Here is an 84,811-nt window from a genome sequence, read left to right on the forward strand (position 1 = left end):
CTCCCATGACCCGTCATCGCCCGCACGCCGCGCTCAAGGCGTCTCTTCGCCCCGCCGCCGGCATCGTGCGCGCCGGACTTCTCGCCGCCCTCCTCGGCACGGCTCTCGTTCCCGCCCTGCCGGCGCTGGCGCAGGACGCCCCGGCGGCCAAGACGGCGCAGGGCGACGACCCGGTGCTGGCCACCGTCAACGGCGCGGAAATCCGCCGCAGCGACGTCGCCGCGGCCGCCGAGGAGCTGGGGCCGAACCTGCCGCCGCAGCTGCAGGGCCCGGCCCGCGAGGAATATGTGCTCGGCTTCCTGATCGACCTCACCGCGATGGCGCAGGCCGCCGAGGCCGACAAGCTCGACCAGACGCCCGCCTTCAAGCGCGAGCTGGACTTCATCCGCAAGCGCGTGCTGATGCAGGCGGCGCTGGAGAAGGCGACCAAGGCCGCGATGACCGACGCGGCGCTGATGCAGACCTATGAGGAGGCGGTGAAGCAGCAGAAGCCGGAGGAGGAGGTGCGCGCCCGCCACATCCTGTTCCGCGCCGACCCGGACAACAAGGAAGCCGCCGCCGCGGCCGAGAAGAAGGCCAAGGACGTCGAGGCGCGGCTGAAGAAGGGCGAGGACTTCGCCAAGCTCGCCAGCGAGCTGACCGAGGACCCCTCGGGCAAGCAGGACGGCGGCGATCTCGGCTTCTTCACCAAGGAGCAGATGGTGCCGGAATTCGCCACGGCCGCCTTCGCGATGAAGCCGGGCGAGGTGTCGCAGCCGGTGAAGACGCAGTTCGGCTGGCACGTCATCAAGCTGGAGGAGAAGCGCGAGAAGCCCGTGCCGACCTTCGACGAGGTGAAGCCGCAGATCGAGCAGTTCCTCGCCCAGAAGGCGCAGGCCGACACGGTGCAGAAGATCCGCGAGGCCGCCAAGGTCGAGAAGACCGACGCCGCGCCGAAGGTTCCCGCCGCCGACGCTCCCGCCGCCCCGGACGCTGCCAAGCCCGCGCAGTGATTGCGCGGGTTCCGTACCTATCAGATGGCAATGGCCGGGTTCGTCCCGGCCATTTTCATGTGAGGGCCCAGCCGGGGCGCACCACGCCCCGCGCGATCTGCCGGGCGGCGTGGGCGATGGCGGCGGGATCGTCGTCGATGCGGCCGGTGAGCAGCCGGCTCCAGGCATAGCCCGAGATGATGTCGATCACGGCATCGAGATCGATGTCGTCCGCCAGCTCCCCGCGCCGCGCCGCGCGCTCGAAGGCGCCGGCGATATGGTGCCGCCGCTCGGCCATGAAGCCGTTCAGCGCCGCCATGGCGGCGGGATCGGACTGCGCCTCGGCGATGATCGAGCGGAAGGCGCCGCCGGCCGCCGTCTCGCGCCAGAACCGCCACAGGCCTCCGATCAGCGCGGCGAGGTCGGTCTCCAGCGCGCCGGTGTCGTCTTGATCGAGTTGGAGCTTCTGCCGGGCATAGACGTCCAGAAGCAGCGCCGCCTTGCTCGGCCACCAGCGATAGATGGTCGGCTTGCCCGCGCCCGCGCGCCGGGCGACCTGCTCGATGGAAAATCCGCCATAGCCGGCCTCCGCCAGCAGCGCCTCGGCGGCATCGAGGATCGCCTCGGACGAGGCCTTGCTGCGATGGGGCCCCGCCGATGCGCGGCGGGGCGGGGAGGCGCCGTCTGCGGGCGAGACGTCGGGAGGCGGGGTTTCGGCGGACATCGGACGGTTCCTTGGCCCGGGGCGGGCGCGTGGTTGCGCAGACTAGCGCCACCGATCCTGCTTGACAAAACGAAACGGGTCGTTTTATTTAACGGAACGTTCCGTTTCATTTTGTGAGGCAATCCCGATGTCCGCCACCCCGACAGCATCCGCTCAGGACAAACCTGCCGGCCGCTTCTCGCGTCATCGCTTCTGCATGGCGGTGATGCTCGGCGTCTATCCGCTCGTCACCGCGCTGCTCTATCTGGTGTTTCCGCTCACCGCCGGCTGGCCGCTGTTCCTCAAGACCGCGCTCATCGTGCCGCCGGTGGCGGCGACCATGGTGTGGGGACTGATCCCGGCCATCCATTCCCGGCTGCACCATTGGCTGCACCCGGTGCCGCGCGGCGGCGACGCTGGCGTTCACGACACAGTGTGACAGTCCTCGCTCGTGTATCCGCCTTGCGCTGCGGCCTGCCTTCGGGCACATCCGTTCGGCCCTTTCCCGCCGCAGAGTCCCCGCCGATGGCACACGCTTCTCCCGTCTCCCCCCTCGCGCCCAAGACCGTGCCGGATGTCGGCCCCGTCGCCGGGGTGCGCTTCGCCACCGCCGAGGCGGGCATCCGCTACAAGGGCCGCACCGACGTGCTGCTGCTGGCGCTCGACAAGGGCACCACGGTGGCCGGCGTGTTCACCAAGTCCAAGTGCCCTTCCGCGCCGGTGGAGTGGTGCCGCGACATCCTTTCCAAGGGCTCGGCGCGCGGGCTGGTGGTGAACTCCGGCAACGCCAATGCCTTTACCGGCGCCAAGGGCCGCGCGGCGACCGCGCTGACCGCGAAGATCGCCGCCAGGGCGCTGGATTGCCGCGAGGACGAGATCTACCTCGCCTCCACCGGCGTGATCGGCGAGCCGCTGGACGCGACGAAATATGAGGGCGTGCTGGACGCCACCGCCAAGCGCCTCGGCTCCCTGCCCTGGATCGACCCGGCGCGGGCGATCATGACCACCGACACCTTTCCCAAGCTGGCCACCGCCAAGGTAAAGATCGATGGCGTGACGGTGACCATCGCCGGCATCGCCAAGGGCGCGGGCATGATCGCGCCGGACATGGCGACCATGCTCTCCTTCGTCTTCACCGACGCCGCCATCGAGGCGCCGGCGCTGCAGGCGCTGCTCTCCAGGGGCGTCACCGACAGCTTCAACGCCGTGACCATCGACGGCGATACCTCGACCTCCGACACGCTGCTGCTGTTCGCGACCGGCGCCTCGGGCGCGCCGCGCATCGCCGACGCGAAGGACCCGCGCCTCATGCGCTTCCGCCGCGCCTTGCAGGGCGTGCTGGCGGATCTTGCCGAGCAGGTGGCGCGGGACGGCGAGGGCGCGCGCAAGCTGGTGCGCATCCACGTCTCCGGCGCGGTCTCCAAGCGCTCGGCGCGCAAGATCGCCATGGCGATCGCCAATTCGCCGCTGGTGAAGACGGCGGTGGCGGGCGAGGACGCCAACTGGGGTCGCGTGGTGATGGCGGTCGGCAAGGCGGGCGAGCCGGCCGAGCGCGACAAGCTCTCCATCGCCTTCGGGGCGATCCGCGTGGCGCATGAAGGCGCGCGCGACCCCTCCTATGACGAGGCGGAGGTCTCTGCCTACATGAAGAACGACGTGATCGACCTTTCCGTCGATCTCGGCCTCGGGCGCGGTGCCGACCGGGTGATGACCTGCGACCTCACCAAGGAATATGTCGCCATCAACGGCGACTACCGGTCCTGAGAACCGGAGTACCGTCATCCCCGGGCGCGGCCCGGGGATCCACGCCCTCATCGGCCATGACGGGTAGCGGGCCGGTTCTGGAGAGATATCGATGAAGCTCGTTCTCGTCGCCGCCTGCGCGCTCGTCGATGCGGACGGGCGGGTGCTGCTGACCGAGCGGCCCGCCGGCAAGTCGCTGGCCGGCCTGTGGGAATTTCCCGGCGGCAAGGTGGAGCCCGGCGAGCGGCCGGAGGAATGCCTGATCCGCGAGCTTTCCGAGGAGCTGGGCATCACGGTGAAGGAGCCCTGCCTCGCCCCACTCACCTTCGCCAGCCACACCTACGAGACCTTCCAGCTGCTGATGCCGCTGTGGATCTGCCGGCGCTGGGAAGGCCACGCCCATGGCCGCGAGGGCCAGCGCCTCGCCTGGGTGAAGGCGGGCGCGCTGCGCGACTACCCGATGCCGCCCGCCGACGAGCCGCTGATCCCGGTGCTGCTCGACCTGCTCGGGCCGGGGCGGTAGCCGCCTCGGAAGGTTGCTTGGAGGGCGCGGCCGGCGGCGCGGGAACATGTGGGAATCTCCCGGCTTGACGTATCTACCTACTAGAAGGTAGGTTCACGTCATGAGCCATGCTTCGACCACCGCCGATGAAATCCTGCTGTGCGCGCGCTCGCTGATCGTCGAGGGCGGGTATAACGGCTTCAGCTATGCCGACATCTCCAAGGTGGTCGGCATCCGCAACGCCAGCATTCACCATCATTTCCCCGGCAAGGCGGATCTGGTGCGCACGCTGGTGGCGCGCTATCGGCAGGAGGCCGAGACGGGGCTGGCGGAGCTGGACCGGCAGATCGCCGATCCGGCGGAGCGGCTGCGCGCCTATATCGGCTATTGGGAAGCCTGCATCGCCGATGCGAGCGCGCCCTTCTGCATCTGCGCCCTGCTGGCGAGCCAGCTTCCCGTCCTGCCCGAGCCGGTCGCCGTGGAGGTGCGTGCGCATTTCCGCATGCTGTCGGCGTGGCTGAGGGCGGTTCTGGAAGACGGAGCCGGGCAGGGCCGCTTGCGCCTTTCCGGCGCCGCCGACGCCGAGGCCGAACTGTTCATGGCGACGGTCCATGGCGCCATGCTGTCGGCCCGCGCCTATGGCGAGCCCGGCATGTTCGGCGCCGTCACCCGCCCCCTGCTGGAACGCCTGCTCGCCTGACCCGCCCATGATCCGGGCGAGGGCCGTCCTGCGTCCATCATGCCTACCAACTAGTAGATAGCTTCCCATTTCCTCCCTCCACCCAAAGGACAGACCCATGTTCGGAATCTCCCCCCTAGGCTGGGTGCACACGCTCGGCAGCCTGCCGGCCATCCCCGTCGCCTTCTACATGTTCGCCCGCTACGGCCGGATCGTGCCCCGTTCCACCGCCGGGGCGATCTATCTGGTGTCGATGCTGATCGGCGCCCTCACGGTGTTTCTGGTCACGCACGTGCCGGTCGGCAACGTCATCGGCGCGGTGACGATCGTGCTGCTGGTCGCCGGCTACGCGGTGGGGTGGGTGCCCGGCCTCGGGCGGGCGGGTCGCTATATCGAGACCGTCTGCCCGAGCCTGACGGCGTTCCTGCTGATGCTGCCCACCGTCACCGAGATCCTGCGGCGCGTGCCGGACGGCCATCCGCTGGTGACGGAACTCGACGCGCCGCTGCTTCTGGGCGCGCAGGGGAGCCTGCTGGCCGCGCTCGTCATCGGCCTCGGCGCGCAGATCGTCCATCTGCGCCGGTCGGCGGCGCGCATCCCGCTCTGACGGGCGGGGCTCTACTGCGCCTCGCCGTCGCCGCCCGGCAGGCGTCCCTCGGGCACCTTCAGCGCCTCGGCCAGCCGCATCTTGGCAGAGCCGGGGCGCAGCGGCTTCTGCTGGCTCTCATGCGGCGCCCAGCCGGACACCCAGGCGATCTCGAAAGTGGCGCGCAGGCGGCCGTCCGGGTCCGAGAACCGCTCGGCATAGACTTCGAACAGGCGCGCCAGCGTCCGGCGTAGCAGCGGCGCGCGTCGCCGGTCGGTGAGTGGGTTGGCGGCGCCCATGCGGCGCAGGTCGTTCAGCAGCGCGAGCGGGTTGCCATAGCGCACCACGACGCGGTCGACATCGGTGACCGGCAGGGCAAAGCCGGCGCGTTGCAGCAGGCCGCCGAGATCGCGCAGATCGGCGAAGGGGGCGACGCGCGGCGAGATGCCGCCCAGCGTGTCGCTCTCCGCGATGGCGAAGGCCTCGCGCAGCTCCTGGAGGGTACCGGAGCCGAGGAAGCCGGCGAGCAGCAGCCCGTCCGGCCGCAGCGCGCGGCGGATTTGCGCCAGCGCGCCGGGCAGATCGTTGACGGTCTGGAGGGCGAGGGCGGAGACCACGAGATCGAGGGATTGCGGGGCGAAGGGCAGGATCTCCGGGTCGACGACCGCGTCGACGTCGGCCCGTTCCGCCGGGCCGAAGGCGAAATAGCGGTCCACCATGCCCGCGCCGTCCAGAGCCGCGCGCAGCGCGTCGGTCGGCGTGCCAAGATCAGCCACGGTACCGAAACGGCGCTTCACCGCGCCGAGGCGGTCGAGAAGATCCTCCACCGCCCGGTCGAGCAGGAAGGTCTCCGGTCCCAGCGCGAGGGCGCGGCGGCGGCGGGCGGCCAGCGCGCGCGGATCGAAGACGTCGACGGGACCGGACATCGGGGCATGCTCCTCGGGGCGGGAAGGCATAGGACGCCCGCCGCGCGGGGTCAAAGGCGCGAGGCGCGGGCCCGGCACACATGGTAGGCTCCGCCCGATGGACAAGCCTTCCGAGCCTCCCTTCGAGCTGCCGCATGATTCCGTCCGGGAGGCGCCGCGCCCGGCCTTGCTGGCGCGGGCGTATGGCGCCGGGCGCCGGCTGGCGCGCGGGCTGGTGGATGTCGCGCTGCCGCCGGCCTGCATGGCCTGCCGCACGGCGGTGAACGAGCCGGGCTGCCTGTGCGCGGGTTGCTGGAGCCGGATGGGCTTCATCGAGCGGCCCTTCTGCGACCGGCTCGGGACGCCGCTGCCGCATGACGCGGGCGAGGGCGCGCCGCTCTCGCCGGCGGCGCTGGCCGATCCCCCGGCCTATGGCCGGGCACGCGCGGTGGCGGTGTTCGGCGATGTGGCGCGCGACCTGATCCACGCGCTGAAATATGCCGACCGGCTCGACGTCGCCGAGCCGATGGCGCGGATGATGGCGCGCGCCGGGGCGGACATCCTCGCGGAGGCCGACGCGCTGGTGCCGGTGCCGCTGCACGGATTCCGGCTCTGGCGGCGGCGCTTCAACCAGTCGGCGGCGCTGGCCCGGTTCGTCGGGAAGCGGACGGGGGTGCCGCTGCGCACCGGCTGGCTGGAGCGGCGGCGGGCGACCACGCCGCAGGTCGGGCTCGACCGGACGGCGCGGCTGCGGAACGTCGCCGGCGCCTTCGCCGTGCCGGAGGCGGCGCGGGCGGAGCTGCGGGGACGGCGCGTGGTGCTGGTGGACGACGTGTTCACCACCGGGGCGACCATCGACGCCTGCGTGAAGGCGCTCACCCGCGCGGGGGCGAAACGGGTGGACGTGCTGGTGTTCGCGCGGGTTGTTGACGGGCAGGGGGCGCCCATATCATAGGAGACCCCGGCGCCGGGGCCCGTCGAGCCTTGTGGCGGCCGGTTCGGAGAGGTCGGAAACGATGTCGCAGATCGAGATCTACACCACCTATACCTGCCCCTACTGCCATGCCGCCAAGGACCTGCTGGAGCGCAAGGGCGTCGAATTCTCCGAGATCAACGTGACCGGCGACCCCGTTGCCCGCTCGACCATGTCGAGCCGCGCCAACGGGCGCACCAGCGTGCCGCAGATCTTCATCGACGGCCGGCATATCGGCGGCTGCGACGACCTCTACGCGCTGGAGGAGGCCGGCGAGCTCGACACGCTGCTGAAGAGCTGAACGGACATTGCCGATGACCACCGCCGACACCGCCTCGCCGCACACGCCCGCGCTTCCCTCGGCTTCCGGCGCGCCGTTCCGCGCCGCGCTGGTGCAGATGCGCACCGCCAAGAGCGTCGATGCCAATGTCGAGGCCGCGTCCGCCTTCATCCGCGAGGCGGCGGCGCAGGGGGCGACCTACATCCAGACGCCGGAAATGACCGGCACGATGGAGGAGAACCGGCAGGCGCTGTTCGCCGTGCTCCACGCGGAGGAGACCGACCCGGCGCTGGCGGCGTTCCGCGCGCTGGCGGCGGAGCTGAAGGTGCATCTGCACATCGGCTCGCTGGCGGTGAAGGCGAGCGAGCATCGCGCCGCCAACCGCTCCTTCCTGCTGGCGCCGGACGGCTCCATCGCCGCGCGCTACGACAAGATCCACATGTTCGACGTCGACCTGCCGAACGGCGACGTCTACCGCGAATCGGCCGCCTACCGGCCGGGCGAGCTTGCCGTGGCGGCGGACCTGCCGTCGATCCGGCTGGGCTTCGCCATCTGCTACGACCTGCGCTTCCCGGCGCTGTTCCGCGCGCTCGCCGAGGCGGGGGCGGGGATGATCGCCGTGCCGGCGGCCTTCACCCAGTCGACCGGCGAGGCGCACTGGCACGTGCTGCTGCGCGCCCGGGCGATCGAAACCGGCTGCTTCGTGCTGGCGGCGGCACAGGGCGGCACGCATGAGAACGGGCGCAAGACCTTCGGCCACAGCCTGATCATCGATCCGTGGGGCGGCATCCTCGCCGAGGGCGGCACCGAGCCCGGCGTGATCATCGCCGAGATCGATCCGGCGAAGGTGGCGGCGGTGCGTGCGCGCATTCCCTCGCTGACCAACGGGCGGCGCTTCGAGATGGTGACGCCGGGCGAGGAGGGGCGGCTGCACCTGGTCTCCCCGGGAGGCGCGCCATGATCCTCTATCGCCTGCACTGCCCGAAGGACCACGAATTCGAGAGCTGGTTCCGCGATTCCGCCGCCTATGACGCGCAGCGCGAGCGGGGGCTGGTGACCTGCCCGGTCTGTGGCTCGCCGGATGTCGACAAGGCGATCATGGCTCCGGCGCTGGGGCGCGGCGCCCGCAAGGACGCGGTGGAGGTGGCCGAAGCGCCGCCGCCCGCCGCCGCGCCACAGCCGGTGGCGCTGATGTCCGACAAGGAGCAGCAGGTCCGCGCCATGCTGCGCGCCGTGCGCGAGCATGTGGAGGCCAATTCCGACTATGTAGGCGACGAATTCGCCAGCCTCGCCCGCCGGATGCACGAGGGCGAGGAGGAAAAGCGCGCCATTCGCGGCGAGGCCAGCCCCGACGAGGTGCGGGCGCTGATCGAGGACGAGATCGAGGTGCTGCCGCTGCCGGTGCTGCCGGACGAGCGAAACTGAAGCGGAGGGGGACTGCGATGCGCGCCGGTCTCCCCTTCTCCGTTGCGGCCGCCCTCGGCCTGCTCGCGATGCCGGCCTTGTCGGAAGGCCGCTACATCTTCGACGTGGTGAAGCAGCCGCCGTTCGGCGCGGCGTGGAACCGGCTCGTCGAGCCGCTGAAGAAGTCCCAGCCCTGGATGATCGACGCGCGGGGCGTCGCCGGACCGTCCGTGACCATCCATGTCGACGGGCAGAGCTTCGAGGTGTTCTCGCTGTGCAAGCCGCACGACTGTGCGGACAACCAGATGCAGGTGCTGTTTTCCGACGGCGGCCAGAAGGCCCACGGAGCGTTGCGCACCCGGGACGGCGTCCAGATGCTGGGACATGTCAGCGCCACGCAGGGCAAGGCGCTGCTTCAGGCCTTCGACTGATCCTCAGCCACCGCCCGGCGCGGGTGCCGCGATGGCCTTTTCGATCTCCGGCAGCAGGCGTTCCTTCAGGCCCTGAGCGTCGATGGGGCCGATGAACTTGTAGGCGATGCGCCCGTCCTTGCCGACGACGAAGGTCTCCGGCACGCCGTAGACGCCCCAGTCGATGGCGGTGCGCCCGTTCGCGTCCACCCCCACCGCCGCATAGGGATTGCCGAAGCGCCCGAGGAAGCGGCGGGCATTGCCGGCGTCGTCCTTGTAGTTGAGGCCGACGAGCCGGAAGCCCGGCATTTTCGAAAGCTCCACGAGATAGGGGTGCTCGTCGCGGCAGGGCACGCACCAGGAGGCGAAGATGTTCAGCACGGTGACGCCGCCCTTGAGATCGGCCGAGGTGAGGCCGGCGACCGGCTGGCCCTCGCGCGCCAGCCCTTCCAGCGGCGGCAGGTCGAGCGCCGGGGCGGGGCGGCCGATCAGCGCCGAGGGCACGCGGGAGGGATCGCCGGTGAACAGCCGCCCGTAGAACAGCGCCGCCAGCGCCAGGAAGGCGATCAGCGGCAGCAGGACGAGCAGCCGGCGGCGGCCGGGGCTGGAAGGAGCCGTCTCGCTCATGCGCTCTCGCTCACCCGTTCTCTCGGCTGGCCGAGCGGCGGCGCACGCCGCGCGCTTCCAGTTCGTCGAGGCGCCGGCGCACGGCCCGCCCGTCCAGCACGATCCACAGCGCCAGCGCGCCGAGGACGAGGGCGCTCACGCCGTAGCAGGCGAGGATGAAGAAGCCGTGCTCGCCGAACATTCAGGGGGCCTCACGCATAGGCCGCTTCGGCGGCGGCGCGCGCTTCCAGCACGCGCAGGCGACGGCGGAAGATCTCGGTGCGCATCGCCGCCATGTGCAGGGCCAGCATGAGCAAAGTGAAGCCGATCGCGCAGACCAGCAGCGGCCAGAGCAGGCTGGAATGGATGGTCGGCCCGTCCATGCGGAACACCGAGGCGGGCTGGTGCAGCGTGTTCCACCAGTCGACCGAGAACTTCACGATCGGCACGTTGACGAAACCGACCAGCGAGAGCACCGCGGCGGCGCGGCCGGCCTGGTTCGGATCCTCGATCGCCGAGCGCAGCGCCAGCAGGCCGAGATAGAGCAGCAGCAGCACCAGCATGGAGGTGAGGCGCGCGTCCCAGACCCAGTAGGTGCCCCACATGGGCCGGCCCCACAGCGAGCCGGTGACGAGGCACAGAAAGGCAAACACGGCCCCGATGGGGGCCATGGCCTTGTGCGCGACATCGGCGAGGGGATGGCGCCAGACGAGGATGCCGAGCGCCGACAGCGCTATCATCGAATAGCCGAACATGGCGAGCCAGGCGAAGGGCACGTGGATGTACATGATCCGCACCGTCTCGCCCTGCTGGTAGTCGGCGGGCGCGCGGAAGGCGAGGAAGAAGCCGAAGGCCAGCGTCGCCAGCGCGAGGCCCGCCAGCCATGGCAGAACGCGCCCGGAGAGGGCGAGAAAACGGGTGGGGTTGGCAAGATCCATCAGCGCCATGGCGCGGTTCTAATCTGCCCCGGTCGCAGCGGCAACATGGGCGGCCTGCGGCACAACGCGGATGTGAAGCCACAGGAAGGACAAAACTCCGCTATTCAAGCGGGTGAAGTCGAAAGAGGGATTCGAGCGTCCATGCCCGCATTGCCGCGTACCATGCCCGCCGCGCGCCCCGCGCTTGCCGTCGTCCTGCTCGTCCAGATCGCTGGCGTCCTGCCGGCGGCGGCGCGCTCGCCGGACCAGCAGATGCTGCTGCTGGAGCCTTCCGAGCGGATCGAGCAGCGCTGCAACGCCCGCGCCATGGGCGAGGTGGGGCGCGGCAACAAGGGCATGAAGCCGGACGAACTGGTCGCCTATGCCTATCGCGATCCCGTCATCAAGGGCGCGAAGATCAAGGTGCCGGGCGGCGCCATCCGCAGCGGCAGCACCTGGTACCACATCGCCTATGAGTGCGAGACGGCCAATGACGGGCTGGAGGTGACGGCCTTCTCCTACAAGCTCGGCGCGGCGATCCCGACCTCGGAATGGTCGGCGCATTATCTCGTCGCGCCGTAGGCACTTCGGTGTCACGCCTTCGGGGCGGGGTCATGGCCGGGCTTGGCCCGGCCATCGACGTCTTCGGCACCCCCCGGTGCGCCCGGCCCACGTCGTGGATCCCCGGGGTCAAGCCCAGGGATGACGGTGTACCGAGTGGGGGCTTCGGCCGGAACGGCGGCGCGGGTGACGCTCCCTACCAGGAGCGGAGCGCGCGCAGGGTCGGCGTCTTCTTGTCGAGGTGATCGGACATGCGCCCGAGCAGCCGGTCGAGCAGCTCGACCGCCTCGCGCACCGCCGGGCCCTTGTTGAGCATGACGCATTCGGCGCGGGCGGCCATGGCGGCGTCGGTCATCTCGCCGCGCGAGGGGATGCCGTCGCGCACGAGGTCCTCCAGCACCTGCGTCGCCCAGATGGCCGGCACGGCGGCGGCCTCGCAGATCCACAGCAACTCCTCCTGCATCTCGGCGAGGCGCTCGAAGCCGATCTCGGCGGCGAGGTCGCCGCGCGCGATCATCACGCTGAACGGCCCGCGGCGGGCGGCGCGGGCGATGAGGTCCGGCAGGTTCTTCACCGCCTCGGGGCGCTCGATCTTGGCCATGAGGCCGAGCGGGCGCTCGCGCGCGGCGCCGTGGCGGGCGATGGCGTCGTCGAGAAGGTCGAGGTCCTCGGGCCGGCTGACGAAGGAATAGCCGATGAGATCAGCGCATTCGATGACGGTGGCGAGGTCCGCGTCGTCCTTGGCGGTGAGCGGGGAGAGGCCGAGCGCGGTGTCGGGCAGGTTGATGCCCTTCTCCGGCTTCAGCTTGGTGCCGTCCGGGCGGGTGTGGAGGATGCGCAGGATTGCCTCGCCCTCGCGCACGCTCTCGACCACCGCCTCGACCTTGCCGTCGTCGTAGCGGATGCGGTGGCCGACGGCGAGGCGGGTGACGATCTCGGGCAGCGAGACGGCGGCGCTGAAGGGCGCGGCCTCGTCGACATGCGGCTCGCCATCGGCGACGAGGCGCAGCGTGTCGCCCGGCAGCAGGCGGCCGGCGGGCTTGCCCTTGCGCATCGGCAGCACGGCGCCGGTGCGGATCTTCGGGCCGGCAATGTCCATCAGCACGGCGATGGGGCGGCCGACCGCCTCGCCCGCCGCGCGCACGTGCTGCGTCATGGCGCGCCAGGCGCCGGCGTCGTCATGGGCGCAGTTGATGCGGGCGATGTCCATGCCGCTCTTCGCCAGCGCCAGGATGAAGTCGGCGTCGCCGGCGGCCTCGCTGGGCAGCGTGACCATGATGCGGGTGTAGCGCCCCTCCGGCTCCGGGCCGAGGCTGGCGGCGGTGGCGGCGTCGAGCCGTTCCTCGCCGGCGAAGAAGGCGTCCTGCTCCGGCGCCGGGAAGGGCAGGGGGCGGCCGGAGAGGGCCGCCAGCGCGGCGATCACCGCGTCGAGCGTGGGCAGCACGCGGCTCTCCAGCCGGCCGAGCGAGGACAGGCCGCGCCACATGAGCTGGCGCTGCAGCGGCCGCAATTCGTGGCGGCGCAGGGCCAGATAGTGGGCGAGATTGTCGAGCGCGGCGTCCTCGCGGCCGGCCTCGCGGGTGAAGCGCGCCCGGATCGGGGCGGCCTCCTCGACGATGGCGCTGCGCAGGGAGAGAAGGGTCTCGAACAGCGCGTCGTCGTCGCTGCTGGCCGGCGGGTGAGGGATAGCCTTCGACGTGTTCATTGCCCGGTTTCCTCGTTACGCTGACGGAGGCTAGGGCGGCGCTGTTACGCCGCTGTGACCTTCGCCGGCGGGACGAAAGGCGCGTAAAACTTGACTTTGCGGTGGGCGGCGCTTACTAGCGGCGCATCCTCGCATATCTCGCGAGCCGACCCACCGCCCGGGCCATGAGCCCGGAGGTCAACGCCCGACAGCGCGATGCGCCCTCGGGCGCCAAACGGCTTTGCGGATACATCCGTGCGAGAAGGGAGCCGAGCGAACGCATGTTCGATTCATTGACCGACCGCCTTGGCGGCATACTCGACCGGCTTAAGCGACGCGGCGCCCTCACCGAGGCGGACGTGAACGAGGCCATGCGCGAGGTGCGCCGGGCGCTGATCGAGGCCGACGTCGCCCTCGACGTGGTGCGCTCCTTCACCGACCGGGTGCGCACGCGCGCCGTCGGCGCGGAGGTCATCAAGTCGGTGACGCCCGGGCAGATGGTGGTGAAGATCGTCAATGACGAACTCGTCGCCATGCTCGGCTCCGACGCCAAGCCGATCGACCTCGAGGCCGCCCCGCCGGTGCCGGTGCTGATGGTCGGCCTGCAGGGCTCGGGCAAGACCACTTCCACCGCCAAGATCGCCAAGCGCCTCACCGAGCGGTCGAACCGCAAGGTGCTGATGGCCTCGCTCGATACCCGCCGCCCGGCGGCGATGGAGCAGCTGGCTACGCTCGGCAAGCAAGTGGGGGTGGAGACGCTGCCCATCGTCGCCGGGCAGTCCGCGGTCCAAATCGCCCGCCGCGCCATGGAAGCCGCCCGTCTCGGCGGCTACGACGTGGTGATGCTCGACACCGCCGGCCGCGTCACGCTCGACGAGGCGCTGATGGCCGAGGTCGCCGAGGTGAAGGCGGCGACGCGCCCGCACGAGGTGCTGCTCGTCGCCGACAGCCTCACCGGCCAGGACGCGGTGAACACCGCCAAGGCCTTCGACGAGCGCGTCGGCCTGACCGGCATCGTGCTGACCCGCGCCGATGGCGACGGGCGCGGCGGCGCCGCGCTTTCCATGCGCGCCGTCACCGGCAAGCCGATCAAGCTGCTCGGCACCGGCGAGAAGATGGACGCGCTGGAGGATTTCGATCCCCGCCGCGTCGCCGGACGCATCCTCGGCATGGGCGACGTGGTGTCGCTGGTCGAGAAGGCGGTCGAGAACATCGACGCCGAGAAGGCGATGGCCGCCGCCGAGCGCATGCGCAAGGGGCAGTTCGATCTCGACGACCTGCGCATGCAGCTCGACCAGATGGAGAAGCTTGGCGGCCTCGGCGGGCTGATGGGCATGCTTCCCGGCGTCGGCAAGATGAAGAACCAGCTCGCCGCCTCCGGCATGAATGACGGCGTGCTCAAGCGCCAGAAGGCGATCATCGACTCGATGACGAAGAAGGAGCGGCGCAATCCCAAGCTGCTCGACGGCTCGCGCCGCAAGCGCATCGCGAGCGGCTCCGGCACCAAGGTCGAGGACGTCAACCGGCTGATGAAGATGCACCGCCAGATGGCCGACATGATGAAGGCCATGGGCGCTTCCGCCAGCGGCAAGCGCGGCCCGATGGCCGGTCTCGCCAGCATGTTCGGCCTCGGCGGTGGCGGGATGGGCGGCATGCCTTCGCCCGAGCAGCTCAAGCAGATGGCCGAGAAGATGCCGGGCGGGCTCGGCGGCGGCGGTCTGCCCCCGAACTTCCCCGGCAACATGCCCGGAGGTTTCCCCGGTAATTTGCCGGGCGGCCTGACGGGACTGGGAAACAAGCCGGGCGGGCTTCCGGGCCTGCCGGGTTTCCCGCCGAAGAAGAAATGACGGCCCGATGAAACCTCACGCCGTCACGGCCGGGCTTGGCCCGGCCATCCACGACTGCCTCGGCGCACTGCCGCCGCGCGCAAGACGTGGATCCCCGGGCCAAGCCCGGGGATGACGGAAGGAACTAGACGACCACACATAAGTACCTGAAAGGAAGACCTGAATGTCCCTCAAGATCCGTCTCGCCCGTGGTGGCGCCAAGAAGCGTCCCTACTACCGCATCGTCGTCGCCGACTCGCGCTCCCCGCGCGATGGCCGCTTCATCGAGAAGATCGGCACCTTCGATCCGCTGAAGGCCAAGGACGCCGCCGACCGCTTCGTCCTCGACGTCGAGAAGGCCAAGGCCTGGCTCGCCAAGGGCGCCCAGCCGACCGACCGCGTCGCCCGCTTCCTCGACAGCCTCGAGCTGGTGAAGCGCGCCCCGCGCAACAACCCGGAGAAGGCCGTGCCCGGCAAGAAGGCCCAGGAGCGCGCCGCCGCTGCCGCCAAGGCCGCCGAGGCCGAGGCTGCCCCGGCCGAGGCCGCTGCGCCGACCGAGTGAGGCTGAGGCCCTTCGCGGCCGAGGATCACAGATGAACCTGCGACCCCTCCCGTGTGAAGGGAGTGCTCTTCCGGTGAGGGGCGGGGGCCATTGAACACTCGATCTCTCCCTTACCAAGGGAGTGCTCTAGTTCTGGGCAGCAGGTCCTGTGTCGAACCTGCAAGCAGGCCATTATGAGCGGTCTGCTTGCATCTTCCGTATGAAGCGCCTGTGGCGGAGTCTTGCGCTGGGTTCCGGCGCTGCGCTCCGCCTGCGGCGTCGCTAGACGCGCGGACCATCATCGTTTCCCGGACAAGCTGTGCGCAGCACCGCGCTGATCCGGGATTAAGGGGCGACACGCGCCTTGAGGCGCACCGCCCCCTCTCTCTGTGAGAACTGAATGTCGAACGACCGCATCCTCCTCGCCCGCATCGGCGCGCCGCATGGCGTGAGGGGGGACGTGCGGCTGTTCGTCTTCGCCGACGATCCCGACTCGCTCAAACGCTACAAGCCGCTGACCGACGAGACGGGCAAGCGCGTGTTCAAGGTGAAGACGCTGCGGCCGGCGAAAGACCATTTCGTCGCCCGGATCGAGGGCGTCGACACGCGCGAGGCGGCCGAGGCGCTGACCAATACTGGCCTTTATGTCACCCGCGACCTCCTGCCCGAGCCGGAGGACGAGGACGATTTCTACCACGCCGACCTGATCGGCCTTGCCGCCGTGACCACCGAGGGCGCGGCCTTCGGCAAGGTCGTGGCGGTGCATGATTTCGGCGCCGGGGACATCATCGAGGTGGCGCCCGAGGACGGTGGCAAAGGGGGCGCAAAGACGCTGATGCTGCCCTTCACCAGAGCGGTGGTGCCGACCGTCGACATCAAGGGCGGGCGTATCGTGGTCGATCCGGCGGAATGGGCGCGCGAGGAAGCCCCGCCGCCGGAAGCCGACCGGGGCTAGGAGCGCGGCTCATGTGGCGCGCCTCCGTTCTCACCATCTTCCCGGACATGTTCCCCGGTCCGCTCGGCCTGTCGCTCGCCGGCCGGGCGCTGGGGCAGGCGTGGAACGTCGAGACCGTCGATCCCCGCGACCACGCGACCGACCGGCATCGCTCGGTCGACGACACGCCGGCCGGTGGCGGGCCGGGCATGGTGATGCGCGTCGACGTGCTGGCCCGCGCCATCGACGCGGCGGCGCCGGAAGGCGACACCCGCCCGCGCCTGCTGATGACGCCGCGCGGCGCGCCGCTGACGCAGAAGCGCGTGCGCGAGCTGGCGGCGGGCGAGGGGGCCGTCATCGTGTGCGGGCGCTTCGAGGGTGTGGACGACCGGCTGGTGGCGGCGCGCGGGCTGGAGGAGGTCTCGGTCGGCGACGTCGTGCTCTCCGGCGGCGAGATCGGCGCGCTGGTGCTGCTCGACGCCTGCGTGCGGCTGCTGCCGGGCGTGATGGGGCATCCCGAATCCGGCACCGAGGAGAGCTTTTCCGCCGGGCTGCTGGAATATCCGCAATATACTCGCCCGCAGGAATTCGAGGGACGGGAGATCCCGGCCGTCCTCACCGGCGGCGACCACGCCAAGGTGGCGCGCTGGCGCCGCGAGCAGGCGGAGGCGGCCACGAAGGCCCGCCGGCCGGACCTCTGGGCCGCCTATGTCGGCCTGCATGACGGTTCTGCGACGAAGGGGGAATGACAAGTGGCGCGACTTCGCGTATACGGCGCGCCGTCACTTGAACTGACAACAGCAAGATGCGGACGGCGCTGGCCGCTCCGCCTGAGGTGATAACATGGTCGATATCATTAAAGAGCTCGATGCCGAGCAGGCTGCCAAGCTCGCCGAAATCCGCGCGATCCCCGATTTCCAGCCGGGCGATACCGTCATCGTCAACGTGAAGGTGAAGGAAGGCGAGCGCTCCCGCGTTCAGGCCTATGAAGGCGTGGTGATCGCCCGCAACGGCGGCGGCATCAACGAGAGCTTCACCGTTCGCAAGATTTCCTACGGCGAAGGTGTCGAGCGCGTGTTCCCGCTCTACTCGCCGAACATCGACAGCCTGAAGGTTGTCCGTCGCGGCAAGGTGCGCCGCGCCAAGCTCTATTACCTGCGCGACCGTCGCGGCAAGTCGGCCCGTATCGCCGAGCGCCAGGACAAGAACGCCGGCAAGGGCAAGAAGGACGCCCCCGTCGCCGCTGAGTGATCGGCAGCGCAGGCTTCACGGATGCAAGGCCGGGGTTCTCCCCGGCCTTTCTGCTTTTGGGAATGCCTTTTCGCGGATGAGCCGCGCCCGGCGTCAGCAATCCTTGATGTGGTGCACGCGGGTGTTGGTCTGCTGCTCGACCAGCAGCGTGCCGTCGCCGAGCATGGCGGCCTGCATCACCGTGGCGAAGTCGGGCTTGCGCAGCGGACAGGTGATGAGCTGGGCGTGCTGGACCGGAGCGGCCGTCTCGTGCGGCGTCACCTCGACGCGATTGCCCGCCTCCACCACGGCCAGCCAGCCGAGGCCGGCGACGATCAGGGCAATGTCGGTCACGCGCATCGATCGCTCCATTTGCGCGTGTAGCCTAACGCAGCGTTTTCCATTACGCCATAGCAAGATGACGCAGCGGAAAACGTGAATTGTCGCAGTTGGTGGGTCAGGTATTACTTTGTAATACATTATTCCAGCGAGGGCGCGACGTGATGGCTCACGCGCTCGTGCGGCGGGTGCCGGGACGCGGTGGCCGCGGGCGATTGTTCGCCGGGCCGAGACTTGCTAGAAGGGTTCCATGATGAAGGCGGGAACCATGAGGACGGTTCGTCGTGGCGCGGCAGCACCTGTCGCGCCCGATGTCGCGCGTCCGGAGGCCCGCGTACGCCTGCCGACGACGATCGGCTTCGCCGCCGTGCCGGACCATGTCCGCCTGCCGGCGCGCTTCTTCGGCCGTTTCACCGCCTGCGCGGTCGCAGGGCTTAGCTGAGCGCCGCCCGGAGCCTCCCCGCTCCCGGCCGGGCATCGCGAACCCCTGTTTTCCTTTCCTGATCAGTGAGACGCCAGAATGAGCACGTCCGCTCCCCGTACCCTGTACGACAAGATTTTCGACGACCACATCATCGACCGGCAGGAGGACGGCACCTGCCTGCTCTACATCGACCGCCATCTGGTGCATGAGGTGACGAGCCCGCAGGCCTTCGAGGGCCTGCGCGTGGCCGGCCGCAAGGTGCATGCGCCGACGAAGACGCTCGCCGTGGTCGATCACAACGTGCCGACCTCCGACCGCCGCTTCGGCATCGACGACCCCGAGAGCCGCACGCAGGTGGAGACGCTGGCCGAGAACGCCCGCGACTTCGGCATCGAGTACTTCAACGAGCTCGACAAGCGGCAGGGCATCGTCCACGTCATCGGTCCGGAGCAGGGCTTCACCCTGCCGGGCACGACCATCGTATGCGGCGACAGCCACACCTCGACGCACGGCGCCTTCGGCGCGCTCGCCCACGGTATCGGCACCTCGGAGGTGGAGCACGTGCTCGCCACCCAGACGCTGATCCAGAAGAAGAGCAAGAACATGCGCGTCAGCGTCGACGGGAAGCTGCCCGAAGGCGTGACCGCCAAGGACGTGACGCTCGCCATCATCGGCGCCACCGGCACCGCCGGGGGCACCGGCTACGTCATCGAATATGCCGGCGAGGTGTTTCGCAACCTGACGATGGAAGGCCGCATGACGGTCTGCAACATGTCCATCGAGGGCGGCGCGCGCGCCGGCATGGTGGCGCCGGACGAGACCACCTTCGCCTATGTGAAGGACCGCCCGCGCGCCCCGAAGGGCGCGGCGTGGGACGCGGCGCTGCGCTACTGGGACACGCTGCGCACAGACGAGGGCGCGTTCTTCGACAAGGAGATCCGCCTCGACGGCGCCTCGCTGCCGCCGATCGTCTCCTGGGGCACGAGCCCGGAGGACGTGATCTCGGTCGAGGGGCTGGTGCCCGATCCCGAGCTGATCGAGGACGAGGCCAAGCGCGAGGCCAAGAAGCGGGCGCTCGCCTATATGGGCCTCGTCGCCGGCACGAGGATCACCGACATCGCCATCGACAAGGTGTTCATCGGCTCCTGCACCAATGCCCGCATCGAGGACCTGCGCGCGGCGGCGAAGATCGTCGCCGGCCACACGGTCCGCGAGGGCGTGTCCGGCATGATCGTGCCGGGTTCCGGGCTGGTGAAGCTGCAGGCCGAGGCCGAGGGGCTGGACGCGATCTTCAAGGCCGCCGGCTTCGACTGGCGCGAGCCGGGCTGCTCCATGTGCCTCGCCATGAACGCCGACAAGCTCGGCCCGGAGGAGCGCTGCGCTTCCACCTCGAACCGCAACTTCGAGGGGCGGCAGGGCTACAAGGGCCGCACGCATCTCGTCTCCCCCGCCATGGCGGCGGCGGCGGCCATCGCCGGCCGCTTCGTCGACGTGCGCAAGTGGCCGCACGCGGCATGAGGCGCTGACGACCGGCGCGCCGGCCCGTTCCGGCGGGCTGGCGTCCGGCGCAGCCACCGGAGGTGATCCCCGTGCCCTCGCCGCATTCTCCCTTCACCGACCCGCCGGAGGACGACCCGATGGAGGTCTGGGGCCGGCGCATCGGGCGCGGGCTTGCCGTTGCGGTGGCGCTGGTGCTCGTCTGGTACCTGTTCGCGACCTATCTCAGGTGAGGCGATGAGCGGCGAAACCGATGCGTCCTGGCTCCGGCGGAGCGCCCCTAGCCTCGCGCAGATGGAGGTGATGGCGGAGGAGGCCTATGCCCGGCTGCCGGAGGAATTCCGCGCCCTGTGCGGCAATCTCGTCATCCGGGTCGAGGATTTCCCGACCGACGAGGTGCAGGAGGAGATGGAGGCGGAGAGCCCGTTCGACCTGCTCGGCCTGTTCCAGGGCATCGGGCTGGCGCAGGGCTACGAGACCGTGACCGGCGTGCTGCCGAACATGATCTTCCTCTACCGCCGCCCGATCCTCGACTACTGGGCGGAGCACGAGGACACGCTGGGCGATATCGTGACCCATGTGCTGGTGCACGAGATCGGGCATCATTTCGGCCTGTCCGACGAGGACATGGAGCGGATCGAGGAAGAAGCGGGCTAGGCGGGTTCCCGCTGCGGGATATGAAGGTTTCGGGCGCTGGCGGCGTCCTGGAGATGGATGGAAGAGATGGACAAGTTCACCACGCTGACGGGCGTCGCCGCGCCGCTGCACCTGGTCAATGTCGACACCGACATGATCATTCCCAAGCAGTACCTGAAGACGATCAAGCGCACCGGCCTCGGCAAGGGCCTGTTCTCGGAGCTGCGCTACAAGGAGGACGGTTCGGACAATCCCGACTTCGTGCTCAACAAGCCGGCCTACAAGGGCGCCCCGATCCTCGTCGCGGGCGACAATTTCGGCTGCGGATCGAGCCGCGAGCACGCGCCCTGGGCGCTGCTCGACTTCGGCATTCGCTGCGTGATCTCCACGTCCTTCGCCGACATCTTCTACAATAACTGCTTCAAGAACGGCATCCTGCCGATCAAGGTGACGCCGGAACAGCTCGCCGCGCTGTTCGACGACGCCGAGCGCGGCGCCAATGCGAGGCTCACCGTCGATCTGGAGAGCCAGACCATCACCGGCCCGGACGGCGGCAGCATCAGCTTCGAGATCGACCCGTTCCGCAAGCACTGCCTGCTCAACGGGCTGGACGACATCGGCCTCACTCAGGAGAAGGCGGACGCGATCAAGTCCTTCGAATCGAAGCTCGCCGAAGAACGCCCCTGGGCATGAGCGGGCGCCGACGGATTTCCTCCGGCTCCGATTTCGAGGCGGAGGCCGGCTATTCGCGCGCGGTGGTCGACGGCAACGACATCTTCGTTTCCGGCACCACCGGCTACGACTACGAGGCCATGGTGCTGCCCGACGATCTGGTCGAGCAGACCCATGCCTGCTTCCGCAACATCTCCGCCGCGCTGGCGCAGGCCGATGCCAGCCTCGATGACGTGGTGCGGGTGCGCTACATCGTGGCCCGCGCCGAATATGCCGAGGTGGTGTTCCCGATCTTCGGCCGCTACTTCGCCGCCGCGCGGCCGGCCGCGACGCTGATCGTCGCCGGCCTGCTGCAGCCGGAGATGAAGATCGAGATCGAGGTTACGGCCCGCCGCCGGGGCTAGCGGCCGCCGCGCCGCGCATTTTGCGCTTTACAGCGTCCCGTTCCCGGGATGGAATCGTTCAAAACGAGAATATGCCGGGAGACGCTCCTCATGTGCCACATCTTCGCGGGCCAGGCGCCCGAGACCTATGAGAGCCAGACGCGCTCGGTGCGGATCGGCGGCCATTCGACCTCGATCCGCCTGGAAGCCGCCTTCTGGACCGTTCTCGAGGAGGTCGCCGCCCATCAGGGCATGAGCCTGGGCAAGTTCGTCACCAAGCTGCACGACGAGGTGCTCAACCTGCATGGCGAGGTGCGCAACTTCGCCTCGCTGCTGCGCTGCTCCTGCCTGATCTACCTCGCCGAGGTCCGCCCGGCCGGCACGGCGCCTGCGGTCGCCCGCGAGCGCTATCTGTGCGAGAGCTCCCGCCTGCATCTGGAAGCGGCGGAGTAGGCTGCGCACGCCTTGCCTTGGCTCCTCCGGGGTGCCGAATTGAGTGCGTCATGGCCGGGCTTGTCCCGGCCATCCACGTTTGGGGACGTGCGGTTCAAGACATGGATTCCCGGGGCCGGGCCCGGGGATGACGGTGGGGCAAGCAGAGACGGCCGGATAAAGATCGGCTCGACGAGAGGGGCGGTCGATGCGCGCCCGTTCCCACGCTCCCGCCGGGGCCTAAAGCACATCCGGGTGATGTGCTAGCTGCCTACCACCTACCGTTCGCCAAGCGGCCTAGCATCCTCGTTATCGGCGGGATTCCCGCCATGACGAGGTTCAAGGCCGGAGGAACAGGTGGCGAAGGCCATACATTCGATGATCCGCGTGCTCGACGAGGCGCGCTCGGTTGATTTCTACAAGCGCGCCTTCGGGCTGGACGTTGCGCAGCGGCTGCCGTTCGACGGCTTCACGCTGGTCTATCTGCGCAACCCCGAGGCCGATTTCGAGGTCGAACTCACCGTCAATCACGGCCGGACCGAGCCTTATGCGCTCGGCGACGGCTACGGGCACATCGCCTTCGTGGTGGACGATCTCGACGCGGAGCATGCGCGCTTCACCGATGCGGGCCTCAATCCGAATCCCGTCAAGGAATTCTTCCACGACGGCGCGCTGCTCGCGAAGTTCTTCTTCGTAACCGATCCTGACGGCTACAAGATCGAGGTCCTGCAAAAGCACGGGCGCTATCGATGACGTGACTAGTAGGCGCGTAGACTTAAAAACAACATAAAAATACCCCGGGAGGTAACGATGACAACACTGATCGACAGGCGCGGTCCGTCACGCCGCGCCCTGCTCGCCGGCATTGGAGCGGCCGGCGCACTCATGGTGAGCGGCGCCGCCGTGCTCAATCCGCGCGAGGCATGGGGGCTGGAAGTCTCGGCCCTCAAGCCCGAGACCATGCGCACGCTGATCGTCATGGCGCGCGACGTCTACCCCCACGACCGTGTCCCCGACCGCTTCTACGCCGTCGCCATGAAGCCCTACGAGGCCGACGCGGCGAAGGACCCGGCGCTGAAGGCGCTGGTGGAGGAGGGGGTCATCACCCTCGATACGCTCGCCAAGGCCCGCTACGGCGTGCCCTACGCCGATGTCGGCTGGGAGGACCAGCGCGTCGCGCTGCTGCGCGAGATCGAGGGCGGGGCCTTCTTCGAGAAGGTGCGCTCGGGCCTGGTGGTGGGCCTCTACAACCAGGAGGATGTCTGGCCGATCTTCGGCTACGAGGGCTCCTCGGCCGACAAGGGCGGTTACATCGACCGCGGCTTCGACGACATCGCCTGGCTGTGAGGGGAGGACGGAAACATGGCTGCACCCTTCGATCTCAATGACGATTCCGTCGTCGTCATCGTCGGCTCGGGCGCCGGCGGCGGCACGCTCGGCACGGACCTCGCGCTCAAGGGCGTGAAGGTGGTGATGCTGGAAGCCGGCGCGCGCCACAACATGGAAGACTTCGTCAACAACGAGTGGGAAAGCTTCGCCCAGCTCGCCTGGACCGACATGCGCACGACGTCGGGCTCCTGGCGCGTGCACAAGAACTTTCCCAACCTGCCGGCCTGGATCGTCAAGTCGGTCGGCGGCTCCTCCGTGCACTGGGCCGGCGCCTCGCTGCGCTTCCAGGAGCACGAGTTCAAGACCCGCACCACCTATGGCGACCTCGACGGCGCCAACCTGCTGGACTGGCCGATCACCCTGAAGGAGCTGGAGCCCTATTACGCCCGCGCCGAGGACCGCATGGGCGTGACCCGGACCAACGGCATTCCGGGGCTGCCGGGCAACAACAACTTCAAGGTGTTCGAGGCCGGGGCCAAGAAGATCGGCTACAAGGAGGTCTCGACCGGGCGCATGGCGATCAACAGCGAGGCGCGCAACGACCGTGGCTCCTGCCAGCAGATCGGCTTCTGCTTCCAGGGCTGCAAGTCCGGCGCCAAATGGTCGACGCTGATCGCCGAGATCCCGCGCGGCGAGGAGACCGGCAATCTCGAGGTGCGGCCGCAGTGCATGGTGGTCAAGATCGAGCATGACGCCTCCGGCAAGGCGAGCGGCGTCGTCTATGTCGACAAGGACGGCAAGATGCAGCGCCAGAAGGCGCGCATCGTCGCGGTCGCCGGCAACTCCATCGAGAGCCCGCGCCTCCTGCTGAACTCCGCCAGCAACATGTTCCCGGACGGCCTCGCCAACTCCTCCGGCCAGGTGGGCCGCAACTACATGCGCCACATGACCGGCTCGGTGTACGGCGTGTTCGAGAAGCCGGTGCACATGTATCGCGGCACCACCATGGCCGGCATCGTCCGCGACGAGGCGGGCTTCGACACCAAGCGCGGCTTTGTCGGCGGCTATGAGATGGAAACGCTGTCGCTCGGCGTGCCCTTCATGGCCGCCTTCCTCGATCCCGGCGGCTGGGGACGCTCCTTCACCTCGGCGATGGACGGCTACGTCAACATGGCCGGCATGTGGCTGGTGGGCGAGGACATGGCGCAGGAGACCAACCGCGTCACCCTCAACACCGAGGTCAAGGACAAGCACGGCATGCCGGTGGCCAACGTGCATTTCGATGATCACCCCAACGACGTCGCCATGCGCAACCACGCCTATGCGCAGGGTGCGGCGATCTACGAGGCGGTGGGCGCGACGCGGACCCTGCCGACGCCGCCCTATCCCTCCACGCACAATCTCGGCACCAACCGGATGAGCGAGAAGCCGCGCGACGGCGTGGTGAACAAGCATGGGCAGACGCACGACATTCCCAACCTGTTCGTCTCCGACGGCAGCCAGTTCACCAGCGGCGGCGCGGAGAATCCGACGCTGACCATCGTGGCGCTGGCCATCCGTCAGGCGGAGTTCATCGCCGCCGAGATGGGCAAGGGGACGATCTGACGGTCCTTCCGGCTTTCTCCCCGTGGGGAGAGAGAAGCGCCCTGCCGCTCCCTCCCGCCGCCGGCCTCGCGTGCCGGCGGCTTTTCTTTGCCGCCGGCTCTCCCGGGCCCGGCGCCGCCTGAAGGCTTGCCAGCCCGCGCGCCAGCCTTTAGGGACACGCTCGCCGGGCCGGAGGCTCGGCAAAGACGCTTTTCGAACAGGCGCACGCGAGGAATCCCATGGCCACCCACAAGCTTCTCCTCCTTCCCGGCGACGGCATCGGCACCGAAGTGATGGCCGAGGTGAAGCGAGTGGTCGATTGGCTCGACCGGCGCGGCCTCGCTTCCTTCGCCATCGAGGAGGACCTCGTCGGCGGCGCGGCCTATGATTCCTGCGGCCAGCCGATCTCCGAGGAGGCGATGGCCAAGGCGTTCGCCGCCGACGCCATCCTGCTCGGCGCGGTGGGCGGCCCGAAATGGGCCAACGTGCCCTATGAGGCGCGCCCGGAAGCCGGCCTGCTGCGTCTGCGCAAGGATCTGCAGCTCTTCGCCAATCTGCGCCCCGCCGTGTGCTATCCGGCGCTCGCCGACGCCTCCAGCCTGAAGCGCGAGCTGGTCGAGGGGCTCGACGTGCTGATCGTGCGCGAGCTGACCGGCGGCGTCTATTTCGGCGAGCCGAAGACCATCACCAATCTGCTCGACGGGCAGAAGCGCGCCGTCGACACGCAGGTCTATGAATCCTACGAGATCGAGCGCATCGCCCGTGTCGCCTTCGAACTCGCCCGCACCCGCCGCAACAAGGTGGTCTCCACCGAGAAGCACAACGTCATGAAGACCGGCGTGCTGTGGAAGGAGGTCGTGAGTACCGTCCACGGCGCCGACTACGCCGACGTGACGCTGGAGCACCAGCTCGCCGATTCCTGCGGCATGCAGCTGGTGCGCGCGCCCAAGCAGTTCGACGTCATCGTCACCGACAATCTGTTCGGCGACATCCTGTCGGACGTGGCCGCCATGCTCACCGGCTCGCTGGGCATGCTGCCCTCCGCCTCGCTCGGCGCGGTGGAGGAGATTTCCGGCAAGCGCCGCGCGCTCTACGAGCCGGTGCATGGCGCGGCGCCGGACATTGCCGGCAAGGGCCTCGCCAACCCGATCGCCATGGTCGGCTCGCTCGCCATGGCGCTGCGCTATTCCTTCGGCCAGATCGAGGCGGCCGATCGCGTCGAGGCGGCGATCGCGGCGGTGCTGGCGGCGGGCTTCCGCACCAACGACATCTACTCGGAAGGCATGACGCGCGTCGGCACCTCCGGCATGGGCGACGCCCTGCTCGCGGAGCTGGAGCGGGCGGCCTGAGGGGGCGGCCTGCCAATCCCCCTGCGATGGATGTTATCCTGAGGTGCCCGGCGTTGTGCCGGGCCTCGAAGGATGCCCGTCCTGGCGTGCCGTAGCGACCATCCTTCGTGGCTCGCTGCGCGAGCACCTCAGGATGACGGCGCTTTCTGAACAAGCTTGGAGCGGGAGCTTCCGGCCAAAAACAAAAGCCCGGCGCGAGCCGGGCTTTTTCATGCGGTGCGACGCTGAGCCGGCGAATCAGTAGCCCGGCAGCTCGAAGCGGCTCGGCAGCGGCCAGCGCGAGCCGGTGATGCCACCCTGACCGCCATACTGCGGATAGAAGGGCTGCGCGGCGTAAATGTAGTTCAGGTCGCGCGCGGTGCCGGGCTTCACCACCGGACCGGGATCCAGGAACGAACGCGGCGGCAGCTTGCGGATGATGATGCGGGTGCTCTCCTGCGCTTCGGCCGGAGCCGTGGCGATCATGGCAGTACCGGCGATCAGCGCGGCGAGGGCGAACAGGGCGACACGCATCTAAACCTCCCAGCGACGATCACGTCGCACGACGGTGCAGACGATTACGTCACGATAAGCATGCGCGCAACTTATCGTGCCGTCGAGATGAGGAAAGTCCTAATTCCGCCGTTCGGCGACGAAATGCGCTGCTTCCACAAGGAGTGTTGCAGCCTTGCCGAACCTCTCGAGCGCCGATTCGGCCTCGGCTACGAGACACGCGAGCTCTGCACGGGCGCCTTCCACCCCGAGCTTGCCGACCAATGTCGCCTTGCCGGCGGCGGCATCCTTGCCGACGGCCTTGCCGACGGTGCCGGCCTCGCCCTCGACGTCGAGCAGGTCGTCGGCGATCTGGAAGGCACGCCCGACGGCGCGGGCGTAGCGGTCGAGGCTCTCGCGCTCGTCCGGCGTCGCCCCGCCGAGCAGGGCGCCGGCCTCGCAGGCCTGGCGCAGCAGGGCGCCGGTCTTCATCGCCTGCAGGCGGATGATCTCATCAGCCGGCAGGTCCAGCGGAGCGCCGCCGCCGAAGCGGCCCTCGGCGGCGAGGTCCAGCATCTGGCCGCCGATCATGCCCGCCACGCCGGCGGCGCGCGCGAGGCTGGCGACGAGGGCGATGCGCACGCCGGCATCGGGGCCGGCCTCCTCGCGGGCGAGAATCTCGAAGGCGAGCGTGAGCAGCCCGTCGCCGGCAAGGATCGCGGTGGCCTCGTCATAGGCGCGGTGGACGGTCGGCTGGCCGCGCCGCAGGTCGTCGTCGTCCATGGCCGGCAGGTCGTCATGCACGAGCGAATAGCAGTGGATGCATTCGAGCGCCGCCGCCGCCGGCATCGCCCGGTTCGCCGGCACGCCGAAGAGGGCAGCGGTCTCGACGACGAGGAAGGGACGCAGCCGCTTGCCGCCGGCGAGGGTGGCGTGGCGCATGGCCGCGGCAAGGCGCTCGCCCGGCGCTCCGCTGGCCGCGATCGCTCCATCGATATAGGCGGCGACGGCCTCCGCGGTGCGGGCGAGGGCGTCGGGCAGCGGGAGGAGGGGGCGGGCGTCGGCGGCGGGCATGGCACGGACCTGGCGCGGAGCGTGGGAAGATGACGAGGCTTCCGTGCCCGAGGCGGCGGGCGGGGTCAAGCGAGGGGAAGCCCGCAGATGGGCGACCGCATGCCGCTCGGTCGACCCGCGCCGCACCGCCCGCTAATGTAGCCGGGTCGGGGGAGCGCGGGTTGTCGTCGGAATGGGCATAGTGTGGGGCTGGCTGTGGAAGGCGGCGCTGATCGTGGTGCTGGCGCCGTTCGCGCTCGGCCTTCTCTATAACGTCATTCCGGCGCCTTCGACGCTGATGCTGGCGCGCTGGGCGAGCAACCAGCCGGTGGTGCGCGACTGGGTGCCGCTGACCGCCATCTCGCCGAATCTCGTGCGCTCGGTGCTGGCCTCGGAGGATGCGCGCTTCTGCACCCATTCCGGCATCGACCTCGTCGAGCTGCAGGGGGTGATCGACGAATCGGACGGCCTGAGCGCACCGCGCGGCGCCTCGACCATCACCATGCAGATCGTGAAGAACCTGTTCCTGTGGAACGGGCGCAGCGTCATCCGCAAGGGGCTGGAGCTGCCGCTGGCGCTCTATCTCAACGCGGTGATGCCGAAGCACCGGCAGCTGGAGATCTATCTCAACATCGCCGAGTGGGGGCCGACCGGGGAGTTCGGCGTGGAGGCCGGCGCGCGCCGGTCCTTCGGGCGCGGGGCGGGCGACCTGTCGCCGAGGCAGGCGGCGCTGCTCGCGGTGATGCTGCCCAATCCGCACAAGCGCGATGCCGCCAAGCCGGGGCGCGGGCTGAACCGGCTCGCCAGCAACCTGCAGGCCCGGCTGCCGCGCGAGGGGGCCGAGCTGACTTCCTGCCTCTGAGGATAAGGTTTGGAGCAGGATCCGAGGGGAGGGCCGAGGATCGGGCGCCGGGGGCTCCGGCGCCTTACGCAACAGAATTGCGTCAGCCCCTTTCGCTCGCGCGCATGAGTCTGTATAAGCCGCCACTCGAAATACGCACGATCCGGCGCCGGCCCCTCCGACTGGGCGTGAGCCATGCCGGTACAGGAGAAGACTATGGCCGTTCCGAAGAAGAAAACCAGCCCGTCGCGTCGCGGCATGCGCCGTTCCGCCGATGCCCTCGCCAAGCCGACCTATGTCGAGGACAAGGATTCCGGCGAGCTGCGCCGCCCGCACCACCTCGACCTGAAGACCGGCATGTACAAGGGTCGTCAGGTTCTCAAGGTGAAGGCCGAGGCCTGATCGGGTCTCGACGCGCGGCGGAGCCTTCCGCCGCCTGCGGGAGCCGGCCCACGGGCCGGCTTTTTTGCGTCTGCGCGCCGCTTCTGCCGGCGGGCTGTCATGTGCCGGTAACCGTAACGACGGTATCGGGTGGAGCGAGGTGCCGGCAGCGTTCCGGCCGCTTATCAGTGCGCGGGAATGATGCTACATCTCTCGCGTGTGAGACTGGGGATCCGTGGTGTTGCGTAACGCGAACGGTCGAGTGCGCCGGGCCACGACATGGCTCTTTCTGGCGGTTTTGGCGGGTCCGGTGCTCGCCGGTTGCGCCTCGCGTCCGGGGCCGGATGCGCTGGCCGCCGTGCAGGACGAGGCGCCCGACACGACGAAGCACGTCATCCTCGTGGCCTCCTCGCGGGCCCGCGACGAGCGCCCCGGCGTCTTCTTCAGCGGCGAGCGGACCTCGGCGCTGAACTTCGCGCGGGTCGAGATGACGGTGCCGCCGACGCACAAGGCGGGCATGGTCGAGTGGCCGAAGGCGCAGCCCAACCCGGCGACGGACATGGTGGTGCGCGAGGCCGTCTATCGCGACACGAAGCAGGAATTCACCCGTGATCTGAAGGCCGAGCTCGCCCGGCGTCCGGCCGGCAAGCGGCAGGCCGTGATCTTCGTGCACGGCTACAACACGCTTTATTCCGAAGCGCTCTACCGCCTGACGCAGCTGGCGGAGGACTCGAAGTCGCCCGCCGTCCCGGTCCTGTTCACCTGGGCCTCGCGCGGTAATCTCAGCGACTACGTCTACGACAACAACAGCGCCACCGCGGCCCGCGACCGGCTGGAGGACACCATCCGCCTCGTCTTCGACAGCGGCGCGGACCAGGTGACCATTCTCGCCCACTCGATGGGGAACTGGGTGACGGTGGAGGCGCTGCGGCAGATCCAGATTTCCGGCAAGCGCCTGCCGTCCAGCAAGATCGGCAACATCATCCTCGCCGCGCCCGACATCGACGTCGACGTGTTCAAGACCCAGCTCAAGCGTTTCGGCAAGCCCGAGAAGCCGTTCCTGATCGTGGTGTCGCGGGACGACAAGGCGCTGGCCTTCTCCGACTTCATCGCCGGTGACAAGCCGCGGCTCGGCGCCTACACCAACGACAAGGAACTGGTGGAGCTCGGCGCGGTCGTCGTCGATATGAGCGACGTGAAGTCGCCCGACGAAATGAACCACAGCAAGTTCGCCCAGCTTGCCGAGTTGGCGCCGGAGCTGAACGGCATGATCGCCCATGCGCGGGGCAAGGGCACGGCCAACGCCGCCGTCGAGGTCGCCGGAGTTCATTTCTTCGGTCTCGACAGGCTGTTCCCCATCGGGCGCGGCAGCGCGCCGACCGCTGTCGCGTCTTCGCGGCGCGACGGGGCAGCGCCGGGGACCGCGGAGGCCGCCGCGTCCGGAGCGGCGGGCGAGGGCGCCGAACCGGCCGGGACTGCTGATGCGGCGACGCAACTCGTTCGAGCGGACGCCGCGGCGGCGCAATAAGCGCGCTTATGCCGATAGCGCTTTGGTTCGCTTGTGGATTTGCGTGGCCCTTAACGATTAAGTGGGTCCTTAGCCCATAAGCGTGACGATCATGCTGCGTTGCTGCGATATTCCGCCGAAGGCCTCTCATGCCCGGGCATGAGGGGAGCGATGATTTTGATCCCGAAACCGAGCTTCCGCCCGAAGCGGTCGCCGGCGTCGCTCGCACCTTTGGCGCCGCCGCTTATCGTTGGACACCGGATGACGACCTCGTGCGCTGGAGCGCCGCCTCGGAGGCCGTACTCGGCCGCGAGCGCCTGCCGCTCGCCCGCCGGGGCGCGGACTATGCGCGGCTGATCGAGCCCGGCTCGGGCCTGTCGCGTATCGAGGCCGCTCTCGCCGCCAAGGAGACGAGCGCGGATACCGATGCGTTTCCGGGGAACGAGGAAGGCGCGCGCTTCTTTCAGACCGTCTACTGCCTTGCCTCGCCGTCGGGCAGCGACCGGAGGTGCCTGTGGGTCGAGGACCGTGGTGTGGTCTATTTCGATCCCGCGGGCCGGGTACGGCGGGTGGAGGGATTCGTGCGCCGCTTGTCGGCCGGATGTCCGGGCCGGCTGGCCACGGGCAGCATCGAGCCGCGGACCGATCGCCAGAGGCTGGCCGGACTGATCGAGGAGAGGCTCGCGCAAGCCTATCGCGAGGGCGGCGAGTTCGGTTTCATGCTGGTCGGTGTCGACCATCTGGGCGATCTCAACGATGCCTATGGCTTCCTCGTCGCCGACGAGGTGATCGACGTCATCTGGCTGCGCCTGCGTGCCCAGCTCGCGGAGGGCGAGGAGATCGCCCGCTTCTCCGGCAGCAAGTTCGGCCTCGTGCTCCATGCCCGGCCGGGCGAGGACTTCCTCGCCTCCGCCCGCCGCTTCGTCGCGGCGGTGAACCTCGCTTCGCCGCGCACCAGCGCGGGGGCGGTCGCGGCGAGCGTTTCCGCCGGCGGGCTGATCGCCCCGCGTCAGGGGCGCAGCGTGCCGGAGATCTTCTCCCATGCGCAGGATACGCTGCAGCGGGCGCGCAGCGTGGCGCAGGGCTCCCTTGAGCTCTATTCGCCCTCGTTCGACCGTGCCGCCGAGCGCCTCGCCAATGTGCGTTTCGCCGACGAGATCGTCGGCGCGCTCAGCCATGACCGGGTGTCGCTGGCTTTCCAGCCGATCGCCCATGGCGTGACGCGCGAGATCGCCTTTCACGAATGCCTGGTGCGCATCACCGGGCGTGACGGGCGGGTCTTCGATGGCGGAACCGTCATCCCGACGGCGGACCGGTTCGGACTGACCCGGCTGGTCGACTGCCGCGCGCTGGCGCTCGCGCTGGCCGCGTTGCAGGCCGATCCAGAGCTGCGGCTCTCGGTGAACGTCTCGCCCGGCTCGATCCATGACGCGGCCTGGGTCCAGATTCTGGAGGAAGGGGCCCTCGCCGGGCTCGGTGCGCGGCTGATCGTCGAGATCACCGAGAGCGCGTCCATCCCCGATATCGAGGCCATGCGGGCGCGGGTCGCCTGGCTGCGCGCCCATGGCTGCAAGGTGGCGATGGACGATTTCGGCGTCGGCTATACCTCGTTCCGCAATCTCCGGAACCTGCATGTCGACATGCTCAAGATCGACGGCAGCTTCATCTGCACGATGATGCAGTCCGAGGACGACCGGAGCTTCGTGCGGGTGCTGCTGGACCTCGCCGGCCAGCTCGGCATCGAGACGGTGGCGGAATGGGTGCTGGACGAGGAGACCGGGCGCCAGCTCGTCGACTGGGGCTGCACCTATCTGCAGGGCCAGCTCATCGGCCTGCCGACCGACGACCCCGCCGTACCGGACGGCACGCCCGGCTCCTGACGCGCCCCCGGCTCCGGTCGGCTGCGACCGGGGCCACGCAGCCGATGGGACGGACCGTGGCGGTCAGTCCTTCTTGTCGCCTTCGCCGAGACGGTCGAGGCGCTTCTGCATCTCCGCTACCTGCCGGCGCAGCTCGTCGAAATCGTCCGCCTTGGTGGCCGGCGCCGGCTGGGCTTCGTCGTTGCGCGCGTTCGGCAGGAACACCTTGAAGGCGCGGTCGAACATTTCCATGTTCCGGCGCACCTGCTCTTCCATCATGCCGAAGCCGCCGACGCCGAAAGCCTTGGAGAACTGCTCGCGCAGGTTGTTCTGTTCCTTGCTGAAGTTCTCGATCGACATGTCGAGGTAGCGCGGAACCAGCATCTGCATGCTGTCACCGTAGAAGCGGATGATCTGGCGCAGGAAATTGATGGGCAGGAGGTTCTGACCCTTGCCCTCCTGCTCGAAGATGATCTGCGTCAACACGGAATGAGTGATGTCTTCGGAGGATTTCGCGTCGTAAACGACGAAATCTTCTCCGTTCTTGACCATCTGCGCGAGGTCTTCGAGCGTCACATAGGTGCTTGTGCCGGTATTGTAGAGACGGCGGTTTGCGTACTTCTTGATGGTGACGGGTTCGTTGGATTTTGCCATTGTGATCCGGTCGCCTTGATCGTTTCCTATTGAAAACTCTAGGACGTTTCCAGTCGGTCGGCTACTGGCATTATGTCGATTTAAGGATGGGACGGAATGCGACCCTCCGCCGAGCCTGCCTGCGAGCGTCGGGAAAACGGCATGCCATTGACATGGATCACATGACCCACCCACGATGGTAGCACACTAAGAACAAGGCGCGGACATCGGCTCGGGCCGCGCCGCATCTGGAAGGTACCGGAGGACGTCATTCATGAAGGACGAGATCGTCATCGTCGGCGCCGCGCGCACGGCCGTCGGCGCGTTCAACGGCGCGCTTTCCTCGCTGCCGGCGCATGAACTCGGAAAGGTTGCGATCACCGCGGCGCTGGAGCGCGCCGGCGTCGCGCCGGACGAGGTGAGCGAGACCATCCTGGGTCAGATACTCACCGCCGGCGCGGGGCAGAACCCGGCGCGGCAGGCCTCGGTGGCGGCCGGCATCCCGGTCGAAAGCCCCGCCTGGGGCGTGAACCAGCTCTGCGGCTCGGGCCTGCGGGCGGTCGCCCTCGGCTATCAGGCGATTCTCAACGGCGACAGCGAGATCGTCGTCGCCGGCGGCCAGGAGTCGATGAGCCAGGCGCCGCACTGCGCGCATCTGCGCAACGGCACCAAGATGGGCAGCCTCGAAATGGTCGACACCATGATCAAGGACGGCCTGTGGGATGCCTTCAACGGCTATCACATGGGCACGACCGCCGAGAATGTCGCCCGCCAGTGGCAGATCACCCGTGAGCAGCAGGACGAGTTCGCCGTCGGCTCGCAGAACAAGGCCGAGGCGGCGCAGAAGGCCGGCCGCTTCAAGGACGAGATCGTGCCCGTCACCATCTCCACCCGCAAGGGCGACATCGTGGTGGCGGACGACGAATATCCCCGCCACGGCGCGACCATCGATTCCATGACTAAGCTGCGCCCGGCCTTCTCCAAGGACGGCACGGTGACGGCGGGCAACGCCTCCGGCATCAATGACGGCGCCGCCGCCGTGGTGCTGATGACCGCCGCCAAAGCGGCGAGCGCGGGCAGGAAGCCGCTGGCACGCATCGTCTCCTGGGCGCAGGCGGGCGTCGATCCGGCGATCATGGGCTCCGGCCCGATCCCGGCCTCGCGCCGCGCGCTGGAGAAGGCGGGCTGGAGCGTCGGCGATCTCGACCTGATCGAGGCCAACGAAGCCTTCGCGGCGCAGGCCTGCGCGGTGAACAAGGATCTTGGCTGGGACACCTCGAAGGTCAATGTGAACGGCGGCGCCATCGCCATCGGCCACCCGATCGGGGCCTCCGGCGCGCGCATCCTCACCACGCTGCTCTACGAGATGGAAAAGCGGAACGCCAGGAAGGCGCTCGCCACCCTGTGCATCGGCGGCGGCATGGGCATCGCCATGTGTCTGGCGCGCGATTGATGCGTGTCAGTCACAGCCCCCGCGGCCTGTGACAACATTATGAAGCAAGGCGGATTTCCCGCCTTGCCGTTGCCAAAAAGAGCGACGTACAAGCCGTCGACACGCCCTTAGGGAAGGGACGCAGGGAGGGGGAGTTACATGGGACGCGTCGCATTGGTCACGGGCGGCACGCGCGGAATCGGCGCCGCCGTCAGCAAGGCACTGAAGGCCGCCGGCTATCAGGTCGCCGCCACTTACGCCGGCAATGACGAGGCGGCCGCCGCCTTCACCAAGGAAACCGGCATTTCCGCCTTCAAATGGGACGTTTCCGATTTCGAAGCCTGCCGCGCCGGCATCGCCGAGGTGACGGCCAAGCTCGGCCCGGTGGACGTGCTGGTGAACAATGCCGGCATCACCCGCGACGGCATGCTGCACAAGATGTCGCCCGAGCAGTGGTACGCGGTGATCAACACCAATCTGAACTCGGTGTTCAACATGTGCCGCAACGTGATCGAGGGCATGCGCGAGCGCAATTTCGGGCGCATCGTGACGATCTCGTCGATCAACGGCCAGAAGGGGCAGATGGGGCAGACGAACTATTCGGCCGCCAAGGCCGGCGAGATCGGCTTCACCAAGGCGCTGGCGCAGGAGAACGCCCGCAAGGGCATCACCGTGAACGCGATCTGCCCCGGCTATATCGGCACCGAGATGGTGCGGGCGATGCCGCAGGAGGTGCTGGACAAGCACGTGCTGCCGCAGATTCCGGCCGGTCGTCTGGGCGAGCCGGAGGAGATCGCGCGCTGCGTCGTCTTCCTCGCGGCGGATGATGCCGGCTTCATCACCGGCTCCACCCTGACCGCCAATGGCGGGCAGTACATGACCTGAGCCCTCGCGCGGGCCGGCTCGCCGCCGGTCCGCTCCCGTGGCTCCCGCGACGCCTAACCCGACGGCGCGGGCCTTCTCTTCCGGCGCTTCTCTCCCGGCGCTTCTCTTGCGGCCCGGCCTTCCGGCTCTTGGCTTGGGACGCCGCGCCGGTCATAAGGGGCACCCCACCCAGGTGCCCTTCATGTCCCGTGCTCTCTCCGGCCGCGCCGCCACGCTCATCGGCTTCACCGCCATCCTGCTCTGGTCGACGCTGGCGCTCGCCACCTCCTCGACCGGGGCCGTGCCGCCCTTCCTGCTGACGGCGCTCACCTTCACCGTCGGCGGCATTGTCGGCCTCCTCGCCGCGATGGTGCGCGGCGTCGGGCTCGGCGTGCTGCGCCAGCCCTGGCCGGTCTGGCTGCACGGTGTCGGCGGGCTGTTCGGCTACCATTTCTTCTATTTCTCGGCGCTGAAGCTGGCGCCGCCGGCCGAGGCGGGGCTGATCGCCTATCTCTGGCCGCTGCTGATCGTGCTGTTCTCGGCCTTCCTGCCGGGCGAGAGGCTGCGTGCCGCGCATGTGGCGGGTGCGCTGATGGGGCTCGCGGGCACGGTGGTGCTGCTCGGCGGGCGTGCCGGCGGCTTCGGCTTCACGCCGGAATATGTGCCCGGCTATCTCGCGGCGGCGGTCTGCGCGGTCATCTGGTCGGTCTATTCCGTCGCCTCGCGCCGCTTCGAGGCGGTGCCGACCGAGGTGGTGGCCGGTTTCTGCCTTGCCACCGCGGCGCTGTCGGCGGTGTGCCATGCGCTGTTCGAGCCGTCGATCTGGCCGGCCGGGGGGGAGTGGCTTGCCGTGCTGGCGCTGGGCATCGGGCCGGTGGGCATCGCCTTCTACACCTGGGACATCGGCATGAAGCGGGGCGATATCCGCCTTCTCGGCGTCGCCTCCTATGCGGCGCCGGTGCTCTCGACGCTGCTGTTGGTGATCGCCGGCTTCGCGGCGCCGAGCTGGACGCTGGCGGTGGCCTGCGCGCTCATCGTCGGCGGCGCGGCGGTGGCGACGCTGCTGGCGCGGCGCTAGGGCATGTTCCGCAAAAATTGCAGACTTTTGCGATAAGAATTTGCCCGGGAACTCAGCCCGGCGACCAGCCGGGCGGCGCCAGTTCGAAGCCGGCGAACTCGAAGCCCGGCGCCACGGTGCAGCCGACGAGCGTCCATTCGCCGAGGCTGCGCGCGGCCTGCCAGGCGCCTCGCGGCACCACGCGCTGCGGTTCTTCGCCGTTGAAAAGAGCGGGGCCGAGGAGGAGTGCCTCGACCGGGCCGGCATCGGCGCTGGAGACGCTCAGTTCCAGCGGCGCGCCGGCGTACCAGTGCCAGATCTCGACGGCGTCGACGCGGTGCCAGTGCGAGCGCTCGCCGGCGGCCAGCAGGAAATAGATGGCGGTGGAGACCGCGCGGCCCTCCGCCGTGCGGTGGGCGTCGCGGAAGACCTCGCGGAAGTGCCCGCCTTCCGGGTGCGGCTGCAGGCCGAGCCGGGCGATGATGTCCTGGGCGGAGAGCCGGCCGGTCATGGCCGCGCCTCAGCCGCGAAAACTGTTCTTGAGGCTGCGCAACTCGGTGAAGACCGCGCCGGGCTCCGCGCCGGCGAGGCCGATACGGGCGGCAAGCGCGGGATCGTCGGCCCGCATGAAGGGGTTGGTCGCCTTCTCCGCGCCGATGGTGGTGGGCAGGGTCGGCTTGCCGGCGGCGCGCTGCGCCTCCGCCTCCTTCAGCCGGGCGGCGAGCTCGGCATTGTCGGGATCGACGCTGACGGCGAAGCGCCCGTTCGAGACGGTGTATTCGTGCCCGCAATAGACCGAGATGTCGTCCGGCAGGGCGCGCAGCCGCAGCAGCGATTCCCAGAGCACCGGCGGATCGCATTCGAAGGGGCGGCCGCAGCCCAGCACGAACAGCGTGTCGCCGGAGAACAGCAGTCGCTCGTCCTCGAACAGGAAGACGATGTGGCCCTTGGTGTGGCCCGGCGTTTCCATGACCCGCCCGACGAGGCTGCCGACGGCGACCGGGTCGCCGTCCACCACCGCAAAGTCGAGGCCGGGGATGGTGTCGCGCTCGGCCTTGGGGCCGATCACCGTCGCGCCGAAGCGCTCCTTCAGCGCGAGTACGCCGGCGATGTGGTCGGTGTGGTGATGGGTGACGAGGATGTGGGTCAGCGCCCAGTCCTCGCGCTCCAGCGCGGCGAGGATCGGCGCCACCTCCGGCGCGTCGATGACGGCGGTGGCCTCGGTCACGGGGTCGCGCAGGAGCACCGCGTAATTGTCGGCGAGGCAGGGGATGAGCCGCAGTTCGGCCGGCATGGGGTTCCTCGGGTCTTTACCTCGGACGAAGGACGGGCGGAGAGGCCGAAGCCGCCGCCCGTCAGTCTATCGCATGGCCGGATGGCGCGTCAGTGGCGCCGCGGCGAAGCTGTCACCGGCATTCCTGCGTGGCGCGGTCGACGGCGGCCGAGATGCCGTTCAGCGAATAGGTGTCGGTGGTGACGTTGCCGCGCACCGAGGTGCTCTTCACCACCACGTCCCGGCCCTTGCGCATGGTGTCGATCAGCTTCTTTTCTTCCGCGACGTTGCGCACCCAGGCGCCGGTGCCGCGGGTGTAGAGGCCGAAATTGGCGGGGCCGATGGTGAGCGTGGCGTCCGTGCCTTCCTTCAGAGGAAAGCCCATGACGACGCTGACCTCGCCCCGCACATTCTCGGCGGTGCGGGTCGAGATGAAGAAATAGGCGGGGTCCCGGGTCAGGCCGGAAGGCTGCCGGCTCTTCGGCTGGGAGAGGGCGTAGCAGATCTTGCCGCTGCCGCTGGTGTCCACATAGACACCCCAATCGCCGAACTGCCCGACAAGCTTCGGCGCCCCCTGGGCGCCGGCGCTGGTTGCGCCGATGAAAGCCAGTGCCAAGCCGGCGAATGCCGCGCGCGCGGTGCGTCGTGCCATGGTCTCCGTCCTCCGTATCGTCCGCCGCGGTGCGGCTCGCAGTGATTCTCCGCTCATACCGCCACAGGGATATCCGCCCCGCCAGCGGCTGTGAACCCTTGGTATCCCAAAGCGACGCCTTTGCTGTTCAAATGCGTGAGGACGGCCTGGCAAGTGACGGTATGGTAAATGGTTCCCTACCGGCGATGCGCCAGCATGGTACCGGCCCGGCGCTACCGGGATCCGGCGGCCGGGCGGTTCGCGCGCAGGCGATCGAGCGCGGTGCGCGCCGCGGCCCTGTGGGTGGGGGCGATGTGCGAGGCGAGCAGGTTCAGCGCCGTCGCCAGCACCGCGGCATCGTCGGTGAAGCCGAGGCCGAGGAAAACGTCCGGCACCGCGTCGGTGGGCAGCAGGAAATAGGCGAGGGCGCCGAACAGCAGCGCGCGCACCCGCACCGGCGTGCGGCTGTCGAGCGCGCAGTAATAGGCGGCGGCGGCATCCTCGGCGAAGGGCACGCCCGCGGCGACGCCCGCGAGCTTGCGCCAGAAGCCGGCGCGCACGCGCGCCTCGTTGCCGTCATCGGCGCCGATCGCCTCGATGTCCTCAAGGTCGACGGTGGGGTCGGAACGGTGGGCCATCCAGCTCTCCTGTCCGGGCAAAGGCTGCCCGGGCGCCCATTCAGATGGTCCCGGCCGTGCCTTTTCGCAATGGCGGGCGGGGCCGTCACATCAGCGGATAGGCGGCCTCGACACGGTAGGGACCGCCGCCCACCGAATCGCGCGAGGAATAGAGCACGAAGCGCGAGACCTGGAAGGTGGGGGTGCGGAAATAGCCGCGCAGGGCGAGATAGTCCGCCACCTGCCGGGGCGCCGCGTCGCGCAGCCGCGCCAGCGTGACGTGCGGGCGGAAATTGCGCGTTTCCGGCGGCAGGCCGATGCGCTTCATCGCCCGCTCATGCTCGGCCTGAAGCTCGTTCAGCGCCTGGTTGGCCTTCACCCCGACGAAGATGGAGTGCGGCTTGTGATTGCCGAACTGGTCGACGCCGGAAAGGGTGAGGTCGAAGCCGAAGCGGTCGATCTCGTCGAGCGCGGCGGCGGCATCGCGCGCCACCACATGATCGACATCGCCGATGAAGCGGAGCGTGACGTGGTAGAATTCCGGGCTGATCCAGCGGGCGCCGGGAAGGCCACCCCGCAGCATGGAAAGCTGCTCGGCGACATCGGCCGGAATTTCGAGGGCGGTGAAGAGCCGCGGCATGACCCCCTCCTTGAGTTACCAGCGAGGAACCCGCTGTCGATTGAGCCGGATTCGTGCGCTGAGGAAAAGCCGAAAATACGACAGGCAAAACACAGGCCGCCGGGAGGCCGGTTTCCCGCTCGCCGGACGTTTCGGCGCGGCTGACGGGAAAGGCGCGAGCCTATATGCTGCGAGGGATGAGCGAATCGACCGACGATGCCGATCTTTTCCCCCCCGCCGAGGCATCCGCGGGGCCTGTCAGTTTCGCCAGTATCGGCTCCCTCTACCGCTATCCGGTGAAGGGGCTGACGCCGGAGCGGCTGGAGCTGGTCGAGCTGGAGGCCGGCAAGTATTTTCCGGGCGACCGGCTCTACGCCATCGAGAACGGCCCGTCGGGCTTCATTCCCGAGGCGCCGGCCTTCCAGCCCAAGATCAAGTTCCTCATGCTGATGCGCAACGAGCGCCTCGCCGCGCTCGACGCCCGCTACGACGACGCCACGCATGAGCTGGTGATCGACCACGATGGCGAGGAAGTGGTGCGCGGCAAGCTGGACACGCCGGAGGGGCGGGAGGCGATCGAACTCTTCTTCCAGCGCTACTCGCGCTACGAGTTGCGCGGCGCCCCCCGCGTCCTCGCCGCGCCGGAAGGCTTCCGCTTCGTCGACACCACGGAAGGCTTCATCTCGCTGATCAACCTCGCGAGCTGCCGGGCGCTCGGCGAGATCATCGGCCAGCCGGTCGATCCGCTGCGCTTCCGGGCGAATCTCTATCTGGAAGGCATGGAGCCCTGGGAGGAGTTCGACCTCGTCGGCCACACCATCGAGGTCGGCAACCAGGTGCGCCTCAAGGTCACCCAGCGCATCTTCCGGTGCGCGGCCACCAACGTCGATCCCATCACCGCCCGGCGCGACCTGGACGTGCCGGGCACGCTGATGCGCACCTTCGGCCACACCGATTGCGGGATCTTCGCCGAGGTGGAGCAGGGCGGGCTGATCGCGGAAGGCGATTCGGTTCGCATCACGCTGTGAGATTCCCGCCGTGATGATCGTTGTGGCCGGGCTCGCCCCTCCGGCCTGACGATGCATTGTTGGATGCGGGGAATGTCTTCGACAGGAACGCCCAAACAAAAAAGGCCCGGCTGAGCCGGGCCTTTTGCATTTCGGTTCAGCGACGGCTCACTCGCCGGCTTCCGCCGTCGCCGCCTCGGCGCCTTCACCCTCGCCTTCCGTTTCCGCGCGGCGGTAGCGCCGGCGGCGGGTGCGGGGAGCGCGGGCCTCGCCGTCTTCGGCGGTTTCCTCGGCCGGCGCGGCGACCACTGCCGCGGCAGCAGCCTTGGTGCTGCGCGAGCGGCTCGTGCCTTCCTTCGCCGGACGGGCCGGGGCCACGACCGGCGCGGCTTCGGCCGGAGCCGGCTCGGCCTTGGCGACCTCGACGGCGGAAGCTTCAGCCTTGGTGGCCTTCGGAGCGGTCTCGACGGCGGCGCTCACCGGAGCGGCGCTGCTCTGCGTGATGAAGGCGGGCAGGCCGCCGATCTCGGTCTCGACTTCCGGCCCGAGGCGCGGCTGCGGCTGCTGGGAAGGATCGCGATAGCCTTCGCCACCCTCACGGGGCTCGCGCGGTTCACGCGGCTCGCGATAGGGGCGGTTGTCGCGGGACCAGCGGCCCTCGCGCTGCTCGCCGCGCTCGCCGTCCTGGCGGTCGCGATTCTGGCGGTCGCGGTCGTGGCGGTCGGAACGATCCCGATGATCGCGATCCGGCCGGTCGCGGTCCTGCCGGTCGCGATCCTGTCCACGCTCGCGGTTGTCGCGGCGACCGTCGCGGTCGCGGAAGAAGTCGCGCTGACCTCCTTCGCGCTGGCCGTCCCGCTGTCCGCCCTCGCGCTGTCCCTGCTGCTCGCGGGCCTGGAAAGCCGGCTGGCCATCGGTCCCGGCTTCCTCGAGGTCGTCCTCGTACTCGTCCTCGTCCGAGCGCTGGAAGGGCTGGCCCTGCACGCCGAACTGGGCCTGGGCGGCCGCGATGATGCGGAAATAGTGCTCGGCGTGCTGGAGATAGTTCTCCGCCGCCACCGGGTCGCCCGACGCCTGCGCGTCGCGGGCGAGCTGCTGGTATTTCTCGACGATGTGCTGAGCGGTGCCGCGCACCTTCACATCGGGGCCGTTGGACTCATAGACACGCGTAAGCGGATTCTGGCTGCGACGATTGCCGTTGTTGCGGCCGCGCATACGCTTCTGCTGGTTATTATTTCGCATCGAGCTGGTCTCTGATGCCGGTACAAGGGCCGGCGGGGCGAACCCCGTTCGGCGCGGGTACTGGCGGGTCAATCGCCTCAATTTTCCGTCACCCCGTCCTCTGGCCACGGCCATCGGGAACGGTGCGTCGGGAAATCTCGCCTTGCGGCCGGGGAAAACCTGCCATAGCCGGGAACCGCGTGGTTCCGGCATATACCGCAGGTCGCCGCCGACCATCGGACTTCTTCCATGGGAGCGCATCTTCGAAGATGCTCCGCCGCCGGATATTCCGGCAGCGATCCATCCTGGCCATATTCTTCCGGCCCGGACCCGGCCCGCGCCACACAGCGCAACGGCCGACCCCATGCTTCATCGTGCAACCGAAGCCGCACCGATAAACTCGTGGAGCGTTCGCCCCTCTGAGACGCCTCGTTCCATTCAGACCTTCCGCACAGGCCAGAATGTCATACCGATGATGAGCACGGGCACTCGACGAGAGCGACCAGCATACAAACCACGGTGAGTCAGGTGATGTCTCAGGACGATTCCTAATATGGACACTAATAGCTTCGGTATGCCGTTCCAAGCCCTTTTTTGCCGCAGTGCAGGTATTCTCAGGCCGGCCGGGTCACGATGGCGCGCGCGATCCCGGCAAGATCGCGCCGCGCCGGGCCATCCGGGGCAAGGCCGGCAGCTGTGAGCAGCGCCGCGACGTCACCCTCCTGGCCGATACCCAGTTCCAGCACCGCCCGCCCGCCCGGACGGAGCAGCCCGGGCAGGGCGCGCGCGATGGCGCGGTAGGCATCGAGCCCCTTCGGGCCGCCGTCGAGGGCGAGGAGCGGATCGTGCTCGCGCACTTCGCGGTCGAGCACGGCGATATCCATCGTGGGAATATAAGGCGGATTGGAGACCACGAGGTCGAAGCGCCCGGCGAGGGCATCCGCCCACGCCCCGACGAGGATCGCGGCGCGCGCTCCCAGGCCGAGGCTTTCGAGATTGGCGCGGGCCTGCCGGGCGGCGCCGGGCGACAGGTCGACGCCGATGCCGAAGGCGGCGGGATATTCGCTGAGCAGCGCGGCGAGAAGCGCGCCGCTGCCGGTGCCGAGATCGAGGATGGCGAGCGGCGCGGCGCGGTCCGGGAAGACGGCGAGGGCGGCCTCGACCAGCGTCTCGGTCTCCGGCCGCGGCACCAGCGTCTCGGGGGCGAGGGCGAAGTCGAGGCTCCAGAACTCGCGCCGGCCGACAAGGCGTGCCAGCGGCTCGCCGGCGGCGCGGCGGGCGGCGAGGGCGCGGAGGCGGTGCGCCTCGGCTTCCGGCACCGCGGCGTCCGCGCGGGCGAGGAGGTCGACGTCGGAGAGGCCGAGCCCGGCCCTGAGCAGCGCGCGGGCCTCGCGTTCCGGCGTCTCCAGCCCGGCAGCGGCGAAGCTCGCCGCGATCTCGCGCGCCAGATCCGCCCGGCTCGTCACCGCTCGCCCCAGCCGGCGTTCTCGGCCTCGGCCAGCAGCGCCGCCTGATATTCGGTGGTCAGGGCATCGACCAGTTCGCCCAGCGCGTCGCCGGCGAGGATTTCCGGCAGCTTGTGCAGCGTGAGGCCGATGCGGTGGTCGGTGACGCGACCCTGCGGGAAATTATAGGTGCGGATGCGCTCGGAGCGGTCGCCGGAGCCGACCTGCACCTTGCGCTCGCTGGCGCGGGCGCTGTCGCGCTTCTCGCGCTCGGCGTCGTAGAGCTTGGCGCGCAGCAGCGCCATGGCGCGGGCCTTGTTCTTGTGCTGCGAGCGCTCATCCTGCACCGCCACCACGACGCCGGTCGGCAGATGGGTGATGCGCACCGCGCTCTCGGTCTTGTTGACGTGCTGGCCGCCAGCCCCGGAGGCGCGGAACACGTCGATGCGCAGATCCGCCTCGTTGATGTCGATATCGACGTCCTCGACCTCCGGCAGCACCGCAACCGTGGCGGCGGAGGTGTGGATGCGGCCGGAGCCTTCCGTCTCCGGCACGCGCTGCACGCGGTGGACGCCCGATTCGAACTTCAGCTTCGCATAGGCGCCGTTGCCGTGGAGGGCGGCGACGATCTCCTTGAAGCCGCCGGCGGTGCCCTCGGTCATGGACAGGACCTCGACCGACCAGCCGTTGAGCCCGGCGAAGCGCTCATACATGCGGAACAGGTCGCCGGCGAACAGGGCGGCCTCGTCGCCGCCGGTGCCGGCGCGCACTTCGAGGATGACGCCGCGCGCGTCCATCGCATCCTTGGGCAGCAAAGCGAGGCGCACGGCGTGCGTCAGCTCATCGAGCCGTGCGTCGAGCTCGCGTGCTTCCTCGCGGGCGAGCTCGGCCATCTCGGGATCGGTGGCGGGATCCTCGATCAGCGCCTGCGCCCCCGCGCGCTCGCGCTGGGCGGCGCGCAGCGCCTTCACGCTGGCGACGAGCGGGGAGAGGTCGGCGAATTCGCGCGAGAGGCGGACATAGGTGTCCGCGTCGGGGCTGCCGGAAAGGGCGTGCTCGATCTCCGCATGACGGGCGAGGAGCTGGTCGAGCCGGGCGTCGGGAAGGGCCGTCACGTGCGGGTACTCACAGCGGCAGGCCGGCCTTTTCGGCGAAGGCCTTGAGCGACTGGCGCAGCGAGCCCGCATCCGCGCCGTCGGCGAGCAGCGGCGCGACGAAGGCGGCGGCGGCGGCGAGGTCGAGTTCCAGCAACATCGCCTTCACCGGGCCGTAGGAGGCCGGGGAGACGGAGAGCTTGCGATAGCCGATGGCGGCGAGCGCGAGCGCTTCCAGCGGCCGCGAGGCGAGCTCGCCGCAGAGCGTGACCTGCTTGCCGTATTCGGCCGCCTTGTCCGCTACCAGCTTCAGCGCCCGCAGGGCGGGCGGGCCGAGCGGGTCGAAACGGTCGGCGACGCGCGGATTGCCGCGGTCGGCGGCGTAGAGGAACTGCACCAGATCGTTCGAGCCGACGGAGGCGAAGTCGACGCGCGGGAAGAGCTGGTCGAGCTGGAACAGCAGGGCCGGCACTTCCAGCATCACGCCGACCAGCACGCGCTCGGGCAGCCCGTGGCCGTGGCGGCGCAGATGGGTCAGCTCCCGCTCCACGATATGGCGGGCGCGGTCGAATTCCTCGACCGCCGACACCATCGGGAAGATCAGTCGCAGCTCCCGTCCGGTCGCGGCGCGCAGCAGGGCGCGGATCTGGCTGCGCAGCAGGCCGGGCCGGTCGAGGCCGAGGCGGATCGCCCGCCAGCCGAGCGCCGGATTCTCCTCCTCGATGGCCCGCATGTAGGGCAGCACCTTGTCGCCGCCGATGTCGAGCGTGCGGAAGACGACCGGCCGTTCGCCCGCCGCATCGAGCACCGAACGGTAGAGCTTGAGCTGCTCGTTGGTGCGCGGGAAGGCCGAGGCGATCATGAACTGCAGCTCGGTGCGGAACAGGCCGATGCCCGTCGCGCCAGTCTCGGCGATGTGCGGCAGGTCGACCAGCAGGCCGGCGTTGAGATGCAGCTCGATCTCGGTTCCGTCCTTGGTGACGGTCGGCACGTCGCGCAGCGCGGCGTACTGTTCCAGCCGCTTGGCGCGGAAGCGCACCTTCTCGACATAGGCCGCCTCGACGTCCGCCGGCGGGCGCACATGCACCTCGCCGCTGACGCCGTCGACGATGACGGCATCGCCCGCGTCGACCTGACCGACGATGTTCTCGAGATGGCCGACCGCCGCGATGCCGAGCGCACGGGCGACGATGGTGAGATGGCTGGTCGCCGCGCCTTCCTCGAGCACGAGGCCGCGTATGCGCGAGCGGTCATAGTCCAGCAGCGCCGCCGGGCTCATGTTGCGGGCGACGATGATGGCGTTGTCGGGCAGCCCGGCGCGCTCCTCGCCGGTGGCACGGCCCGTGAGCTGGCGCAGGAGCCGGTTCGCCAGATCGTCGAGATCGTGCATCCGCTCGCGCAGATACGGGTCGGTCATGCGCAGCATGCGGGCGCGCGTGTCCGACTGCACGCGCTCCACCGCGCCCTCGGCGGTGAGACCGGTCATGACCGCCTCGCGCATGCGGCCGATCCAGCCGCGGTCATGCGCGAACATGCGGTAGGCTTCGAGGATCTCGCGATGCTCGCCCACGCGGGCGACGCCCTCGTCCTCCAGCATAATGTCGATGGAGGTGCGCAGCGTTTCGACCGCCTCGTCGAGCCGCCTCAGCTCGCCGGGCAGATCGTCGGCGATGACCTTGGTGACCTCGATGCGCGGCTCATGCAGCACCACATGGCCGAGGCCGATGCCGTCCGACAGGGCGAGGCCCTTGAGATGCAGCGGCCGGCGCGCGGCGGGCTCGGCGCCCGGGAGCGCCATGGCGGTGAGCTCGCCCGAGGCGATGATCTCGGCGAGCACCATGGCGGTGGTCTGCAGCGCCTCGATCTCTTCCTCGGTATAGGTGCGGTGGGCGCGGTTCTGCACCACCAGCACGCCGAGCGTGTTGCCGGCGCGCAGGATCGGCACGCCGAGGAAGGAATGGTAGATCTCTTCGCCCGTCTCCGGCCGGTAGGAGAAGGCGGGGTGCGCCTGCGCGTTGGACAGGCTGATCGGCTCGGCCTCGCGGGCGACGGTGCCGACGAGGCCCTCGTCGATGCGCATCACCGTCAGATGGACGGCGGTGCGGTTCAGACCTTCGGTCGCATAGAGCTCAAGAGTGCCGTCGACGCGCAGCACATAGACCGAGCAGACCTCGGCCACCATGTTGGCCGCGATCAGCACCACGATCTTGTCGAGGCGGTCCTGCGCGCTGACCGGCTCCGCCATGACCTCGCGGAGCCGCCTCAATAGCACGCGCGGGCCGCCGAGCGCGCCACGCATCGGCCGTCCTCGGTTTCCGGGACCCGCATTCCCGGAGCGTCGATGTCACGGCGCGACTCGCGCCGCGCCGTTGCCTGGGATCAGGCGTCGAGCCCGTATACCGAATGCAAGGTTCGCACGGCAAGCTCGGTATAGGCCGCGTCGATGAGCACCGAGATCTTGATCTCCGAGGTGGAGATGGCGCGGATGTTGATCCCGCGTTCCGACAGCGCCTTGAAGGCCCGCGCCGCGACACCGGCATGCGAGCGCATGCCGATACCGATGATCGAGATCTTCACCACGTCGGTGGCGCCCTCGATGCTCTCGAAGCCGATCTCGCCGCGCACGCCGGCGAGCGCCGCCTTGGCGCGCTCGAAATCGGCGGTCGGCACGGTGAAGGTGATGTCGGTGAAGCCCTCGGCCGAGATGTTCTGCACGATCATGTCGACGTTGATGTTCGCGTCCGCGAGCGGCACGAACACATTCGCGGCGATACCGGGCTTGTCCGGCACGCGGCGGATGCTGACCTGGGCTTCGTCCCGGGCGAAGGCGATGCCGGTGACGACTTCACTCTCCACGATTTCCTCCTCGTCGCAAATCAGGGTGCCGGGCGGATCGCCGGCGGTCTTGAGTTCCGGGGCGTCCGGGTCGGTGAAGCTGGAGCGCACGAAGGTACGCACCTTGTGTACCATGGCGAGCTCCACCGAGCGCACCTGAAGCACCTTGGCCCCCAGCGAGGCCATTTCCAGCATTTCCTCGAAGGCGATCTTGTCCAGCCGCCGCGCCTTGGGAACGATGCGCGGGTCGGTGGTGTAGACGCCGTCGACGTCGGTGTAGATGTCGCAACGGTCGGCCTTGATGCCGGCGGCGACGGCCACGGCGCTGGTGTCCGAGCCGCCGCGCCCGAGCGTGGTGATGCGCCCGCTCGGCAGGTGCATGCCCTGGAAGCCGGCGATCACCGCCACCTCGCCCTGGGCGAAGCGGGCGACGATCTCGTCGCCGTTCACGTCGAGGATGCGGGCGGAGCCGTGCGCGTCGTCGGTCGAGATGGGCAGCTGCCAGCCCTGCCAGGAGCGGGCGGGAATGCCCATGTCCTGCAGCGCGACGGCCAGCAGGCCGGAGGTCACCTGCTCGCCCGAGGCGACGATGGCGTCATACTCGCGGGCGTCGTGCAGCACGGAGGTCTCGCGCACCCAGCCGACCAGCTCATTGGTCTTGCCGGACATCGCCGAGACCACGACGGCCACCTGATGCCCGGCTTCCACTTCCCGTTTCACATGCCTTGCGACGTTGCGAATGCGCTCAATGTTGGCGACAGAGGTGCCGCCGAACTTCATCACCAGACGTGCCATTGCGGGAAACCGTAACCGTGTTCTTTTGTCGGGGGCCGGGCGGGAAAGGTGGGCTCCCGGCCCAAAAGGCGCGTATACATATCGACCTCGCGCGTCGCCCGCAACGGCACCGCGCGAGCTTGGAATTCCTCTCGGCGCGAGCCGGGCCGCGTCAGATCAAGAGAGTGCCGATGAGCGAAGCCGCCACCACCGTCGATCCCCGCGAAGTGGAGCGTTTCGCCGCGCTCGCCGCCGAATGGTGGAATCCGCGCGGCAAGATGGGAGTGCTCCACAAGTTCAATCCGGTGCGCCTCGCCTATCTGCGCGAGAAGATCACCGCGCATTTCGGCCGCGACGATCGCGCCATCCGTCCGCTGGAAGGGCTGCGGCTGCTGGACATCGGCTGCGGCGGCGGGCTGCTCAGCGAGCCGTTGGCGCGGATGGGCGCCTCGGTCGTCGGCATCGATCCCGCGGAGAAGAATGTACGCATCGCCGCCCTCCACGCCGAGGAAAGCGGCGTGCCGGTCGACTACCGCGCGACCACCGCCGAGGCGCTGGCCGACGCCGGCGAGCGCTTCGACGTGGTGCTCGCCATGGAGGTGGTGGAGCATGTCGCTGATGTCGGGCTGTTCCTCGCCCGCGCCGCCGAAATGGTGAAGCCGGGCGGCCTGCTCTTCGCGGCGACGCTGAACCGCACCAAGCGCTCCTTCGCGCTCGCCATCGTCGGGGCGGAATATGTGCTCGGCTGGCTGCCGAGGGGCACGCACGACTGGAACAAGTTCCTCACGCCGGAGGAACTGCAGGCGGCGCTGGAGGCCGGCGGGCTTGCCGTCGTCGACCGCGAGGGTGTCGTCTTCAACCCGCTCGCCGATGCCTGGCGGCGCTCGGGCGATGTGTCGGTGAACTATGTGATGCTGGCCGAGAAGCCGGCCTGACGCGGAAAGCGCTCACGCTTCGATCTGGAAGCCGGGCGTGGAGCGGGAAAGCGCGCGTTCCTCCTCGTCCATTTCCGCCTCGATGCCCTCGAAGAGCGGCGTCGTCATGTAGCGCTCGCCGGTGTCGGGGAGCATGCACAGGATGACCGATCCCGACGGCGCGTTCTCCGCCACCTGCCGCGCCACCGCGAAGGTGGAGCCGCCGGAGATGCCGGTGAAGATGCCCTCCCGGCGCGCCAGCTCCTTCGCCCAGCGCATGCCCTCGGCGCCCGGAACGGGGATCACCTCGTCATAGAGGCTGTGGTCGATCGCCTCCTGCAGCACATAGGGGATGAAATCCGGCGTCCAGCCCTGGATCGGGTGCGGCTCGAAGGCGGGGTGGCTCGCCGCCGGCGAATGGTCGGCGTTGCGCGGCTGGGGTGTCCCGCTGCCGACGAGCTGGGCGTTGGCCGGCTCGCTGAGCACGATCCGCGTCTGCGGCCGTTCGCGCCGCAGCACCCGCCCGACGCCGACGACCGTGCCTCCGGTGCCGTAGCCGGTGACGAAACAGTCGAGTCTCTGGCCGGCGAAGTCGTTGATGATCTCCCGCCCCGTCGTCGCCTCGTGGATCGCGGCGTTGGCGGCGGTCTCGAACTGGTGGGCAAGGAACCAGCCATTGGCCTCGGCCAGCTCCACCGCCTTGAGATACATGCCCCAGCCCTTGGCGGCGCGCGGCGTCAGCACGACCTTGGCGCCGAGCATGCGCATCATCTTGCGCCGCTCGATGGAGAAGCTGTCGGCCATGGTGACGACGAGCGGATAGCCTTTCTGGGCGCAGACCATGGCGAGGCCGATGCCGGTATTGCCGCTGGTGGCCTCGACCACCGTCTGGCCCGGCCGCAGCGCGCCGCTGCGCTCGCCTTCCTCGATGATGCTGAGCGCCAGCCGGTCCTTCACCGAGGCGGCCGGATTGAAGAACTCGGCCTTCGCATAGATCGTCGCGTGGCTGGGAGCGAGGTTGTTGATGCGGATCACCGGCGTGTCGCCGACGGTCTCCACCACGCTCTCGAAGAGGCGGCCGCGACCCGAGGTCGTCCGGCCCGTCATCGGCTTGTCCATCGTGACCTCCCGGGCGCCCGCAGGGCTGCCGCGTGCGGGCGGCGTCGATGGCCGGCGGCGGTCGGGATGCTGTTCGGATCGGCGGCCCGCTTGCCGGCCTGTTTCGCTTCTCTACGTTATTCATACGCCCGGCGTCGGGCGGCCGGAAGCGCTGTTGTCCCGTCTACGCCTTTTGATCCCGGCCGGTGGCCCCTACGCCTTTCGGGGGAACGTCGAGTCAGGGGACGTCGAACGGGCCGATGAAATTTACCGCTTGATCCGCCGCAAGGCCCTTCCGTTGCCGATGGGCAACACTACATGAGGTCGAGCGGGTCGCCATGACGGGGCCCGCCGTGGCGGCCGGGATACGGGCGCCGCAATCCCGATAACCGCTCGCGCCTCCGTGGAGGGCGAGGGGAGGGGTCTGGAGGGACAGATGAATTTCGAGATCTACACCGAGCGCGCGCGTGGATTCGTGCAGTCGGCGCAGTCGCTTGCGCTACGCGAGGGCAACCAGCAGTTCACGCCCGAGCATCTGCTCAAGGTGCTGCTCGACGACCCGGAAGGGCTGTGCGCCGGGCTGATCCAGCGCTCCGGCGGCGATCCGCGCATTGTGCTCGCCGACACCGAGGCGGCGCTGAACAAGCTGCCGAAGGTGCAGGGTTCCGGCGCCGGGCAGGTCTATCTCGCACCGGCGACCGCGCGGGTGTTCGAGGCCGCCGAGCAGGCGGCGAAGAAGGCTGGCGACGGCTATGTCACCGTCGAGCGGCTGCTGCTCGCGCTCGCGCTGGAAAAGGACAGCGAGGCGGGCAAGATCCTCGCCAAGGCCGGGGCCACCCCGCAGAAGATCAACACCGCCATCGAGGCGCTGCGCAAGGGCCGCACGGCCGACAGCGCCACCGCCGAGAACGCCTATGACGCGCTCAAGAAGTACGCTCGCGACCTGACCGCCGCGGCGCGCGAGGGCAAGCTCGATCCGGTGATCGGTCGCGACGAGGAAATCCGCCGCACCATCCAGGTGCTGTCGCGCCGCACCAAGAACAACCCCGTCCTCATCGGCGAGCCCGGCGTCGGCAAGACCGCCATCGTCGAGGGCCTCGCGCTGCGCATCGTCGACGGCGACGTGCCCGAGAGCCTGAAGGACAAGCAGCTGCTCGCGCTCGACATGGGCTCGCTCATCGCCGGCGCGAAGTATCGCGGCGAGTTCGAGGAACGGCTGAAGAGCGTGCTGTCGGAAGTCGAGGCGGCCGAGGGCGGCATCGTGCTGTTCATCGACGAACTGCACACCCTCGTCGGCGCGGGCAAGACCGAAGGCGCGATGGACGCCTCCAACCTGCTCAAGCCGGCGCTGGCGCGCGGCGAGCTACACTGCGTCGGCGCGACCACGCTCGACGAGTACCGCAAGTACATCGAGAAGGACGCCGCGCTCGCCCGCCGGTTCCAGCCCGTCTTCGTCAACGAGCCGACGGTGGAGGACACCATCTCCATCCTGCGCGGCATCAAGGAGAAGTACGAGCTGCACCACGGGGTGCGCATCACCGACTCGGCGCTGGTCGCGGCGGCGACGCTGTCGAACCGCTACATCACCGACCGCTTCCTGCCCGACAAGGCGATCGACCTCGTGGACGAGGCGGCCTCGCGGCTGCGCATGCAGGTCGATTCCAAGCCCGAGGAGCTGGACAGCATCGACCGCGAGATCGTGCGCCTGCGCATCGAGCAGGAGGCGCTGAAGAAGGAAAGCGACGCGGGCTCCAAGGACCGGCTCAAGAAGCTGGAGAAGGAGCTTGCCAATCTCGAGGAGCAGTCGGCCTCGCTTACCTCCCGCTGGAAGGCGGAGAAGGAGAAGCTCGGCGACGCCCAGAAGATCAAGAGCGACCTTGAGAAGGCCCGCGCCGAACTCGCCAATGCCCAGCGCAGCGGCGAGTACCAGAAGGCGGGCGAGCTGGCCTACGGCACCATCCCGGCGCTGGAGAAGAAGCTCGCCGCCATCGAAGCCAAGGACACCGCCGCCGAGGTGAAGGCCGGCGCCATGGTGGAGGAGGCGGTGACGCCCGACCACGTGGCGCAGGTCGTCTCGCGCTGGACCGGCGTGCCCGTCGACAAGATGCTGGAAGGCGAGAAGGAGAAGCTGCTGCGCATGGAGGACGTGCTGTCCCGGCGCGTCATCGGCCAGAAGGAGGCCGTGGAGGCCGTCTCGACCGCGGTGCGCCGCGCGCGGGCGGGCCTGCAGGACCCCAACCGGCCGATCGGTTCCTTCATGTTCCTCGGCCCGACGGGCGTGGGCAAGACCGAGCTGACCAAGGCGCTGGCCTCCTTCCTGTTCGACGACGACACCGCGCTCGTGCGCATCGACATGTCCGAGTACATGGAGAAGCACGCGGTGGCCCGGCTGATCGGCGCGCCTCCCGGCTATGTCGGCTATGAGGAGGGCGGCGCGCTGACCGAGGCCGTCCGGCGCCGGCCGTATCAGGTCGTGCTGTTCGACGAGGTGGAGAAGGCGCATCCGGACGTGTTCAACGTCCTCCTCCAGGTGCTCGACGACGGGCGCCTGACGGACGGGCAGGGCCGCACGGTCGACTTCCGCAACACGCTGATCATCATGACCTCCAACCTCGGTTCCGAGTATCTGGTGAACCAGCCGGACGGCGAGGACACCGAGGCCGTGCGCGACGAGGTGATGGGCGTGGTGCGTGCGCATTTCCGCCCGGAATTCCTCAACCGTGTCGACGAGATCGTCCTGTTCCACCGGCTGCGCCGCGAGCAGATGGGCGCCATCGTCGACATCCAGGTCAAGCGGCTGGAGAAGCTGCTGGAAGAGCGCAAGATCCAGCTGGAGATCACTCCCGAGGCGCGGGACTTCCTCGCCGAGAGGGGCTACGACCCGGCCTATGGCGCGCGTCCGCTCAAGCGGGTGATCCAGAAGCTGCTGCAGGATCCGCTGGCCGGCCGCATCCTTGCCGGCACGGTGAAGGACGGCGACGTGGTGCGCGTCGAGCGCGGGGCGAGCGAATTGCTGTTCGAAACCCGTCCCGGCGCCGTGGAGGAGGCGGCCTGAGCCGCTTCTCGACCGTCATACGAAAAGGGCGCCGCGAGAGCGGCGCCCTTTTTGCTGGTCGCATGCCTGCCGGAGCGGCGGCGGGTCAGTTCTTCGCCAGCAGCGCGTCGAGTTCCGGGCGGAAGGTGTCGGAAATCTCGGGATTGGCGAGCGCGTAGGCGACGTTGGCCATGAGGAAGCCGAGCTTCGAGCCGCAATCGTAGATCGCGCCGTCGAAGGTCACGCTGTAGAAATCCTGCCTCTGCGCCAGCTTCAGCATGGAATCGGTGAGCTGGATCTCATTGCCGGCGCCACGCTCCTGGGTGGCGAGCAGCTCGAAGATTTCCGGCTGAAGGATGTAGCGGCCGGAAATGGCGAGGTTCGACGGGGCGACGTCCTTCTTCGGCTTCTCGACCATGCTGGCGATCTTGTGCACGCCGTCGGCGACCTCGGTGCCGAGCCCGACGATGCCGTACTGGTCGGTCTGCTCCGGGGGGACCTCATAGACCGCGATGTGGTTGCCGCCGGTCTTGGCGTAGGCGTCCACCATCTGCGCGAGGCAGCCCTTGCCGTTGGTCGGCTTGTGCAGCATGTCCGGCAGCAGCAGCGCGAAGGGCTCGTTGCCGATGATGTCGCGGGCGCACCACACGGCATGGCCGAGGCCGAGGGGAAGCTGCTGGCGGGTGAAGCTGGTGGCGCCGGGACCCATGGTCTCCTGGCGCAGCATTTCCAGCATCTGGCTCTTGCCGCGCTCCAGAAGCGTGTCTTCCAGCTCGTACTGGCGGTCGAAGTGATCCTCGATGACGCCCTTGTTGCGTCCGGTCACGAAGACGATGTGCTCGATGCCGGCGGCGCGGGCCTCGTCAACCACGTGCTGCACGACAGGACGATCGACGACCGTGAGCATCTCCTTCGGAACGGCCTTGGTCGCGGGCAGGAACCGCGTGCCGAGGCCGGCCACGGGGAGGATCGCTTTGCGAATAGGAGTTACCATCTGAGAGACATGCCGCTTTGGTGATGGTGGAGGTGAGGGCGGGTAGTACAAAATTCCTATGAAATTCCACTTAACGATTCGATTTTGACAATCCGTTGCCGGGTGGCCCCGGTGACGTCTTGAAACTTCCCGCACGTTAAGTTCGTCGAAACCATGACGGTTGCCTAATCGTAGCGATTAATTGCGTTAGGGTTGCGTCATGAGTTATCGCAAGGTCTCCGGCCGGGGCCATGTCGGCGGGATCGCCGGCCTCGCGCTGGTCTGCCTCGGTCTTGCCGGTTGCGCCGGCTCCGACGATATCACCGGAGCCTTCTCCCCGCCCGCGGCCGCCCCCGCGCCGGCCCGGCACGCGACCCATGCAGCTCCCACGCGCGCCTCGGCGCCGGCCCGCACCGCCTCGACGCATCCCGAGATGACACCGCGCGCCCTCGCGCAGGCCGAGGCGAATTTCGACCGCTGCATTGCCGGCCTGGAGCCGCTGGCGCGCTCCAGGGGCGTCTCCGCCGCCGGCTTCCGCCGCTACACGGCCGGGCTCAAGCCCGACATGAGCATCATGGAGAAGCTGCAGACGCAGCCGGAATTCTCCCGCACCACCGGCGACTACGTGACCATGCTGGTCTCCGAGACCCGCATCCGCAAGGGTCGCGAGGCGATGGAGCAGAACGCCGCCGTGTTCGAGGCGGTGGGGCGCACCTACGGGGTCGATCCCTATGTGGTAGCGGCGATCTGGGGCATCGAGACCAATTACGGCAGCGCGCGCGGTTCCTATCCGGTGATCCAGGCGACGGGCACGCTGGCCTGCGTTGGCCGGCGACAGGCCTATTTCCGCGACGAGTTCGTCGCCGCCCTGCGGATCGTCGACAAGGGCGACGTGCCCGAGAGCCATCTGCGCGGCTCCTGGGCCGGCGCCTTCGGCCTGACCCAGTTCATGCCCACCGCCTTCCAGCGCGACGCGGTGGACTTCGACGGCGACGGCCATCGCAACGTGGTGGACTCGGTCGCCGACGCCATGGGCTCGACCGCCAACAAGCTCAAGCGCGGCGGGTGGGTGGCCGGCCGGAGCTGGGGATACGAGGTCGTGCTGCCGCGCGGCTTCAACTATCTCCTCGCCGACAAGAACGTCCGCAAGCCGATGAGCGAGTGGGCGGCGCTGGGTGTGCGCCGGCCCGAGGGGCGCTCCATGCCTGCCGCCGGCGAGACGGCCTATTTGCTGTTGCCGGCCGGTGCCAAGGGGCCGGCCTTCCTGATGACCGACAATTTCCGGGCCATCCTCAGCTACAATCCGGCGGACGCCTATGCGCTCGCCATCGGCCATCTCGCCGACCGCATCCGTGGTGGCGGGCCGTTCGTCCAGCCCTGGCCGGAGGACCAGCGCGCGCTGTCGCGTCTGGAGCGCTCGGAGCTGCAGAAGCGGCTCGCCTCGCGCGGTTACGATGTCGGCGAGCATGACGGCGCCATCGGCAGCAAGACCCGGACGGCGGTGCGCGAATATCAGGTCAGCGTGGGCATGCTGCCCGACGGCTTGGCGACGGGTGAGGTTCTGGAAAGCCTGCGCACCCGAGGCGGTTCGTGACGCGCCGATCCGCCTGGGGTCTTGAAACGGCCGCGATAATGGTTCACCGCTCTGGGTGTTTACCTCCCGGGCGTCCTCCTCCGGGGTGCGGCCATCGGAGAACGGCTCATGCGCGCGCGCGGATACCGGCTCGGACTGAAGGCGCTGGCGGTTGCCGGCGTGCTCGTCGCCGGCTGCTCGCTCGCCCAGGCCCAGAGCGACTGGTTCCGCCCGCCGGCCGACGTCGGCCAGTCGGGGGCCCGCTCCTCGCAGCAGCAGCGCGTGCAGAGCCGGCAGCAGCAACAGCGCGCCCGCCAGCAACAGCAGACCCGCCAGCAGGCCGCCCAGCCCGCGCCGCGCCGGAGCTGGTCGCCCTTCCAGCCGCTGATCGACCTGTTCGGCGGCAACAGCCGGAGCGCCCGGGAGATTGACCGTCCGACGCGCCTGCGTCCTCCTCCTCCTTCGGGCGGCGGCGGGGGGCTCGCGGCGCCGGCGCCTTCGGTGGCGCAGCAGCCGGCCGAGCCGCGCGGCAAGGTGTTCTCCACGGCGGCAGAAGCGCGCCGCGACGTTTCCAAGGCGAAGGACGTGGTCCTCGTGCTCGGCGACGAGCAGGCGGGGGCGCTGGCGCAGGGGCTGGCGGATGCCTTCGCCGCCGACCGCGACGGCGCCGTCGTGGTGGGCAAGACCGAGAACGCCTCGGGCCTCGCGCCCACCAGCGGCTTCGACTGGCTCGCCGCCGCTCGCCAGCTCCCGGGTGGGGACGAGCAGCCCAACGTCATCGTCGCGCTCACCGGCAGCAATGATTTCGTGCCGATCGAGGATCTGCTCGGGCGCGCGGAACTGCTCGACGAGCGCTGGCGCGACCTCTACGGCCGACGCTTCGACGAGTTCTTGCTGGGGCTGAAGATGCACGGCCGCCCGGTCGTGGTGGTCGGCCTGCCACCGGTCGAGGACGATGTCCGCAGCGAGCAGATCGCCCGGCTCAACGCCCTCATGAAGGAGCGCGCCGAACGGGCGGGCCTCATCTTCGTCGACGTGACCGACGGCTTCGTCGACGAGAACGGCAAGTTCATGATGTCCGGCCCGGCGGTCGATGGCCAACGGCGGCGCCTGCGCACGGCGGATGGCGTGGGCTTCACCCGCGCCGGCGCGCGCAAGCTGGCCTTCTTCGTCGACCAGCAGCTCGACGATCTCATGAATCGCGAGGACGTGCCCGCGGCGGCGGCCGATCCAGCCGATGCGCGCCCGTCCATCATCCTGCTGACCGGCGGGGTGACGGGCAGCGCCCGCGCGTTGGCCGGCGCGCCGGCCATGGCGGCTCGTCCCGCGCCGGGCGACATCCTGCAGGCGGCGCCGGGCGACACGAAGCCGGAGCCGGCGAGCGTGCTGGTCAGCGGTTCGGCCTTGCCGGCCGTCGCCGGGCGCACCGATGATTTCCGCTGGCCGCCGGGCCAGCCGGCGGCGGCGGTCGAGCCGCTCGTGCCTCCCATGCCCGAGACCGGCCTGCCGAGCGCCACGCCGGCGGCCGCGCCTTCCGAGCCCTCCACTCCCGATGCCGCCGCGGGCACCGCGACGCCGGGCACGGCAACTCCCTGAGAGCGATATATCTGTCGGTCGGGCCCGAAGAGGGCGCGACATGAAAAGGCCGGGTACGGCGACCGTCCCGGCCAGATCGTCTCTCGTCGGACCGTCGCGGCCCGGACGCGGGTTCAGCGCGGCAGGACCGAGCTTCCCATCAGATACGTGTCGATCGACTGTGCCGCCTGGCGCCCCTCGCGGATCGCCCACACCACCAGCGACTGGCCGCGACGCATGTCGCCGGCGGCGAACAGTTTCGGCACGCTGGTGGCATAGTCGAGGTCGCTCGCCTGCACGTTGCCGCGCTTGTCGATCGCGAGGCCGTCCTGCTCCAGCATGCCCTCGCGCACGGGATGCACGAAGCCGAGCGCGATGAAGACGAGATCCGCCTTGATCAGGAACTCGGTGCCGGGGATGGGCTGGCGCTTGGCGTCGACGCGGGCGCATTTCACGGCGGTGACGTGGCCCTTCTTGCCCTCGATGCCGAGCGTGGCGGCCGAGAACTCGCGTTCGGCGCCTTCGGCCTGCGAGGAGGAGGTGCGGAACTTGGTCGGCCAGTACGGCCAGACCGCCAGCTTGTCCTCCTTCAGCGGCGGCACCGGGCGGATGTCGAGCTGGTGCACGGAAAGGGCGCCCTGCCGGAAGGCGGTGCCCACGCAGTCGGAGGCGGTGTCGCCGCCGCCGATCACCACGACATGCTTGCCGGCGGCGAGGAGCGGCTGATCGCGCGAGACGTCCTCATGGCCGACGCGGCGGTTCTGCTGGACGAGATAGGGCATGGCGTAGTGCACGCCTTCCAGCTCCTGGCCGGGCAGGGCCGGGTTGCGCGGCGCTTCCGAGCCGCCGCACATCAGCACGGCGTCGTGGCCTTCCAGCAACTCGTCGAGCGGCGTGGTGACGCCGACATTCACGCCGTAGTGGAAGGTGACGCCTTCCGCCTGCATCTGCGCGACGCGGCGGTCGATGTAGTGCTTTTCCATCTTGAAGTCGGGAATGCCGTAGCGCAGCAGGCCGCCGGCCTTGGGCTCGCGCTCGTAGACATGCACGTCATGGCCGGCGCGGGCGAGCTGCTGGGCGGCGGCCATGCCGGCCGGGCCGGAGCCGATGACGGCGACCTTCCTGCCGGTCTTCACCGCCGCCGGCTCGGGCCTGATCCAGCCCATCTTCCACGACTTGTCGGCGATGGCCTGCTCGACCGTCTTGATGGTGACCGGCACGTCCTCGAGGTTCAGCGTGCAGGCTTCCTCGCAGGGGGCGGGGCAGATGCGGCCGGTGAATTCGGGGAAGTTGTTGGTGGAGTGGAGGTTGCGCGAGGCCTCCTCCCAGTTCCCGTTATAGACGAGGTCGTTCCAGTCCGGGATCTGGTTGTGGATCGGGCAGCCGTTCGGCCCGTGGCAGAAGGGGATGCCGCAATCCATGCAGCGCGAAGCCTGGTTGGCGACTTCGGCGTCCGGCAGGGGCAGGGTGAACTCGCGGAAATGGCGAATGCGGTCGGACGCCGGCTGATACTTCGCCTCGCGCCGATCGATTTCGAGAAAGCCCGTAACCTTACCCATTGCGCCCTCTTTCGCGGAGCACCGCCACCTTGGAGGCGTTCCACCTCCGGTGCCAGATACATCAATCATGCCAGTTGGAAAATGACGGCGCGGCACACGGCCGCGCCATGGCGCCTGCCATGGCCCGCTGTCGGGGCCGCCCTCGCATCCGTGCCGCGAGGGCGCAGGAGGCCTTACTCGGCCGCCTGCAAGCCGCGCGTTTTCTCCATTTCACGTAGCGCCCGCTGGTACTCGACGGGCATGACCTTGACGAACTTGCCGCGGTACTCGGCCCAGTTGTCGAGGATGGTCTGCGCGCGCTTCGAACCCGTGTAGTGCAGGTGCTTGGCGATGAGCTGGTGCAGACGCTCCTCGTCGTGGTGGCCCATATCCGCCATGATGTCGATGCGGCCCTTGAACTCCAGATCGCCGCCATGGTGATGGAGGCGTTCCAGCAGGTCCTCCTCCTCTTCCACCGGTTCGAGATCGACCATGGAGAGGTTGCAGCGCTTCTTGAAGGTGCCGTCCTCGTCCAGCACATAGGCGACGCCGCCGGACATGCCGGCCGCGAAGTTGCGCCCGGTCTGGCCGATGACGACGACCACGCCGCCGGTCATGTACTCGCAGCCATGGTCGCCCGTGCCCTCGACGACCGCGAGGGCGCCCGAGTTGCGCACGGCGAAGCGCTCGCCGGCCACGCCGCGGAAGTAGGCCTCGCCGGAGGTGGCGCCGTAGAGCACGGTGTTGCCGACGATGATCGACTGCTCCGGCACGATGGCGCTGTCCTCGGCCGGCACCACCACGATGCGCCCGCCCGACAGGCCCTTGCCGACATAGTCGTTGGCTTCGCCCACCAGCGTCATGGAGACGCCGCCGGCGAGGAAGGCGCCGAAGGCCTGGCCGGCGGTGCCGGTCAGGTGGATGTCGATCGTGTCGTCCGGCAGGCCGGCATCGCCGTAGCGCTTGGCCACCTCGCCCGAGAGCATGGCGCCGACCGAGCGGTTGATGCTCCGGATCTCGGTGTGCAGCACCACCTTCTCGCCGCCGTCCAGCGCCGGCATGGCCTGGTGGATGAGCGTACGGTCGAGCACGTGATGGATCGGGTGGTTCTGCCGCTCCGTGTGGTAGGTCGCGACGTCGGGACCGACCTGCGGCTTGGCGAAGATGCGGCTGAAGTCCAGGCCCTTGGCCTTCCAGTGCTCGATCGCCTCGCGCTGATCGAGCCACTCGGAGTGACCGATCAGCTCGTTGAAGTCGGCGATGCCCATGGAGGCCATGATCTCGCGCACTTCTTCCGCGACGAAGAAGAAGTAGTTGATCACATGCTCGGGCGTGCCCTTGAAGCGCTTGCGCAGCACCGGGTCCTGGGTGGCGACGCCGACCGGGCAGGTGTTGAGGTGGCACTTACGCATCATGATGCAGCCCGCCGCGATGAGCGGGGCGGTCGAGAAGGCGAAGTCGTCCGCGCCGAGCAGCGCGCCGATCACCACGTCGCGCCCGGTGCGCAGGCCGCCGTCGACCTGCAGCGCGATGCGCCCGCGCAGATTGTTCAGCACCAGCGTCTGGTGAGCCTCGGCGAGGCCGATCTCCCACGGCGAGCCGGCATGCTTGATGGCGGTGAGCGGCGAGGCGCCGGTGCCGCCTTCGAAACCGGAAATCGTGATGTGGTCGGCGCGTGCCTTGGCGACGCCGGCGGCGACGGTGCCGACGCCGACTTCCGAGACCAGCTTCACCGAGACATCGGCTTCCGGATTGACGTTCTTCACGTCGTAGATGAGCTGCGCCAGATCCTCGATCGAGTAGATGTCGTGGTGCGGCGGCGGCGAGATGAGGCCGACGCCCGGGGTCGAGTGGCGCACCTTGGCGATCACCGCGTCGACCTTGTGGCCGGGCAGCTGGCCGCCTTCGCCGGGCTTGGCACCCTGCGCCATCTTGAGCTGGATCATGTCGGCATTGACGAGATAGTCCGCCGTCACGCCGAAGCGGCCGGAAGCGACCTGCTTGATCGCCGAGCGCATGGAATCGCCGTTCGGCAGCGGCTTGAAGCGCGAGGCTTCCTCGCCGCCCTCGCCGGTGTTCGACTTGCCGCCGATGCGGTTCATCGCGATGGCGAGGGTGGTGTGCGCCTCGCGCGAGATCGAACCGAACGACATGGCGCCGGTGACGAAGCGCTTCACGATCGCGGTAGCGGGCTCGACCTCGTCGAGCGGGATCGCCGCGCGGCCGATCTCATCCGCGTTGCGAATGCGGAACAGCGAGCGGATGTTCAGCGTCTTGGCGCCGGCCTCGTTCACCAGCTTGGCGAAGTGGCGATACTTGTCCTGCGCGTTGCCGCGCACCGCGTGCTGGAGTTCGGCGACGGTCTCGGGGTCCCACGCATGCTCCTCGCCGCGCAGGCGGAAGGCGTAGTCGCCGCCGACGTCGAGGGCGTTGCGGTAGATCGGCGCGTCGCCGAAGGCGTCGCGGTGGCGCATCGCGGTCTCTTCGGCGATCTCGGCGAGGCCGATGCCGCCGATGGAGGAGGCGGTGCCGAAGAAATACTTCTCGATCACTTCCTGATTGAGGCCCACCGCGTCGAAGATCTGCGCGCCGCAATAGGACTGGTAGGTCGAGATGCCCATCTTGGACATCACCTTCAGCAGGCCCTTGTCGATCGACTTGATGTAGCGCTTGACGATCTCGTACTCGTCGACCTCCTCGGGGATGTCGACGCGCATGTCGATCATCGTCTCGAAGGCGAGGTAGGGGTTGATCGCTTCCGCGCCGTAGCCGGCCAGGCACGCGAAATGGTGCACCTCGCGCGCCTCACCCGTCTCCACCACCAGGCCCACGGAAGTGCGCAGCCCCTTGCGGATGAGGTGATGGTGCACGGCGGCGGTGGCCAGCAGCGAGGGAATCGGGATGCGGTCCGGGCCGACCAGCCGGTCGGACAGGATGATGATGTTGTAGCCGCCATGCACGGCCGCCTCGGCGCGCTCGCACAGCCGCTCGACCGCGTCCTCCATCCCCGCCGCACCCTTGTCGGAGGGGTAGGTGATGTCGAGAGTGCGGGTGTCGAAGCGCTCCTCCATGAAACCGATGGAGCGGATCTTCTCCAGATCCTCATTGGTGAGGATCGGCTGGCGCACCTCGAGCCGCTTGCGGCGCGAATTGCCTTCGAGGTCGAAGATGTTCGGCCGCGGCCCGATGAAGGAGACGAGGCTCATCACCAGCTCTTCGCGGATCGGGTCGATCGGCGGGTTGGTGACCTGCGCGAAGTTCTGCTTGAAGTAGGTGAAGAGCGCCTTCGACTTCTTCGACAGCGGCGAGATGGGCGTGTCGGTGCCCATGGAGCCGACCGCCTCCTGGCCGGTGGTCGCCATCGGCGCCATCAGCAGCTTGAGGTCTTCCTGCGTGTAGCCGAAGGCCTGCTGGCGGTCGAGCAGCGACACGTCGGTGCGCACTTCACGCGCTTCCACCGCGCGAAGCTCTTCCAGCACCAGCTGGGTGCGCTTCAGCCACTCCTTGTAGGGATGCGCCTTGGCGAGCGAGGTCTTCACCTCCTCGTCTGGCACGAGGCGGCCCTCTTCGAGATCGACGAGCAGCATCCTGCCCGGCTGCAGGCGCCACTTGGTGACGATCTGGTCCTCGGGGAAGGTGAGCACGCCCATCTCGGAGGCGAGCACGATCTTGTCGTCCGCCGTCACCAGATAGCGGGCGGGGCGCAGGCCGTTGCGGTCGAGCGTGGCGACGATCTGCCGGCCGTCGGTGGCGACGATGGCGGCGGGGCCGTCCCACGGCTCCATCATGGCGGCGTGGTACTCGTAGAAGGCACGGCGTTCCTCGTCCATCAGCGGGTTGCCGGCCCACGCCTCGGGCACGAGCATCATCGCGGCGTGCGGCAGCTCGTAGCCGCCCTGCATGAGGAATTCGAGCGCGTTGTCGAAGCAGGCGGTGTCCGACTGGCCCTCATAGGAGATCGGCCAGAGCTTGGAGATGTCGTTGCCGAACAGCTCGGAATCGACCGAGGCCTGCCGCGCCGCCATCCAGTTCACATTGCCGCGCAGCGTGTTGATCTCGCCGTTGTGCGCGACCATGCGGTAGGGATGGGCCAGCGACCACGCCGGGAAGGTGTTGGTCGAGAAGCGCTGGTGCACGAGGGCCACCGCGCTTTCGAAATCGGCGTCATGCAGGTCGGCATAATAGGCGCCGAGCTGGTCGGCGTTGAACATGCCCTTGTAGACGATGGTCCGGCAGGACAGCGACACGACGTAATAGCCCGCGGTGCGCGGGTCCTTGGCGTCATAGATGGCGTTCGACACCACCTTGCGCAGGATGAAGAGCCGGCGCTCGAAATCGTCCTCGCTGGCGATGGCCTCGCTGCGGCCGACGAAGACCTGCCAGTGCTTGGGCTCGGTCGGCAGCACGGTGTGGCCGAGCGAGGCGTTGTCGGTCGGCACCTCGCGCCAGCCGAGCAGCACCTGGCCTTCTTCGGCGATCACGCGCTCCATGGTGGCGCGAATGATCTCCTGGCCTTCCGCGTCGTGCGGCATGAAGATGTGGCCGACGGCGTAATGGCCGGGCTCCGGCAGCTCGAAGCCGAGCTTGGCTGCTTCCTTGGCGAAGAACCTGTGCGGGATCTGCACCAGCATGCCCGCGCCGTCGCCGGCGCGCGGATCGGCACCCACGGCGCCGCGATGCTCGAGGTTGAGCAGGATCTTCAGCCCGTCCTGCACGATCTGGTGCGACTTGCGGCCCTTGATGTCGGCGATGAAGCCGACGCCGCACGAATCCTTCTCGTTGCGCGGGTCGTACAGGCCCTGGGCGGCCGGCAGGCCGGGATCGATGTGAGTAATGGCTTTGGCAGCGGCGCGATCCGTCGCGGCCGGACGAACCGAACCCTCGCCGATCATGCGCGCGGCAACGCCGCCAAGTTCCTCACTCATTCCCGTCACTCCCTAAAGGGTCGCCTCACGTTCTGCGGGCGGACACGGGTCCAGCCCCGCGGGGCGCTCTCCCGCAAGGCCGTGCACGCTCGCCGAACGACGCTAGCATCCGCCGTGCCACACCGCTGTGTCGGCACCAGCTGCTGGATTATAGGACAGCATGACTGCCCTATCAATCGCGAAGATGCCAGAATTGACGCCTGCGCACAAGCATGGCGCGCAACATCGCCGCAGCGATTTTTCGCGCTTGTTGCGAAGGTGACGCCTCCGGCGAAAGGAACGGTAAGACGCGCCGCGCTGCCGCGCAATGGCGTTGCCGGCCAGTGGAGTTCGGCGTCGCGGCCGGCCAGGCGGGGCAGGGCCGTCTTGCAGGTGCCGCAATTTGCAGGTCCCGTAGCGAACGATGGCGAATGTTGATCGGGAGGCTTCGATGGCGAAGCTGCATGCGTCGAGGCGCCTGTCGTCGATGACGCTGCCGGTGCTCGCCGGTCTGGCGGCGATGACGGCGGTTCCGGCGCAGGCCCAGTTCTATTACCGCCCCTTCGGCGGGGTCTATGTGGAGCGCTACTACGAGCCGCTCCCGCCGGGCGGCTATTACGAGCCGCCGCCGCCGGTCTATCGCGCCCCGCCGCCCGCCTATGGCGCGCCGGGGCGGTTTCCTTTCGCCGATGTCGAACCGATGCTGCGCTCCATGGGCATGAGGGCCGTAGGGCGTCCCCGGATCGACGGCGGCACCTATGTCGTCGATGCGACCGATCCGAACGGCGCGCGCGTGCGCGTGCGTATCGACGCCTTCAATGGCCGGATCATCGCCATGCATCCGCTCGGCCCGGCACGTCCGGCCGCCCGCCAGACGGCGCCCTCGACGGCGATGCTGCCGCCCGCCGTCGCGCCGCTTCCCCCGAGGCGCGAACCCGAGAGCGGCATGGTCGCGGCACCCCCACCCGCGGGGGCCTCAGCGGCAGAGGTATCTCCGCAGGAGGGTGCGGAAGGCAGCGGGCCGGCGCCGGCCGATGCGTCTTCGGCCGCTTCCGTTCCACCGTCCACCGCGGACGCCGTCCCCACGGCGAACCAGGCGCCGACGGGCGAGGGATCGTCCGTGCGCGTGATCCCCGGCGTCGCGATGCCGCCGGGCACCGAGCCGACGACGGCGGCCGCGGCCGAAACCCCGCAGGGCGAGGCGGCAAAGGGGGCAGAGGCATCGAAACCCGCTGGAGATGCGCCCGCCGCGGCTGCCTCGGGCACCGGCACCGGTACGGGAACCGGCAGTGACACGCCGGCCGGCACCGCGTCGGTGATGGCGCGGGGCGCTGGCGGCGAGCCCGAACCGGAAGAATAAGCAGACGGTATCTCACTGCTGCTCAAAGCGGCAGGCGGCTCAAAATGAAAGCGCCCCGGCTGGACCGGGGCGCCCTGTACACGTCCATTCAGGCCCGCGCGCGTGGCGTGGGCTTCATCACGCGGCTGCGGTCACGCGGCCTTGGCGCCCGTCTTCGCCTCGATCACGCGGGGCGCGGGAGCGCCGCTGGTGATGGCGATGGTGCGGGGCTTCATCGCCTCGGGGATCTCGCGCACGAGGTCCACATGCAGCAGCCCGTTGGCAAGGCTGGCGCCCCGGACCTCCACATGATCGGCGAGCTGGAAGCGACGCTCGAAGGCGCGTGCGGCGATGCCCTGATAAAGCACCTCGCCGGACTTGGCCGCCGGGTCGGGCTTACGCTCGCCGCGAATGGAGAGACCGCTCTCCTTCACCTCGATGGTGAGGTCATCCTCGGTAAAGCCCGCTACCGCGACGGTGATGCGGTAGGCGTTCTCGCCTGTCCGCTCGATATTGTAGGGCGGATAAGTGGCGCCGGTGTCGACATTGCCGACCTGGTCGAACAACGAGAAAAGCCGGTCGAAGCCGACAGTCGAACGGTGCAGGGGGGTAAGATCAAACGTACGCATGGCATATCCTCACGTTAAGCGACATGCAGATCAGAGGCCCTCTCGATTGAGCCGGGCCCGGTTCGCGTACCGCCGTCTGGCCGGTACATCTTCGAGATGGTGAGCGCTCCGCCGGATGCAAGAGGCTGCCGGCGATGGCCCAGCCTGAGGCGGCAAGCCAAGATGAACGGCAGATGAACGGCCGGCTCGGGCGGTGTTCAGTGCCGGTCATCTAGGTAAGCATGCTTCTATGCGGACTCGATTCCAGGGAAGTTGCAGCGCGATGGCGCGGGCGTCGGCGTTACTGATCGTCTTGGCGGGGCTCCTTGCGGGGCTGGGCCTGCCCGGTTCGCCGTGGGGATCGGCCCTCGCGCAGGGCTATGGGCCGCCGCCGGGCGCCTACGCGCCCTATGACGCGCCTCCCGCTCCGCGCGGCCGGGCGGCCGGTCCCGTCGATCCGGATGCCGCCACGCGGATGCTCTCGGCGCGCGGCTTCTCCAACATCTCGGTGATCCGGCGGCGCGGGGCGACCATCATCCTCGAGGCCAACGGGCCGCGGGGCGAGCGGGTGCAGGTGGTGGTCGACGGCGCATCCGGCGCCATCAGCGGCATGAAGGTCATCGGCTTCGGCGACAAGCGCTACTGACCGCATCGCCCGCCTTGTGGACGCCCGCCGCTGGGGTATAAGCCATCGGACTTTCCACACCAGCGCCCCGCCGGAACATGCCCACCGAGATGGACCTGTACAGCACCAAGGACAACCCCGTGCCCGAGGGCGCGATCTGCGGCGTCGTGACGACCGCCGACGGGGTTCGCCTGCGCATCGCGCGCTGGAAGCCGGCCGAGGGCGCCTGTCGGGGCACGGTCTGCGTGTTCTCCGGCCGGACGGAGAAGATCGAGAAGTATTTCGAGACGGTGCGCGACCTGCTGCGGCGCGGCTTCGCCGTCGCGGTGCTGGACTGGCGCGGGCAGGGCGGCTCGCAGCGGCTGCTCACCAATCCCATGAAGGGCCACGTCAAGCATTTCGCCGAGTACCAGCGCGATCTGGAAGCCTTCATGACCGAGCTGGTGCTGCCGGACATGCCCGGCCCTCACTTCGCGCTGGCCCATTCGATGGGCGCCTCGATCATGCTCGACCATGCGCGGCGGGGCGGGCGCTTCTTCGACCGGATGTTCCTCGTCGCTCCCATGCTCGACCTGTCGCTGGTCAAGCACGACGTGGCGGCGCGGCGGCTGGCGCGGGCGCTGTCCGGCGTCGGCCTGTCCAGGGCCTATGTGCCGCGCGCCCGCCGGGTGCGGCTCAACGAGCTGCATTTCGACGGCAACCGGCTGACCTCCGACGCCGTCCGCTTTGCCCGTAACCTGACCATCACCATGGAGCAACCGCATCTCGATGTCGGTCCGCCGACCATCGGCTGGGTGAAGGCGGCCTATGACCTGATGGAGACGCTCGCCGACCCGGCGACGGCGCGGGCGATCCGCCAGCCGCTGCTCATGGTGGCGGCGGGCGCGGACAGCATCGTCTCGACGCCGAGCATCGAGCATCTGGGCACGCGGCTCATCGCCGGTGCACATATCGTGATCCCCGGCGCGCGCCACGAACTGCTGCAGGAGCGGGACATCTTCCGCGAGCCGCTGCTCGCGGCCTTCGATGCCTTCATTCCGGGCAGCGCAGCGGCCTGACCGCGGGCCAGCCTTCTCAGCCGGCGAGAACCTTCAGCGCCGCCTCATGCGCCCGCCGGTCGCCGGCCGCTACGACGCGGCCGCCGGAAAGATCCGCGCCGCCTTCCCAGTTGGTGACGATGCCACCGGCGCCCGAAATGATCGGCACCAGCGGCATGATGTCGAAATCGTTGAGATTGGTCTCGATCACCAGATCGGCGTGGCCGGCGGCGAGCATGCAGTAGGCGTAGCAGTCGCCACCGTAGCGCGGCAGACGCACGCGCTTCTCCACCTCGGTGTAGCGGGCGCGGTTCTCCTCGCTCATCAGCAGCGGGCTGGTGGTGAGCAGCGTCGCCTCCTCCAGCCCGGCGCAGGGCCGCACGGCAAGACGCCGCTCGCCGGCCGGGCCGCGATAGCGCGCCTGCACGCCGTCGCCATAGAAGCGCTCGCGGATGAAGGGCTGGTGCATCATGCCGTAGACCGGCTGGCCCTGGCGGCACAGGCCGATCAGCGTGCCCCAGGCGGGCAGGCCGCAGATGAACGACTTGGTGCCGTCGATGGGATCGAGCACCCATACGTAATCGGCGTCGACGCCGTCATCGGGGAATTCCTCGCCGCGCACGCCGTGGCTGGGGAAGGTGCCGCGGATGAGCGCGCGCATCGCCTGCTCGGCGGCGCGGTCGGCGGCCGTGACCGGATCGAACACCGCGCCGCGGCTCTTGTCCTCGACGCCCAGCGCCGTGCGGAAGAAAGGCAGGATGGCCTGGCCGGAGACGGTGGCGAGCTCATGAACGAAATTCTCGAAATCCACCGCACTCATCGCACCGCTTCCCTTCGGCTGCCACCTGCCGGCGATCGCGCCGCCGGTTCGGCCAACGCATATCGGGAGGCGCGGTGCTCGGCAATCTCTCTCCGGTGTCCATTCACCGCGCGGCTGCCAGCGCGGAGGGAAGGGCGCGGAGCCATGAGGCGGAGGTGAGGGGCGCCACTCAGAATGCCCCGCGTTCTACGCATGGCTCCTATTCCGGCAAGGTCAAGAAATGAGCAGTTTCGTCGTTGCTATTGGGAAGCGAAGCTGCCATATTATTGCAGTGCGGTGCAGCGATTGGCGTCGCTTCACCGCCGCCCTCCTTGGGCGTTTCCTCCCTAGACTTGGGCCGCTCCGGCAACGTGAGCGGCCCCTTTCTTTTTCAACCCCCTGAAAAGTCAGCGTTCTTGTCCGGTGCCTTCTTCCTGCGCCGCTGATGAGGCTCGTCCCTCGCGCGGCCGTGTGGCGCTCGGCGAGTCGATGCTGCTCAGGAGAGAGTCGATCTGTCGGCGGATGGGGCAGGCGCACACTGTGCGCGATTTGCGACATTCGAACCGGCTGCGACCAAATGCCGGTTTCGTTTCTTTCGCTTGGCGCTTGTCACTTGTGCGTCGCACAGTTATGGATATTGCGTTGCGACGGCGCGATTGGCGTCGCGCTGTCGCCGCCCTCCTTGGGCGTTTCCTCCCTAGACTTGGGCCGCTTGCGCGCTGCGTAAGCGGCCTCTTTCTTTTCCGCCGGCGTCTGCGGTGCGTATGGCAGGAAGCGGGGAAAATGGCGACGCAACGGTATGGTGCTGCCGGTTGCCGGGAGGGCGGGCCTGGGCACTTTCCGGGCAGCCCGCGAGGCGGGCAAATGGAAACGGGCGCCGGCAGGTCGTGCCCCCCGACCCAATCCACCAGCGCCCGCAAGGCGAAAATCATTATTTGAGGTGTCAGGCCACCGTCGAGTGCGGCATTAATGCCACGCTGGTCTCGATATGTATCTGGTATGCCAGAAAATCCCAGTGCCTGCCTTGATTATTCCGCAATGCACCTACATCTTCAGTCTCGTACGCAGCGATTGGCGTCGCTCCGTACAGCCCTCCTTGGGCGTTTCCTCCCTAGACTTGGGCCGCTTGCGCGCTGCGTAAGCGGCCTCTTTCTTTTGTACCGGACCGAAGATGCGCCCGCCGCGGCTTTTGCCATCTTGCGTGGTCGTCTTCGTTGCAGGCCCGCGTACCCAAGAAAGGGCAGCTCGATCTCGAAGGCCGACCGGTTCCCTCCGCGCCATTCGCGGCCAAACCCGAACAAGCGGTAGGGAACAATCGGCCCGGAACCGAGCGTGCAGAATTCGTATAGGTCTCATGTGCAAAATGCAAGGCTCTTATGCGGCCTTTTGCATCACACGATCAATTTTTTGCGGGTAGTCCGTTAACTCTCTGAAAAACAAGAATTATTCGGCGGCGGTTCGGAGCGGCGCCAGCTCAATATGAGTAATTCGTGACAGCGCGAGAGCGACATCGAGCAGGTCGCTGCGCACAATTTCGAAGCGTTCGGAGGGCTGATAAGTGGCCTCGTGCATATAAAGCGCGCGGTTGATCTCGATCTGGACCGCGTGCATGCCCGAGGCCGGATTGCCGTAGTGCTCGGTGATGAAGCCGCCGGCATAGGGCTTGTTGCGCACCACCGAATAGCCCCGGCGCCGCAGCTCGGCTTCCATGATGTCGGGAATGGCGGCGGCGCAGCTGGTGCCGTAGCGATCGCCGATGACGATATCCACGCGCGAATCCCGCTGGCAGCCGGACGGCATGGAGTGGCAGTCCACCAGCACCGCCACGCCGAAGCTGCGCTGCATCTGCACCATGAGCTGCCGCAGGGCGCGGTGATAGGGCTTGTAGAGTGCGTCGATGCGGGTGATGGCCTCGTCGACCGGAATGCGCCGGGCGTAGATCTCCTGCGCCTCGCCGACGATGCGGGCGATGGTGCCGAGCCCGCCGGAAACCCGCATCGAGCGGGTGTTCGCATAGGCCGGCAGCCGCCCCTCGAACATGCGCGGGTCGAGCTCATAGGGCTCGCGGTTCACGTCGAGATAGCAGCGCGGGAAATGCGCCCGCATGAATCCCATGCCCAGCCGCGTCACATCGCGGAAGAGGGCATCGACCAGCGTGTCCTCGGAACGGCGCAGCGTCGGCAGCTCGAGCCGCGACTGCTCGACGAAGGCGCGCGGATAGACGACGCCGCTGTGCGGGGAGTTGAACAGGAAAGGCGCGATGGGCAGGGCCGGCTGCACGATCTCGAAGACCGGATCGATTGTGTCGGCTATGACGGCCATCATTCTGTCCGAACCTGATCGCGCTTCCTTGCGCCGCAGCCCGCACCGGACAGAGCGCGGCGCCTCCCGCGCCTTTAGACCTGTCTAGCATGCGCGTTCCCGGTGCGGAATGCGGGCGGCCCGCCTCGGCGTGGGAATCTGCGAACACGTAAGCGAGAGGAAAAGCGCCGCCGGCCGGGGATGGAGCGGCCGGCGTTCACGATGTGCTAAGAGGCGGCGAGGTACCCAAGGGGGACGTGCATGCGACGGTCGATGCCTGTGCCGGTCCGGTGGACCGGCGGTGCGGCCGCGCTGGAGAATCGGGATGTCCGGGATGCTGAAGATCCTGCTCGCCGAAGACGACCACGACATGCGTCGTTTTCTGGTCAAGGCGCTTGAGAATGCAGGCTACGAGGTCGTGGCCTTCGACAATGGCCGTTCGGCCTATGACCGGCTGCGCGAGGAGCCGTTCGAACTGCTGCTGACCGATATCGTCATGCCGGAGATGGACGGCATCGAACTCGCCCGCCGCGCCACCGAGCTCGATCCGGACATCAAGGTGATGTTCATCACCGGCTTCGCGGCCGTGGCGCTGAACGCCGACAACCAGGCGCCCAAGGACGCCAAGGTGTTGTCGAAGCCGTTCCACCTGCGCGATCTCGTCAACGAGGTCGGCAAGATGCTCGCGGCCTGAGCCGCGGCTGTTTTCCCCTGCCGCCGTCCACAGCCAGAATCCCCGGCTTGCGCGGCGGCGGGCTTCCCGATATAGGGGAGCCCCGCTCGACAAGAGCATCGGAATGGGCGCGTAGCTCAGCGGGAGAGCACTACGTTGACATCGTAGGGGTCACAGGTTCAATCCCTGTCGCGCCCACCATTCCAAGCCTTCAAAATCAACGGCCTCGCGCCACGCAGGCCCGCCAGAACGTGGCGGGCTCGGGTGTCGCCGAACCTGCTGCCGCTTGATGACGTCCGGAATCGCCCCGCTGACGTCGACGAACGGTGAAAGGCTGAACCCGGATCAGCGCCCTCCGCTTTCGCTCTCGAATCGCTTGTGCAGACGGGACGGCGCCTCGACCGTGGCGGTTCACCCCACCGTCGCCCTGAGGGGAGGCCCCAGGAACTCCACGCCCCACGCCTTGCCGAACGCGTTCAGCGCGGCGGCGTCGGGTACCCCGTCCCGCATGACGGCGCCAAGCTGGGTGAAGAACGCCTCGGCATCGAGCCCCGGCAGGATCAGGACAAACTGGCGCGCCGGTTTGTCGCTGATGTTGACGAAGGCATGGGCGGATCCGCCGGGAATGGTAACGACGTCGCCGGCGCCGGCCTCGAAGCGTTCCCCGTCGCACTGGTAGAGGTAGCGCCCCTCGATGACGCGGAACACTTCCGTCTCGGCGTGCCGGTGCAGCGGCGGACCGAAGCCGGGCATGTTGACGGTCTCGATGGCCGTCATCTCGCCGTCGCTCAGGGACGGTGGCAGGGCGACGCGGAGCGTGAGGCCGATGGCGGGGATGAGGATCGGCGCTTCGTCACCCGACGAACGATGAAACCGGAACGGCATTGCTCCCCCTTTGGCCTCCCCTTGGTCCCCTTGTGCTCCCGCAGGGGGAGACGATAGAGCGTTGCGCGAAGACGACACCAGCAGCTTGCCGCGCGCATTGACGCGCCTGCGCAGGAGCGAGGGGGGAAGGTCGCAGTTTCGCCGGTGTGCCGCCACACCGTTCATCATCATGCGTGGGGATTCATGATGGAGCGCCCCGATGAAGGCTCGCCGCATTCTGCTTTCCATGGCGCTGGTCCTGTCGGCGCCGCCCTCATTCGCGGAAAGCGCCTGCTGCGATCCCGAGAGCCCGTTCCGGCCCGGCGAGGCCTATCCGGAAAAGCTCGCCAGCTGCGAGACGATACGGCACTGGGCGGACCGGGCGCCGGCAACGGACAAGCGCATCACACTCGGCATCAAGGGACGGCTCACCGGCGTGCATGCCGACGGCGTGATGGCCTATCTGCTGATGTGCGAGCCTTCCGAGGTGCAGGTGATGTGCGTCACCTACAACGCCAACGGCCTCGCGCGCGGCGACGAGGTGGTGTTCGGCGGCGGGTATGGCCGGCTGGATGCGCACCATGTGGTGCTGGATCCCTGCCTCGCGTCGCGCGGACAATAGCCTGTCCACGCCGTTCCTGGTCCGCCCGGTGAACCTTCCTGCGCTCAGCGCGGCGTTGCGGACGAGGCGGAACGGACCACCACGGTCGCGGACATGCCGGCCGACAGCACGACGCCGGGTGGCACGCTGTCGATGGCGATGCGCACCGGAATGCGCTGGGCCAGCTGGATCCACTCGAAATTGGGATCGACCGCCGGCAGCAGACCGCCCTTCGTCACCGTCGGGTTGGCAATGGCCCGGCTGACCCCCTGGACCGTGCCGCGCAGGATCGTTCCGCCGGCCATCAGCCGGACTTCGGCGGTGTCGCCGACAGCGATCGCCGGAAGCTTGGTCTCCATGAAGTAGGCGTAGACGTAGAAGGAATCGCGGTCGACGACGGCGAGGACGCCGTCGCCGGTCGTCGCATAGTCGCCGACCGTGGCCGTCAGGTTGGTGACGAACCCGTTCACCGGCGCCCGGACGGTGCTGCGTTCGAGGTTGAGCTCGGCGGTGCGCAGCTGCGCCTGGGCCAGTTCCAGCGCTGCCTGCCGCTCGGACGCCTGGGTGCGGGAGGTCTCGGCGCTCACGGCCGAGATGGCGCTGGGATCGGTGGTCATCAGCCGCTCGTCGCGGTCGGCGTTGTCCTGCGCCAGCTTCAGCGCCTGCTGGGCCTGCGCCACGCTCGCCTGCGCCTGCTGGAGCGCGAGGGTGAAGCGCTGCCGGTCGATCACGAACAGCACGTCTCCCTTCGAGACGGACTGGTTGTCGACGACGTTGATCTGGTCGACGAGCCCGGAGACGTCCGGGGCGACCTCCACCACATTGGCGAGCACTCGCGCGTCCCGCGTCCAGGGCGCGCGCATGTAGAAATCCCACAGCCACCAGCCAACCACGCCGGCGGCAGCCACGACGAGAAGGGTGACGAGAACACGCATCGCCGATGCGACTACAGCCATATGCCTGTCCCGAAAGCGACCAGGGCACCGACCATCAGCACGTAGAGGCCGAGGTTGAACAGTGAGCGATGCCAGACGAAACGATAGAGATTGAAACGGCTCAGCAGAAGATGGACCAGCGTGTAGGGAATGATCGCCACGGCGGCCCACAGAACCAGCGGCGATACGTAGAAGCCGACGAATTCCAGCGGATGGAACAAGGCGAGGTTCGGCACCGGCATGCTCAGTTCCCCGCGAAGCTGCGTTCGAGATAGGCCCGGTCGCGGATGAAGCGGTCGGCGATGAAGCGGAGCGAGGCGGCGGCGCGCAGCACGGCCCGGGTCGCGGGCGGGCCGGGCGCCAGCGTCAGGCCGGCGAAAGCCGCGCGGGCGTCGGCCACGATGGCCTCTGCCTCGGCGATGGCGCGTTGCCGGTCGCGCCCCAGCGCGAGGCGCTCGAGCGATCCGGCGAACTGGTCCAGAAACCGCTCGATGGTGCGGGCGGCCTCCGCCGGCATCGCCGGATCCGCCGCGGCGTCGCGCAGCCGGCCGAGTTCGAGCGCCGCGGAGGCGGCGCCGAGCGTGCCGGTCAGGAAGTCGTCGTCGCTCTGGCGGTCGAGCGCGAGGCGCGGCAGCAGTGACGCCAGCATGGAGACGATGCGGTCGGCGGCCTGCCGGGGCATCGTATTGCCGCGTGCCACCGTCGGCAGGTGGACGCCGACGGTGCGTGCCCAGCTCTGGCCCCGCCGGACCCGTGACGTCACCGGAAAGACGGTGAGGACGGCGAGGCAACCGACCATGCCCAGCAGCAGCGCGGCCGCCGAATTGACCAAGGCAAGCTCGTTCGGGACGAACACATTGGCGGTGCCGATCTGGGATATGGTGAAGCCGCCGAGCGCGATCCCCGCCCAGGCGCGGCTGGGCGTTCCGGCCATCAGGCCGGCGGGGATGAGCACCAGCATCAGCACCAGGGCGAGGCTTCCATATCCTTCGAGGTAGGGAAACACGAAGATCATCACCGCGTAGGCGACCAGAATGCCGACGGCGCTCCAGGTCAGGAAAGCACGTGCGCCGGCCTGCGGATTGTCCTGGTTGACCGCGAAGAAGAGCATGATGGAGCCGCCGGAAACGGCGGTGAACCCCATGTTCCACGCGGTCGCCAGCCAGAATGCGCTCAGCAGCGACAGAGCGGTCATGGCGCGCAATGCGATCAGCAGCGCTTCCTTCCGGTCGCCGGGGTCAGGACGCGGTCGGACCGGCTGACCGGTCGGCGCGGAGGGCGCGCGCCGCAGGCTCGCGGATTCGGCGACAACCACCATGGAAAGTTCGTGCAGCACGTCGCCCGAGCGCCGCAGGATCAGCAGGCCGTTGGCCAGCGCATCGACCGGGACGCTGCCGGCCATGTCCTCGATCTTCCGCTCGGCGTCGCGCAGCGCCAGCCGCTGGTCCAGCAGGTGGCGGCGCAGGCGTCGCCGGTCGCTCCAGGCCGACGGGTCGGCGGCGATCCGTTCGAGCCGGCTGGCCGCGGCGTCGAGCGTCGGGCGTATCCGCTCGAGCACCATCTGCGAGCCGGCTTCGCGGAAGTCGTCGAGCCGGACGTAAAGGCCGCGCGCCACGGAAAGCACGACGAGGAATTCCCGCACCGTCCGCCGCAGCGCCCACGCGTCGACCCGCATTTCGGGGGCCTCGAAGACGGCGTAGGAACGGAGCGCGTCGAAGGACACCACCTCGGCGATCATCCGCCGGCGCATGGCGGCGAAGGCGGCCGGGGGCGTGGCCAGGCGGAAGGCGGTGGCCGCGTAGGTCGCAAGGCTGGTGAAGGTGCGGGACAGTGCAGCGCGAAGCGCGTCGCCGGCATAGCGCGGCATGACGATGGTGCTCGCGGCCGTCACGCAGGCGATGCCGATGAGGATCTCCAGTACCCGGTCGGCGGCGATCGACCATGCGTTGAGCGGGTCGCTGGATCCCTCATAGGAGACGAGCAGGGCCGTATAGCCCGCCAGCAGCGTGCCGTAGGAAGCGTAGTTGCGCAGGCGGGCGCCGGCATAGAAGCTCGCCCCGACCACCAGCACCGTGGCGGCCACGAGCAGTTCCGCCGCCTGCGAGAACCAGGCCACCAGCACGAGGCCCGTGAGCCCGCCGAAAACGGTCCCCACCGTGCGCCACGCGCCCTTGGCGACGGCGGCGCCGACGGTCGGCTGGGCCAGCAGATAGACGGTGAGGGTCGCCCATTGCGGGTCGCTGAGCTCGAACCAGAAGGCGATCGCGAGGGCGACGATCGCCGCAAGCGCCGTGCGCACGGAGAACACGACATTGCGCCAGCCGAGATCGACGGGGAACGCAAGACGTCGCGTCTCACCGGCCACCTCAGCGACGCTCATCCTGCCCCACTTGCCCTGCTGCCTTGCCGATCGCGCATCCTACACGGCCCGCGACGGGCCGGCATAGCCTGCCGGGCATGTGGTGCCGGTCGTGCACAGATCGCCGCGCCCTCGCGGCGGCTGTCTGGCGTGTGGGCGACGGGAGGGGCGGAGGTGGCCGCCTAATCCGGCAGGCCGGGCTCGACGATCAGCGCGTTGGATTCCGCCCACCAGCGAAAGGCGTTGCCGGCCTCGATGATGTCTTCGGTGCTGCTCGCCGCCTGAAGACGCCGGATCATCCCCTCATAGTCGCCATGCGGCTGGGGATTGCGCTCGGCAAAGGTGAGAGCCTCGTCCAGCGTGGCGATGTCGACGAGTTCCCGGCCGGCACGCAGGCGCAGCGGCGGGATGAGGGCGGGGGGAATGGCGCTCGGATCCATGCCGGCCTAACGGCTCAGCCGATGCCGGGTTCCGGCCGGCGTCGAGGTTTCTTTCGTTCCGGACAGGATGACGTTCAGGAAACCAATCGCGGCCTGCATCGTTGTCGTCCCGATCGACCGAAATGGGAGGCAGATATGAACCTCGCGAAGACAGGTGTGACGACCAGCGTTATGGCTCTTGCCGCGGCCGCTTTTCTGGTGGCCGCGGCGCCGGCGTCCGCCACCTCGGCCGGGCCCCGCAACGAGGCGCGGGCCGGCGACAATTCCGACCGCGTGCAACTGCGCGAGCATGAGCGCGTGCGCAAGCAGCAGGTCCGCCAGAACAAGGGCACGCCGCTCTATCAGCCGTTCTTCGGGCCGCTCTATCAGGGACGAGACTCGCCGGTGCAGCGGGTGAAGCGCAGCTTCAACTGAGGCTGTTTTCCTTTCCTGGCGAATGTACTGGGGCGCCCTGCGGGGCGCCCTTTTTGCTTCAGGAGCAGCCGCTGCCGGGCGGCAGGGGCTCGGGAGCGCCCCAGTCGTTGGACGGGAGATTGGCGTAGGGCTCGGCGAAATACTGGCGGACCACCCGGAACCGGCTCGGCACCGTGTCCTGCGGCCGGTCATAGGTGAGGATCCAGAAGAAATTGTAGTTCGAGTCCGGCCAGGTCTTCGGCACCCGCGCCTTCGGGATGCGGTCGAGGTGGAGCAACTGGCGCAGCGTCACCTGCTCGCCGGCGAACTCCTTCTCCAGCGCCTCGCTGGCAATGTGGAAATGCTCCCACACCATCACCACCGTCTGGCCGTGCCAGCGCGGGTTCTCCAGCAGGTCGCGCACCACGCGCCGGTTCTGCGCGTTGATCAGGCTGTTGAAATAGCGGTTGTTGCGGATCGGCGTCAGCATCAGCGGATCGGTGGCGATCCGCAGGCCCCACGCCTTCGCGGTCGGCCGGGCCGTCTCCAGCGTATGCAGGGTGACGGCGAGGACGGCGGCGGGCTTCTCGCCCTTCAGCAGGCTCATCGGGCTCGCGGGGCTGAGATACTGCGCCGCCAGCGCCTGCGCCCGCTCCTTGCCGATGCTGCACAGGCTGAGCGGCGTGTGCTTCTCGCCGTGGCGGGCGATGATGATGCGCTTCGGCGCGGCATGGGCAAGCGTCGCGGGCACCAGCAGGGACATTGCGAGGAGGGCTGCCAGCAGGCGGGTCGGCACCATTGAGGGGGGCTCCGGGAAACAGCGGGGCGGTACCATGCTCGGGTTGCGGGGCCGCCGCAAGCGCTCCGGCGGCATCCGGCAAAAAGCACGGCCGCGGACGAGTTTGATGATCTGGCGGATTGATAGCGCGCGGGGCGGCACGATATCACTGGACGACACCTTACCGTCGGAGTGACCATGCTGCGCCGTCTCGATCGTCTCGCCTTCGTGCCCCGTTCGCCCGACGCCTCCGGCGCCGCTCTCGACAACCTGCCGCAATGGGACCTGTCGGATCTCTATCCCGGCCTCGACTCCCCCGAACTTCAGTCGGACCTCGCGGCCATCGCCGCCGAGTGCGCGAATTTCGAGGAAGCCTACAAGGGCAAGCTGGCGGGCATTCTCGACGGCGCCGATGCCGGCGGGCAGATGGCGACCATCGTGTCCCGCTACGAGAAGATCGAGGACCTGCTCGGCCGGCTCTACTCCTATGCCGGTCTCGTCTATTCCGGCGACACCACCGATCCCGTGCGCGCCAAGTTCTATGGCGACGTGCAGGAGAAGCTCACCGAGGCCTCGACGCATCTCCTGTTCTTCACGCTGGAGCTGAACCGGCTCGACGACGCGAAGATGGAAGCGGCGCTCGCCGCCCCGGAATTCGGCAAGTACCGGCCGTGGATCGAGGACGTCCGCGCCGAGAAGCCCTACCAGCTCGAAGACCGCATCGAGCAGCTCTTCCACGAGAAGGGCGTCACCGGGCGCGGCGCCTGGAACCGCCTGTTCGACGAGACCATCGCCGGCCTGCGCTTCGATGTGGCGGGCGAGATCCTGCCGCTGGAGCAGGCGCTGAACTTCCTCGCCGAGCCGGACGAGGACAAGCGTCGCGTCGGCGCCGAGGCGCTGGCCAAGGTGTTCGGCGAGAATCTGCGCCTGTTCACCCTCATCACCAACACGCTGGCGAAGGACAAGGACATCTCCGACCGCTGGCGTGGCTTCGAGGACATCGCGGATTCGCGCCACCTCGCCAACCGGGTCGAGCGCGAGGTGGTGGACGCGCTGGTTTCCGCCGTGCACGCCGCCTATCCGCGCCTCGCGCACCGCTACTACAAGCTGAAGGCCAGGTGGTTCGGCAAGGAGAAGCTGGAGTACTGGGACCGCAACGCCCCGCTGCCGAAGGTCGAGACCCGCACCATCGGCTGGGAGGAGGCCCGCGACACCGTGCTCGGCGCCTATTCCACCTTCTCCCCGCGCATGGCCGACATCGCCCGCGATTTCTTCGACAAGAGCTGGATCGATGCCGGCGTGCGGCCGGGCAAGGCGACGGGCGCCTTCGCCCATCCGACCGTGCCCTCCGCGCACCCCTATGTGCTGCTGAACTATCTCGGCAAGCCGCGCGACGTGATGACGCTCGCCCACGAACTCGGTCATGGCGTGCATCAGGTGCTCGCCGCGCCCAACGGCGCGCTGATGGCGCCGACGCCGCTGACGCTCGCCGAGACGGCCTCCGTGTTCGGCGAGATGCTGACCTTCCGCCGGTTGCTGGCGGCGGCGCCGGATGCCCGCGCCCGCAAGGCGATGCTGGCCTCGAAGGTCGAGGACATGATCAACACGGTGGTGCGCCAGATCGCCTTCTACACCTTCGAGCGGCGCATCCACACCGAGCGCAAGAACGGCGAGCTGACCGCCGAGCGCATCTGCCAGATCTGGATGGAGGTGCAGGCCGAGAGCCTCGGCGAGGGTATCCATCTCGGCCCCGGCTACGAGAACTACTGGGTCTATATCGGCCACTTCATCCATTCGCCGTTCTACGTCTACGCCTACGCCTTCGGCGACTGCCTGGTGAACTCGCTCTACGCGGTCTACGAGAACGCCTCGGAAGGCTTCGCCGAGCGCTATCTCGGCATGCTGGCGGCGGGCGGCACCAGGCATCATTCGGAGCTGCTCAAGCCGTTCGGCCTCGATGCGCGCGACCCGGCCTTCTGGCAGACCGGCCTCAACCTCATCGAGCGCATGATCGCCGAGCTGGAGGCGATGGAGGAGGAGGCGTGAGCCTCCGCCTTACGGATGCGCGGCGGCCTTGCGGCGCGCCGCGTCTCCCGAGAGCCTGACGCCCTGAAGGCTCCAGGAGGGCGGGGCGCCGAAGGTGCGGCGGAAGTCGTGCGTGAAATGCGCCTGGTCGCAGAAGCCGGCGGCGTGCGCGGCGTGGGTGAAGTTGCTCCCCGCCGCCACGGCGGCGATGGCCGCGCGCATGCGCGTCCAGGCGCGGTAGCGGCGATAGGGCACGCCGACCTCGCGCGTGAACAGGTGCTGGAAATGGTGGGGCGACAGCCCGACCTGCGCGCAGGCGGCGGCGACACCGGGGGCGCCTTCCGTGCCCGATTCCAGCAGGGCCAAGGCCCGCGCCACCCGCGGGTCCATCGCGCGGCGGGCCCTGCGCGTGCCGAAGCCCAGCAGATCGTCGAGCGCCGCGCCGGCCCAGTCGATGCTGGCCGCGTCCTCCCATAGCTCACGCATCACCGAAATCTCGCCGCCCCGGCCGACCAGCGCGCCGTCGGCCTCCTCGGCGGAGGCGGTGAGGGCGGCCAGCGTGTGGGCGCCCTCCAGCGTCGGCTCGATATAGAGCACGCCGATCGGGTTTCCGCCGATATCGAGCTCGTGCACCACGCCGGCCGGGATCATCGCCGTGCGGGCGGAGCGCCACGGGCCGTTGCCGATCCTCAGGCCGAACGGTCCGTAGAGGCCGCTCAGGAAGACCGGGGCGCCATGCTGGTGCGGCGCATTGTAGGTGAGCGGTCCGATGAAGCAGGTCCGCCGGGCGTCAAGGTGCCAGAGCGGCCCCGGCGGCGCGGTGCCGGGCACGGTATCCGCACGTTCGTACAAGCGGCCCGGCGGGGCCATGGCTAGCCTCCTCACAGGTGCGCTCGCGGCTGGCGGGCGACGCCAGTGAACCATGAAAGACGCCCGCCGCGAAGCGGGCCGCCGGAGGAAGACGCCATGTCCCGAACCCCTCGTCCGCTCCAGGGCGGACTGCTGAGCCGTCGTCAGGCGCTCGCATCCGCCGCGGCGATGCTGGCCGCCCCCGCCGTGCTGCGTGCCCCGCCGGCGATGGCCGAGGCGCCCGCCCTCGGCGCTGCTCCCCAGGTTTTCCAGCGCTTCCGGCTCGGCTCCTTCGAGGTTACCAGCCTGCTCGACGCCAGCGCGATGATCGACGGGCCGTGGCCCATTGTCGGGCAGGACCGCCCGCCGACGGAGGTGGAGCAGCTGATGCGCGCCAATCTCCTACCGGAGAAGCGCTTCCGCCCCGGCTTCTCGCCACTGCTCGTCAATACCGGCCGGGAACTGATCCTGTTCGACGCGGGCAACGGCACGGAGGGCTTCGTGCCGCCTCCCGCCGGCGGCTGGCTGGTCAAGTCGCTCGCCACCGCCGGCTATACGCCCGAGCAGGTGGACGTCGTCGTTCTCACCCATGCCCATCCCGACCACATCGGGGGGCTGTTGACCGATGGCAAGCCGACCTTTCCCAAGGCCCGCTATGTGGTTGGGGCGACCGAGTTCGACTTCTGGAAGGGCGACACGGCGCTGGCCATGCCGAAGGAGAGCAATGAATACCGCTCCGCCGTGATGTTCCGCTCGCACCTCCTGCCGCTCGCCGACCGGACGAGCTTCGTCGACCCGGAGGGGGAGGTGGTGTCCGGCATCCGCGCGGTGAAGGCCCATGGCCACACGCCCGGCCATCTCGCTTTCCATATCGAGAGCGACGGCCAGCGCCTGCTCGCCTGGGGCGATTGCGCACATCACGAGGTGGCCTCGCTGGCCCATCCCGAATGGCATGCCCTGTTCGACCAGGACAAGGAGGCCGGCGTCGCCACGCGGCGCAGGATCTACGACATGGTCGCGACGGACCGGCTGGCGGTCGCGGCCTATCATTCCTCCTTCCCGTCCATCGGCTATGTCGAGCGGCGCGGCGATGCCTATCGCTGGATTCCGGTGACGTACCAGCTGGATTTCTAGGTCCGATCCGTGCCCGCCGGGCACCTGAATGGAAATGCAGCCGTCATGGCCGGGCTTGTCCCGGCCATCCACGTCTTGGGCAGTTGAAGACGTCGCGGATCCCGGGGCGAGCCTGGTTTCGCCTGCGGCCGGATGGCGGAACGGTGGATGGGTACGCAGCCATAGCGCGCCGTTACAATGCGACTGGCGAAAAGTTGGGCTGACGGAAAGGCTGCACACGTTCTAAGCTGGTGGCCTGAGCGGGCGAATGCCCGGACCCTCGAGCCGCACGAAGCCGATGAACCTCGCCACCCCCACGCCCGCCTTTCCGTCCGCCGCCGATGCCGAGGCGGCGCCGTTCGCGCACACGCCTTTTGACGGCTCGCGCAAGGCCTTCTCCATCGGTCTCGCGCCGCTCGACCTTGCCGAGTGGATCGAGCCGGACCCGAAGCTCGCGGCGCGGCTGGCCGAGCGGGAGGTGCTGATCCGCGACAAGCGCGGCGTGGTGCTGCGCGAGGAGCCGGGCACGCGCGCCTCCCAGCGCGAGGCGCTGGAGCTGGTCGTCGCGCACATCACGGAGCGCTATCCCGATCTCTACCGGCTGGAAGGGCGCCGCATCACCGTGCTGCCGACCGGGCGCAGCTTCGACCTCGACGACGAGAGCGAGCCGCCGCTCGCCATCGCCGGGCACCTCGTCTCCGACGACCTGCTGATCCTGACGAAGAGCGAAGAGGGCTATCGCCTCGTCGCCGCCGTGCTGTGCTTTCCCTCCGCCTGGTCGCTGGCCGACCGCTTCGGCCAGTCGCTGGACGGGCTGCATGAGGCGGTGCCCGGCTATCAGTCCAAGCTCGCCAAGGTGATGAACCGCATCTTCGAGAACCTGAAGGTCGATCAGCCGGTCTGGCGGGTGAACTGGTCGATCTATCCCGACGACGAGCTGCACCATCCCGAATCCAAGGAGCGCCCGCGCGACTGGTTCGAGGATCCCGCCAACCTCGCGCCCGAGGCCTTCGTGCGGGTCGAGCGGCAGACGCTGCGGCGCATGCCGGAAAGCGGCGACATGCTGTTCACCGTGCGCATCCATGTCGACCCGTTCACCGCCTTCCGCCGCCACCCCGAGGGCCGGGCGCTCGCCGCCTCGCTGCGCGAGCAGATCCTCGGCCTCGACGCGGAACAGCTCGCCTACAAGGCGCTCACCGAGCACCGCGACGCGGTGGCGGGCGCGCTGGAGCGCATTGCCGGCGGCGACTAAGCTTTTCCCCGACTCGAAGGGGAGGTTGCCGTGGTCTTCTGGTTCCCGCTGCTGTCGTGGCTCGCCGCCATCGTCGCCGCCGTCCTCGTGCTGCTGCGCGGTCCGCGCCCGATCACCTTCGGCGCGGTCGTCGACCAGTTGCTGCGCTACATCCTGCTCTTCCCCGTCGGCGTGATGGGGCTGTGGGCCTTTCTCGGGCACGTCTTCTTCGCCGAGCAGGCGGCCGCCTCCATCGGCTGGGCGCCGAGCCCGTTCCAGTTCGAGGTCGGCATGGCCAATCTCGGCATCGGCCTCGCCGGGGTGATCGGCGCCTTCCTGCGCTCGCCGGGCTTCCGGGCGGCGGTGGGCGTGGTGGCCTTCGGCTTCCTCGGCGGGGCGGGTGTCGGGCACCTCGTGCAGATCGCCGAGACCGGCAACATGGCGGCGGGCAATGCCGGGCCGATCCTCTACACGGATTTCATCAACCCGCTCGCGGTGCTCGGCCTGCTGCTGCTCCAGCGCCTGACGCGGCGCGCGCCTGCGGCATGACGCATCGCCCGGTTGCGCATGGCGCCGGGCGCCCCACCTAGAGGCCAACCGTCGAGGCCGCCTTGTCCGATCCTGAAAAGCCCGATCCCGGCTCCCGTGACCGCGAGGCCAACCGCCTGAGCGCCCGCGCGCTGCGCTATGCGCGCGTCGGCACGAAGGTTGGCGGCGTCGCCGCGCGGATCGCCGGCGCGCGGCTGTTCGGGCTGGAGAACCAGCGCGGCGGCAACGCGGCCGCGCTCGCCGCGGCGCTGGGCGGGCTCAAGGGACCGATCATGAAGGTCGCCCAGCTGATGGCGACCATTCCCGACGCGCTGCCGCCCGAATATGCCGCCGAGCTGGCGACGCTGCAGAACCAGGCGCCGCCCATGGGCTGGGCCTTCGTCAAGCGCCGCATGATGGCCGAGCTCGGGCCGGACTGGATGAGCCGGTTCCTTTCCTTCGACAAGGAGCCGGCAGCCGCCGCCTCGCTCGGCCAGGTGCACCGCGCCCGCGCCCTCGACGGCACGGAGCTCGCCTGCAAGCTGCAATATCCCGACATGCAGTCCGCCGTGGAGGCGGACCTCCAGCAGCTCGACCTGCTGCTTGCCATCCATCGGCGGATGGATCCGGTGATCGACACCACCGAGATCGCCGAGGAGATCGGCGCGCGGGTGCGCGAGGAGCTCGATTACCGCCGCGAGGCCGCCCATGCCGGTCTCTACGCCCTCATGCTGGCCGACGAGCCGGCGGTGCTTGTGCCGCGCGTGCGCCCGGAGCTGTCGACCGGGCGGCTGCTCACCCTCGACTGGCTGGAAGGGCGGCGCCTGCTCGATTTCGTCGGCGAGTCGCTGGAGGTGCGCAACCGCATCGCCCGCGCCATGTTCGCGGCGTGGTGGCTGCCTTTCTCGCGCTTCGGCGTCATCCATGGCGACCCGCATCTGGGCAACTACACGGTCTTCGAGGAAGACGGCGCGGCCGCCGGCATCAACCTGCTCGATTATGGCTGCATCCGCATCTTCCCGCCCAGCTTCGTCGGCGGCGTGGTCGATCTCTACCGCGGCCTGCAGGAGGGCGACGATGCCCGCGTCGTCCATGCCTACGAGACCTGGGGCTTCCGTGGCCTGACGCGGGAATTGATCGACGTGCTCAATATCTGGGCCCGCTTCATCTACGGCCCGCTGCTCGACGACCGGGTGCGCAGCATCGCCGACGGCGTGGCGCCGGGCGAGTACGGGCGCCGCGAGGCGTTCACCGTCCACCGGGCGCTGAAGGAAAAGGGGCCGGTGCGCGTACCCCGCGAATTCGTCTTCATGGACCGCGCCGCCATCGGCCTCGGCGGCGTTTTCCTGCATCTGCGGGCGGAGCTCAACTTCCACGCCCTGTTCGAAGCGGCGATCGCCGACTTCGCGGTGGAGGGCGTGGCGGCGCGTCAAGGCGCCGCGCTGCGCGAGGCGGGACTGGGCTGAGCGACGTCCGCGCGCGCCGTTGCCCGGACGGGCGTCTTCCGCTAAAGCGGATGCTTGCTTTTATTATTCCTTTGGAGGGGTCTCAGATGGCCGACCACGGAGTGCCGGAATACGCCACGGCCGAGGGCAATGATTACGCCGAGCACGAGGGGACCTACGAGTTCTTCGTCAAACTGACGCTGGTCGGCACGGTGGCCCTGGTCTGCTTCATGGGCTCGCTCGCCGTCGGCGCGGTCAACGGCCACTGGGGCCTGTTCACCCTGGGCACGCTGGCCTCGATCGCCGTCACGGCCGTCGGCCTCGCTTCCAAGGACGGCAAGCCCAAGCTGCTGTTCGGGCTGCTCGGCCTCGTCGTCGTCGCCATGATCCTGACGTCCTGAGATTCAGCCATGCGCATTTGTGTATTGAGAGAGAGCTCTGGTTTGGAGCCACGGGTTGCCGCGTCTGCCGACACGGTACGGCGTTATATTGGCCTTGGAGCTGAGGTTGTTGTGGCTTCGGGTGCTGGCCTGGCGTCCGGGATT

At 68.9% G+C, this 84,811-nt stretch carries 86 protein-coding genes and 1 tRNA gene; 53 read left to right on the forward strand and 34 right to left on the reverse strand.

Going from position 1 to position 84,811, the window contains the following annotated elements; all coding sequences use genetic code 11:
- Window positions 1-5: 5 nt before the first annotated feature.
- Entirely contained in the window at window positions 6-992 is a 987-nt protein-coding gene (locus FO470_RS17780; protein WP_144344318.1) for a peptidylprolyl isomerase, read from the forward strand.
- 55 nt (window positions 993-1,047) lie between these two features.
- Here FO470_RS17780 and FO470_RS17785 read toward each other — a convergent pair whose 3' ends face one another.
- On the reverse strand, window positions 1,048-1,695 hold the full coding sequence (locus FO470_RS17785) for a TetR/AcrR family transcriptional regulator (protein ID WP_144344319.1): 648 nt from the start codon (window positions 1,693-1,695) through the stop codon (window positions 1,048-1,050).
- Window positions 1,696-1,822: 127 nt separating this feature from the next.
- Between FO470_RS17785 and FO470_RS17790 the strand changes: the two genes are divergently transcribed.
- From FO470_RS17790 to FO470_RS17810, 5 genes are all read left to right on the forward strand, one after another.
- Complete coding sequence (locus tag FO470_RS17790; RefSeq protein WP_200837811.1) at window positions 1,823-2,113, forward strand: putative antibiotic biosynthesis monooxygenase; 291 nt, start codon at window positions 1,823-1,825, stop codon at window positions 2,111-2,113.
- Between the two features lie 86 nt (window positions 2,114-2,199).
- Window positions 2,200-3,438: a bifunctional glutamate N-acetyltransferase/amino-acid acetyltransferase ArgJ gene (gene argJ / locus FO470_RS17795; protein ID WP_144344320.1), complete on the forward strand. Its 1,239-nt coding sequence runs from the start codon at window positions 2,200-2,202 to the stop codon at window positions 3,436-3,438.
- Window positions 3,439-3,529: 91 nt separating this feature from the next.
- On the forward strand, window positions 3,530-3,940 hold the full coding sequence (gene mutT, locus FO470_RS17800) for an 8-oxo-dGTP diphosphatase MutT (protein ID WP_144344321.1): 411 nt from the start codon (window positions 3,530-3,532) through the stop codon (window positions 3,938-3,940).
- Between the two features lie 100 nt (window positions 3,941-4,040).
- Window positions 4,041-4,619 carry a TetR/AcrR family transcriptional regulator gene (locus FO470_RS17805; RefSeq protein ID WP_144344322.1) on the forward strand — a complete coding sequence of 193 codons (579 nt, stop codon included), beginning with the start codon at window positions 4,041-4,043 and terminating at the stop codon, window positions 4,617-4,619.
- A 97-nt stretch (window positions 4,620-4,716) separates the two neighbouring features.
- Window positions 4,717-5,205 (forward strand): hypothetical protein, encoded by a 489-nt coding sequence (locus tag FO470_RS17810; protein WP_144344323.1) that lies wholly within the window; start codon window positions 4,717-4,719, stop codon window positions 5,203-5,205.
- An 11-nt stretch (window positions 5,206-5,216) separates the two neighbouring features.
- Here the strand turns inward: FO470_RS17810 and FO470_RS17815 are convergent, their stop codons facing one another.
- The gene (locus tag FO470_RS17815; protein ID WP_144344324.1) at window positions 5,217-6,110 is read right to left on the reverse strand and encodes a methyltransferase domain-containing protein; all 894 of its coding nucleotides are present in this window, start codon (window positions 6,108-6,110) and stop codon (window positions 5,217-5,219) included.
- 97 nt (window positions 6,111-6,207) lie between these two features.
- Between FO470_RS17815 and FO470_RS17820 the strand changes: the two genes are divergently transcribed.
- The 5 genes from FO470_RS17820 (at window position 6,208) to FO470_RS17840 (ending at window position 9,177) form a co-directional block, all read left to right on the forward strand.
- Window positions 6,208-7,044 carry a ComF family protein gene (locus FO470_RS17820; RefSeq protein ID WP_144344325.1) on the forward strand — a complete coding sequence of 279 codons (837 nt, stop codon included), beginning with the start codon at window positions 6,208-6,210 and terminating at the stop codon, window positions 7,042-7,044.
- Window positions 7,045-7,105: 61 nt separating this feature from the next.
- Window positions 7,106-7,363, forward strand: coding sequence for a glutaredoxin 3 (gene grxC / locus FO470_RS17825; protein WP_144344326.1), 258 nt, complete (start codon window positions 7,106-7,108; stop codon window positions 7,361-7,363).
- 13 nt (window positions 7,364-7,376) lie between these two features.
- Window positions 7,377-8,303 carry a carbon-nitrogen hydrolase family protein gene (locus FO470_RS17830; RefSeq protein WP_144344327.1) on the forward strand — a complete coding sequence of 309 codons (927 nt, stop codon included), beginning with the start codon at window positions 7,377-7,379 and terminating at the stop codon, window positions 8,301-8,303.
- On the forward strand, window positions 8,300-8,767 hold the full coding sequence (locus FO470_RS17835; protein ID WP_144344328.1) for a DUF1178 family protein: 468 nt from the start codon (window positions 8,300-8,302) through the stop codon (window positions 8,765-8,767). Before FO470_RS17830 ends, FO470_RS17835 begins: the two co-directional genes overlap by 4 nt.
- Window positions 8,768-8,784: 17 nt before the next feature.
- Window positions 8,785-9,177, forward strand: a complete 393-nt coding sequence (locus FO470_RS17840; RefSeq protein ID WP_144344329.1) for an Ivy family c-type lysozyme inhibitor — start codon at window positions 8,785-8,787, stop codon at window positions 9,175-9,177.
- Between the two features lie 3 nt (window positions 9,178-9,180).
- Here FO470_RS17840 and FO470_RS17845 read toward each other — a convergent pair whose 3' ends face one another.
- The 3 genes from FO470_RS17845 to FO470_RS17855 are packed head-to-tail and all read right to left on the reverse strand — an operon-like array spanning window position 9,181 to window position 10,709.
- Window positions 9,181-9,783: a DsbE family thiol:disulfide interchange protein gene (locus FO470_RS17845; protein WP_144344330.1), complete on the reverse strand. Its 603-nt coding sequence runs from the start codon at window positions 9,781-9,783 to the stop codon at window positions 9,181-9,183.
- A gap of 10 nt (window positions 9,784-9,793) precedes the next feature.
- Window positions 9,794-9,964 (reverse strand): heme exporter protein CcmD, encoded by a 171-nt coding sequence (gene ccmD, locus FO470_RS17850; protein WP_144344331.1) that lies wholly within the window; start codon window positions 9,962-9,964, stop codon window positions 9,794-9,796.
- A gap of 10 nt (window positions 9,965-9,974) precedes the next feature.
- Window positions 9,975-10,709, reverse strand: a complete 735-nt coding sequence (locus FO470_RS17855) for a heme ABC transporter permease (RefSeq protein WP_144344332.1) — start codon at window positions 10,707-10,709, stop codon at window positions 9,975-9,977.
- A 132-nt stretch (window positions 10,710-10,841) separates the two neighbouring features.
- Here FO470_RS17855 and FO470_RS17860 point away from each other — a divergent pair, with 132 nt between their 5' ends.
- Window positions 10,842-11,261, forward strand: a complete 420-nt coding sequence (locus FO470_RS17860) for a DUF930 domain-containing protein (RefSeq protein ID WP_246659629.1) — start codon at window positions 10,842-10,844, stop codon at window positions 11,259-11,261.
- 175 nt (window positions 11,262-11,436) lie between these two features.
- Here FO470_RS17860 and FO470_RS17865 read toward each other — a convergent pair whose 3' ends face one another.
- Window positions 11,437-12,945 (reverse strand): pyruvate kinase, encoded by a 1,509-nt coding sequence (locus tag FO470_RS17865; protein WP_144344333.1) that lies wholly within the window; start codon window positions 12,943-12,945, stop codon window positions 11,437-11,439.
- 260 nt (window positions 12,946-13,205) lie between these two features.
- Here FO470_RS17865 and ffh point away from each other — a divergent pair, with 260 nt between their 5' ends.
- The 5 genes from ffh to rplS all read left to right on the forward strand — a co-directional run bounded on the left by ffh (window position 13,206) and on the right by rplS (window position 17,476).
- Complete coding sequence (gene ffh, locus FO470_RS17870) at window positions 13,206-14,771, forward strand: signal recognition particle protein (protein WP_144344334.1); 1,566 nt, start codon at window positions 13,206-13,208, stop codon at window positions 14,769-14,771.
- Between the two features lie 163 nt (window positions 14,772-14,934).
- Window positions 14,935-15,312 (forward strand): 30S ribosomal protein S16, encoded by a 378-nt coding sequence (rpsP, locus tag FO470_RS17875; RefSeq protein WP_144344335.1) that lies wholly within the window; start codon window positions 14,935-14,937, stop codon window positions 15,310-15,312.
- 379 nt (window positions 15,313-15,691) lie between these two features.
- A complete protein-coding gene (gene rimM / locus FO470_RS17880; RefSeq protein ID WP_144344336.1) occupies window positions 15,692-16,246 on the forward strand; it encodes a ribosome maturation factor RimM in 555 nt (184 codons plus the stop codon).
- A gap of 11 nt (window positions 16,247-16,257) precedes the next feature.
- Complete coding sequence (gene trmD, locus FO470_RS17885) at window positions 16,258-16,974, forward strand: tRNA (guanosine(37)-N1)-methyltransferase TrmD (RefSeq protein WP_144344337.1); 717 nt, start codon at window positions 16,258-16,260, stop codon at window positions 16,972-16,974.
- A 94-nt stretch (window positions 16,975-17,068) separates the two neighbouring features.
- On the forward strand, window positions 17,069-17,476 hold the full coding sequence (gene rplS, locus FO470_RS17890) for a 50S ribosomal protein L19 (protein ID WP_144344338.1): 408 nt from the start codon (window positions 17,069-17,071) through the stop codon (window positions 17,474-17,476).
- A gap of 93 nt (window positions 17,477-17,569) precedes the next feature.
- On the opposite strand, the gene FO470_RS17895 is transcribed toward rplS, so the two are convergent.
- On the reverse strand, window positions 17,570-17,815 hold the full coding sequence (locus tag FO470_RS17895; RefSeq protein WP_144344339.1) for a hypothetical protein: 246 nt from the start codon (window positions 17,813-17,815) through the stop codon (window positions 17,570-17,572).
- A 247-nt stretch (window positions 17,816-18,062) separates the two neighbouring features.
- Here FO470_RS17895 and FO470_RS17900 point away from each other — a divergent pair, with 247 nt between their 5' ends.
- From FO470_RS17900 to leuB, 11 genes are all read left to right on the forward strand, one after another.
- Window positions 18,063-18,236 carry a hypothetical protein gene (locus FO470_RS17900; protein ID WP_246659630.1) on the forward strand — a complete coding sequence of 58 codons (174 nt, stop codon included), beginning with the start codon at window positions 18,063-18,065 and terminating at the stop codon, window positions 18,234-18,236.
- 78 nt (window positions 18,237-18,314) lie between these two features.
- Window positions 18,315-19,736, forward strand: a complete 1,422-nt coding sequence (gene leuC / locus FO470_RS17905; protein WP_144344341.1) for a 3-isopropylmalate dehydratase large subunit — start codon at window positions 18,315-18,317, stop codon at window positions 19,734-19,736.
- A gap of 71 nt (window positions 19,737-19,807) precedes the next feature.
- Window positions 19,808-19,948, forward strand: coding sequence for a hypothetical protein (locus tag FO470_RS19580; RefSeq protein WP_159599537.1), 141 nt, complete (start codon window positions 19,808-19,810; stop codon window positions 19,946-19,948).
- 4 nt (window positions 19,949-19,952) lie between these two features.
- A complete protein-coding gene (locus tag FO470_RS17910; RefSeq protein ID WP_144344342.1) occupies window positions 19,953-20,372 on the forward strand; it encodes a metallopeptidase family protein in 420 nt (139 codons plus the stop codon).
- Between the two features lie 66 nt (window positions 20,373-20,438).
- Complete coding sequence (gene leuD, locus FO470_RS17915) at window positions 20,439-21,044, forward strand: 3-isopropylmalate dehydratase small subunit (RefSeq protein ID WP_144344343.1); 606 nt, start codon at window positions 20,439-20,441, stop codon at window positions 21,042-21,044.
- A complete protein-coding gene (locus tag FO470_RS17920) occupies window positions 21,041-21,427 on the forward strand; it encodes a RidA family protein (RefSeq protein WP_144344344.1) in 387 nt (128 codons plus the stop codon). Before leuD ends, FO470_RS17920 begins: the two co-directional genes overlap by 4 nt.
- A gap of 90 nt (window positions 21,428-21,517) precedes the next feature.
- The gene (locus tag FO470_RS17925) at window positions 21,518-21,859 is read left to right on the forward strand and encodes a ribbon-helix-helix domain-containing protein (protein ID WP_144344345.1); all 342 of its coding nucleotides are present in this window, start codon (window positions 21,518-21,520) and stop codon (window positions 21,857-21,859) included.
- Between the two features lie 336 nt (window positions 21,860-22,195).
- Window positions 22,196-22,591, forward strand: a complete 396-nt coding sequence (locus FO470_RS17935) for a VOC family protein (protein WP_144344347.1) — start codon at window positions 22,196-22,198, stop codon at window positions 22,589-22,591.
- 57 nt (window positions 22,592-22,648) lie between these two features.
- Window positions 22,649-23,185 (forward strand): gluconate 2-dehydrogenase subunit 3 family protein, encoded by a 537-nt coding sequence (locus FO470_RS17940; RefSeq protein ID WP_144344348.1) that lies wholly within the window; start codon window positions 22,649-22,651, stop codon window positions 23,183-23,185.
- Between the two features lie 15 nt (window positions 23,186-23,200).
- Window positions 23,201-24,772 (forward strand): GMC family oxidoreductase, encoded by a 1,572-nt coding sequence (locus FO470_RS17945; protein ID WP_144344349.1) that lies wholly within the window; start codon window positions 23,201-23,203, stop codon window positions 24,770-24,772.
- Window positions 24,773-24,990: 218 nt separating this feature from the next.
- Window positions 24,991-26,100: a 3-isopropylmalate dehydrogenase gene (leuB, locus tag FO470_RS17950; protein WP_144344350.1), complete on the forward strand. Its 1,110-nt coding sequence runs from the start codon at window positions 24,991-24,993 to the stop codon at window positions 26,098-26,100.
- 237 nt (window positions 26,101-26,337) lie between these two features.
- On the opposite strand, the gene FO470_RS17955 is transcribed toward leuB, so the two are convergent.
- Both FO470_RS17955 and FO470_RS17960 read right to left on the reverse strand, forming a co-directional pair.
- A complete protein-coding gene (locus FO470_RS17955; RefSeq protein WP_144344351.1) occupies window positions 26,338-26,613 on the reverse strand; it encodes a hypothetical protein in 276 nt (91 codons plus the stop codon).
- A gap of 99 nt (window positions 26,614-26,712) precedes the next feature.
- Window positions 26,713-27,645, reverse strand: coding sequence for a polyprenyl synthetase family protein (locus FO470_RS17960; protein WP_144344352.1), 933 nt, complete (start codon window positions 27,643-27,645; stop codon window positions 26,713-26,715).
- Between the two features lie 172 nt (window positions 27,646-27,817).
- Here FO470_RS17960 and FO470_RS17965 point away from each other — a divergent pair, with 172 nt between their 5' ends.
- From FO470_RS17965 to FO470_RS17980, 4 genes are all read left to right on the forward strand, one after another.
- Window positions 27,818-28,486, forward strand: coding sequence for a transglycosylase domain-containing protein (locus FO470_RS17965; protein WP_144344353.1), 669 nt, complete (start codon window positions 27,818-27,820; stop codon window positions 28,484-28,486).
- A 195-nt stretch (window positions 28,487-28,681) separates the two neighbouring features.
- Window positions 28,682-28,867 carry a 50S ribosomal protein L32 gene (gene rpmF, locus FO470_RS17970; protein WP_144344354.1) on the forward strand — a complete coding sequence of 62 codons (186 nt, stop codon included), beginning with the start codon at window positions 28,682-28,684 and terminating at the stop codon, window positions 28,865-28,867.
- Between the two features lie 289 nt (window positions 28,868-29,156).
- Window positions 29,157-30,374: an alpha/beta hydrolase gene (locus tag FO470_RS17975; protein WP_246659631.1), complete on the forward strand. Its 1,218-nt coding sequence runs from the start codon at window positions 29,157-29,159 to the stop codon at window positions 30,372-30,374.
- A 128-nt stretch (window positions 30,375-30,502) separates the two neighbouring features.
- Window positions 30,503-32,233, forward strand: coding sequence for an EAL domain-containing protein (locus FO470_RS17980; protein ID WP_144344356.1), 1,731 nt, complete (start codon window positions 30,503-30,505; stop codon window positions 32,231-32,233).
- Window positions 32,234-32,296: 63 nt separating this feature from the next.
- On the opposite strand, the gene phaR is transcribed toward FO470_RS17980, so the two are convergent.
- On the reverse strand, window positions 32,297-32,866 hold the full coding sequence (gene phaR / locus FO470_RS17985) for a polyhydroxyalkanoate synthesis repressor PhaR (protein ID WP_144344357.1): 570 nt from the start codon (window positions 32,864-32,866) through the stop codon (window positions 32,297-32,299).
- A gap of 253 nt (window positions 32,867-33,119) precedes the next feature.
- Between phaR and FO470_RS17990 the strand changes: the two genes are divergently transcribed.
- The 3 genes from FO470_RS17990 (at window position 33,120) to yddG (ending at window position 36,219) form a co-directional block, all read left to right on the forward strand.
- Window positions 33,120-34,298 carry an acetyl-CoA C-acetyltransferase gene (locus FO470_RS17990; RefSeq protein WP_144344358.1) on the forward strand — a complete coding sequence of 393 codons (1,179 nt, stop codon included), beginning with the start codon at window positions 33,120-33,122 and terminating at the stop codon, window positions 34,296-34,298.
- Between the two features lie 138 nt (window positions 34,299-34,436).
- On the forward strand, window positions 34,437-35,162 hold the full coding sequence (phbB, locus tag FO470_RS17995; RefSeq protein ID WP_144344359.1) for an acetoacetyl-CoA reductase: 726 nt from the start codon (window positions 34,437-34,439) through the stop codon (window positions 35,160-35,162).
- Window positions 35,163-35,343: 181 nt separating this feature from the next.
- A complete protein-coding gene (gene yddG / locus FO470_RS18000) occupies window positions 35,344-36,219 on the forward strand; it encodes an aromatic amino acid exporter YddG (RefSeq protein WP_186292012.1) in 876 nt (291 codons plus the stop codon).
- 52 nt (window positions 36,220-36,271) lie between these two features.
- Here yddG and FO470_RS18005 read toward each other — a convergent pair whose 3' ends face one another.
- The 5 genes from FO470_RS18005 to thpR form a co-directional block, all read right to left on the reverse strand.
- Window positions 36,272-36,709: a cupin domain-containing protein gene (locus FO470_RS18005; protein ID WP_144344361.1), complete on the reverse strand. Its 438-nt coding sequence runs from the start codon at window positions 36,707-36,709 to the stop codon at window positions 36,272-36,274.
- 9 nt (window positions 36,710-36,718) lie between these two features.
- Window positions 36,719-37,492: a hydroxyacylglutathione hydrolase gene (gene gloB / locus FO470_RS18010; RefSeq protein WP_144344362.1), complete on the reverse strand. Its 774-nt coding sequence runs from the start codon at window positions 37,490-37,492 to the stop codon at window positions 36,719-36,721.
- Window positions 37,493-37,604: 112 nt separating this feature from the next.
- The gene (locus FO470_RS18015; protein ID WP_186292013.1) at window positions 37,605-38,123 is read right to left on the reverse strand and encodes an invasion associated locus B family protein; all 519 of its coding nucleotides are present in this window, start codon (window positions 38,121-38,123) and stop codon (window positions 37,605-37,607) included.
- A gap of 212 nt (window positions 38,124-38,335) precedes the next feature.
- Complete coding sequence (locus FO470_RS18020; protein ID WP_144344364.1) at window positions 38,336-38,740, reverse strand: YkvA family protein; 405 nt, start codon at window positions 38,738-38,740, stop codon at window positions 38,336-38,338.
- A gap of 85 nt (window positions 38,741-38,825) precedes the next feature.
- Window positions 38,826-39,359 carry an RNA 2',3'-cyclic phosphodiesterase gene (gene thpR, locus FO470_RS18025; RefSeq protein WP_144344365.1) on the reverse strand — a complete coding sequence of 178 codons (534 nt, stop codon included), beginning with the start codon at window positions 39,357-39,359 and terminating at the stop codon, window positions 38,826-38,828.
- A 176-nt stretch (window positions 39,360-39,535) separates the two neighbouring features.
- Between thpR and FO470_RS18030 the strand changes: the two genes are divergently transcribed.
- On the forward strand, window positions 39,536-40,366 hold the full coding sequence (locus FO470_RS18030; RefSeq protein ID WP_144344366.1) for an MOSC domain-containing protein: 831 nt from the start codon (window positions 39,536-39,538) through the stop codon (window positions 40,364-40,366).
- A gap of 147 nt (window positions 40,367-40,513) precedes the next feature.
- Here the strand turns inward: FO470_RS18030 and FO470_RS18035 are convergent, their stop codons facing one another.
- The 5 genes from FO470_RS18035 to FO470_RS18055 form a co-directional block, all read right to left on the reverse strand.
- The gene (locus tag FO470_RS18035; RefSeq protein ID WP_144344367.1) at window positions 40,514-41,587 is read right to left on the reverse strand and encodes a DUF4167 domain-containing protein; all 1,074 of its coding nucleotides are present in this window, start codon (window positions 41,585-41,587) and stop codon (window positions 40,514-40,516) included.
- A 593-nt stretch (window positions 41,588-42,180) separates the two neighbouring features.
- Window positions 42,181-43,032, reverse strand: a complete 852-nt coding sequence (prmC, locus tag FO470_RS18040) for a peptide chain release factor N(5)-glutamine methyltransferase (protein ID WP_144344368.1) — start codon at window positions 43,030-43,032, stop codon at window positions 42,181-42,183.
- Window positions 43,029-44,126: a peptide chain release factor 1 gene (gene prfA, locus FO470_RS18045; protein WP_144344369.1), complete on the reverse strand. Its 1,098-nt coding sequence runs from the start codon at window positions 44,124-44,126 to the stop codon at window positions 43,029-43,031. Before prfA ends, prmC begins: the two co-directional genes overlap by 4 nt.
- Window positions 44,127-44,136: 10 nt before the next feature.
- Window positions 44,137-46,404 carry a phosphoenolpyruvate--protein phosphotransferase gene (gene ptsP / locus FO470_RS18050; protein ID WP_144344370.1) on the reverse strand — a complete coding sequence of 756 codons (2,268 nt, stop codon included), beginning with the start codon at window positions 46,402-46,404 and terminating at the stop codon, window positions 44,137-44,139.
- Window positions 46,405-46,484: 80 nt separating this feature from the next.
- Window positions 46,485-47,735 (reverse strand): aspartate kinase, encoded by a 1,251-nt coding sequence (locus FO470_RS18055; RefSeq protein WP_144344371.1) that lies wholly within the window; start codon window positions 47,733-47,735, stop codon window positions 46,485-46,487.
- Between the two features lie 170 nt (window positions 47,736-47,905).
- Between FO470_RS18055 and ubiG the strand changes: the two genes are divergently transcribed.
- Window positions 47,906-48,649 carry a bifunctional 2-polyprenyl-6-hydroxyphenol methylase/3-demethylubiquinol 3-O-methyltransferase UbiG gene (ubiG, locus tag FO470_RS18060; RefSeq protein WP_144344372.1) on the forward strand — a complete coding sequence of 248 codons (744 nt, stop codon included), beginning with the start codon at window positions 47,906-47,908 and terminating at the stop codon, window positions 48,647-48,649.
- Between the two features lie 12 nt (window positions 48,650-48,661).
- Here the strand turns inward: ubiG and FO470_RS18065 are convergent, their stop codons facing one another.
- On the reverse strand, window positions 48,662-49,747 hold the full coding sequence (locus FO470_RS18065; RefSeq protein WP_144344373.1) for a PLP-dependent cysteine synthase family protein: 1,086 nt from the start codon (window positions 49,745-49,747) through the stop codon (window positions 48,662-48,664).
- A 415-nt stretch (window positions 49,748-50,162) separates the two neighbouring features.
- Here FO470_RS18065 and clpB point away from each other — a divergent pair, with 415 nt between their 5' ends.
- Complete coding sequence (gene clpB / locus FO470_RS18070; protein WP_144344374.1) at window positions 50,163-52,781, forward strand: ATP-dependent chaperone ClpB; 2,619 nt, start codon at window positions 50,163-50,165, stop codon at window positions 52,779-52,781.
- An 85-nt stretch (window positions 52,782-52,866) separates the two neighbouring features.
- Here the strand turns inward: clpB and galU are convergent, their stop codons facing one another.
- A complete protein-coding gene (galU, locus tag FO470_RS18075; RefSeq protein ID WP_144344375.1) occupies window positions 52,867-53,754 on the reverse strand; it encodes a UTP--glucose-1-phosphate uridylyltransferase GalU in 888 nt (295 codons plus the stop codon).
- Between the two features lie 199 nt (window positions 53,755-53,953).
- Here galU and FO470_RS18080 point away from each other — a divergent pair, with 199 nt between their 5' ends.
- A complete protein-coding gene (locus FO470_RS18080; RefSeq protein WP_144344376.1) occupies window positions 53,954-55,327 on the forward strand; it encodes a lytic murein transglycosylase in 1,374 nt (457 codons plus the stop codon).
- 108 nt (window positions 55,328-55,435) lie between these two features.
- Entirely contained in the window at window positions 55,436-56,902 is a 1,467-nt protein-coding gene (locus FO470_RS18085; RefSeq protein ID WP_144344377.1) for an SGNH/GDSL hydrolase family protein, read from the forward strand.
- 113 nt (window positions 56,903-57,015) lie between these two features.
- On the opposite strand, the gene FO470_RS18090 is transcribed toward FO470_RS18085, so the two are convergent.
- Complete coding sequence (locus tag FO470_RS18090; protein WP_144344378.1) at window positions 57,016-58,440, reverse strand: glutamate synthase subunit beta; 1,425 nt, start codon at window positions 58,438-58,440, stop codon at window positions 57,016-57,018.
- A 173-nt stretch (window positions 58,441-58,613) separates the two neighbouring features.
- Window positions 58,614-63,353, reverse strand: coding sequence for a glutamate synthase large subunit (gene gltB, locus FO470_RS18095; protein ID WP_418655065.1), 4,740 nt, complete (start codon window positions 63,351-63,353; stop codon window positions 58,614-58,616).
- 421 nt (window positions 63,354-63,774) lie between these two features.
- Here gltB and FO470_RS18100 point away from each other — a divergent pair, with 421 nt between their 5' ends.
- Window positions 63,775-64,683 (forward strand): PepSY domain-containing protein, encoded by a 909-nt coding sequence (locus tag FO470_RS18100; RefSeq protein ID WP_144344380.1) that lies wholly within the window; start codon window positions 63,775-63,777, stop codon window positions 64,681-64,683.
- Window positions 64,684-64,814: 131 nt separating this feature from the next.
- Here FO470_RS18100 and FO470_RS18105 read toward each other — a convergent pair whose 3' ends face one another.
- Window positions 64,815-65,291 carry an Hsp20 family protein gene (locus tag FO470_RS18105; protein WP_144344381.1) on the reverse strand — a complete coding sequence of 159 codons (477 nt, stop codon included), beginning with the start codon at window positions 65,289-65,291 and terminating at the stop codon, window positions 64,815-64,817.
- A 292-nt stretch (window positions 65,292-65,583) separates the two neighbouring features.
- On the opposite strand from FO470_RS18105, the gene FO470_RS18110 reads away from it, so the two are divergent.
- Window positions 65,584-65,916, forward strand: a complete 333-nt coding sequence (locus tag FO470_RS18110; RefSeq protein WP_246659632.1) for a hypothetical protein — start codon at window positions 65,584-65,586, stop codon at window positions 65,914-65,916.
- Between the two features lie 77 nt (window positions 65,917-65,993).
- The gene (locus FO470_RS18115) at window positions 65,994-66,953 is read left to right on the forward strand and encodes an alpha/beta fold hydrolase (protein WP_144344383.1); all 960 of its coding nucleotides are present in this window, start codon (window positions 65,994-65,996) and stop codon (window positions 66,951-66,953) included.
- Between the two features lie 16 nt (window positions 66,954-66,969).
- On the opposite strand, the gene hisN is transcribed toward FO470_RS18115, so the two are convergent.
- Both hisN and FO470_RS18125 read right to left on the reverse strand, forming a co-directional pair.
- Window positions 66,970-67,752, reverse strand: coding sequence for a histidinol-phosphatase (gene hisN / locus FO470_RS18120; protein WP_144344384.1), 783 nt, complete (start codon window positions 67,750-67,752; stop codon window positions 66,970-66,972).
- A gap of 1,422 nt (window positions 67,753-69,174) precedes the next feature.
- A complete protein-coding gene (locus FO470_RS18125) occupies window positions 69,175-70,053 on the reverse strand; it encodes an N-formylglutamate amidohydrolase (RefSeq protein ID WP_418655068.1) in 879 nt (292 codons plus the stop codon).
- A 313-nt stretch (window positions 70,054-70,366) separates the two neighbouring features.
- Here FO470_RS18125 and cpdR point away from each other — a divergent pair, with 313 nt between their 5' ends.
- Both cpdR and FO470_RS18135 read left to right on the forward strand, forming a co-directional pair.
- Entirely contained in the window at window positions 70,367-70,726 is a 360-nt protein-coding gene (cpdR, locus tag FO470_RS18130) for a cell cycle two-component system response regulator CpdR (RefSeq protein ID WP_144344419.1), read from the forward strand.
- A gap of 105 nt (window positions 70,727-70,831) precedes the next feature.
- Window positions 70,832-70,906 (forward strand) — tRNA-Val (locus FO470_RS18135).
- A 210-nt stretch (window positions 70,907-71,116) separates the two neighbouring features.
- On the opposite strand, the gene FO470_RS18140 is transcribed toward FO470_RS18135, so the two are convergent.
- Window positions 71,117-71,761 carry a cupin domain-containing protein gene (locus FO470_RS18140; RefSeq protein WP_246659633.1) on the reverse strand — a complete coding sequence of 215 codons (645 nt, stop codon included), beginning with the start codon at window positions 71,759-71,761 and terminating at the stop codon, window positions 71,117-71,119.
- 28 nt (window positions 71,762-71,789) lie between these two features.
- Between FO470_RS18140 and FO470_RS18145 the strand changes: the two genes are divergently transcribed.
- On the forward strand, window positions 71,790-72,191 hold the full coding sequence (locus tag FO470_RS18145; RefSeq protein WP_144344386.1) for a hypothetical protein: 402 nt from the start codon (window positions 71,790-71,792) through the stop codon (window positions 72,189-72,191).
- A gap of 44 nt (window positions 72,192-72,235) precedes the next feature.
- Here the strand turns inward: FO470_RS18145 and FO470_RS18150 are convergent, their stop codons facing one another.
- The 4 genes from FO470_RS18150 to FO470_RS18165 form a co-directional block, all read right to left on the reverse strand.
- Window positions 72,236-73,126: an efflux RND transporter periplasmic adaptor subunit gene (locus tag FO470_RS18150; protein ID WP_144344387.1), complete on the reverse strand. Its 891-nt coding sequence runs from the start codon at window positions 73,124-73,126 to the stop codon at window positions 72,236-72,238.
- On the reverse strand, window positions 73,117-73,347 hold the full coding sequence (locus tag FO470_RS18155; RefSeq protein WP_144344388.1) for a DUF1656 domain-containing protein: 231 nt from the start codon (window positions 73,345-73,347) through the stop codon (window positions 73,117-73,119). Before FO470_RS18155 ends, FO470_RS18150 begins: the two co-directional genes overlap by 10 nt.
- A 2-nt stretch (window positions 73,348-73,349) precedes the next feature.
- Window positions 73,350-75,485: an FUSC family protein gene (locus tag FO470_RS18160; RefSeq protein ID WP_144344389.1), complete on the reverse strand. Its 2,136-nt coding sequence runs from the start codon at window positions 75,483-75,485 to the stop codon at window positions 73,350-73,352.
- A gap of 161 nt (window positions 75,486-75,646) precedes the next feature.
- Window positions 75,647-75,904 (reverse strand): hypothetical protein, encoded by a 258-nt coding sequence (locus FO470_RS18165; protein WP_144344390.1) that lies wholly within the window; start codon window positions 75,902-75,904, stop codon window positions 75,647-75,649.
- Window positions 75,905-76,039: 135 nt separating this feature from the next.
- Here FO470_RS18165 and FO470_RS18170 point away from each other — a divergent pair, with 135 nt between their 5' ends.
- Complete coding sequence (locus tag FO470_RS18170) at window positions 76,040-76,318, forward strand: hypothetical protein (protein ID WP_186292014.1); 279 nt, start codon at window positions 76,040-76,042, stop codon at window positions 76,316-76,318.
- A 58-nt stretch (window positions 76,319-76,376) separates the two neighbouring features.
- On the opposite strand, the gene FO470_RS18175 is transcribed toward FO470_RS18170, so the two are convergent.
- Window positions 76,377-77,096 (reverse strand): histidine phosphatase family protein, encoded by a 720-nt coding sequence (locus tag FO470_RS18175; protein WP_144344391.1) that lies wholly within the window; start codon window positions 77,094-77,096, stop codon window positions 76,377-76,379.
- 177 nt (window positions 77,097-77,273) lie between these two features.
- Here FO470_RS18175 and FO470_RS18180 point away from each other — a divergent pair, with 177 nt between their 5' ends.
- Window positions 77,274-79,121, forward strand: coding sequence for a M3 family oligoendopeptidase (locus FO470_RS18180; protein WP_144344392.1), 1,848 nt, complete (start codon window positions 77,274-77,276; stop codon window positions 79,119-79,121).
- Between the two features lie 9 nt (window positions 79,122-79,130).
- On the opposite strand, the gene FO470_RS18185 is transcribed toward FO470_RS18180, so the two are convergent.
- On the reverse strand, window positions 79,131-79,970 hold the full coding sequence (locus FO470_RS18185) for a helix-turn-helix domain-containing protein (RefSeq protein WP_144344393.1): 840 nt from the start codon (window positions 79,968-79,970) through the stop codon (window positions 79,131-79,133).
- A gap of 96 nt (window positions 79,971-80,066) precedes the next feature.
- Between FO470_RS18185 and FO470_RS18190 the strand changes: the two genes are divergently transcribed.
- From FO470_RS18190 to FO470_RS18210, 5 genes are all read left to right on the forward strand, one after another.
- Window positions 80,067-81,083: an MBL fold metallo-hydrolase gene (locus FO470_RS18190; protein ID WP_144344394.1), complete on the forward strand. Its 1,017-nt coding sequence runs from the start codon at window positions 80,067-80,069 to the stop codon at window positions 81,081-81,083.
- A 247-nt stretch (window positions 81,084-81,330) separates the two neighbouring features.
- On the forward strand, window positions 81,331-82,314 hold the full coding sequence (locus tag FO470_RS18195; RefSeq protein ID WP_244616765.1) for a heme-dependent oxidative N-demethylase family protein: 984 nt from the start codon (window positions 81,331-81,333) through the stop codon (window positions 82,312-82,314).
- A 30-nt stretch (window positions 82,315-82,344) separates the two neighbouring features.
- On the forward strand, window positions 82,345-82,842 hold the full coding sequence (locus tag FO470_RS18200; RefSeq protein ID WP_144344395.1) for a DUF6790 family protein: 498 nt from the start codon (window positions 82,345-82,347) through the stop codon (window positions 82,840-82,842).
- 62 nt (window positions 82,843-82,904) lie between these two features.
- Window positions 82,905-84,287: an ABC1 kinase family protein gene (locus tag FO470_RS18205; protein ID WP_144344396.1), complete on the forward strand. Its 1,383-nt coding sequence runs from the start codon at window positions 82,905-82,907 to the stop codon at window positions 84,285-84,287.
- A gap of 86 nt (window positions 84,288-84,373) precedes the next feature.
- Window positions 84,374-84,667 (forward strand): aa3-type cytochrome c oxidase subunit IV, encoded by a 294-nt coding sequence (locus tag FO470_RS18210; protein WP_144344397.1) that lies wholly within the window; start codon window positions 84,374-84,376, stop codon window positions 84,665-84,667.
- The last annotated feature ends 144 nt before the right edge of the window (window positions 84,668-84,811 follow it).

This window comes from Ancylobacter moscoviensis (genome assembly GCF_007559435.1).
GTDB classification, from domain to species: Bacteria; Pseudomonadota; Alphaproteobacteria; order Rhizobiales; family Xanthobacteraceae; genus Ancylobacter; species Ancylobacter moscoviensis.

Excerpts from the sequence above, each read along its gene's own strand:
- FO470_RS17780 (WP_144344318.1), top strand. The coding sequence starts at position 6 with ATGACCCGTCATCGCCCGCACGCCGCGCTCAAGGCGTCTCTTCGCCCC.
- FO470_RS17785 (WP_144344319.1), bottom strand. The coding sequence starts at position 1,695 with ATGTCCGCCGAAACCCCGCCTCCCGACGTCTCGCCCGCAGACGGCGCC.
- FO470_RS17790 (WP_200837811.1), top strand. The coding sequence starts at position 1,823 with ATGTCCGCCACCCCGACAGCATCCGCTCAGGACAAACCTGCCGGCCGC.
- argJ (WP_144344320.1), top strand. The coding sequence starts at position 2,200 with ATGGCACACGCTTCTCCCGTCTCCCCCCTCGCGCCCAAGACCGTGCCG.
- mutT (WP_144344321.1), top strand. The coding sequence starts at position 3,530 with ATGAAGCTCGTTCTCGTCGCCGCCTGCGCGCTCGTCGATGCGGACGGG.
- FO470_RS17805 (WP_144344322.1), top strand. The coding sequence starts at position 4,041 with ATGAGCCATGCTTCGACCACCGCCGATGAAATCCTGCTGTGCGCGCGC.
- FO470_RS17810 (WP_144344323.1), top strand. The coding sequence starts at position 4,717 with ATGTTCGGAATCTCCCCCCTAGGCTGGGTGCACACGCTCGGCAGCCTG.
- FO470_RS17815 (WP_144344324.1), bottom strand. The coding sequence starts at position 6,110 with ATGTCCGGTCCCGTCGACGTCTTCGATCCGCGCGCGCTGGCCGCCCGC.
- FO470_RS17820 (WP_144344325.1), top strand. The coding sequence starts at position 6,208 with ATGGACAAGCCTTCCGAGCCTCCCTTCGAGCTGCCGCATGATTCCGTC.
- grxC (WP_144344326.1), top strand. The coding sequence starts at position 7,106 with ATGTCGCAGATCGAGATCTACACCACCTATACCTGCCCCTACTGCCAT.
- FO470_RS17830 (WP_144344327.1), top strand. The coding sequence starts at position 7,377 with ATGACCACCGCCGACACCGCCTCGCCGCACACGCCCGCGCTTCCCTCG.
- FO470_RS17835 (WP_144344328.1), top strand. The coding sequence starts at position 8,300 with ATGATCCTCTATCGCCTGCACTGCCCGAAGGACCACGAATTCGAGAGC.
- FO470_RS17840 (WP_144344329.1), top strand. The coding sequence starts at position 8,785 with ATGCGCGCCGGTCTCCCCTTCTCCGTTGCGGCCGCCCTCGGCCTGCTC.
- FO470_RS17845 (WP_144344330.1), bottom strand. The coding sequence starts at position 9,783 with ATGAGCGAGACGGCTCCTTCCAGCCCCGGCCGCCGCCGGCTGCTCGTC.
- ccmD (WP_144344331.1), bottom strand. The coding sequence starts at position 9,964 with ATGTTCGGCGAGCACGGCTTCTTCATCCTCGCCTGCTACGGCGTGAGC.
- FO470_RS17855 (WP_144344332.1), bottom strand. The coding sequence starts at position 10,709 with ATGGCGCTGATGGATCTTGCCAACCCCACCCGTTTTCTCGCCCTCTCC.
- FO470_RS17860 (WP_246659629.1), top strand. The coding sequence starts at position 10,842 with ATGCCCGCATTGCCGCGTACCATGCCCGCCGCGCGCCCCGCGCTTGCC.
- FO470_RS17865 (WP_144344333.1), bottom strand. The coding sequence starts at position 12,945 with ATGAACACGTCGAAGGCTATCCCTCACCCGCCGGCCAGCAGCGACGAC.
- ffh (WP_144344334.1), top strand. The coding sequence starts at position 13,206 with ATGTTCGATTCATTGACCGACCGCCTTGGCGGCATACTCGACCGGCTT.
- rpsP (WP_144344335.1), top strand. The coding sequence starts at position 14,935 with ATGTCCCTCAAGATCCGTCTCGCCCGTGGTGGCGCCAAGAAGCGTCCC.
- rimM (WP_144344336.1), top strand. The coding sequence starts at position 15,692 with ATGTCGAACGACCGCATCCTCCTCGCCCGCATCGGCGCGCCGCATGGC.
- trmD (WP_144344337.1), top strand. The coding sequence starts at position 16,258 with ATGTGGCGCGCCTCCGTTCTCACCATCTTCCCGGACATGTTCCCCGGT.
- rplS (WP_144344338.1), top strand. The coding sequence starts at position 17,069 with ATGGTCGATATCATTAAAGAGCTCGATGCCGAGCAGGCTGCCAAGCTC.
- FO470_RS17895 (WP_144344339.1), bottom strand. The coding sequence starts at position 17,815 with ATGCGCGTGACCGACATTGCCCTGATCGTCGCCGGCCTCGGCTGGCTG.
- FO470_RS17900 (WP_246659630.1), top strand. The coding sequence starts at position 18,063 with ATGAGGACGGTTCGTCGTGGCGCGGCAGCACCTGTCGCGCCCGATGTC.
- leuC (WP_144344341.1), top strand. The coding sequence starts at position 18,315 with ATGAGCACGTCCGCTCCCCGTACCCTGTACGACAAGATTTTCGACGAC.
- FO470_RS17910 (WP_144344342.1), top strand. The coding sequence starts at position 19,953 with ATGAGCGGCGAAACCGATGCGTCCTGGCTCCGGCGGAGCGCCCCTAGC.
- leuD (WP_144344343.1), top strand. The coding sequence starts at position 20,439 with ATGGACAAGTTCACCACGCTGACGGGCGTCGCCGCGCCGCTGCACCTG.
- FO470_RS17920 (WP_144344344.1), top strand. The coding sequence starts at position 21,041 with ATGAGCGGGCGCCGACGGATTTCCTCCGGCTCCGATTTCGAGGCGGAG.
- FO470_RS17925 (WP_144344345.1), top strand. The coding sequence starts at position 21,518 with ATGTGCCACATCTTCGCGGGCCAGGCGCCCGAGACCTATGAGAGCCAG.
- FO470_RS17940 (WP_144344348.1), top strand. The coding sequence starts at position 22,649 with ATGACAACACTGATCGACAGGCGCGGTCCGTCACGCCGCGCCCTGCTC.
- FO470_RS17945 (WP_144344349.1), top strand. The coding sequence starts at position 23,201 with ATGGCTGCACCCTTCGATCTCAATGACGATTCCGTCGTCGTCATCGTC.
- leuB (WP_144344350.1), top strand. The coding sequence starts at position 24,991 with ATGGCCACCCACAAGCTTCTCCTCCTTCCCGGCGACGGCATCGGCACC.
- FO470_RS17955 (WP_144344351.1), bottom strand. The coding sequence starts at position 26,613 with ATGCGTGTCGCCCTGTTCGCCCTCGCCGCGCTGATCGCCGGTACTGCC.
- FO470_RS17960 (WP_144344352.1), bottom strand. The coding sequence starts at position 27,645 with ATGCCCGCCGCCGACGCCCGCCCCCTCCTCCCGCTGCCCGACGCCCTC.
- FO470_RS17965 (WP_144344353.1), top strand. The coding sequence starts at position 27,818 with ATGGGCATAGTGTGGGGCTGGCTGTGGAAGGCGGCGCTGATCGTGGTG.
- rpmF (WP_144344354.1), top strand. The coding sequence starts at position 28,682 with ATGGCCGTTCCGAAGAAGAAAACCAGCCCGTCGCGTCGCGGCATGCGC.
- FO470_RS17980 (WP_144344356.1), top strand. The coding sequence starts at position 30,503 with ATGCCCGGGCATGAGGGGAGCGATGATTTTGATCCCGAAACCGAGCTT.
- phaR (WP_144344357.1), bottom strand. The coding sequence starts at position 32,866 with ATGGCAAAATCCAACGAACCCGTCACCATCAAGAAGTACGCAAACCGC.
- FO470_RS17990 (WP_144344358.1), top strand. The coding sequence starts at position 33,120 with ATGAAGGACGAGATCGTCATCGTCGGCGCCGCGCGCACGGCCGTCGGC.
- phbB (WP_144344359.1), top strand. The coding sequence starts at position 34,437 with ATGGGACGCGTCGCATTGGTCACGGGCGGCACGCGCGGAATCGGCGCC.
- yddG (WP_186292012.1), top strand. The coding sequence starts at position 35,344 with ATGTCCCGTGCTCTCTCCGGCCGCGCCGCCACGCTCATCGGCTTCACC.
- FO470_RS18005 (WP_144344361.1), bottom strand. The coding sequence starts at position 36,709 with ATGACCGGCCGGCTCTCCGCCCAGGACATCATCGCCCGGCTCGGCCTG.
- gloB (WP_144344362.1), bottom strand. The coding sequence starts at position 37,492 with ATGCCGGCCGAACTGCGGCTCATCCCCTGCCTCGCCGACAATTACGCG.
- FO470_RS18015 (WP_186292013.1), bottom strand. The coding sequence starts at position 38,123 with ATGGCACGACGCACCGCGCGCGCGGCATTCGCCGGCTTGGCACTGGCT.
- FO470_RS18020 (WP_144344364.1), bottom strand. The coding sequence starts at position 38,740 with ATGGCCCACCGTTCCGACCCCACCGTCGACCTTGAGGACATCGAGGCG.
- thpR (WP_144344365.1), bottom strand. The coding sequence starts at position 39,359 with ATGCCGCGGCTCTTCACCGCCCTCGAAATTCCGGCCGATGTCGCCGAG.
- FO470_RS18030 (WP_144344366.1), top strand. The coding sequence starts at position 39,536 with ATGAGCGAATCGACCGACGATGCCGATCTTTTCCCCCCCGCCGAGGCA.
- FO470_RS18035 (WP_144344367.1), bottom strand. The coding sequence starts at position 41,587 with ATGCGAAATAATAACCAGCAGAAGCGTATGCGCGGCCGCAACAACGGC.
- ptsP (WP_144344370.1), bottom strand. The coding sequence starts at position 46,404 with ATGCGTGGCGCGCTCGGCGGCCCGCGCGTGCTATTGAGGCGGCTCCGC.
- FO470_RS18055 (WP_144344371.1), bottom strand. The coding sequence starts at position 47,735 with ATGGCACGTCTGGTGATGAAGTTCGGCGGCACCTCTGTCGCCAACATT.
- ubiG (WP_144344372.1), top strand. The coding sequence starts at position 47,906 with ATGAGCGAAGCCGCCACCACCGTCGATCCCCGCGAAGTGGAGCGTTTC.
- FO470_RS18065 (WP_144344373.1), bottom strand. The coding sequence starts at position 49,747 with ATGGACAAGCCGATGACGGGCCGGACGACCTCGGGTCGCGGCCGCCTC.
- clpB (WP_144344374.1), top strand. The coding sequence starts at position 50,163 with ATGAATTTCGAGATCTACACCGAGCGCGCGCGTGGATTCGTGCAGTCG.
- galU (WP_144344375.1), bottom strand. The coding sequence starts at position 53,754 with ATGGTAACTCCTATTCGCAAAGCGATCCTCCCCGTGGCCGGCCTCGGC.
- FO470_RS18080 (WP_144344376.1), top strand. The coding sequence starts at position 53,954 with ATGAGTTATCGCAAGGTCTCCGGCCGGGGCCATGTCGGCGGGATCGCC.
- FO470_RS18085 (WP_144344377.1), top strand. The coding sequence starts at position 55,436 with ATGCGCGCGCGCGGATACCGGCTCGGACTGAAGGCGCTGGCGGTTGCC.
- FO470_RS18090 (WP_144344378.1), bottom strand. The coding sequence starts at position 58,440 with ATGGGTAAGGTTACGGGCTTTCTCGAAATCGATCGGCGCGAGGCGAAG.
- FO470_RS18100 (WP_144344380.1), top strand. The coding sequence starts at position 63,775 with ATGGCGAAGCTGCATGCGTCGAGGCGCCTGTCGTCGATGACGCTGCCG.
- FO470_RS18105 (WP_144344381.1), bottom strand. The coding sequence starts at position 65,291 with ATGCGTACGTTTGATCTTACCCCCCTGCACCGTTCGACTGTCGGCTTC.
- FO470_RS18115 (WP_144344383.1), top strand. The coding sequence starts at position 65,994 with ATGCCCACCGAGATGGACCTGTACAGCACCAAGGACAACCCCGTGCCC.
- hisN (WP_144344384.1), bottom strand. The coding sequence starts at position 67,752 with ATGAGTGCGGTGGATTTCGAGAATTTCGTTCATGAGCTCGCCACCGTC.
- FO470_RS18125 (WP_418655068.1), bottom strand. The coding sequence starts at position 70,053 with ATGGCCGTCATAGCCGACACAATCGATCCGGTCTTCGAGATCGTGCAG.
- cpdR (WP_144344419.1), top strand. The coding sequence starts at position 70,367 with ATGCTGAAGATCCTGCTCGCCGAAGACGACCACGACATGCGTCGTTTT.
- FO470_RS18140 (WP_246659633.1), bottom strand. The coding sequence starts at position 71,761 with ATGATGATGAACGGTGTGGCGGCACACCGGCGAAACTGCGACCTTCCC.
- FO470_RS18145 (WP_144344386.1), top strand. The coding sequence starts at position 71,790 with ATGAAGGCTCGCCGCATTCTGCTTTCCATGGCGCTGGTCCTGTCGGCG.
- FO470_RS18150 (WP_144344387.1), bottom strand. The coding sequence starts at position 73,126 with ATGGCTGTAGTCGCATCGGCGATGCGTGTTCTCGTCACCCTTCTCGTC.
- FO470_RS18155 (WP_144344388.1), bottom strand. The coding sequence starts at position 73,347 with ATGCCGGTGCCGAACCTCGCCTTGTTCCATCCGCTGGAATTCGTCGGC.
- FO470_RS18160 (WP_144344389.1), bottom strand. The coding sequence starts at position 75,485 with ATGAGCGTCGCTGAGGTGGCCGGTGAGACGCGACGTCTTGCGTTCCCC.
- FO470_RS18165 (WP_144344390.1), bottom strand. The coding sequence starts at position 75,904 with ATGGATCCGAGCGCCATTCCCCCCGCCCTCATCCCGCCGCTGCGCCTG.
- FO470_RS18170 (WP_186292014.1), top strand. The coding sequence starts at position 76,040 with ATGAACCTCGCGAAGACAGGTGTGACGACCAGCGTTATGGCTCTTGCC.
- FO470_RS18175 (WP_144344391.1), bottom strand. The coding sequence starts at position 77,096 with ATGGTGCCGACCCGCCTGCTGGCAGCCCTCCTCGCAATGTCCCTGCTG.
- FO470_RS18180 (WP_144344392.1), top strand. The coding sequence starts at position 77,274 with ATGCTGCGCCGTCTCGATCGTCTCGCCTTCGTGCCCCGTTCGCCCGAC.
- FO470_RS18185 (WP_144344393.1), bottom strand. The coding sequence starts at position 79,970 with ATGGCCCCGCCGGGCCGCTTGTACGAACGTGCGGATACCGTGCCCGGC.
- FO470_RS18190 (WP_144344394.1), top strand. The coding sequence starts at position 80,067 with ATGTCCCGAACCCCTCGTCCGCTCCAGGGCGGACTGCTGAGCCGTCGT.
- FO470_RS18195 (WP_244616765.1), top strand. The coding sequence starts at position 81,331 with ATGCCCGGACCCTCGAGCCGCACGAAGCCGATGAACCTCGCCACCCCC.
- FO470_RS18210 (WP_144344397.1), top strand. The coding sequence starts at position 84,374 with ATGGCCGACCACGGAGTGCCGGAATACGCCACGGCCGAGGGCAATGAT.